The following is a 115343-nucleotide window of genomic DNA, read 5'->3' on the forward strand; positions in this document are numbered from 1 at the left end:
TCACGACGAGCCGCGGGTCGCCGCACTCCGCGACCAGCCGCGGCGTGCGGGCGCGTCCAGCCAGCGCGGCGAGAGCCGAGGCCTCACGCGCGTACGTCTCGGCGCCCTGCTCGCCCACGTAGCGTTTGACCACGTACGCGTCACCGGCCTCCCCCGTCGCCCGCACCACGAGCGTGCGGCGGCTTCCTGGGAAGGGCGCGCCGACGGCATCCAGCCTCGTGCCGACAAGGCGCGAGGCCACCTCGAGCGTGTCGAGGACGAGCTGGGTTCGCTCCGCGTGGGGGCCGGCTGACGTCACCGGGTCACTGTGCCAGAACTGCCCCGCAGTGGCGTCAGCTCGACAGCTCCACGTGGTCGTGCAGACTGCCATCCTGGCCACCACGCCGTGGCGACGTCCGCAACAGCCGGGCCGGTCGGGACTGCGTGGGCCACAGTCTGCGGTGGTGTCGTGCTGCGCCGCTCGAGACGACGTCACCCCCGAGGCCGAACCCCTGCAGCCACGAGCGCGAGAGGTGTCGGCCGGGAGTGGCCCGGAGCGTCGGGCGGGTGGTGCGCGAGTGGTACGAAGGAAATATTGGCGACAATTTCGACGAAAGTGGTTACACCGGGGCACTCATTGACTAACGTCTCTTCTGTAACACCCCCACGGCTGGCACGCACCCCCCCATCCGCACCAGCCTCGAAGGAGCCCACCTGCGCGCGCGGGTCGGGCTCCTTCGCCTTTCCCGGGAGCCGTCCCGGCACGGCTCCGGGCCCTGTGGGCACAGAGAAGGCCCCCGACTCCGAGGAGTGGGGGGCCTTCTGTCTCGCGCTGAGCCGCTTGTCGGAATCGAACCGACGACCTATTCATTACGAGTGAATCGCTCTGGCCGACTGAGCTAAAGCGGCTTGTGTGGCCGCGAGCGAGGCGCGACCGGACACGGAGGTTGAGTATACGCACGACCCCTGCCGGAGAAAAATCGCGATCCGTGGCCGCCCTGACGGCCCGGGTCAGGACTCGCAGACGAAGCCGTCCTCGGGCGCCAGCCGCCGCGCCAGGTAGTCGTCGACGATGCCGTCGGCGCAGTCGTAGTAGCCCGTCTCGAGGGGGTGCCGGTCGAGCCGGTCGAGGAAGGCCACGAACTCGTTCGTCACGGCCTCGGCCTCGGCACCGAGCGGGCAGGTGACGCTCACCCCTGGCCGACACCTCCTCGGCGGGACCCGTCACGGGCGCAGATGCGAGCAGGAGCAGGCCCGCGAGGATCGCGAGGATCGCGAGCGAGACCAAGGGCGCGAGCAGTCGGCTCAGCAGGTCGAGCCGTCGGCCGGCGCAGTCCCCCTGAGCAGGTAACCGTCCACGGCGGAGTCCACGCACGGGTTGCCCGCGTAGTAGGTGCCGTGTCCGTCGTGGTCAGAAGTGAGGAGAACGCCCGATGCGAGGTCCTTCGCGAGCTGCTTCGTGCCGCCGATGGGCGTCGCCGGGTCGCGCTCGTTGCCGATCACGAGGATCGGGGCAGCCCCCGCCGCGAGTGTGGTGCCCTTGGGCGTGCGCCCCGTGGTCGGCCAGGTGCGGCAGTTGTCGTACAGCTCGCCGGTCATGCGGGCCCAGAGCGGGTGGTCCTTCTTGGCCTTGGCCTGGTCGGCAGCCAGCGAGGGGTCGGACGACGAGCGGGGCCAGTCGGCGCACCGCACCGGGATCATCGCCTGCAGGTAGGTGGTCGGCGCGTAGGCACCGGAGGCGTTCCGCTCGACGACCGACATCCCCTTGGCGAGCAGGACGTCGCCGCTGCCGGTGAGGGCCTGGGCCAGACCCCGGTTCAGGGTCGGCCACGAGCTGTCGGAGTAGAGGCACATGAAGATCGAGAAGCCCACCCAGCCCTCGCCGATCGTCGTCAGGCCGGGCTTGCTCGTCGACAGGCCGTGCTGCTCCACCGCGTCGAGCAGGTCGACGATCTTCTGTCGGGCGCTGCCCTTGTCGTTGCCCAGGGCGCAGTCGGGGCGGGCGACGCACCAGTCGATGAAGGCGTCGATCGAGGACTCGAAGCCCTGGATGTCGTAGGTCATCTCCTGCTGCTCGGTCTGGTTCGGCGACATCGCCGAGTCGAGCACCATGCGACCGACCTTCTTCGGGAACGCGTCGGCGTACATCGCGCCGAGGAAGGTGCCGTAGGAGCCGCCGAAGAAGTTGAGGCGCTCGTCGCCGAGGAGCACGCGCATGACGTCCATGTCGCGCGCCACCTCGGCCGTGCTCATGTGCATGGCCCGGTCGCCGCCGCGGGTCGCGCACCGCTCGGTGATGGCATCGACGTCGGCGAGCAGCTTCGTGCGCTCGGCCGCGGAGTCGGGCGTCGGGTCGTCGCTGAAGAGCAGGTCCATGTCGGGGTTGCCGAGGCAGCGCACGGGGCTCGATGCGCCGATGCCGCGCGGGTCGAACCCGACGATGTCGTATGCCGCCCGGACCTCGGGCGAGAAGACGAACGAGGAGTACTGGGCGTACTCGACCCCGGAGCCGCCCGGGCCGCCCGGGTTGATCACGAGCGAACCGATGCGCCTGGACGGGTCGGTCGCCGGCGCCTTGCGCAGAGCCAGCGTGAAGCGCCCACCTGCCGGGTCGGCGTAGTCGACCGGGACCTGCATGGTGCCGCACTCGTGCTTGGCGTTGTCGGAGCAGGGGGACCACGCGACCTGCTGGGTGTAGAAGTCACGCAGGGCCGGCGGGTAGTCGGCCGTGACGGGCGCGCTCTGCGTCGCCGTCGGGGTGGGTATCGGCACGACCGGAGTCGCAGAGGGGGCAGGCGGCGCGGGCTGGGCCACCACGGGCGGGCTGCCGAGGCGCCAGGCCGCGAGCACGACGGCAGCCACGACGGCGACGATGGCGACGGCGGCCAGCAGCGTGCGCAGCGACGAGCGGGCAGTCGCGGTGGTGCTCGACGGGACTCCCGCGGGACCGGACGCACCGGTGGGCGCCGCGTAGCTCGGCGGGAGAGCGGCATACCCGGTCGGGGCCTCGGGGAGGTCGTCGGGACGCGGGCTGTCACTCATCTTCGGTCACCAACATCCGTCGCTCAGCATCGGAGGCCGTCCTTGGGCACGCGCCCCTGGACGTAGTAGGCGTCGATGGCGCTGTCGACGCACGTGTTGCTCCGACCATAAGCCGTGTGCCCGTCGCCGTCGAAGGACACGAGCACGGCGTTGTCGAGCTGGTCACGAAGCCGGGCCGACCACTCGTAGATCGTGGCGGGGTCGCGGGTCGTGCCGACGACGACGATCGGGTCGCTGCCCGGAGCCCTGACCTTGTGCGGCCCACCAGCAGCCTTGGCCGGCCAGACCCCGCACGGAAGAGCGCCCCAGGCCAGGGTGGCGCCCCACGTCGGCGCCTTCGCCGAGAAGTCCTTGGCGTAGGTCTCGTACGCCGACAGGTCGGGGCTGTCGGGGCGGTCGAGGCAGTTGACGGCGTAGATCGACTCCATGAGGTTGCCCTGGTAGCCACCGCCGGGCCTGCGGTCGGCGTACGCGTCCGCCAGCTGCATGAGGCCCTGGCCGTTGCCGGTCTTCGCCTGCTTGAGCGCATCGGTGAGAATCCCCCAGGCACCCTGGTCGTAGAGGGCAACCGCCACGCCGAGACGCGCCCAGCCCTCGGTGAGCTGCGGCGCACTCGGGTCGCCGGTCGGCAGCGGCTGCTGGTCGATCCGGCGGAAGAGCTCGTCGAGTCCCGTGCGAGCGGCCTCCGGGGTGTCCCCCAGCGGGCAACCCGACTCGGTGACGCAGTCCTCGAGGTAGGCCTTCGTCGCGATCTCGAAGCCGCGTGCCTGCCCCTCGCCCAGCTGAGCACTCGTGAGGTCGGGGGGCACGACGCCGTCGAGGACGACGCGTCCGACCCGCTGCGGGAACAGGTCGGCGTACGTCGAGCCGAGGAAGGTGCCGTAGGACTTGCCGAGGTAGTTCAGCTGGGGGTCGCCGACGGCCGCCCTCAGGATGTCCATGTCGCGGGCGGCGTCGGCGGTCGACAGGTGCTTGACGAGCTCGGGGGCGTCGGCGGCACAGCCGTCGGCCATGGCCTTGGCCTGGGTGCGCAGAGCCTCTTCCTCGGGCGCGTCGTCGGGGGTCGGGTCCGTGGACAGGAAGCGGTCGAGGGCCTTGTCGTCGAGGCAGTCGATCGGGTCGGAGCCCGCGACACCGCGGGGGTCGAAGCCGATGAGGTCGTAGTAGCGGCGCACCTCCGGGCCGCCGATCGTCTGGGCGCCGCCACGCACGTAGCTGACGCCCGACGCCCCGGGCCCACCCGGGTTGACGAGCAACGAGCCGATCCGCCTGGCCTGGTCACGCGCCTTGACCCGCACGACCTTGATCGTGAGGTCCTTGGCCGGGTCGGGGGCGGCGTGGTCGAGGGGCACCCGCAGGTCGGCGCACTCGAGGCCGCCGCACGCCTGCCAGTCGAGGCGCTGCGAGTAGTAGGGGGCCAGCGCCTCGGTGGGGGCGGCTGTGGCCGGCGGGAGGCCGGTCTTCGACGCCGACGCGACGGGCGGTTCGCCGGTCGTGCACGCCGCTGCAGCCACGACGAGCGCCGTGACCACAGCCATCGTGGACAGGGCACGGGAGATGGCGGCAGGGCGCGTCGTCATGCCCGAAACCGTAACGCGTCGAGCCGTGCCCAGCCGCATCCGGGAAGCCCGGGAGGCCCGCGCGCTGGACACCGACGACGTATGCCGTCAGGCGGGCTATGGGGGCTCAGGGCGGGCTCTGTCTGACCGTGGCGGGCTTGGCGGGCTTGGCGGGCTTGGCGGGCTTGGCGGGCTTGGCGGGCTTGGCGGGCTTGGCGGGCTTGGCGGGCTCGCGCCCGCCCGGTCAGACCCCGAGGTCTCGGGGGACGCGCAGCTGCAGGGCCATCGCCTCGAGCGCGAGCAGGGGCGGCACGTTGGCGTTGATGCGGTCGCGGGCCTCGTTGATGGCGTCCATGGCGGCGAGCAGCTGCTCCGGTGTGAAGACGGCCGCGAGGGCGCGCACCTTGTCGATGGCGTCGGGGTTGACGAGGTCGACGTCGGAGCCGAGGCGGAGCACCAGGGCGTCGCGGTAGACGGAGGTGAGGTCGACGAGGGCACGGTCGACGACGTCGCGGCCGTAGCGGGTCGCCCGCATCTTCTGCTCGCGCTCCAGGGCCGCCAGCTGGGAACGGATGTGGGGCGGCTGGGTGCGGGCGGTGAGGTCGGCGCCGAGGGTCTCCATGAGCCGGGAACGCTCTGCGGCGTCGCGCTCCGCGCCCGAGGCCGACGACTCCTCGTCGGCGATCTGCGCGAGGTCGGCGGCAGCGCCGATGGCGTCACCGACGCCCTGGATCCTCGTCGCCATGGCGATGACGTCGCGGCGCCGGATGCGGGCCTGCTCGTCGCGGGCGAGCCGTCGGGCCAGGCCGACGTGGGACTGCGCGGCGCGGGCGGCATACAGGGCCATCGCAGGGTCGACGCCGTCTCGGCGCTGGAGGAGGTCGGCGACCGCCTCGACCGGCGGCGTACGCAGGCGGACGTGGCGCGAGCGCGAGCGGATCGTGACGATGACGTCCTCGAGGCTCGGCGCGCAGAGCATCCACACGGTGCGCGGTGTCGGCTCCTCGAGCGCCTTGAGCAGAGCGTCGGCGGGTGCGTCGGTGTAGGCGGTGAGGCGGTCGGCGTCCTCGATGATGATGATGCGCCAGCGCCCGACCGACGGGCGCAGCGCCGCCTCCTGCACCAGGGCACGGGCCTCGGCGACCTTGATCGACAGGCCCTCGGTCGCGACGACCTTGACGTCGGCGTGGCTGCCGTCGAGCGCGGTGCGGCACTCGCGGCACTCGCCGCAGCCGCCCTGCGGGCACTGGAGCGCGGCGGCGAACGCACGGGCGGCCGTGGAGCGACCCGACCCGGGCGGCCCCGTGAAGAGCCACGCGTGCGTCATCGCCGTCTCGTCGCGCACGGCCCGTGACAGCGTCTCGATGGTCGGCTCCTGGCCGACCAGGTCGGCCCAGACCGTCATGCGCGGCCTCTCGTGACGCGGTCGATGCCGTCGACGACCGCTGCGTGGAGGTGCTCGACGGGCTTGCTCGCGTCGAGCACGAGGTAGCGCTCGGGGTCCTGTGAGGCGAGCTCGAGGTAGCCGCGGCGGACCGCGGCGTGGAACGCGTCGGCCTCAGACTCGAGCCGGTCGTGGACGTCGCCGCGACGCTCTCGCCCGACCTCGGGAGACACGTCGAGGACGATCGTCAGGTCGGGCAGCAGGCCTCCGACGGCCCAGTGCTGCAACGCCGTGATCTCGTCGGCACCGAGCTCGCGCCCGGCGCCCTGGTAGGTGATGGAGCTGTCGACGTAGCGGTCGGTGATGACGACCTTGCCGTCGGCCAGGGCCGGCTTGATGAGCTGGTCGACGTGGTGCGCCTTGTCGGCAGCGAAGAGCAGCGCCTCGGCCCGGGCCGCCACGTGGTCGCCGTGCAGCACGAGCTCGCGGATCTGGGCGCCGAGGGGCGTGCCACCCGGCTGGCGAGTGACGAGCACCTCTCGGCCCTTCTTCTCGAGCACGTCGGTGAGCAGGCGCACCTGGGTGGTCTTGCCGGCACCGTCGCCGCCCTCGAAGCAGACGAAGAGCCCGGGGGCGCTGCCGACTCGGGGGGTCGCGGCCGCGAGGTTCTCCGTCACACCCCCGACCCTATGCGACCGCGAGGACAGCCGGTCAGCGGCGGGCGAGCAGCTCCTCGGCGATCTGCACGGCGTTGAGGGCCGCGCCCTTGCGCAGGTTGTCACCGACGACGAAGAGCACGAGGCCCTTGCCCTCGGGCGCGGCCTGGTCGGCGCGCACGCGACCGACGAAGACCTCGTCACGACCGGCGGCCTCGAGCGGGTTGGGCACGTCGGTGACGATGACGCCGGGAGCATTCTTCAGCAGGTCGAGCGCCTCGTCGGGCGTGATGTCCTCGGCGAACTCCGCGTGGATCGCCAGGCTGTGGCCGGTGAAGACCGGGACGCGCACGCACGTGCCCGAGACGCGCAGGTCAGGGGCGTGCAGGATCTTGCGCGACTCGTTGCGCAGCTTCTGCTCCTCGTCGGTCTCGAGCGAGCCGTCGTCGACGATCGAGCCCGCGAGCGGCACGACGTTGAAGGCCACCGGGACGGCATACACCGCGGGGTCGGGCACGGCGACCGCGCGACCGTCGAGCGCGAGGCCGGCGGGGTCACCGGCGGCGTACGTGCCACGCAGCTGGCCGTCGAGCTCCTGGACGCCCTTGCCGCCCGAGCCGCTGACGGCCTGGTAGCTGGACACGTGGAGGCGAACGAGGCCGGCCTTGTCGTGCAGCGGCTTGAGGGCCGGCATCGCGGCCATCGTGGTGCAGTTCGGGTTGGCGACGATGCCCTTCGGGATCGTGTCGAGGTCGGCGGCGTTGACCTCGGAGACGACGAGCGGGACGTCGGGGTCCTTGCGCCACGCGCTGGAGTTGTCGATGACCGTCGCGCCCGCGGCGGCGACCTTCGGGGCCAGCTCCTTGGAGGCCGCGCCGCCGTTGCTGAACAGGGCGATGTCGATGCCGGAGAAGTCGGCCGTCGCGGAGTCCTCGACGACGACGTCCTCGCCCTTGAACGGGAGCGTCGTGCCGGCCGAGCGCGCGGACGCGAAGAACCGCACCTGCGTGACCGGGAAGTCGCGCTCCTCGAGAAGGGCGCGCATGACGCCGCCGACCTGACCTGTTGCACCGAAGACACCGACTCGCATGTCACAAGGTTACGGCCCGGGCCGTGCAGGCCCGGGCCGCGTTCATCCTTCGGTCAGCACCGACCTCGCCGGGTCGATGTGTGCACGCGGCCCACGGCCCGCGCGGATACATCGACCGGCGAAGGAGGCGCAGCTCAGCCGGCGGTCTCGTGACGGTCGGCGTTCGCGTGGATCGCGTCGCGCACGTATCCCGCCAGGCCGGGAGCGAGGTCCTCGTACGTCTTCGTGAAGCGCGGGTCGGCGACGTACATGTCGGCGAGCGCGCGGTGGAAGGTGTGGTCGAGCTCGTAGAAGCGGTCGTGGATGTGCAGCCGGTGCTGCTCGGCCGCGTCCATCGCCGCCTCGCTCGTCGGGGGCTGCCCCGACCGCAGGGCCGCGACGAGGGCCGTGTTGACGGCTTCCATCTCGGCCTTCACCTGCGCCCAGTCGGCCTTGGTGTAGCGCTTGGTGCGGGCCGCGGACTGCTTCCACGCGTCCGTGTCGCCCCAGCGCTCCTGCGCCTCCTGCTCGTACTCGTCGCTGAAGCCGTCGCCGAAGAGCTCCTTGAGCTCCTCGGGCGTGGCGGGTTCGTTGCTCATCTCTCTCTCCAGTGCTCGGTCGATGGCCGTGACGAGCTCGCGCAGCTCGTCCAGCCGGGTCATGACGGTCGCGCGCTGACGACGCAGGTGGTCGGCCGCGTCCTCACCGCCACCCAGCAGGGTCGCGATCTCGTCGAGCGGCAGCTCGAGCCGCCGGTAGACGACGACCTGCTGCAGGCGGGTGAGGTCCGCGGCGGTGTAGAGCCGGTATCCCGCCCGCGAGCGCGCGCTCGGGACGAGCAGCCCGATCGCGTCGTAGTGGTGCAGCGTGCGCACCGTCACGCCGAAGAGGTCGGCGACCTGCCCCACCGTCCAGGTGGTCATCTCCCGCGTCCTTCCGGTCCTGCCGGTCATGCCCGTCATGGCACCGAGCGTGACGCCTCACGTCGCGTGAGGGTCAACCCATTCAAGACGAGACCGCCGGATGACACGGCCGTATGCCGACTGGTCGGGGGCCACGCCCGTCGGCCCGACGGTGCCGCGGACGCGCACGAGTGGCGACTCCGTCTCGTGCACCGCGATCGGCGAGCGGGTCGCGGCGAGAGCCCGCGCCGTCCTCCGACTCCCTGCGCTACTTCACCTCGTTCGTAAGCCACGCGTACGCGACCGACATGCGGCGCCCTGTCCGCTGCCCACCCGCTCGCGGTCCGGCGCTGCGTCGACATCAGGGACCTCGCGGGCGGCCGGGTCGGCGTACCGGGAGCAGCCGACCCACACGGCACAGACCCCGGGGTGGTGGCCGACGGCCCGCTCCGACGAGAAGCCGACGCTCGCGTCCTGACCGCCCACGGTGACCGGCACTGCCACCCATAGGGTGAGCGCGTGCACCGCCGCCTCGCGCTCGTCCGCCGACCCTCCCCCCGACTCGCGGACGGGATCGTGACGCACCTCGAGCGTGCGCCGATGGTGGACGGCGACCTGGCCCTGCGACAGTGGCAGGAGTACGTCGACGTGCTGCGACGCCGTGGCTGGGCGGTGGTCGAGGCCCGGGCGGTCGACGAGTGCCCCGACGGCGTCTTCATCGAGGACCAGGTCTTCGTCCACGGCGACGTCGCCGTGCTGTGCCGGTCCGGCGCGCCCGAGAGGCGGAGTGAGCAGGCCGGGGTGCGCGAGGCGGTCGAGGCGCAGGGCTACCGCACGGTCGGGATCGACGCGCCGGGCACCCTCGACGGGGGTGACGTGCTCAAGCACGGGCACCACGTCTGGGTGGGAGTCGGGGGACGCACGAACACGGCCGGCGTCGAGCAGCTCGCCCGCGCGCTCGAGGCGCACCGTGTCGACGTCGTGCCGGTGCCGGTCTCGAAGGTGCTGCACCTCAAGTCCGCGGTGACCGCGCTTCCCGACGGCACGGTCATCGGCCACCTGCCCGTCGTCGACGACCCGACCGTGTGGCCCGAGTTCCTGCCCGTGCCCGAGGAGGCCGGGGCGCACGTCGTGCTGCTGGGCGGCCCGTCGGTGCTCCTGTCGGCGGCGGCGCCGCGCACCGCCCAGCTGCTCGCGGCCCGCGGGCTCGACGTGACGACGGTCGACATCTCCGAGTTCGAGAAGCTCGAGGGCTGCGTCACCTGCCTGTCGGTGCGCCTGCGGGGCTGACGGCACTCGGCATACGACGTGGCGCGCTGGTCGCGCGCCGACTCAGGACATGAGGTTGCGCATCGCAGCCGTCGCGCCGAGCAGGTAGCGCTCCACCACGTCACGGTCGTGGTCGTCGAGCGAGGCGTCGAGGTCGGCGAGCGCCTCGAACATCGGGCGCATGCGGGCGAGCACCTCGGCGCGACCGGAGTCGGTGATGAGGACCTCGGTGCGTCTGCCGTCGTCGGGGTGGGCGCGCCGCTCGGCGTGGCCTCGCGAGACGAGCCGGTCGACGACGCCTGACGACGCCGCCGACGTGACGCCGAGCAGACGCCCGATCTCGACGGGGCCCAGCGGGCCGCGCATGAGGTGGCGCAGCGAGTGCAGTTCGGTGGTGGAGAGCCCCGCCTTCCGGGCGACGACGGCCGGCACCGCCTCGGACACCTCGACGAGCTCCTGCAGCGCGGCGAGCGTCGCGGTCGTGCGCCACTGCGGAACTCCGGGGACCAGGCCCACCTCGGGCAGGTCCGACCCGCCGGACCCTCCCGACGGCTCGGGGTCGCCGGGACCACCGGGGTCGCCGGGGGACACGTCTGTCACAGCGCGACGCTTCGTGCTAATGTCACTCACCAACTTAGTAATCATCTGAGTAACTTTGTTACCCATCGTATCTCGGAGGTCTGGTGCAGGGTCTGACCGACACGATCGTGCGGCGGTGGTGGGCCGTGGCCATCGTCATTCTCGCGCTCGCCGGCGCCATGGGCGTCACGAGCGTTCTCGGCGAGGCGACCCGCAGCGCCGCATCCACCGACCAGCTGCCCGTCGGCTCCGACAGCGCAGCGGCCGCCCGGCTCCACGAACGACTCCCCGAGGCGAAGGGCACGACGGCGGTCGTGCTCTTCACCCGCGAGGGTGGCACGCTCAGCGCGACCGACGTGGCGGCCGTCGAGACGCGGGCGCGCGAGCTCCCGGGCGGCGGCCGCATCCCCCTCCAGCGCAGCGACGACGGCAGCGCCGCCCTCGCGGTCGTCCCGGTCGCCGCCGAGAGGGCCTCGGAAACCTCGAAAGCCGTCGCCGACATCCGGGCGACCGCGAGCCAGGGGCTGCCCGACGGCCTCGCGGCACGGGTCACCGGACCGGCCGCGGTCGAGGCCGACCTCGCGAAGGTGTTCGACGGTGCGAACACCCGCCTGCTCGTCGCCACCGCCTCGGTCGTCGCGCTGCTGCTCGTGATCACCTACCGCAGCCCGGTCCTCTGGCTCGTGCCCCTCGTCGTCGTCGGCGTCGCCGACCGCCTCTCGGCCGTCGTTGCGACCCACGTCCTGTCAGCCTTCGGGCTCATCTGGGACGAGTCGACGATCGGCATCCTTTCGGTACTCGTCTTCGGCGCCGGAACCGACTACGCCCTGCTCCTCATCTCCCGCTACCGCGACGAGCTGCGCTGCCACGCGGACCGGCGCGAGGCCCTGGCCTTGGCCCTGCGGCGTACCGCCGAGGCAGTGCTCTCGAGCGCCGTCACCGTGGTCGTGGGCCTGCTCACCCTCGCCCTGTCGCTCTTCCCCGCGACACGCGGGCTCGGCGTCGCCTGCGCGGTGGGCGTCGTCGTCGCGGCGGCATTCGTGCTCCTCGTCCTGCCTGCGGCGCTCGTCTGCTTCGGCCGATGGGTCTTCTGGCCCAGGGTCCCCCATGTCGGCGAGGACGCCCTGGCCGACGGCCGCTCGCTGTGGCGTCGCGTCGGCGACCGGGTGGCGGCGCGGCCACGGCGGGTCATCGGCGCGACGCTCGTGCTCCTCGCAGTGATGGCCGCCGGGCTCTTCGCCGTCGACACCGGGCTGAGGCAGTCCGACCAGTTCCTCCAGAAGCCTGAGGCCATCGCGGCCGGCGAGCGGCTCGCCCAGTCGTTCCCGGCGGGCACCGCCGACCCCGCGGTCGTCGTGACCACCGGCGACGCCGAGCGGGTGCGCGCTGCCGCCGCCGCCGTCGAGGGGGTCGCAAGCGCGCGCGTCGTCAACGCGGGCGACGGGGTCACGGAGGTCGATGCGGTGACCAGCGCGGCGCCCGGCACCGACGCCGCAACCTCGACGGTGCGGGCGCTGCGCGCCGCGGTCGCACCGGTCGCGCAGACCCACGTCGGCGGCACGGAGGCCGTTGCACTCGACCAGGCCGAGGCCTCCTCGCGCGACCGGTTCGTCATCCTCCCGCTCGTGCTCGCACTGGTGCTCGTCGCCCTGGGCCTGCTGCTGCGCTCGGTCGTCGCGCCCGTCGTGCTCGTCTCGACCGTCGTCGCGACCTACCTCGCGAGCATCGGCGCCTCGTGGTGGATCTTCACCAGGGGCTTCGGCTTCTCGGCGCTCGACGACAGTGCACCGCTGTTCGCCTTCGTCTTCCTCGTCGCGCTCGGCGTCGACTACAACATCTTCCTCGTCACCCGCGCCCGGGAGGAGTCGCGCGCCAACGGCTCACGGGCTGGCATGCTGCGCGGCCTGGCGGCGACGGGTGGCGTCATCACGAGCGCCGGCATCCTGCTTGCCGCGGTCTTCGCCGTGCTCGGGGTGCTGCCCCTCGTCGTGCTCGCGCAGATCGGCGTCATCATCTGCGTCGGCGTCCTGCTCGACACGCTCGTCGTGCGGACGCTGCTCGTCCCGGCGATCGGCATCGTGCTCGCCGACCGCTTCTGGTGGCCGCGACGCCCGCACCCGGTGTCGACCAAGGTACGCCCTGGCCAGCGCCCCGGCGACAGCTACGGCGACAGCTACGGCGACAGCGACCGGGCGGCCGTCAGCCACGTCCCGGGCCCGGCCTCGGTGGACTGAGGACGATCGAACCAACCTTCGACAAACTCTTGACAAACATCGGCCTGCGACTTTCAATCTCCGTGTCGGCACCCATAGACCGCTCAAGACCCCTCGAACGGACACCACACGGAGACCCGCTGACCCCCCGGTGGGCCTCCGGTCTCGGCCGAACCCCCTCCCAGCTGGCCGAGGCGGATGGGGCCGCGCGTCGGACTCCCTTTCGACGCGCGGCCCTCTTCCTCCGGCCCGACAGTCCCGCGCGCAGCTGCCGACGGGAAGGCGCTGCAACCGCGAGCCGGCCTCGCGGTCGGCGCTCGCAACCCCCGCGACGAACATCCCGGACGAGACGGCCGGTGTGCCGCGGCAGGCCGGCGCAGGCCGGCGACGCGAGGCCCGGACAGGCCACTACCGCCAGCCGGCCTCGTCGACGCCACCGGGCACGTCGGCGGCCGGGTCGTACGGCGTGCGCGTGAACCGGAACGAGGCAAGGTCGAGGTGCGACGGCGTGCCGTCCGAGGCCCTGACGACACGCAGCGGCTCCCCGGTGTAGTAGCCGTCGAGGCCGACCCACTCGTCGTCGCCCGTGGGGGCGAACCTCGAGCCACGCCCCTGTCCGGGCTCGCCGAGGACGAGGTGCTCACCGACGGCCTTGGCGACGGACACGGACGGCCCCCAGTGCCAGGTGCCGACGATCTCGAGCACGCTCGCGTCGCCGGCGGCGTGCCACGGCTCGGGGGTCAGCGGTTCACGCTCGACGAGGGCCGCGAGCAGGTCGGGGCCGATGGCGCCCATCCCCGCCGTCGAGTTGGCCAGGACGACGACGCCGTCACCCGACTCGACGGCGACGCGCAGGCCCGCGAGGAAACCGGGCATCGAGCCGCCGTGGCCGGCGTACCGGGTGCCCTCGAGGTTCCACACCTGCCAGCCGAGCCCGTGGGCGACGGTCCACGGCAGGCCGGGGTTGTCGGCGACGGTGTGGGGCTCGTACATCTCGTCGAGGGTGTCCTTCGACAGGACGTCACCGGTGTCGCCCCCGGCGAAGGCGGCCCAGCGCGAGAGGTCCTCGACCGTCGCCCAGAGCTGGCCCGCCGGGGCCATCGCGCCCGCGTCGTGCTCCGGCTCGGGCAGCAGCAGGTCGGCGAAGGGGTGCACAGCGAGGCCCTGGGCCGCCTTGCCCGCGGGCCGGGTCGTCGTGCGGGTCATCCCGAGCGGTTCGAGCAGGTCGCGGCGGACCACCTCGAACCAGTCGGTTCCGTGGGCGCGGGCGACGAGCTCGCCGAGGGCGGCGAACCCGACGTTCGTGTAGTGGAACCGGCGGCCAGCCCGAAAGCGTTGCCCCACAGGCGAACCCGCGAGGGCATCCCAGTCGTCCCCCGGCGTGCGCTCCCACCAAGGGCCGTTCGTCTCGGCCTGGATGCCGCCCCCGTGCGAGAGCAGCTGGGCGATCGTCGCCCGGCCGAGCTGCGAGCCCTGCACGTGTTCGTCGAGGTGGTCCGACAGGTCGAGCCGCCCAGCGTCGCGCAGCCGCATGACCGCGACGGCCACGAAGGTCTTCGTGATCGAGCCCATGCGGTACTGGGTGTCGGCGTCGGCGGTCTCGCCGCCGACGCGGCCGTCGAGGGTGCCGACGGCGTCGGACCACACGAGTCGGCCGCCTCGCACGAGGCCTGCCGCGACGGAGGGCAACCGGCTCGCGCGCTGCTCGGTGGCGAGCAGGTGGTGCAGGTGCCGGGCGGTGGACGGGTCGAGGGCCGGCGCCGAGGCGGTGTCGACGGCGCCGGCGGGGCTGGTGCTCACCCGCTCCACCCTAGGCCGGCGGTCTCTGGCGTGGCGCAGACCACCCCGGCAGGATGGGACGGCAGCCCCACGGCCGCGACCGATCCGTTATCTTGACATCAAGATTTATTCGAGGATCCTCTTCTCGGATCTGCACGACCCGCAACCCGAACGGAGCACCCGCGTTGGACTCGACAATCATCTACACGCACACGGACGAGGCGCCCGCCCTGGCCACGGCCTCGCTGCTGCCCATCGTCTCGGCCTTCGCCAAGCAGGCCGGCGTCGAGGTCGAGACGCGTGACATCTCGCTCTCGGGTCGCATCATCGCCGGCTTCCCCGACGCCCTGAAGCCCGAGCAGCGCATCGGCGACGCCCTGGCCGAGCTCGGCGAGCTCGCCAAGACGCCCGAGGCCAACATCATCAAGCTGCCCAACATCTCGGCGTCGATCCCCCAGCTCAAGGCCGCGATCGCCGAGCTGCAGGCCGCCGGCTACGACCTGCCCGACTACCCCGACAACCCGACCACCGACGCAGAGAAGGCGGCGCGGGCGGCATACGACAAGGTCAAGGGTTCTGCCGTGAACCCCGTTCTGCGCGAAGGCAACTCCGACCGCCGCGCCCCCGCCTCGGTCAAGAGCTACGCCCGCAAGCACCCGCACTCGATGGGCGCCTGGAGCACCGACTCGCGGACCAACGTCGCCACGATGGGCGAGCACGACTTCCGCCACAACGAGAAGTCCGTCGTCATCGCCGCCGACGACACCCTCCGCGTCGAGCTCGTCGGCGCCGACGGCCGGACGACCGTCCTCAAGGAGTCGATCCCGGTCCTTGCCGGCGAGGTCGTCGACGCGACGTTCATGGACGTCGCGAAGCTGCGCGACTTCCTCTCCGAGCAGGTCGCCCGGGCCAAGGCCGAGGGCGTGCTGTTCTCGGTGCACCTCAAGGCCACGATGATGAAGGTCTCCGACCCGATCATCTTCGGCCACGTCGTGCGCGCCTTCTTCCCCGAGCTCTTCCGGGCGTATGCCGCCGAGCTCGCCGCCGCCGGCGCGTCCCCCAACGACGGGCTGGGCGCCGTGCTCAAGGCCGTCGAGGGGCTGCCCGCCGACCAGCGCGCCGAGGTCGAGGCCGCGGTGAAGAAGGGCTTCGAGGACGGCCCCGCCATCGCGATGGTCGACTCCGACAAGGGCATCACCAACCTGCACGTCCCGAGCGACGTCATCGTCGACGCGTCGATGCCGGCGATGATCCGCACGTCCGGCCACATGTGGGACGCCGAGGGCAACGAGGCAGACACGCTCGCGGTGCTGCCCGACAGCTCCTACGCCGGCATCTACCAGGTCGTCATCGACGACTGCCGCGAGAACGGCGCCTACGACCCGGCCACCATGGGCTCGGTGCCGAACGTCGGCCTCATGGCGCAGGCCGCCGAGGAGTACGGCAGCCACGACAAGACCTTCGAGATCCCGGCCGACGGCACCGTGCGCATCGTCGACGGCTCGGGCAACGCGCTCATCGAGCACACGGTCTCGGCCGGGGACATCTGGCGCGCCTGCCAGACCAAGGACGTGCCGATCCGCGACTGGGTCAAGCTCGCGGTCGCCCGCGCCCGCGCCACCGGCGCCCCGGCCGTCTTCTGGCTCGACGCCGACCGGGCACACGACGCCAACCTCATCGCGAAGGTCGAGGAGTACCTCGAGGAGCACGACACCGAGGGCCTCGACATCCAGATCCTCAAGCCGACCGACGCGATCGCCTTCTCGCTGGCCCGCATCCGCAAGGGCGAGGACACGATCTCGGTCACCGGCAACGTGCTGCGCGACTACCTCACCGACCTCTTCCCGATCCTCGAGCTGGGCACGTCGGCCAAGATGCTCTCGGTCGTGCCGCTCATCAACGGCGGCGGCCTCTTCGAGACCGGCGCCGGCGGCTCGGCCCCGAAGCACGTGCAGCAGCTCGTCAAGGAGAACTACCTGCGCTGGGACAGCCTGGGCGAGTTCCTCGCTCTCGCAGTCTCCTTCGAGCACCTCGCCGGCGCCACCGGCAACGAGCGGGCGAAGGTCCTCGGCGCGGCCCTCGACCGCGCGACTGGCACGCTGCTCGACGAGAACAAGGGCCCGGCCCGCAAGGTCGGCCAGATCGACAACCGCGGCAGCCACGCATGGCTGGCCCTCTACTGGGCGCAGGAGCTCGCCGAGCAGACCGACGACGCCGCACTGGCCGAGACGTTCGCCCCGGTGGCCAAGGCGCTCGCCGACACCATCGACACGATCTCCCAGGAACTCGTCGACGCCCAGGGCCACCCGGTCGACATCGGCGGCTACTACCGCCCCGACGCCGACAAGGTCGCCACCGTGATGCGCCCGTCGAAGACCTTCAACGAGGTCATCGACGCGCTCGCCTGAGCCGACCTCCCGCTGGGAGCAGGTGCCCACCCGACCACGCCGGCCGGGTGGGCACCTTGCGTATGCCGTCGGGTGACGCTTCCGCGTCCGCCCCGCGACCGGGCCGGACGGCAAACGCGGTCGATGTCAGCGCCGACCGTCGACGGACTGTCCGGTGCCGTGCCGGTGGAGAAGGCCGGGGAGGTTAGGCCTCCGGGTCGCGGAGGGCGTCGGTCGCCTCGACGATGATCGCCTGCATGGCAGCCGCGGCTGCAGCACCGTCGCCGGACTGCACCGCCTCGGCGACGTCACCGTGCAGCCGCACCGCGACCGGGTTCGGCGTGCTCGGCATGAGGTCGTGGTGGGTGCGGCCCGCCAGCACCTCACCGACGACGTCGCCGAGCGCGGCGAGCATCTCGTTGCCCGAGGCCGCCAGCAGCGTCGCATGGAAGAGCTGGTCGGCCCGCAGGTACGCCTCGAGGTCACCGGACTTCGCGTGCACCGCCATCTGCACCACCGCCCCCACCATCACCCCGCACTGCCCCGGCGTCGCATGCGCGGCCGCGAGCTCGGCCGCGACCGGCTCGATGCCCCGCCGCAGGTCACCCAGCGACAGCAGCTGCTGCTCGCGGCCCGGACCGTCGAGGCGCCAGCGGATCACCCGCGGGTCGAACACGTTCCACGCCGAGCGCGGCAGCACGCGTACGCCCAGGCGCTTGCGCGCCTCGACCAGCCCCATCGAGTCGAGCACCCGGACCGCCTCACGCACCACCGACCGGGACACCCCGTAGCGCTCGTCGAGCTGGTCGATGCGCAGCACGGTGCCGGGGGCGAGGTCACCGGTGACCACCTGCCGCCCGAGGGTGTCGAGAACGCTCGCGTGGAGGGCGGGACGGCGGGCGATGGGCACGGCGACAGCCTGTCACATGACCGCTGTGACGTGGTCCCCGCCTCATTAAATCTGTTTTGTTTTGACCATTGACTTGATAAGACGGCCTTCTTGCTGCACTCTGGCCCGAGCGACTCGACGATGAGAGCGATCGAGCCGGACGAAGGAGTCACGGACCATGTCCTCGAACCTGCAGCACCACCCACCACCACTGGTCGTCGTCATGGGCGTCTCCGGCTCGGGCAAGACCACGGTCGGCGCGGCCCTGGCCCAGCGCCTGCGCGTCCCCTTCGCGGACGCCGACGACTTCCACCCGCGGGCCAACATCGACAAGATGTCCGCCGGCATCCCGCTGACCGACGACGACCGCGGCCCCTGGCTCGAGATCATCGGCAACTGGCTCGCGTCGCACGCCGACACCGGCGGTGTCGTCAGCTGCTCCGCCCTGCGGCGTGCCTACCGCGACGTCCTGACGGCCGCGGCGCCCCAGGCGTACTTCATCCACCTGCACGGCACCCCCGAGGTCATCGCGGCGCGCGTCGCCGGACGCCCGGGACACTTCATGCCCGCCGCCCTCGTCGAGTCGCAGTTCGCGACCCTCGAGCCGCTCCAGGCAGACGAGCGCGGCTCCGTGCTCGAGGTCGACCAGCCCGTCGACGAGGTCGTGACTCAGTCGCTCGACGTCCTCCAGAACGCGCCGGGCGCCGACCCGAGCCCGCTCGACAGCCACAGCAACCCCGACAACCCCCGTGACCCGGAAGAGACCCTTCGATGACGACCGATCTCCTGTCCCTCCTGCCCCTGTCGGCGGTCGCCGCCGACACCGCGCCGAGCATCCCCGCCGGGCGGCTCGTCCCGGCAGCCCTGCTCGGCATCGCCGTGCTCGTCGCGCTCATCGTGCGCTTCAAGCTGCACCCGTTCCTCGCCCTGACGCTCGGGTCGCTGACCGTCGGCGGCGTCGCCGGCGTGGCGATGTCGGACGTGCTCGACAGCTACACCAAGGGCTTCGGCAGCACCGCTGCGGGCGTCGGCATCCTCATCGCGCTCGGAGCGATGTTCGGCAAGCTGCTGGCCGACTCCGGCGGCGCCGACGAGATCGTCGACACGATCATCGGGCGCAGCTCGGCCCGTAGCCTGCCGTGGGCCATGGCGGGCGTGGGCGCGATCATCGGCCTGCCGATGTTCTTCGAGATCGGCCTCGTCCTGCTCATGCCGGTCATCTTCCTGGTCGCCCGCCGCGCCGAGATGTCCCTGGTGCGCGTCGGCATCCCTGCCCTCGCCGGCCTGTCCGCCATGCACGGCCTCGTTCCCCCGCACCCCGGCCCGCTCGTCGCCATCGACGCCCTCAAGGCCGACCTCGGAGTCACCCTCGGCCTCGGCATCCTCGTCGCGATCCCGACCATCGCCGTCGCGGGTCCGTGGTTCGCGCGCCTCGCCGGCCGCTGGGTCGACGTGCCCGCCCCCGAGCTGTTCGAGTCGCGCGAGACCGAGAACGGCCCGCGCCCCTCGTTCGGCATCACGCTGCTGACCGTCCTCACGCCGGTCGTGCTCATGATGGGCAAGGCGCTCGCCGACATCCTCGCTGCCAAGGGCACCCCCGTCCGCGTCGTGCTCGACTTCCTCGGGACGCCGCTGATCGCGCTGCTCATCGCCGTGATCCTCGCGATGTTCACGCTCGGCCGGGGCGCCGGCATGGGGATCAAGCAGGTCGGCTCGTCCCTCGAGGGCTCGCTCGGGCCCATCGCCGGCATCATCCTCATCGTCGCGGCCGGCGGTGGCTTCAAGCAGACCCTCGTCGACACCGGCATCGGCCAGCTCGTCGCCGACTGGATCGCCCAGAGCGGCCTGTCGGTCCTGCTGCTCGCCTGGCTCGTCGCGGTGTTCATCCGACTCGCCACCGGCTCGGCCACCGTCGCGACGGTCACCGCGTCGGGCATCCTCGCGCCGCTCGCGGCCAGCATGTCGACCACCGAGGTCTCGCTGATGGTGCTCGCGATCGGAGCCGGTTCGGTCTTCTTCTCGCACGTCAACGACGCCGGGTTCTGGCTCGTCAAGGAGTACTTCGGCCTCAAGGTCGGCCAGACGATCAAGACCTGGTCGGTGATGGAGACGATCCTGTCGGTGACCGGACTCGTGCTCGTCCTGCTCCTCGACCTCGTCGTCTAGGTCCGACACCCGACCACTCCCAGCTGCCCCACCCTCAACCGTCGAGAGGCCACTTCTGGCCGCTCCGCGACCGTCGAAAGGCCAGCTCTCGCCATGAGAGCTGGCCTTTCGACGGACGTCAGCGGGCCACTCGTGGCCTCGCGACGGTTGGAGTGTCGGGTCAGTGGATGCGGATGCCGCTGATGGCGCGGGCGACGACGATGCGCTGGATCTCGCTCGTGCCCTCGAAGATCGTGTAGATCTTCGCGTCGCGCGACCACCGCTCGACGGGGTGGTCGGTGACGTAGCCGGCGCCGCCGAGGATCTGCACGGCCTTGTCGGTGACCGCCACGGCGACCTCGCCGGCCTTGAGCTTGCTCATCGAGCCCTCGGCCGCGGTGAACGCCTGGTTGGTGCGTCCCATCCACGACGCCCGCCAGACGAGAAGCCGGGCGGCGTCGATCTCGGTCCGCATGTCGGCGAGGGCGAACGCGATCGCCTGGTTCTCGATGATCGGGCGCCCGAAGGCGACGCGGTCCTTGGCGTAGTCGAGGGCGTACTCGTAGGCCGCGCGCGCGATGCCGATGGCCTGCGCGCCCACCGTGGGCCGCGAGATCTCGAACGTGCGCATCGCGGCCTGACCGCTGGACGACCCGCCCTCGCGGGCCCGGGCCAGCCGCTCGTCGAGCTTGTCCTTGCCGCCGAGCAGGCACGAGCCGGGCACGCGCACGTCGTCGAGGAAGACGTCGGCCGTGTGCGAGGCGCGCAGCCCCAGCTTGCGCAGCTTCTTGGCGCCCTCGAGCCCCGGCGTTCCGGGAGGCACCACGAACGCCGCCTGCCCACGTGACCCCAGGTCGGGGTCGACGACGGCAGTCACGACGTGCACGTTGGCGATGCCGCCGTTGGTGATGTACGCCTTCTGGCCGTTCAGCACCCACTCGTCGGCGGCCTCGTCGTAGCGTGCCCGGGTGCGCATCGCCCCGACGTCGGAGCCGGCCTGCGGCTCGGTCGTGGCGAAGGCCGCGAGCTTCGGGTCGTCGGCGTCGCCGTAGCACTGGGGCAGCCACTCGACCATCTGGTCGGGCGTGCCGGAACCGTAGATCGCGGCGACGGCTAGGGTGGTGCCGAAGATCGACATGCCGATGCCGGCGTCACCCCAGAAGAGCTCCTCGTTGGCGAGGTTGATCGCGATGCCGGTGGGGTCGGACCAGCACTGGGCGAGGAACTCGAAGCCGTAGAGGCCGTTCTTCGCCGCCTCCTGGATGACCGGCCAGGGTGTCTCCTCCCGGGCGTCCCACTCGGCCGCGGCCGGGCGCACGACGTCGGCTGCGAAACCGTGCACCCAGTCGCGGATCTCGGTCTGGTCGTCGTTCAGGGCGAGCGAGAACTCAGCCACGACCGGCGCCTCAGGCCTTGGGGATGTCGAAGAAGTTCGCGATGTTGGCGGCGAGACCGAGGTCGCCCTTGGCCTTGATCTTGCCGGTCATGAACATCATGACCGGGTTGCCGCTCTTGGTGATGACCTTCGTGAAGTCGACGGGCGACATGGCGAGAGACAGCGTGGCGTCACCGTCGTGGCCGGGCAGCGTGGTGCAGCTGCCGTCGGCGAAGCGCACGGTCCACTCGTCGGCGCCGCCGTCGGGACGACCCGTGACGCTCCAGTGGGTCGTGGCCGTCGTCGTGCCCGCGCGGTCGGCGCGGAACAGCTCGGGCATGCGCGAGAAGATCGCCTCGATGATCGGCTGGCGGTTGGCGCTCTCCATCACCTGCTTGACGTCCTTGTCGGACATCTGCTTGACGATGCGGATGAAGTCACCCGGCTCGACGGCGGCGAGCTCGTCGGCACTGGCGGTGGTGAAGTCGATGTCGGACATGGTGGTCCCTCCGATGGAGAACGGCATTGTTACCGCGAGTAGGTTACCCGACGGTCTCCTCGTCGAGGAACCACCGCGTGACCATGCCGTCGGGCCTCCCGGGCTCGATGTAGTGCTCCCACGAGAAGGCAGCGGCGAACCACGCCTCGGGCATCTGGAGCATGCCCTGGGCGTCGGACTGGCTCGCGTGCGCCTTGAGCGCCGAGCGCTTCACCTCGAGGAAGTCGCCCACGTCGCAGGCCCAGTGCAGCTCGTCCTCGAGGCTGCCGAGGGGGTTGCCGTCGTCCATGGGTGCGCTGGGGTCCCACTCGCCGACGTCGTGGCCGGCAGCGAGGGCCTCCTCGTGGGACCTGATCATGGCACTGCGGTTCATCGAGCTCTCTAGGTAGCGGCGCGTGCCGGCGATCTCGGCCGCGCGCTTGGCCACCGCGTGCACCTTGAGGTGGTCGGGGTGGCCGTAGCCGCCGTGCCAGTCGTAGCCGACGACGACGTCGGCGTTCTCGTCGCGCAGGATCGCCGCAAGCTTCTGCGCCGCCTGCTCGGTGTCGGCTCGCGTGAAGCTCAGCTCGTGGTCGTTCTGGGCCCACCCGGTCATGCCGGAGTCGGCGTAGTCGAGCCACTCGACCCGGTGGGTGCCGATGACGGCGTTGGCGTTCGCGGCCTCGGCGCGGCGACGATGCACGACCGTCTCGCCCTCCGCGAGGTCGTCGGGCGCGTCGCCGTGGTCACCGTTGGTCGCGACGACGAGGACGACGCGGTGCCCCTCGCTGACCGCGCGGGCCATCGAGCCGGACGTCTGCGAGGCCTCGTCGTCGGGATGGGCATGAACGAACACCACGGTTGCCATGTCGTCAGCCTCTCACCGACCCCCCGACGATCAGAGCGGCAACCTGTGGACGAGGAAGCCGTCGCGCACCCGCCACGCCGGCGTAGAGCCGTCGCGCCGGGGAACTGGTCTCGTGCGTCTCCTAGGACTTCTTGGCGGCCTTGCGCGTCGTCGTCTTCTTGGTCGTCGTCTTCCGGGCCGTCTTCTTCGCGGTCTTCTTCACCGCGCGCTTGCGGGTGGTCGGGCCCTTGGCGCGCTTCTCGGCGAGCAGCTCGAAGCCGCGCTCGGGCGTGATCGCCTCGGGGTCGTCGTCCTTGCGCAGCGTCGCGTTGGTCTCGCCGTCGGTGACATAGGGGCCGAAGCGGCCGTCCTTGACGACGACGGGCTTGCCGCTGACGGGGTCGGCCCCGAGCTCCTTGAGCGGCGGGGCAGCCGCAGCACGACCACGCTGCTTCGGCTGGGCGTAGATCGCCAGCGCCTCGTCGAGCGTGATGTCGAACAGCTGCTGCTCGCTCGTCAGCGAGCGCGAGTCGGTGCCCTTCTTGAGGTACGGCCCGTAGCGGCCGTTCTGCGCCGTGATCTCGACACCCTCGGCGTCGGACCCGACCACGCGCGGCAGCGACAGCAGCTTGAGCGCGTCGTCGAGCGTCAGCGTCGCGAGCTCCATGTCCTTGAAGAGCGAGGCGGTGCGGGGCTTGACCTTGGCGGCCTTGCGGCCCTTCGGCTTGTCGCCGGCCGGCGCCTCGTCCTCCTCGATGACCTCGGTGACGTAGGGCCCGTAGCGGCCGGCCCGGGCGACGATGTCGCGACCCGTCTCGGGGTCCTGGCCGAGCACCTTGCCGTCGTCGGCGGCGACCTCGAGCAGCTCGCGCGCCTTCTCCGGGGTCATCTCGTCGGGCGCGATGTCGTCAGTGATCGTCGCGCGACGCGGCGTGTCCGAGACCTCGGCGCCGTCGGCGACCTCACCCGTCGCGAGGTCGACCCCGGCGGGTGCGACCTCCTCGACGTAGGGGCCGTAGCGACCGACGCGCACGACCATGCCGTCGCCGATCGGGATCGTGCTGATCTCCTTGGCGTCGATCTCGCCGAGGTCGTCGACGAGGCTCTTGAGGCCGGCACCGCTCGTCGCCTCCTCACCGAAGTAGAAGCGCTTGAGCCAGGCCACGCGCCCCTCGTCGCCGTTGGCGATGCGGTCGAGGTCCTCCTCCATCGACGCGGTGAACTCGTAGTCGACGAGGCTGCCGAAGTGCTCCTCCAGCAGGCGAGTCACGGCGAACGCGAGCCACGTGGGCACGAGCGCCTGCCCCTTGGTGAAGACGTAGCCGCGGTCCTGGATGGTGCCGATCGTCGCGGCATACGTCGACGGTCGGCCGATGCCTCGCTCCTCCATCGCCTTGACGAGGGTGGCCTCGGTGTAGCGGGCGGGGGGGCTCGTCTCGTGGCCGTCGGCCTCTGCACGGACGACCTGGAGCGGCACCCCGGCCGAGAGCTTGGGCAGGCGGCGCTCCTCGGCGGCGGCGTCGGCGCGCGCGGCGGCCTCGTCGTCGCGGCCCTCCTCGTAGGCGGCAAGGAAGCCCTTGAAGGTGATGACCGTGCCGCTGGCGCTGAACTCGACGGTCTGGGCGCCCTCGATCGCGGTGTCGACGGCCAGCCGCACCGTGGCGGTGGAGCCGCGCGCGTCAGCCATCTGGGAGGCGACCGTGCGCTTCCAGATCAGCTCGTACAGCGCGAACTCCTCGCCGCGCAGCTCACCCGCGACCTGGGCCGGCGAGCGGAACCGGTCACCGGCGGGGCGGATCGCCTCGTGCGCCTCCTGGGCGTTCTTGACCTTCTTCTCGTACCGGCGCGGGCTGTCGGGCACGTACTCGGCGCCGTACATGTCGCGGGCCTGGCTGCGCGCGGCGGTGGTCGCGGCGTCCGACAGCGTCGTGCTGTCGGTACGCATGTAGGTGATGTAACCGTTCTCGTAGAGCCGCTGGGCCACGCGCATCGCGTTCTTCGACGACAGCCGCAGCTTGCGCGAGGCCTCCTGCTGGAGCGTCGAGGTCGTGAAGGGGGCCGACGGACGGCGGGTGTAGGGCTTCTCCTGGACGTCGGTGACGCGGGCGCGCTGCGCCAGGCAGGCCTCGGCGATGCGGGTCGCGAGCGCCTCGTCAAGGTGGACGACGCCCTTTCCGGTGAGGCGGCCGTCATCGGCGAAGTCGCGACCGGTCGCGACGCGCGAACCGTCGACTGCCGCGAGGCGGGCGGTGAACTGCTGGCTCGCACCGTCGGGGGTGAAGTCACCCTCGACGTCCCAGTAGGAGGCGCGGACGAAGGCCATGCGCTCGCGCTCGCGCTCGACGACCATGCGGGTGGCGACCGACTGGACCCGGCCGGCGGACAGGCCCTGGCGGACCTTGCGCCACAGCACGGGGCTGACCTCGTAGCCGTACAGGCGGTCGAGGATGCGGCGGGTCTCCTGGGCGTCGACCATCGCGCTGTCGATCTCGCGCGTGTCGTTGACCGCGCGCTGGATCGCCTCACGGGTGATCTCGTGGAAAACCATGCGCTTCACGGGAACTCGCGGCTTCAACGCCTCGAGCAGGTGCCACGCGATGGCCTCGCCCTCGCGGTCCTCATCGGTGGCGAGGTAGAGCTCGCTGCTGTCCTTGAGGAGGCGCTTGAGCTCGGCGACCTTCTTCTTCTTGTCGGGGTCGACGACGTAGTAGGGGTCGAAGCCGTTCTCGACGTCGACGGCGAACTTGCCGTACGGCCCCTTCTTCATGTCGGCGGGCAGCTCGGACGGGTTGGGCAGGTCACGGATGTGACCCACGGACGCCTCCACCTCGAAGTCGCCGCCGAGGTAGCCGGCGATGGTCTTCGCCTTGGCGGGCGACTCGACGATGACGAGCTTGCGGCCCTTGCCTGCGGCCATGGTGCACCTTCAACTTCCCGCATCTCACGAGCAGCGGATTCGTCGCTGCGTCTGCGTGGACGCGCCCCGACCGTAACAGCCCGCGCCGCGAAGGGCGTCCGGGCATCCGCGGCGCGGCTCAGCGCGCCGGCCACCACGAGGGCGTATGCCGCCCTCCCGGACCGGGGAGCGCGACCCCCGCCGGGTGCCGGCTGGGCGGGCAGAAAGGCTGCCGGACGGCCTACGTGCTGGGGAATGATGGCGGACAGGGCCGCGTTGGACGTGCTAGTTTATTGTTCAACAAAACGTCGGAAGGACCTCCCATGACAGCCCCCGTCCTCTACCTGAGCCACGGCGCGCCGCCGCTCGCCGACGACGAGCGCTGGACGGCCGAGCTCGCCGGGTGGTCGTCCGACCTCCCCAAGCCCGCGAACGTCCTCATGGTCTCGGCCCACTGGGAGGACGCCCCGACGACGCTCGGCTCGACGACGGGCGCGCCCCTCACGTACGACTTCTGGGGCTTTCCGCAGAGGTACTACGAGGTCACCTACGACGCCCCGGCCGCCCCCGGCCTCGCCGACGACGTGACCCGGCTGCTGACCTGGCCCGGGCACCAGGTCCACCGCGACGAGGCGAGAGGCCTCGACCACGGCGCGTACGTCCCCCTCAAGGAGATGTTCCCCGCCGCCGACGTGCCGGTGCTGCAGATGTCGATGCCGACGCTCGACCCGCGTGGCCTCTTCGAGATCGGCCGCCGGCTCGCGCCGCTGCGCGAGCAGGGCACGATGATCGTCGGCTCGGGCTTCACCACCCACAACCTGCGCTGGTTCAACCCGAGGGCGGGCTCCGACGCCCTCCCGCCGCGCGCGAGCGCCGAGTTCGACCACTGGGCCCAGGAGGCCATGAAGGCCCAGGACGTCGACAGCCTGCTCGACTTCCTCGACAAGGCTCCGGCCGCCCACGAGGCGCACCCGCGCACCGAGCACTTCGCGCCGCTCTTCGTCACCCTCGGCGCCGCGTACGAGTCGGGCGGCCTCGACAACAAGAGCGTCATCGACGGCTTCTGGTTCGGCCTCTCCAAGCGCTCCTGGCAGTTCGGCTGACGGCGGCGCGCACCCGCGCCACGGGCGGATCTCGGGAACCCGCGGGTAACCCCACCCGTTCGTCAGGTGTGGGTACCCACGAAGCGGCCGTGGCACGGAACTCCCCTGACTCCGCGCCACGGCCGCACCTCGTCCGCGGGTTCGTCGGCGCGTTCGTCGGCGCGTTGGTCAGCGGGTTCGTCAGCGGGTTCGTCAGCTCGTCGCCCGGCGTCGGAACCGGTCCGATCGGCATCCCGTCGCAGGCGCACGGCACGTAGAGTGGCCGTACGCCCGACGAGCGCGCCGCAGGCGTGAGTGGTGCACGCGCAAGCAGTGCACCACCCCACTGCCCTGAGCACACGGAGCAGCAACGGACGTGCCCCGGCACGACCCGACGGGTGGGGACTTCGGTCGCGTCGCCGACGCGGCCAAACGTGAGGGAAGGACCCGTTCGAGATGACTGACCAGCCCGCCGCCCAGGCAGCCGCACCCGCCCAGGTGGCCCCGCTCGAGCCGCCCCCCGGCGACGCGTTCATCCTCACGGCGCCGGCCCCGACCGCGCCGGTCGCCGAGACCGCGGCCCCGAAGATGGCCCCTGCCGTTCCCGAGGCGGCACTGCCCGGGCTCGACGCCAAGGTCGACACGTACCTCGACTCCCTGCTCAAGGCCGCCGCCAGGTCGCCGGAGTGGGAGAACAAGGCCGCCGACGTGCGATCCATGGGTAACGACGAGGTCCGGTTCGCCGCCGAGTCGAGCAACCGCATGCTCCAGATGCCGGTCAAGGCGCTCAACGAGGGCGGCCTCTCCGGCAACTCGAAGGTCGGCAAGACCCTGCTCGACCTGCGTCGCACCGTCGAGGACCTCGACCCCGGCCAGGCCACCGGCGCCAAGAAGTTCCTCGGCATGATCCCGTTCGGCGACAAGGTCACCGACTACTTCCGCAAGTACCAGTCGGCCCAGAGCCACCTCAACGGCATCCTCCACTCGCTCCAGAGCGGCCAGGACGAGCTCGTCAAGGACAACGTCGCCCTCAACCTCGAGAAGAAGAACCTCTGGGAGTCGATGGGTCGGCTCAACCAGTACGTCTACGTCGCCGAGAAGCTCGACGCCAAGCTCGCGGCCCAGGTCGCGACCCTCGAGACGACCGATCCCGAGCGGGCCAAGGCGCTGCGCGAGGACGTCCTCTTCTACGTGCGCCAGAAGCACCAGGACCTGCTCACGCAGCTCGCCGTCTCGATCCAGAACTACCTGGCCATCGACATCATCATCAAGAACAACATCGAGCTCATCAAGGGCGTCGACCGCGCCACGACGACCACCGTGTCGGCCCTGCGCACCGCCGTCATCGTGGCCCAGGCCCTCAACAACCAGCAGCTCGTGCTCGACCAGATCACGGCCCTCAACACGACGACGTCGGGCATCATCGAGCGCACGTCGGAGGCGCTGAAGCAGAACTCGGCCCGCATCCAGGAGCAGTCGGCGAGCTCGACCCTGTCGATCGAGTCGCTGCAGAAGGCGTTCGCCAACATCTACGAGACTATGGACACCATCGACCAGTTCAAGGTGCGGGCCCTCGACAACATGGCCGCCACCATCGGCACCCTCGAGACCGAGGTGTCCAAGTCGCGCAGCTACCTCGACCGCGTCTCGAAGCAGGACGCCCGTCGCGCCGAGAACACCGCACCCGGCCTGCTCGACCTCGGGTCGGGCCGCTGAGAGGGGTCCGACGGCAGACGGTTACGGGTGGACGGCGCGTGACGCGCCGGTGAGGTGAGGCAGGGTCGCCGACGCGCGGCCCGTGCTGCAGGATGTGCGGGGCCGGCCGGCGGCCGGCCCCGCCGACACCAGAGGGGACAACGCTGTGGGAATCCGGTCGTGGTTCGGGTTGGGCGAGCCCGAGGCACCCGAGCCCGTACGCCCCGGGCCGCCGACCACCGAGCAGCTGCTCGAGGCGCTCGAGCTCATCGAGCAGCAGGCCCGTGACGGCAAGGTGCCGGGCGTCGTGCTGTCCAGGCTGCTGCGCGTCACGCGCATCGTGCGCCAGACCCTCCCCCGGCTCGCCAACCTCGGGCTCGGCAGCAGCCAGGGCTTCAGCGTCATGGCGACCGTCACCGACTACCTGCCCGTCGCGATCGGCAACTACCTGCGGCTGCCGCGCGACTGGGCCGACACCCGCCCCATCGCCGCCGGCAAGAGCTCGGTGATGCTCCTCGTCGACCAGCTGGACCTGCTCGGCACGACGATGGACAAGGTCTACGACGCCGTGAACCGCGCCGACGCCGAGGCGATCATCATCCACGGCGCCTTCCTCGAGGAGAAGTTCGGGCACGCCTCCGCCGGAGGCGTGCTGGGCCTAGGGCCCGACCCGGTGCAGGTGACGCCGCCGCCCGCGGCCGGGGCACGTGGCGCACCCGGTGCGTCGAGCGCGACCGGTGCTGCGACCACCCCGACGTCCCCCGGCCGGCTGAGCCCGCCGGAGTGAGGATCCCACCCATGAGCGTCCTTGAGCACTCTGAGCACCCCGAGCACCCATGAACACTGACGAGTCCCGCCTCGCCGAGAGCCTGCAGCAGCTGACCGACGTCGCCGCCGAGGCCGGGCTCGACCCTGCGGCCGCGCGTGACGAGGGGCTGCGCGTCGCGGCCGCCCTCGCCGAGGCGGTGCCGGGCGCGGCCACCGCGTGGGCCGAGGTCGCGCACCCGGGCCTGACCGACCTCGGCCGCATCAACGAGGCATTCTTCGACGCCGCCTCGCGCGGTCGCCGCTGGCGTGCTGCTCCCACCGACCTGCTCGAGTCGCTCGTCGCCGCCCGCCACGACCTCGCCGACGAGTACGCCGAGGCACTGACCGAGGTCGCCTCGTCCGCGGTCATGCTCGGCACGGCGCCGATCTGGGTCATCGCCAACGCCTCGGCCGCCTCGGGCGCCTACCTCGCCGCCGCGCGCGTACCGGCGTACGGCGTCCCGGCCTTCCCCGGAGCCGGGCCCACCGGCATACCCGGGATGACCGGCCTCTCCGGGGCACCTGGCGCGCCGGGCTTCGGACTCGGGTCGCCCGACACGATGCGACCCACCGTGCCGGGGCCGATGGACCCCGTTGCCGCGCAGGGTGGCCCGTCGAACGGAGCCGTCGCCCAGGCACAGCCCGTGACGGTCGAGCCGGAGACCCGGAAGCCGGCCGAGCCCGAGAAGTCGGTCGACGAGCTGCTCGCCGAGCTCGACGCGATGATCGGCCTCGACCGGGTCAAGAAGGAGATCCACCGGCAGGTGGCCCTGCTGACGGTCGAGAAGATGCGCACCGAGGCGGGGCTCAAGGCCGCCAAGATGAGCCGGCACCTGGTGTTCGTCGGCAACCCCGGCACCGGCAAGACGACCGTCGCCCGGCTGGTGGGCGGCATCTATCGCGCCCTGGGACTCCTCCCGAAGGGCCAGCTCGTCGAGGTCGACCGCAGCGAGCTCGTCGCCGGCTACGTGGGGCAGACGGCGATGAAGACCGCCGAGGTCTGCGCCAGGGCCGTCGGGGGTGTGCTGTTCATCGACGAGGCCTACGCCCTCACCGGCGACCAGTACGCCCAGGAGGCGGTCAACACCCTCGTCAAGGAGATGGAGGACCACCGCGAGGACCTCGTCGTCATCGTCGCCGGCTACCCCGACCCGATGGTCGGCTTCATCGCCCAGAACCCCGGCCTGGCGAGCCGGTTCACGACGACCATCGAGTTCGACGACTACTCCGACGACGAGCTGCTCGCGATCCTCGACTCCATCGCCGACGGCAGCGACTACGAGCTCACCGACGACGCCCACGATCGGGTCCGGCACATCTTCCAGGCGACCCCACGCACGCCCGCCTTCGGCAACGGCCGCTTCTCGCGCAACCTCTTCGAGCACGCCGTCGGCCGACACGCGTGGCGCCTCAAGGACGCGAAGGAGCCGACCCGCGACGACCTGCGTCTACTCACAGCACCCGACTTCACCGAGCAGACCGACGAGCAGACCGACGAGCAGACCGACGAGCAGACCGACGAGCAGACCGAGACGTCGGGGACCGACCCGGTGGAGGTCAGGGCAGACCCTGATGGTCCGGCAGGCGCCGATGAGGCACTCTCGGACGACGAGCACGACCAGAGCGACGAGGACACCGCATGAGCGCACCGACGACGAACATCCCCGTCGCCGTCCCGGCCGGGGCCGCGTCCAGCGCGTCGGGCGCGTCCGGTGGCCAGCCGGGCCAGCCGCGCACCATCGCCGGCAGCCTGCCCAGCGCCCGCTCCATCGCGGGCCGACTGCTGCACGGCACCCCCGGCCGCATGCGCCTCTTCGGCCTCCTCGGCGTGCTCGCCGCGGTGCTCCTCGGCGCCATCAGCGCCAACGCCCTGCTCGCCTCGCAGGCGGCCGTCGAACGGGCAGCCAACAACACCGAGCAGGTGGTACGCGTCCAGTCGATCCACGTCGACCTGCTCCGCGCCGACGCGGTGGCGACCAACGCCTTCCTCGTCGGCGGCCTCGAGTCCGCCGACGCGCGCCTGAAGTACGAGCAGGCCCTCTCGCGCGTCGCCACCAGCCTCGCGAAGGCCGCCGCCGCGCAGCCGGCCGACGGCAACGCCCTCGGCGCCCTCTCCGTCAAGGTCCAGGCGTACGCCGCCCTCGTCGAGCAGGCCCGCTCCAACAACCGCCTCGGTCTCCCCGTCGGAGCGCAGTACCTCACCCAGGCGAGCGCGGGGCTGCGGGCAGACGCCATCCCGATCGTCACGCAGATCGTCAAGGCCAACGAGGACCGCTCCCGCAAGGAGTTCGACCGCAGCAACTCGAGCCTGCAGCTGCTCGTCGGCGTCGTCTCGCTGATCGGTCTCGTCGCCCTCGCGGTCTGGCTGGCCCGCCGCACGCACCGCTACCTCAACCGTTCGCTCAGCGGCGCCATCGCCCTGCTCCTCGTGGCCCTCTTCGTCGCGGCGACGCAGATCAGCGGCATCGGCACCGCCACGCGCGACGTCTCCCGCGGCAACTTCCAGCAGGCCGTGTCGCTGGCGAACATCACGACCGCCGCCAACGACGCACGCGCCAACGAGAGCCTGACCCTCATCCGCCGCGGCTCCGGCGCCTCGAACGAGGCGTCCTGGAAGACCGACCGCGGCGACGTCGAGAACGGACTCGACGGCATACGCAACGGGGCCGAGCTGAGCAGCCTCTGGGGCAGCTACGCCGCGGCGCACGAGCGGGTGCGCAAGCTCGACGACGGCGGCCGGTGGGACGACGCCGTCAAGGCGTCGACGAGCACGGCCGCCACCGGGGCCGCGGGCACGTTCGACGCGTTCGACCAGCAGGTCGCCCAGGCCCGTGACGACGCCGGGAAGTCGGCCGTCACGGCGCTGCAGGGCCTCGGCGGCGGCGCCCCCCTCTTCGCCGTCCTCGTCGCGCTCGCCGCGCTCGTCGCATCGTGGCTCATCGTCCGCGGGGTCGGCCAGCGGATCGAGGAGTACCGATGAGCACGCAGAGTTCGACGCGCACCGGCACCCGGACCTGGCGACGGCGGTTCGCCTCCCTCGCCTCCGTCGCCGGTCTGGCAGCCCTCGCCGGCTGCTCGGGCGTCACGTACGCCGAGACGCCCCTGCCCACGACCGCGGCGCCCAAGCCGACCACGGCCGCGCCCGCCCCGAGCGCCCAGACGTGCAGCAACGCCACGCAGTCCTACGACCCGCTGCCGAGCCTGCCGAGCCGCGCCGACGTCACCGACCAGAAGATGCGCGCTCTCCTCACCAAGGGCTTCATCACCGTCGGGGTCTCGGCCGACACGTACCTTTTCGGTGCGCGTGACCCCTTCACGAGCCGGCTCGAGGGCTTCGACATCGACATCGCCCACGCGGTCGCCAAGGCGATCTTCGGCGACCCGAACAAGGTGCAGTTCCGGGTCATCACCGCCGCCGAGCGTCTCAAGCTGCTCCAGGCGAAGGAGGTCGACATGGTCGCGCGCAACATGTCGATGACGTGCGACCGGTGGGACGACATCGCCTTCTCCGCCGAGTACTACCGCTCCGGGCAGAAGGTCCTCGTCGGCAAGAACCTCCCCGACGCCGCGAACCTGGCGCTCACGGACCTCAAGGGCAAGAAGGTGTGCGCCCCCACGGGGACGACGTCCCTGACCAAGCTCGAGCAGGTCGCCCAGCAGACCAGCGGTGGCCCGGAGGTCGTGACTGCACCGAACCACACGGGCTGCCTCGTGCTCTTCCAGCAGGGCAAGGCCGACGCGATCACCGGTGACGACACCGTGCTCGCCGGTCTCGCCGCCCAGGACCCCAACACCGTCGTGACGAAGGCGAAGGCCATCACTGTCGAGCCCTACGGGCTCGGCTTCAACAAGGCCGACACCTACCTGGCGCGCTACGTCAACCGCGTCATCGCCGACCTCGAGGCCGACGGCGAGTGGAAGGCGATCTACAACCGCTGGCTCGCTGCCCCGCTCGGGCCCGCGCCCGCTCCCCCGGCCCCGGTCTACGGGCGATGACGGCAGTGCCGCAGCAGCACCCCGACCCCGGAGTGGTCGCCCCGGCCGCGCCCGGACGGCTCGGCGTGCCCGTCCAGGCTCCCGAGGCGCAGACGTACCTGAACGCCCTGCGCGAGTGGGTGGCCCAGCGCCGGGCCGACCTCGGTGAGGTCGACCGGGCCGTGCTCAGGCTCTCCCAGGCCGAGCAGGTGGCGATCACCAACGACCTCACCGTCGCGCTGACCTTCTGGAAGGCCGTCAGCGACCGGCTGACGCTGCTCGAGACGACCTTCGACGGAGGTCGCGTCGGCCCGGTCGAGGCCGAACGCCTCTCCACGCTCATCCACGGACGCCTCGACTCCAACACGACCGAGCACCTGTCGCTGCCGTCGAGCGGGTCGCTCGCGGTCAGCCTGCCCGAGGCGTGCCGGCTGCTCGACTCGCTCACCCGCACCCTCCAGGCCCGCGCGTCCCTGGCCCCCGGCGCCGCCGAAGCCAGCCAGCGGATCACCTTGGTACGCGCGGGGATCGAACGCACACGCGACCAGATCCCGCTCGTGCCCGCCGGCGCCCAGCGCGACGCCGCGAGCGAGAAGCTGGCCCGGCTCGACCGCCGCATGGACGACCTCGTCGAGCGGGCCCGGCGCGGCGCCGACGTCGGAGGCATCATCGGCCCGCTCGAGATCGACGTCGCGACCCTCGAGCGGGACCTCATCGTGGCCGCCGCCGAGCGGGCCTCGGCCGCCCGCAGCCGGGTGCGCACGCAGCAGCAGGTCGAGGAGCTCGACGCCCGCGCCGCGGCCATCCGGGCGCTCGAGCGGGCCTGCCTCGAGGCCATCAGCCCGGCCCCGCGCCTTGCCATCCCCAACGTCCGCGCGCTGGGGCCCGTGCCGCAGGCGCCGGCCGAGCTCGCGGCATACCGCGACAAGCTCGAGCGGGTCTCGCGGGCCCTCGACCTCGCCCACGAGACGTATGCCGCCGGGCTCGCCGAGCGAGACGAGGTCGTCGGCCTCGCCGGCGCCGTCGCCGCGATGGCGGCCGCGGCGAGGCTCGGGGCGGAGGCGCAGGCCGACGTCGCCGAGCTGCGTGCCCGCCTCGACGAGACGCTCGCCACGAAGCCGCTGCCGATCGGGCGCGCCGGCGCGCTCGCCGCCGCGTACCAGGCGTACGTCGACTCCGTGACGAGGCCTGTGACGAGACCCGCGACCAGACCTGCCCGCCCGTCCGCACCCCGAACGCAGAGGCCCCGCCCATGAAGTGCACCCAGCCGGGCTGCCCCGGCACGATCGTCGACGGCTACTGCGACGTCTGCGGCATGGCCGCCGGGTCGACTCCCGCACCCCTCGCCGGCGCGGCGAGCGGTGCCACGGCCCCGACCGGCACCCTGGCAGGCGCCGGGGCCTCCTTCGGAGGAGGCAGTGCGGGAGCGGCGTCGCTGCCGGTCCCGCCCGCGCCGTCCACCGGCGCCGCGTCCGGCATCCCCGAGGGTGGCGCCTGCCAGCAGCCCGGCTGCGCGGGCACCATCGAGAGCGGCTACTGCAACGTCTGCGGCACCCCGGGCGACCAGCAGGGCGTCGCCGCGTACGCCGGTCCGGCGGCGGCCGTCCCCGCCGGCGGCAGTGGTGGTGGCAGTGGTGGTGGCAGTGGCAACGGCGCCCCAGCAGGAGTCGGCCCCGAGATGTCCACGCGCTCGGCGGCGTCGAGCAACCTCGCCTCGGCAGCGTTGGGCTCCAAGCGCGCTCGCGAGGCCGGGTCGATCGCGACGCGTCGCACGGGTGGCTCGCAGCGTCTGCGGTCGGCCCGGCTGGGCGGCGGCATCACGACGGTCCGCCCGGCTCCGGAGATCGACGCCGCGAAGGCGCTGCTCAAGGACCCCACCGTCCCCGAGAACAAGCGCTACTGCCCCAAGTGCGGCGAGCCCGTCGGTCGCGGACGCGACGGCAAGCCGGGCCGCACGACCGGGTTCTGCGCCAAGTGCCGACACCCGTTCTCCTTCGACCCCAAGCTCAAGGCGGGCGACCTGGTCGCCGGGCAGTACGAGGTGGCCGGCTGCCTCGCCCACGGCGGCCTCGGCTGGATCTACCTCGCGCGCGACAAGAACGTCTCCGACCGCTGGGTGGTGCTCAAGGGCCTGCTCAACTCGGCCGACCCCGACGCCCTCGCCGCGGCCATCGCCGAGCAGCGCTTCCTCGCGCAGGTGTCGCACCCGAGCATCGTCGAGATCTACAACTTCGTCACGCACGACGACGCCGGCTACATCGTCATGGAGTACGTCGGCGGCACGTCGCTCAAGTCGATCCTCAAGCAGCGCCTGCAGGCGGCAGGCAGGTACGACCCGCTCCCCGTCGACCAGGCCCTCGCCTACCTGCTCGAGATCCTGCCCGCGTTCCAGTACCTCCACGACCTCGGGCTCGTCTTCTGCGACTTCAAGCCCGACAACATCATCCAGGTCGGTGACGAGGTCAAGCTCATCGACCTCGGCGGCGTTCGCCGTGCCGACGACGAGGACTCCGCGATCTTCGGCACCGTCGGCTACCAGGCGCCCGAGGTCGCCGAGCTCGGGGTCTCCGTCGCCTCCGACATCTACACGATCGGCCGCACCCTCGTCGTGCTGACGATGGAGTTCCGCGGCTACCAGACGACCTACCTCAACACGTTGCCCGCGCAGGACACCGTGCCGGTGTTCCAGCGCTACGACTCCTTCTACCGGCTCGTCGCCAAGGCCTGCGCCCCGAACCGCGACGACCGCTTCGTCTCCGCCGACGAGCTGCGGTCGCAGATGGTCGGGGTGCTGCGCGAGGTCGTGGCCCTCGACCGGGGTGCGGGCGCGGCCGTGACCACCGTCAGCTCGCTCCTCTTCGACGTGCCGACCCCGGGCGTCGAGCCCGACGACTGGCGCAACCTCCCGGCGCTGCGTCGTGACCCGCACGACCCCCAGACGGGCTGGCTCAGCACCGTCACGGGCACGCCCACCGAGCGGCTCGGGGTGCTCGACCGCGCCGCGGCGCGCACCACCGAGGTCCTCCTCGACATCGCCCGGACCGCCCTCGACGCGGGCAAGCGCGACGTCGCCGAGGCCACAGCGGGCGAGCTGCTCACCGCCGACCCGTGGGAGTGGCGCGCCGTCTGGATCCAGGGCCTTGCCGCCCTCGAGCGCGGCGACGCCCGCGCGGCCCAGGCCGCCTTCAACGCCGTCTACGGCCAGGTGCCGGGAGAGCTGGCGCCCAAGCTGGCGCTCGCGCAGGCGTGCGAACGGGCGGGCGACGACGCGGTGGCCGAGAACCTCTACGTCGCCTGCGCCCGCACCGACGCGACGTACGTCCCCATGGCTGCGTTCGGGCTCGCGCGCATCCGCGCGGCCCGCTCCGACGTCGACGGGGCAGTGGCGGCGTACCGGCTGGTGCCCCCGCAGTCGAGCGCCTACCGCACCGCGCGTGCGGGCCTCGCCGAGCTGCTCACCAAGGCGAACCGCGGGCTGCCCGACCTCGCCGAGGCGCTGCGCACCCTCGATGACACCTCGCTGTCGGCGCGGCGCCGGGCCGAGCTCACCACGCTCATCTACCGTGAGGCGCTCGAGACGGTCGAGAAGACCGGCAACAAGGCGGACATCCGCCTCGGCCCCCACAAGGGCACCCCCAACGGCCTGCGACTCGGGCTCGAGGACGCCCTGCGCGAGCTGGCCAAGCGCACCCCCGACCTGTCCGAGCGCGTGCCCCTCGTCGACGAGGCGAACGCCATCCGACCCTGGAGCCTCTGGTGACCGACACCCCGATGGCGGGATCCCCGCAACCCGAGGCGACGGCCCCCGTCGCGGAGGGCGTCTCCCGCACCTGTCACGCGTGCGGCGCGGCCAACCCGGCCGAGTCGAGCTTCTGCGAGGCCTGCGGCGCCGACCTCGTCGTCCTCACCGCCGCCCCTGCCCGGCCCGGGACCCCGGGGGCACCCGGCGCCGCCGGTGCCGCTGGCGCCGCTGGTGCCGCCGGTGTCGCTGCCTCGGACGGCACGGTGCTAGCCTCGGCGACGCCTCAGACGGCGCCGGCCGGCGAGGAGTCACCGCTCGACGTCGGCTGGACCGGCGCGGTGCCGTCGGCTGCCGTGCCGCCCGCGACCCCCGACGACCTGCTCTGCCGCGCCTGCGGCCAGGGGCACATCGTCGACGGCTACTGCGACCAGTGCGGCACACCGCCGCCCGACCCGCGCGACCACTTCACCGAGTCGCCCACCACCTGGGTCGGCGGGGTCTGCGACATCGGCAGGCGCCATGCCCGCAACGAGGACGCCATGTCGCTCAGCGCCACCGAGACCCCGGGGTCCCGGGCCGTGCTCGTCGTCTGCGACGGCGTCTCGATGGCCACCGACTCGCACATCGCCTCGCTCGCCGCCGCCACGGCGGCCCGGGCCGTGCTCGACCAGCCCTTCCCGAAGGGGGTCGGCACACCCGACGCGTGGGCCGCTACCGCCGGACGCGCCCTCTCCGTCGCGGTCGCGCGCGCCAACGAGGCCGTCGCCGAGTGCGTCGACGAGGACGTCCCCAACCCTCCGTCGTGCACGATCGCCGCTGCCGTCGTCGAGGACGGCGTCGTCGTGGCCGGCAACGTCGGTGACAGCCGCGTCTACTGGCTGCCCGACGCCGCCGACGAGCCCGCGCTGCAGCTCGGCCGCGACGACTCCTTCGCCCAGGAGCAGATGGCCGCGGGAGTCCCCAGGCTCGAGGCGGAGAACGGCCCGCACGCGCACTCGATCACGCGCTGGCTCGGCAAGGACGCCCCCGACGACCTCACCCCGCACCTGACCACGCTGCCGGCAGGGCAGCGAGGGGCCGGCTGGCTCATGGTGTGCTCCGACGGGCTCTGGAACTACCGCTCCGAGGCCGAGGACCTGCGCGCGCTGCTGCACGGCGCGGCCGCAACGGCCACCACCCCGGCGGCGCTCGCCCAGGCCCTCGTGGACTTCGCGAACGCGCAGGGTGGACGCGACAACATCACGGTTGCCCTCGCCAGACTGGCTGGGCGAGGATCGACGAGCGAGGCGACCGCTGCCGCGGCGCCCATGGAAGGGGACGCGATCGATGGCTGACTTCACGGCAGAGGTGTTCCAGAACGAGTTCCTGCCCGACGGCGGCACCGACGTGCACGCGATCGTCCGGGTGACCTCGACCGGCGCCTCCGCGGGGGCGTCGTCGGCAGGCTCGGCGGGACTGACCGACCCCGGCTCGGCCGCCGAGGTGATCCTCATCGACACGTCCGGCTCGATGGGACGACGCGGCGTGGCAGCGGCCGGCGAGGCCGCCAAGGCCGCCCTCGCCGAGATCGTCGACGGCACACTGTTCTCGATCGTGTCGGGCAACGGCACCGCCCAGATCATCTACCCCTACAGCCACCAGGGCGCGCTCGTGCCGATGTCGGCCCACACCCGCGGCGAGGCCAACCGCGCCATCGAGGGTCTGCGCGCGAACGGGGGCACCGCCATGGGCACGTGGCTGACCCTCGCCCGGCAGATCTTCGAGACCGTGCCGCACGTGACCAAGCGCCACGCCATCCTGCTCACCGACGGCGTCAACGAGGGCGAGACGCCGGCGTCGCTGCAGGCCGCGGTCCGCAGCTGCGTCGGGGCCTTCCAGTGCGACTGTCGCGGCGTGGGCGACCAGTGGCGCGTCGACGAGGTGCGCGGCATCGCCTCGTCGCTGCTCGGCACCGTCGACCTCATCCCGGCACCCGAGGAGATGGCGGCGGAGTTCCAGGCGATGATGCGCGCCTCGATGTCCCGCGGCATCGCCAGCTCCGAGCTGCGGGTGTGGGTGCCTCAGGGCGCCGAGCTGCTCTTCGTGAAGCAGGTGTCGCCCACCCTCGAGGACCTCACGTCGCGGCGCACCGTCGTCAACCCGCTCACGGGCGCCTACCCGACCGGCGCGTGGTCCGACGAGAGCCGCGACTACCACGTCGCCGTACGCCTGCCCGCCCGCACGCTCGGCCAGGAGCAGCTCGCCGCCCGCGTGCAGTTCTCCCTCGGGGGCGACCCGGTCGCGCAGGCCCTCGTCAAGGCCAAGTGGAGCAACGACGACTCGCTGACGACCCGCATCGACCCTGCCGTGGCCGCCTACACCGGACAGGCAGAGCTCGCGACCGTCATCCAGGAGGGTCTGGCCGCCAAGGCCGCCGGCCAGGACGACGTGGCGACCTCGAAGCTCGGTCGTGCGGTGCAGCTGGCCGGGATGACCGGCAACGACGAGATGACCTCGCGCCTGCGCAAGGTCGTCGAGATCGACGACGCCGACACCGGCACGGTGCGCCTCAAGAAGGGCGCGTCGAAGATCGACGAGATGTCGCTCGACACGGCGTCGACGAAGACGAGCCGGGTGCGCCGGTGAGCGCGGTCTGCCCCAACGGGCACACGTCCGAGGCCGAGGACTACTGCGACACCTGCGGCTCGCCCATCGACGTCGCGGCCCAGCCGCCCGCCCGTGGCGCCGCGGCTCCCGCGCCCGACCCCGCCGCCGGGGCAGCCACGTCGGGCTCGTCCCTCGACCTCGACCTGCCCGGTACGCCGTCCGGCGCGGCGAGCGACCCCGCCGGGTCCTCCGTCGCTCCGGCAGCGCCGACGTCGCTCGAGTGCCCGAACTGCCACACCGAGAACCCCGACGGCGCCCTCTTCTGCGAGGCGTGCGGCTACGACTTCACCACCGGCGCCATGCCGCGCGACCCCGCCGCAGGGCCGGGCGACCTCGACGACACCCAGCCCGACAACGAGCCGGTGACGCCCGCCGAGGCGAGCCAGGCGGGCGAGGCGGGCGCGGCGCGCGCCGCTGCGGGCAGCGCTGCCGCCGGGTCCTCCCCCGAGTCCTCCGCCGGATCCTCCCCTGGGTCCTCCGCCGAGACCGCCGGCTCCGAGGGGGTGTTCGAGTGGCTGGCCGAGGTGTGGGTCGACCCCGACTGGTACCAGACCCAGGAGGCCGACGACCCGTGTCCGTCGCCGGGGCTCCCGACGATCATGCCGCTGCGCCACCGCAGCGTCCTGCTCGGGCGGGTGTCGACGAGCCGCAACACGCACCCCGAGATCGACCTGTCGTCCGACCCCGGTGTGAGCCGCCGCCACGCCCAGCTGACGACCGACGGGTCGCGCTGGTTCGTCGAGGACCTCGGCAGCTCCAACGGGACCTTCGTCGGACCCGCCTCCGGTCCGCTGCCCGAGCGCGCCATCTCCGTGGGCCCGAAGACCGAGCTCGACGACGACGACCGCCTCTACGTCGGCGCGTGGACCCGCGTCGTCGTGCGCCGCGCCACCCCCGACGAGGTCGAGGCGTACGCCTGACGACGCGGCCCGCCGGCATACGCCGGTGGGTCCGAAACTTGAACTTCACCTGAGGTCCGGCGACATTTCGCCCGCGGCCCCCTAGGGTTGTGGTCTGTGAGCGACCGGTCCCTCCACACCGACGTCGACATCCCGCAGGTCATCGTCGTCACGGGCGTGATGGCCGCGGGCAAGTCGACCGTCTCCCAGCTCCTCGCGGAGCGCTTCACGCGCGCAGTGCACCTGCGCGGCGACGAGTTCCGCCGCGTCGTCGTGCGCGGGCGCGTCGACATGTCGCCGCACGGCGACCCCGAGGCCGAGCGACAGCTCGCGCTGCGTCACTCGATCACGGCCCACATCGCCGACCGATATGCCGCAGAAGGCTTCACGGTCGTCGTCCAGGACCTGTTCGTGGGCGCCAGCCTGCAGCCCTTCCTCGACCGGCTGACGACGCGTCCGCTCAGCCTCGTGATGCTCGCTCCCGACGTCGGCACGGTCATGCGACGCGAGTCCGAACGCACCAAGGTGGGCTACGGCGACCTGTGGTCGATCCGCGACTTCGACCTCAAGGTGCGTGCGGAGACGCCCCACATCGGGCTGTGGCTCGACAGCTCGCAGCAGACCCCCGACGAGACCGTCACCGAGATCGTCGGCCGGCTGCCCGAGGCGAGGATCGCCTGAGATGTCGGCGCTGACCATCGGCGAGGTGGCGCACCGCACGGGCGCGGCGACGTCGGCGCTGCGCTACTGGGAGGAGCTGGGGCTTATCACCTCGGTGCGCACCACCGGCAACCAGCGCCGCTACGAGCGCGCCACGATCCGGCGCGTCTCGTTCATCCGCGCCGCCCAGCGGGTCGGCCTGTCGCTCGACGAGATCGGCGCCGCGCTCGCGACGCTGCCCGAGCAGCGGACCCCGACGGCGCGTGACTGGGCCCGGCTGTCACGGGCCTGGCGCGCGCGGCTCGACGAGCAGATCCGCCGCATCGAGAAGCTGCGCGACGACCTCGACGGCTGCATCGGGTGCGGCTGCCTCAGCCTGACGACGTGCGCCCTCAACAACACGGGCGACTGGCAGGCGAACCTCGGGCCCGGAGCCCACAAGCTCCAGGTCTGAACGAGCGCAGCTCGTACGACCTTGCAGCCCAACGAGATTCGGGTCGCGTTGTAGTCGGGCGGCGTCGCGCTGCCCTTTTCCTGTCGTCGTCGCGCACGCCTGCCCCGGCGACCTGTGCGCATCGTGGCCCGGCTCCGGTCACACCCTCGGTTAGTGGGTTGTTAGGGCGCTTCGCGACGGTCTCCCCGATGGCTCACCGACCGGCGAACCGGTCGGTGTCCACCACCTCTGCAGCCAGCACTCACCACCAGACGCTGCACCACCCACACACTGATCCAGGAGACCGTCATGAAGCTCAACACCGCCGTCCTGCGCCGCGCCGCGGCCGCCTCCCTCATCACCGCCTCCGCGGTCGGCTTCATGCCGATGAGCGCCCCGAGCGCTGTCGCGGCCCCGGCGATCGTCGAGCACGCCCGCAGCCACATCGGCCAGTGGGGCGGCCAGTGCAAGGCGTTCGTGCAGCGGATGTACAACGAGACGCACGCCAACAACCTCGGCACCGGCTACTACCAGGCCTACATCGACGCCGGCTACCACCGCGTCGCCAAGGCCGACGTCGTGCCGGGCGACATCATCCAGGAGACCGACGCCAGCCACACGCGCGGCATCCACACCGCGATCGTCACGGGCGACCCGGTCGGCGCGAACATCCGCGTCGTCGACTCGAACTGGGTCGCCTACGAGATCGTCGGCGAGCACTCCTACGACCCGACGACGCACGCCGCCAACAACGGCGGTGCCGCGTACTACTGGCACAAGTGACCCACCTCCGTGGGCGCCCTGCACCTCGGGGCTCCCACGGATCGCCAGCCTTGTCGCCAGTGTCGCCAGTCGTGTCGCCAGCCCGCCCGCCTTGTCGCCCGTCGTGGCGTCACCGTCCTGCTAGCGGCTTGTGAGCGGCATCGGCGACAGTGGCACCGCCCGCGCGGGTCGTACAGGGGCGACACCGCGCGGTCACACGCTCCGGGCACCTGCCGCCCCGGGACCTCGCCTCCACCACGGGCAGTGGGGACGCGCCCGGGGCCGCAGGTGCCTGCGTTCTGCTGCCGCCGGAGGCCCTCGTTCCGGTATCAATGCCCTGTGCAGTTTCGCGTGCTCGGGCCCATGGAGGTCATCGCCGACGACGGCGAGCTCCTGAGGCTGGGCAGCGCCCGCGAGCGGTTCGTCCTCGCGACACTGCTCGTCAGCGCCGACCGCCTGGTGCCGGCGGAGCGGCTCATCGACGGCCTCTGGGACGAGCCTCCCCCGACGGCCCGTCAGCAGCTGCAGAACCTCATCGCGGGCCTGCGTCGGCGCCTCGCCGCCCACGACCGCGGCCTCGTCACGACCCGCCCGTTCGGCTACGAGCTGCGCATGGGAGGCCACACCCTCGACCTCACCGAGTTCCGGCGCGAGGTGGCCGAGGCGCGTGCGCTCGAGGGCTGCGACCAGCCCGCCACGGTGGTGCGCCACCTCGAGCGTGCGGTGGCGCTGTGGCGCGGCACCGCCCTGGGCGACGTCGCGCCCGCTGCCGACGCCTCCACCGAGAGCCTCCAGCAGGCCCTGCGCGACGAGCGCATCGCCGCGACCGACCTGCTCGTCGACTCCCTCGCCCAGCTCGGCCGGCACGAGGAGGTCCTCGCGACGGCGGCCGTGCAGCTCGAGGACGACCCGTGGAACGAGCGCCTCCACGAGCACCGGCTCCGGGCGCTCGCCGCGACCGGGCGCCGCTCCGAGGCCAGCGACGCCTACCGCCGGCTGCGGCGGCGCTTCATCGACGAGCTCGGGGTGCCGCCGAGCCGGTCGCTCGCAGAGCTCAACACCCAGATCCTCGACGGCAGCCCGCTGGGGGCCACCTCGTCGCGTCGCCGCGTGATCCCCCGAGAGCTGCCCGCACCCACGTGGACCCTCCTCGGCAGGGAGGCCCTGCTCGGGGCGGTCCTCACACGACTCGCTCCCCGGCTCCCCGACGAGCACGGCGCGTCCCGTTCGCCCGTCGCCCTCGCCTCGCGGGCCGCGGCCCCGCCGGGCCTCGTCGTGCTGGTCGGCGTCGGCGGGGTGGGCAAGACCGCGCTCGCCGTGACGGCCGGCCACGCCCTCGCCGACGCCTACCCGGACGGGACGCTGTACGCCGCCCTGAGCGACGACCCGACGGGCGCGATCGACCCGCACCATGTCGCAGCCCGGTTCCTCCGGGCGCTCGGCGTCGACGGGCCCTCCATCCCGGCGGGGCGTGAGGACCGCATCGCGCTCTACCGGACCACGATCGCCGGCAAGCGCATCCTCACCGTCATCGACGGCGCCACCACCGAGTCCCAGGTGCGCCCCCTGCTGCCGACGTCGCCCGGCGCCGGCGCCATCGTCACGTCGCGCAGCCGGCTCGCGGGTCTCGTCGGCGTGCGCCGGCACACGGTGCAACCGCTGACCGCCGACGCCAGCCTGGCCCTGCTGACAGAGCTCGCCGGGCCCGAGCGCGAGGTCGACGCCACGGAGGCGCTCGTCGACATCTCCGCCCTCTGCGGCCACCTGCCGCTCGCCCTCTGCGTCGCCGGGTCCAAGCTCGCGACGAACCCCACCCTGGCGCTGCCCGAGCTGCGCGACCGGCTCACCCACGAGCACACGAGGCTCGACGAGCTGTCCGCCGGCGACATCGACGTCCGCGCGAGCATCGCGCTGTCGGTGCAGGACCTGCCGGCCCCGGCGCGCGCGCTCTTCCGTCGCCTCGCGCTGGCCCCGAGCTCCGACTGGCCGGCCTGGGTCGCGCGACGGCTGCTCAAGGACGTGACGCGCGAGATCGAGGCCCACCACGCCCTCGACGAGCTCGTCGACCGCCACCTCGTCGAGCCCACGGGACGCGACGCCGCAGGGCAGCCGCGCTACCGCGTGCACAGCCTCGTCTCGGAGCTGGCCGGGGAGTACCTCGACGTCGAGGAGGCCGACGGGTCCGCCGCGGCCCTCCAGCGCGACCTCAGCGACGCGTGGCTGCGGCTCGCGGCTGCCGCGGGCCCGCGGCTCGAGGGGTCCTCCGACACCCTCCCCGAGCCGCAGGGCGACGGGGCCGTCGACGCGGTCGCGGCCCCGGCCGAGTGGTTCGAGTCCGAGCGCCTCAACCTCGTCGAGGCGGTCACCGTGGCCGCCCGTCTCGGCGACCCCGACCTCGCCGGACGGCTGGCCCTGGCGATCCGCGGCTTCCTCACGGTGCGGGCCTACGACGACGACCGTGAGCGCGTCCTGCGCGCAGCTCTCGGGTCGACGGCCGCCGACGGCACGACCCGGCCCAGCGACCGCCAGCGGCTCGACCTGCTCGGGGCCCGCTTCGCGGTGCTCGGCCAGCTGCGCCGTGACGCCGAGCTGCCCGACGTCGCCCGCGAGTCGCTCACCATCGCCCGCCGCATCGGCGACAGCGACGGCGAGCAGCGGGCACTGTCGCAGTCGGCGTGGGCGTCGATGGCCCTGCACCGCTTCGAGGAGGCGCTCGAGGGCTTCGCCCGCACCGCGGCGTTCGCGGACCTGCGCGGCGACCGGCTCGGACGCGTCCGGGCCGAGGCCCACCGCGGCATCGTGCTGCGCAACGTCGGACGCGCCGACGAGGGCGACCCGCTCCTCGCGGCCATGGTCACGGAGGCGCGGCGCGCGGGCTCGCGGCGCGACGCGAGCATCTGGATGGTCTCGCGGGCCGAAGGCCTGGTCGAGCTGGGTCGGTGGACGGAGGCCAGGGACCTCCTCGAGGACGCGCTGCACACGGCCGTCGAGATCCGCGACGACCTCGGTGCGGCCCACTGCCGCCTGGCTCTCGCCCGGGCCCACCTCGGGCTCGACGACCTGCCCGAGTCCCTCAAGCAGCTGCGCGCGGCCAGGGTCGAGCTCGACGCACGGGCCGGCGAGGGCGGCGACCTCGACGTCCTGCGCCTCGAGGTCGACGTGCTCGCGCACCAGCAGGAGTGGGCCCGCGCGGCCGGCCACGCGCGACGGCTCGTCGCAGGTCGTCGCCGGGCCGGTGTCCCGCTCGACCTGGCCGCCGACGTCGCCCGCCAGGGGCACGTCGCCCACCGCCTCGACGACCGCGACGGAGCCTCGCGCGACCTCCAGGAGGCAGCCGCCGTCCTGGCCGGGCTGCGCCTGTCGCCTCGGGCCCTGAGGCTGCCGAGCCCGCCCTACCCCGAGGCGAACTCACTGTTAGCCGTTAGTTAGGACCCCGGGACTATCCTCCGAGCACCGCCTGGTCGACAGGGACCGGGCGCAAAGGATCCAGGGGTCAAACATGTCGCTCGTCATCCGCTCTGCAGCAGCGCTCACCGCCGCCCTCGCCGTCGTCCTGACGGTCAGCCCGGTCTCCGCCGCCCCCTCCAACGCCGGCACCAACGTCTGGTGCTTCCGGGCCGACCCGGGCACGAACGGCCCGTGCCCCGTCCTCAGGCTCCCGGCCTCCAGCTGACCGGCCCAGCTGACCTGTCCAGGCTGACCGGTCAGCGCGGCGACTCGAGCGCCGCACACGGAGTGGCCCCCTCACCCCGCCGGGTGAGGGGGCCACTTCCGTGCCACACGGCGCAACACGCGTACGCGTGGACTGCTTTCCGACCGGTCAGTCGGCCACCGGGTCGGCGGGCACGGCGTTGTCGGGTGCGGGCACCCCCGGTCCGCCGCCGGGACCGGGCACCGCTGCACCCACGCCCGCCAGCTCGGGCGCCGCGGGCACACCCGCGGCCTGCTCGTCGAGGTCGGCTGCAGCACCGGCGAACTGGGCGGCATACAGCTTCGCGTAGGCACCGTCGCGAGCGAGCAGCTCGGAGTGAGAGCCCTGCTCGACGATGCGGCCGTCCTCCATGACGAGGATGAGGTCGGCGTCGCGGATCGTCGAGAGACGGTGCGCGATGACGAAGCTCGTGCGGTCGGACCGCAGCGCCGCCATGGCCTGCTGGACGAGCAGCTCCGTTCGGGTGTCGACCGAGCTCGTCGCCTCGTCGAGGATGAGCAGCGCAGGGTCGGAGAGGAACGCCCGCGCGATCGTGACGAGCTGCTTCTCGCCGGCGGAGATGTTGCTCGCCTCGTCGTCGAGCACCGTGTCGTAGCCGTCGGGCAGCGAGTGCACGAAGCGGTCGACGTAGGTCGCCCGCGCGGCCTCGAGGACCTCGGCGTCACTGGCGCCGGGACGGCCGTAGGCGATGTTGTCGCGGATCGTGCCCCCGAAGAGCCAGGTGTCCTGCAGCACCATGCCGATGCGCGAGCGCAGGCCGTGGCGCGTCAGGTCACGGATGTCGACGCCGTCGAGCGTGATGCGGCCGCCGTCGAGCTCGTAGAACCGCATGATGAGGTTGACGAGTGTCGTCTTGCCGGCGCCGGTCGGGCCGACGATGGCGACCGTCTGCCCCGGGCTGACCGACAGGTCGAGGTGCTCGATGAGCGGCCTGTCGGCGACGTAGCTGAACGAGACGTCCTCGAAGGCCACCGCGCCGTGCGGGTCGTCGATCGTCTCCGGGCTGCCCGCGTCGGCCTGCTGCTCCTCGGCATCGAGCACCTCGAAGACCCGCTCGGCCGAGGCGACACCCGACTGCAGGACGTTGGCCATCGAGGCCACCTGCGTGAGCGGCTGGGTGAACTGGCGGGAGTACTGGATGAACGCCTGGACGTCACCGAGGCTCATCGAGCCGCTCGCCACGCGCAGGCCCCCGACGACGGCGACGAGCACGTAGTTGAGGTTCCCGATGAACATCATCGTCGGCATGATGATGCCGCTGATGAACTGGGCACCGAACGCGGCCCCGAAGAGCTCGTCGTTCTTCTTCTCGAACGCCGCCTCGGCCTCCTTCTGACGGCCGAAGACCTTGACCACCCCGTGGCCGGTGAACGTCTCCTCGATGATGCCGTTCAGCTCACCGGTGTTGCGCCACTGCTGGATGAACAGCTTCTGCGAGCGCTTGCCGATGGCCGCCGTCACCATGACCGAGATCGGGATCGTGACGAGCGCGATGAGCGCGAGCAGCCACGAGATCCAGAACATCATGCCCAGCACGGCCACGACCGTCAGCAGCGACGTGAGCAGCTGCGAGAGCGTCTGCTGCAGGGACATCGAGATGTTGTCGATGTCGTTCGTGACGCGTGAGAGCACCTCACCGCGCGGCTGCCGGTCGAAGTAGGGCAGCGGCAGGCGGTTGAGCTTGGCCTCGACGTCCTGGCGCAGCCGGAACATCGTGCGCTGGAGCAGGCCCTGGAGGACCCAGCCCTGCACCCACATGAGCAGCGACGCCACCGCGAAGAGCGCGACGACGAGGAGCAGGACGCCCTTGAGGGCGTCGAAGTCGATGCCGACGCCGGGGGTGAAGTCGACGTTGGCCAGCAGGTCGGCATACGTGGTCTGGCCGGTCGCGCGCAGCCCGTCGACGACCTGCTGCTTCGTCGTGCCGGGCGGCACGTTGACGGTGCTGCCGATGACGCCGGCGAAGATGATGTCGGTCGCACGGCCCAGGATCTTCGGGCCGATCGAGCTGAGGACGACGCTGATGACGGCGAGCGTGATGACGACGACCAGCTTGGTCTGCTCCGGTCGGAGCAGCCCGAGCAGGCGCTTGGCCGAGGGACCGAAGTCGAGCGACTTCTCGACCGGCTGCCCCATCTGCATGTGCGGTGGGCCGCCGCGACGGGCCGGCCCGCGACGTGCCTCGGCGGCCTTCTCCTCCGCGCTCTTGACTCCCTCGGCCATCAGGCCGCCTCCTCCGCGCTGCGCTGGGACTCGACGATCTCCTGGTAGGTCGTACAGGAGTCGAGGAGCTGGTCATGGGTGCCCTGGCCGACGACGCGGCCGTCCTCGAGCACCACGATGTGGTCGGCGTCGACGATCGTCGAGACGCGCTGGGCCACGATCACGACGGCGCTCTCGCGCGTGACCGGGCGCAGCGCCTGCCGTAGGCGGGCGTCGGTCGCGAGGTCGAGGGCGGAGAACGAGTCGTCGAAGAGGTAGACGTCGGGCCGCTTGACGACCGCACGCGCGATGGCGAGGCGCTGGCGCTGCCCACCCGACACGTTGGTGCCGCCCTGGGCGATCGGCGCGTCGAGGCCTCCGTCCATCTTCTCGACGAAGTCGTGAGCCTGTGCGATGCGCAAGGCGTCCCAGAGCTGCTCGTCGGTGGCGTCGGGGTTGCCGTAGCGCAGGTTGCTCGCGACCGTGCCGCTGAAGAGGTACGGCTTCTGCGGCACGAGGCCGATGCGCGACCACAGGTCGTCGAGGGCGAGGTCACGCACGTCGACGCCGCCGACCTTGACGCGCCCGGACGACACGTCGAAGAGGCGCGGCACCAGACCGATGAGCGTCGTCTTTCCGGCGCCGGTCGACCCGATGATCGCCGTCGTGCGGCCGGGCTCGGCCGCGAACGAGACGTCGTGGAGCACGGCGTTCTCGGCCCCCGGGTAGTGGAAGTCGACGTCGACGAGCTCGACCCCGGCCCGCGTGGCCTTGATCTGCAGGGGCTGCACCGACTCACCCACCGACGAGGTCGTGCCGAGCACCTCCTGGATGCGACCGGCCGAGACCGCGGCACGCGGGATCATCGTGGCCATGAAGGTCGCCATCATGACGCCCATGAGGATCTGGATGAGGTAGCTGAGGAACGCCGTCAGCGCTCCGATCTGCATGTCGCCCGTGGCGATGCGGTGCGCGCCGAACCACAGCACGGCGACGGACGACACGTTGAAGATGAACATCACGATCGGGAAGACGATGGCCATGAGCCGGCCCACGCGCAGGCCCGCCTCGGTAAGGGTGGCGTTGGCCTCGGAGAACCGCTGCTCCTCGTGACCCTCGCGCACGAAGGCCCGGACGACGCGGATGCCGGTGATCTGCTCGCGCAGCACACGGTTCACGCCGTCGAGCGAGGTCTGCATGCGCCCGAACCACGGCACCATCCGCCAGATGACCAGGCCCACGCACAGACCGAGGAGCGGCACGGCGACCGCGACCAGCCAGGACAGACCGACGTCCTCGCGCAGCGCCATGATGACGCCGCCGACCATCATGATCGGCGTCGTGACGAGCAGCGCGAACGCCATGAACGTCACCATCTGCACCTGGGTGACGTCGTTGGTGTTGCGTGAGATGAGGGTGGGCGCCCCGAACTTCGCGACCTCCTGCGCGGAGTAGTCGACGACGGTGCCGAAGATGCCGGCGCGCAGGTTGCGGCCCATCCCCATGGCGACCTTGGCCGCCAGGTAGGTGGCGCCGACCGCCGCGACGATCTGCACGACGCTGACGCCGAGCATGAGGCCGCCGTGGCGGAGGATGAAGCCGGTGTCGCCCTTGGCCACGCCGTCGTCGATGATCTCGCCGTTGAGGCTGGGCAGGTAGAGGGAGGCGAGGGTGCTCACGAGCTGCAGCAGCACGATGAGCGAGATCTCGCCCCCGTAGGGCCGCAGGTGGCTGCGGAGCAGTCGCATCAGCATGCGCATGCCTTTCGGTGGGTGTTGTAGGTGCTGTCGGTGTGGTCGGTGTTGTCGCTGGAGGGGTGCGGGCCGGTCGCAGACGCTACGACCTCACGCTGGGTGAGGGTCAACGGTTTTTGCACGCTGCTGCTCCTCTCCGACGAGGGTGGCGCTGTCGCCGCCGAGCTCGGCGTACAGCTCGGCGATGCCGAGGCCAGTGCCATGGGTGGATGTCGTGGGGCGGGCGATGACGCCGTAGAGGACGGTGTCGACGATCTCCTCGGGAGTCAGGGTCATGCCGTCGGCGATCCCGGGGTGGCTGCCCGAGAAGCACAGCAGCCGGATGCGGTGCACGACGTCGCGCGCCGGCACGACGAACGTGTCGGACTCGCTGAGGACGAGCTGGTGGATGGTGTCGAGGAGGGGCTGGTGGGGCCCGCAGTCCTCGGCGCCCTCGTCGGTCGCACCGCGCAGGTGCCGGCCGACGGCGTAGCAGGCGAGGTGGGGGCCGCGGTCGGGCGGCTCGGTCAGGCCGAGCGCCGCCATCAGCCCGAAGACCTCGGTGAAGCGCCGCTGCATGATGGTCGTGAAGGCGACGAGCCGGTCACGCACGGGGAGGTCGGTGCCGATGGCCGCGATCGACCGCCGCACCGGGGCCGGACAGAAGGCCGTCTGCACGGCTTCGTCCTGGAGAGCGTCCTTGGTGGCGAAGACGCGGAAGATCGTGCCCTCGGCGACGCCGGCCTCACGCGCGATCTCGCTCGTCGTCGGAGGGCGTCCCTCGCGGTGCGCCAGGTCGAGGAAGACACCGATGAGGGCCTCCCGACGGTCGTCCGGGTGCATGGGCGCGGCGCGCCCCGTTCGCTGTCGCACCGGACCATTCTGAATGAGTGAGCACTCACTCACAACCGGAATACGCCAACAGCAGCCGAACGGTCACCCCCCTCCCACAGTCGAAAGAGCGCAAGGTCAGCCGCCTCCTTGCCATCGAGAGGGCACTCCGTCATGACCGAGCGCCCGCTCGATAGAAGGCGGTGGTGGCGGAGCGCTCTTTCGCTCGGGGGGCCGCGCCGGTCAGACGAGGAGGCCGTCGGCGACGAGGTCGCGGACCTGCGGCACCAGCTCCGCTCGCACCTCGGCGGCGTCGAGCTCGAGCACGGTCGCGATCGCGTCGAGCGCGGCGCGGGCGGTCAGCTCGCCGTCGGCCACCCCGAGGTATGCCGCCAGCAGCGTCCCCGCGCGCAGGACGCGACCCAGCCCTCCGCCCTGCCTCACGAGGATCACGCTCGGGTCCTCGACGCCCGGGACGCCGTGGCGCTCCTCCGTGACGTCGGGCGCGCAGGACCATGCGACGTCGAGCACCTCGTCGTCGGTGTGCCCGGCGAGCCACGTGCGGGCCTCGAGGCCGGCGTCGACGGTCGGCCCCATCGGGGCGGCCACCGGCCCGTGCGCCTCGTCCAGCGAGCGCCAGGTCGGCCGGTCGGTGGCCGGACGCTGCAGCGTCACGACCCCGAAACCGATCGCCTCGACGTCGCGGGAGGCGAAGTCGCGCAGCCACGCGGCATACATCTGCGAGTGCTCCTCGCTGCCCGGACTGGCGCCGCCGTCGCGCGCCCACAGCTCGGCGTACTCGGCGGGGTCCTGCGACTCGCGCTGGACGACCCACGCGTCGAGGGCGACGCCGTGGGCGGCCTGCTCGTCGAGCCACCCGGTCCAGACGTCGCGCCAGGAGCGACCGGCCGGCACCTCCCAGTTGCCGAGGAACTGCGCGACGCCTCCGGGCTCGAGCACGCTGCCGACCTGCTGCACGAGGGAGCGCACGAGCACGTCGCCGGGGCGTCCGCCGTCGCGGTACTCGTAGAGGGGGAGCCCCTGGTCGCGCGGGGTGATGACGAAGGGAGGGTTGCTCACGACCAACGAGAACCGTTGCCCGGCAACGGGATCCAGCAGGTCACCGGCGAGCAGCTGGACATCGGGGACCGCGCCAGGGCCGTCGGACGCGGCGAGCGCGAGGTTGAACGCGGCATACGCGAGGGCTCGCTCGGAGATGTCGGTGGCGACGATCGAACCGACGTGAGCCGTGAGGTGGAGCGCCTGCACGCCGCAGCCGGTGCCGAGGTCGAGGGCACGGCCGGCGGGGCGTCGGACGGTCCACGACGCGAGGGTGGTCGAGGCGCCGCCGATGCCGAGCACGTGGTCGGCGCGCAGCGGGCCGCCGACCGCGAGCTCGGAGAGGTCGGACGCGACCCACCAGTCGTGGGCGTCGTCGCCGTAGGGCCGCAGGTCGCAGGTCGCGACGGCCTGACGTGCGGACCCAGCACGGTCGGCACCGAAGCCGGCCCGGCCGTTCTCGAGGCGAACGAGACCGAGGGCCACGGCGCCCTCGACGGTCAGTGTCGGGAGCGCCTCGGCGAGCGCCGCGACGGGGACGGCACGGCCCAGTGTGAAGACACGCACGAGCGTGCCGCACGGGTCGGGCCCCCCGCTGCGGGACGACGTGCCCGGTTCGGTGGCGAGCAGTGCCGGCAGCGGCTGCTCGCGGTGCAGGGCGGCGGACGCGACGGGGCCGAGGCGCGCGGCGACGCCGTCGACCGTGAAGGCGGCCGTCGTCAGGTCGGCACGCAGCAGCGCGACCAGTCGCTCGTCGACGACGGGGGTGTCGCTCAGGACTGCCCGCCCTGCGACAGGCCGGGGGCTGCCGGCGCCGAGCCGGCGGCGAGGGCAGAGTCGAGGTCGGCGTGGATCTCGAACACCTTGTCGAGGCCGGTGATCGAGAAGACCTTGAGGACCCGGTCGTCCTTGCCGACGAGACGCATCGAGCCGCCGCGGGTGCGGGCCAGCTTGAGCCGTCCGACGAGGACGCCGAGGCCGGTGGAGTCGAGGAACGTCACGTCGGTGAGGTCGACGACGAGCCGGGTGCGGCCACCCTGGATCTGTTCATCGAGCTTCTCGCGCACGAGCGGCGCCGTGTAGACGTCGATCTCGCCGCCGAGGTGCACCACGGTCTGGTCGCCGTGGTCGGCTCGGGTGATCGAGAGATCCACCTGTGCCCCTTCCTGTCCCCACACTTGTGATGCGTCCGGATGCCCCGGGGTCGGGCCAACCAGTCCTGTCGTCGTGCAGACCGAACCGCGTCGGTCACGATTTCCCCGACGTGACTGACCGCGCAGTAACATGCCCCGCACGACGGTTACCGTACCCCGACGACATACGGTTGCTCCACATGAACGGGGAGCCATTGCCCAGCGGATCCGTGCCGGAATCGTCCGGTCACGGCTCGTCGCCCGCCGCGCCCCGCCCTTCCGCTCGGGCAGCGGGAGCCCACCGCCCGGCCCCGGACGAGCTGCTGCGCACGCTCGTCGGCGACCACCCGGAGCGCCTCGTCCACGTGCACGAGGTGCCGGCCCGTGAGGCGGTGCACGCGCCGTGGCCCGAGTGGGTCGACCCCACGCTGCTCGGGGCCCTGCTCGCGTCCGGCATCGAGTCGCCGTGGGCGCACCAGGTCGAGGTGGCCGAGGCCGCCCACGCGGGCCGACACGTCGTCGTCAGCACGGGCACCGCCTCGGGCAAGAGCCTCGGCTACCACCTGCCGATCCTCAGCGACCTCGTCTCGGGCGCCGGCGCCCCGAACGGCCGCGGCGCGACAGCGCTCTACCTCTCGCCCACCAAGGCCCTGGCTGCCGACCAGCTGAGCCGCATCGCGGCGCTCGCACTGCCGCAGCTGCGACCGGCCACCTACGACGGCGACACCCCGACCGACGAGCGCCGCTGGATCCGCGACCACGCCAACCTCGTGCTCACCAACCCAGACCTGCTGCACCATTCGCTCCTGCCCGGCCACGAGCGGTGGAGCTCGTTCCTGCGGGCCCTTCGCTACGTCGTGGTCGACGAGTGCCACGTCTACAAGGGCGTCTTCGGTGCGCACATGGCTGCCGTGCTGAGGCGGTTGCGGCGGGTCGCCGCCCGTTACCGGTCCGAGCCGACCTTCGTCTTCGCGTCCGCGACCGTGGCCGACCCCGAGGACCACGCCTCCCGGCTCCTCGGTCTGCCGGTCGTTCCGGTCACGCGTGACGCGTCCCCTCGGGCATCGATGACCTTCGCCCTGTGGGAGCCCCCGCTGCTCGTCGACGAGAACGGCCGACCCAAGCGGGTCAGCACCGTGGCCGAGACCGGTGAGCTGCTGGCCGGCTGCGTCCGCGAGCAGGTGCAGACCGTCGCCTTCGCGCGGTCGCGCGCCGGCGTCGAGGTCGTCGCCCGCATCGCCCGCGAGCGCGTGTCGGTCACCGAGGAGGAGCGGGTGGCGGCCTACCGCGGCGGCTACCTCCCGGAGGAGCGGCGCGAGCTCGAGAAGGCGCTGCGCTCGAAGCAGCTGCTCGGGCTGGCGGCGACCAACGCGCTCGAGCTCGGGGTCGACGTCAGCGGGCTCGATGCGGTGCTGCTCGCCGGCTGGCCGGGCACGCTGTCGTCGCTCTGGCAGCAGGCGGGCCGCGCCGGGCGGTCGGGCGAGCGCTCGCTCGCCGTGCTCGTCGCTGCCGACGACCCGCTCGACACCTTCGTGGTGCACCACCCGGAGGCGATCTTCGGGCGTGGCATCGAGGCGACGGTCGTCGACCCCGACAACCCGCACGTGCTGGCGCCGCACCTGGCCGCTGCGGCCGCTGAGCTGCCCCTCACCGAGGCCGACTTCGCCCTCTTCGGCGCACAGACACGGTCGCTGCTCGACGCGCTCGTCGAGCGAGGCATCCTGCGCAAGCGGCCCCGCGGATGGTTCTGGGGCCGCGAGGACCGGCCGGCCGACCACCTGTCGCTGCGTGGTGCGGGCGAGCCGGTACGCATCATCGAGACGCGCACAGGCCGGGTCGTCGGCACCGTCGACGAGGCTGCTGCCCACGCGCAGGTACACACCGGCGCGGTCCACCTGCACCAGGGACAGACGTGGGTCGTGACCGAGCTCCAGCTCGACGACCACGCCGCCTTCGCCGTACGCGGTGACCCCGGGTGGACGACGCAGGCCCAGTCGGTGAGCGACTTCCAGATCGTCCACGAGGTCGAGCACGCGCAGTGGGGCCCGCTCCGCTGCTCGTTCGGGCACGTGACGGTGCGCAACCAGGTGACCTCGTTCTTACGCCGGCTCCCCGGCGGGGAGGTGCTCGGTGAGCACCCGCTCGACCTGCCCCCGCGATCGCTCGCGACCAAGGCGGTGTGGTGGACGATGCCCGTCGAGGAGCTCGCCTCGGCCGGGGTCGACGAAGCCGGCATACCCGGTGCGGCGCACGCGGCAGAGCACGCGGCGATCGGCATGCTCCCCCTCTTCGCCACCGCCGACCGGTGGGACATCGGCGGGGTGTCCACGGCGCTGCACCCCGACACCGGGCTGCCGACCATCCTTATCTACGACGGGCACCCGGGCGGGGCGGGCTTCGCAGAGCGCGGCTACCGGCGCATCCGGGCGTGGCTGTCGGCGACCCGCGAGGCCATCGCGGCATGCGAGTGCGCGTCGGGGTGCCCGTCGTGCGTGCAGTCACCGAAGTGCGGCAACGGCAACGAGCCCCTCGACAAGGCCGGCGCCATCGCCCTGCTCGACCTCACCCTGCGTCACGCCGGCGCCTCCGGTGGCTCCGGTGTCTCCAGCGACTCGGGCGACTCCGGCGACTCCGGCGAACCGGGCAGTTCGGTCGCGGCGACGCAAGAACGTCGGTTCGCCGGTCCCTGACCGGCCCTGACGCGCGGCTCCCGGTCCATGCGCCGGAAAGTCGGCGCGGCGGAAGCCTCCCCAAAAGAGGCACTCCGCCGTTATGGTCCATCTCACACGGGTGCAGCAGTCCGCCCATGCGCCGGCTCGGGGAACACACCTCAGGAGAACCATGAATCGTCGATGGTTTGCTGCGCTCGCCGCAGTGCCGCTTGCCCTCAGCGTCGCCGGAACGGGAGCGGCCGACGCGGCCCCCGCCGCCGTGGCGACGGCCCCGGCCGCCGCGCCCGCGGTCGACCGCCCCGACACCGACGGCGTCTACGTCGTCCAGATGGCCGACCTGCCGGTCGTCGCGTACGACGGCTCGACGCCCGGCTATGCGGCGACCAAGCCCGCCAAGGGCAAGAAGATCGACGTCACGTCGGCGGCGGTGACCCGCTGGGCAGACAACCTCAAGAGCAAGCACGGGAACGCCCTGCGGTCGGTCGGCGCGACCTCGCGGCTGTACGACTACGCGTACACCTACAACGGCTTCGCGGCCCGCCTCACCGGTGCACAGGCCAAGGCGCTGCGCTCGACCGCCGGTGTGCTGGCCGTCTCGAAGCAGCAGACCTACACCATCGACACGTCGACGACGCCGGGCTTCCTCGGGCTCACCGACAAGGGCGGGCTGTGGGAGCAGCTCGGCGGCACGAAGGGCGCCGGCGAAGGCATCGTCATCGGCGACATCGACTCGGGCATCTGGCCCGAGTCCCTGTCGTTCAGCGACCGCGTCGACGCCAAGGGCGTGCCGACGCGTGCCGCCACCGGCAAGCTCGCCTTCCAGCAGCTCCCGGGCTGGAACGCCAAGTGCCAGAACGGCGAGCAGTGGAACAACTCGCTCTGCAACCAGAAGCTCATCGGCGCGCAGTACTTCAACGCGGGCCAGGGCGGCAACGCCGGCATCGACCGTGACCGTCCGTGGGAGTTCAACTCCGCCCGCGACTACAACAGCCACGGCACCCACACGGCGAGCACCGCCGGTGGCAACTTCGGCGTTCCCGTGACGGGCAAGACGGCTCCCCTGGCGCCCAACGGCATCAGCGGCATGGCCCCCCGCGCCCGCATCTCGGTCTACAAGGCCCTGTGGTCGACCGAGTCCGGCGACACCGCGAGCGGCGCCGGGTCCGACATCGTCGCGGCCATCGACCAGGCGGTCGCTGACGGCGTCGACGTCATCAACTTCTCGATCAGCGGGACGTCGACGAACTTCGCCGACCCGACCGAGATCGCGTTCCTGTTCGCCGCCGACGCGGGAGTCTTCGTGTCCGCCTCCGCCGGCAACAGCGGCCCGACGCCGTCCACCGTCGCGCACCCGTCCCCGTGGATCACGACCGTTGCCGCCGGCACGCACCCGCGCGCCAGCCTCGGCGACGTCACCCTCGGCAACGGCACGGTCATGACCGGCGCCTCGACCGCCACGACCGACGTCAGTGGCAGCCTCGTGCGGGCCCGTGACGTGGCTCGCGCAGGTGTGGACCCCGCGACCGCGGCGCGGTGCCACTCGAGCGACACGGGGACCGGCGGCTCCAACGACCTCGACCCGGCCAAGGTGGCCGGCAAGATCGTGGTCTGCGAGCGCGGCGACAACGCCCGCGTCGACAAGAGCCTGGCCGTCCAGCAGGCCGGCGGCATCGGCATGGTCCTCGTCAACGTCCCCCCGGCAGTCGGTGGAACCCTCGCGGACTTCCACTCCGTCCCGACCGTGCACCTCGAGAGCAACCACTACGCCGCGCTCGACGCGTACGTCGTCGGTGCAGGCGCGTCCGCGCGGGCATCCATCCACGGCTACGTCGACACGAAGCAGCCCGCGCCGTTCACGGCGAGCTTCTCGTCGCGCGGTCCGATGCTCGCCGGCAGCGGCGACGTGCTCAAGCCGGACGTCATCGCACCCGGCCAGGACATCCTCGCGGCCGTCTCGCCGTCCACCGGCGGGGACAGCTTCAACCTCGAGTCGGGCACCTCGATGTCGGCCCCGCACGTCGCCGGCGTCGCGGCGCTGCTCAAGCAGCGTCACCCGAGCTGGTCGCCGATGGCCATCAAGAGCGCGCTCATGACGTCCGCCTACGACGTGCTCGACGACGTCACCACGGCGACGAAGATCTTCCGCCAGGGCGCGGGCCACATCCGGCCCAACTCTGCGGCAGACCCGGGGCTCGTCTACGACAACGGCTTCAACGACTGGGTCGCCTTCCTGTGCGGCTCCTCGAACGCCGTCGGCGCCGCGACCTGCAACGCCCTCAGGAACGCCGGCTTCAAGACCGACCCGAGCGACTTCAACGTCGCCTCGATCGCCATCGGTGACCTGGCCGGCACCCAGACGGTGACCCGCACGGTCACCAACGTCGGCTCTGCCTCCGCCACGTACACGCCATCGGTGTCGGGGCTGAACGGGGTCACCGCCCAGGTGCTTCCGGCGCAGCTCGCGCTCGCGCCCGGCGCCAAGGGCACGTTCACGGTGAAGCTCACCCGGACGACCGCACCGATCGGCTCGTACACCGGAGGCTTCCTCACCTGGAGCGACGGGACCCACTCGGTTCGTTCGCCGCTCGTCGTCAAGCCGGTCGCGCTCGCCGCCCCGGCCGAGGTCGCGGCCACGACCGCCGGAAAGTCGTACGAGGTCACGTTCGGCTACGACGGCCCCTTCACCGCGTCCCCGCGCGGTCTGGTCAAGGCGACGGAGACGCCCGGTTCGGTCGTCGACGACCCCACCGACGACATCGACACGGCTCCTGCCAGCAGCCTCGCGACGACGACGGTGACGGTTCCGGCCGGCACGACGTACGCACGTTTCGCCCTCTTCGGGTCGAGCGGCGCCGGCGACGACCTCGATCTCTACGTCTACCGGGGCACGACCCTCGTGGCCCTGAGCGGCAACGGAGGAGCCGTCGAGGAGGCCAACCTGGTCGACCCGGCGCCCGGTGACTACCGGGTCGTCGTCCACGGGTTCGCCGTGACGGGCGCGACTGCGAGCTTCACGCTGAACCACTGGCTGCTCGGCTCGACCGACGCCGGCAACATGGAGGTCACGGCACCGCCCCAGGCGACGACCGGCGGCAAGGGCACGATCGCCCTCGGCTTCGGCACCCTGGCGCCGGGCAAGTGGCTCGGCTCGGTCGCGTACGCCGGCAGCGCCGGCATGCCCAGCCCGACCGTCGTGCGGGTGGACGTGCCGTAGGTGTGAACAACCAACGGGGGCCGTCAGGCCCCGAACGACGGGGAGGTCCCGGCAGCCGCCGGGGCCTCCCCGCTCGGCGTCCGGGCGGGGGCCGGCCGGACCCCGCCGGGGCCGAGGACGTCCCGTCGACCAGTGCCCGCGAGCAGCTGCGACAGGCAGCCGCCGCGGGGGCGTCTCGCCCCCTGCCCACGGTCGTCGTCCGCGGCACGCTGCGGCGGGCCGAGGTGGAGATGCGGCCCCTCGTGCTCGATGGCGACGACGGGACCACGTGGGAGCTGCTGCTCCCGCCGGGATGGGCGGTGGAGGCCGAGCCGGGCGCGCGTGTGACGGTGAGCGGCGACCCCGCGGACGACGTGGTGACGACCTCGATGGTCGGGCCCGTGCTGCGCGTGCGGACGCTCTCGACCGAAGCCTGACCGCAGCCACCCGGCCGGACGCCGGAGAGGCGGCTCGACCACACTCTGAGACATAATCGCGAGTTATTTGACCGGTAACGCTCGCCTATTCGAAACTCCCATGCAACAGATAGGAAAGCATCACGCTCTCCCCTGGGCACGACACGTCCACGTCGTGTGGACCGCACACGACCACCGTCTCACCCCTCAGGAGCACCGCCCATGCGACGCCCAACCATCGCCCTCGCCGCCATCGCCGTCACCGCGACCCTGGGCCTGTCGGCGTGTGCCGGCGGCGGGGCCAGTGACACCGTCGACCAGCCGGGCTCCACGGCGGCCGGTGCTGCGACCAGCACCATCAACCTCTTCGCGTATGCCGTCCCGAAGGTGGGCTTCGACGTCGTCATCCCGGCCTTCCAGAAGACCGACGCAGGCAAGGGCGTGCAGTTCCAGCAGAGCTACGGCGCCTCGGGAGACCAGAGCCGCAAGGTGGCTGCCGGCGCCGAAGCCGACTTCGTCAACTTCTCGGTCGAGCCCGACATCACGCGTCTCGTCGACGCCGGGCTCGTCGACGCCAACTGGAATGCCAACGAGCACAAGGGAATTCCCTTCGGCTCCGTCGTCACGATCGTCGTGCGCAAGGGCAACCCCAAGGGCATCAAGGACTGGGACGACCTGCTCAAGCCGGGTGTCGAGGTCGTGACGCCCAACCCGTTCTCATCGGGTTCGGCCAAGTGGAACCTGCTCGCCCCTTATGCCGCGAAGAGCAACGGCGGCGCCAACAAGGCGGCCGGCCTCGCCTACGTGACCTCGCTCGTCAAGGACCACGTCAAGATCCAGCCCAAGTCGGGCCGTGAGGCCACCGAGGCCTTCCTCCAGGGCAGCGGCGACGTGCTGCTCAGCTACGAGAACGAGGCGCTGTTCGTCGAGAAGAACGGCGACCCCGTCCAGCACGTGACGCCGCCCACGACCTTCAAGATCGAGAACCCGGCCGCCGTGCTCAAGGGCAGCAAGAACCTAGCCCAGGCGACCGCGTTCAACGAGTACCTCTACTCCCCGGAGGCCCAGAAGCTGCTCGCCGAAGCAGGCTTCCGCCCCGTCGACACGACGGTGGCCAAGGAGTTCGCCTCGAAGTTCCCGACGCCGACGAAGCTCTGGACGATCGCCGACCTCGGCGGCTGGAAGACGGTCGACTCGACGCTCTTCAAGAAGGACGTCGGTGACATCGCCAAGATCTACGACCAGGCGACGCAGTGACAGCCAGGATCCACCAGCGCAGGGGTGCCGCGGCAGCGGCGCCCCTGCCGGCGCGTCCGGCCACGGGCGACGATCGTGTGCGCGGCCGGACCGACGGTCTCACCGAGGACGGCACCGAGGACGGCCCCGAGGACCGCACCGAAGACCGCACCCAGCACCACACGGGGGACGGGGCCGACGAGCGCGACGCGCGGGACGGCATACGCCCTGCGGGTGGTCGGGACGGCACGGCAAGCCCGGACGCGGGCGCGCCGAAACGGCCCTCGGGTCGGATCGGCCTGGCCCGCCCCCTCGGCGTCGGGGTCGTGACGCTGTGGCTCAGCGTCATCGTGCTGCTGCCGCTCGCGGCCCTCACCGTCGCGTCGTTCGGCGAGGGACTCTCCGGGTTCTGGGACGCCGTCACCGCGCCTGCGGCCCTCGCGTCGCTGTGGGTGACGGTGCTCGTGTCGGCGATCGTGGCCGTCGTCAACGCCGCGCTCGGCACCCTCGTGGCGTGGGTGCTCGTGCGCGACGAGTTCCCGGGCAAGCGCATCGTCAACGCGCTCATCGACCTGCCGTTCGCGCTGCCGACGATCGTCGCGAGCATCGTGCTGCTCTCGCTCTACGGGCCCAACAGCCCGATCGGGATCGAGCTCAACGCGACCCGTTGGGGCCTGGTCGTGGCCCTGCTGTTCGTCACGCTGCCCTTCGTCGTGCGCTCGGTGCAGCCCGTGCTCATCGAGGCCGACCGTGAGGTCGAGGAGGCCGCGGCATCGCTCGGTGCCTCGAACTGGACGACGTTCCGTCGCATCGTGCTCCCGACCCTTGCTCCGGCGATCCTGGGTGGCACCGGCCTCGCCTTCGCCCGTGCCATCGGTGAGTACGGATCCGTCGTGCTCATCGGCGGCAACATCCCGCGCGAGACACAGGTCGCCTCGCAGTACATCCAGCAGCAGATCGAGATCGACCGGCCCCTCAACGCCGCCGCGGTGTCGGTGGCGCTGCTCGCCGTCGCGTTCGTGACGCTGCTCGTCCTGCGGGTGCTCTCGAGCCGCACCCAGCGCCGTGAGGAGCGTGACGCATGACGATCTCCCGGGGCACCCGACTCTCGCTGCGCGTCGTGGCGCTCGGCTACCTCTTCGCGCTGCTCGCCGTGCCCATCGCCGTCATCCTGTGGCGCACGTTCTCTCCCGGGCTCGGCGAGTTCATCCAGTCCGTGTCGACCCCTGCAGCGCGGTCGGCCATCAACCTGTCGCTCCTGATCGTGGCGATCGTCGTGCCCCTCGACGTCGTCTTCGGGGTGGCCACGGCGCTGGCACTCGTGCGAGGTCGGTTCCGTGGCCGCGGACTGCTGCAGGCCGTGGTCGACCTGCCCTTCGCCGTCTCGCCCATCGTCGTCGGCGTCGCCCTCATCATGCTGTGGGGGGCTGGGGGCTGGTTCGGCGGTCTCGACAACGCCGGCTTCACGGTGATCTTCGGGCTGCCCGGCATGGTCATCGCGACGCTCTTCGTCACGCTGCCCTTCGTGGTGCGCGAGGTCGAGCCGGTGCTGCACGAGATCGGCCAGGAGCAGGAGCAGGCCGCCTCGACGCTCGGCGCGAGCCGCTGGCAGACCTTCTGGCGGATCACGCTCCCGGCCATCCGGTGGGGCCTGACCTACGGCATCGTCCTGACGGTCGCCCGCGCGCTCGGCGAGTTCGGGGCCGTGATCATGGTGTCATCCGGCTTCCCCGGGGTCTCGCAGACGCTGACGCTGCTCGTCCACTCCCGCTACATCGACGACCACAACACCTACGGCGCGTATGCCGCCGCCACCCTGCTCATGGGCATCGCGCTCGTCGTGCTGCTGCTCATGACCGTACTCGACCGCAAGAGGAGCGACCGATGATCACCGTGACCAACGCGCGCAAGAACTACGGGTCCTTCGCCGCCCTCGACGACGTCAGCATCGACATCCCGAGCGGTTCGCTCACCGCGCTGCTCGGGCCGAGCGGATCGGGCAAGTCGACCCTGCTGCGCTCGATCGCCGGCCTCGAGGGGCTCGACTCGGGCACCGTGACGATCAAGGGCCGCGACGTCACGCACGAGCCACCCCAGCGCCGCGGCATCGGCTTCGTCTTCCAGCACTACGCCGCCTTCAAGCACATGACCGTTCGCGACAACGTGGCCTTCGGGCTCACGATCCGCAAGAAGCCGAAGGCGGAGACAGACCGCAAGGTCGACGAGCTGCTCGAGATCGTCGGGCTCGAGGGCTTTCGCAACCGCTACCCGGCCCAGCTCTCGGGCGGCCAGCGGCAGCGCATGGCCCTGGCCCGCGCGCTTGCCGTCGACCCGCAGGTGCTGCTGCTCGACGAGCCGTTCGGTGCCCTCGACGCCAAGGTGCGCACCGACCTGCGCCAGTGGCTGCGCCGACTCCACGACGAGGTGCACGTCACGACGGTGCTCGTGACCCACGACCAGGAGGAGGCCCTCGACGTCGCCGACCGCATCGCGGTGCTGAACAAGGGCCAGATCGAGCAGGTCGGCGACCCGGTGACGCTCTACGAGCGCCCGGCCAACGACTTCGTCATGGGATTCCTCGGTTCGGTCGCGCACTTCGGCGACCAGCTGGTGCGCCCGCACGACATCGTGCTCGAGCGCGACCGTGCCACGGCGCTGGCCCTCGACGCGAAGGTCGCCGGATCTCCGGGCGTCGTCGAAGCGGTCGTCGAGCGGGTCGTGCCCCTCGGCTTCGAGGTGCGCATCGACCTGCGAGCGGACTCCGGGGCGCGGTTCGCGGCCCAGATCACGCGCCGTGACGCCGCCGCGCTCCAGCTGCGCGAGGGAGAGACGATCCATGCCCGTGCCGTCGCACGGTCGAGCGTCGTGGACGTCGACCCGGCCCTCGCGATCTGATCCGTCCGGACGACTCCGAACCCGCCGCGGGTAGCCGCGCAGCGAGACCGCCCGGCCGGGTCCGTGGATGACGGCATACCGTGTGCTGTGGAGCTCGCCCGTCCCGACGAGACGGGTGCAGGTGGCTCGGGCGACCGAGTGACCGAACGACTGAGGCGGCGAGGGGACGACACCTCGCCGCCTCAGCCACTTCACCCGCGCCGGGTGCGCACGTCGCTGTGCGGTGCGGCAGACTGCACGGATGGACATCTCGGCACGGGTCGACTATGCGGTCCGCGCCATGCTGATCCTCGCAGAGGCTGACGCGGAGGGTTCGGCGCCGATCAGCATCGACAGCCTCTCGACCCGGCAGGAGCTGCCGCGCAAGTTCCTCGAGGCGATCTTCGCGGACCTCCGACGCGCCGACCTCGTCCTCAGCCGGCGGGGGGCCCGTGGCGGCTACGTGCTGGCCCGCGAGCGTGGCGCGATCAGCGTCGGTGACGTCTTCCGGGCCGTCGACGGCCCGCTCGCCGAGGTGCGCGGCCTTCGCCCGCACGAGACGGCCTACCAAGGGGTCGCCGAGCACCTGCCGAGTCTCTGGGTCGCCGTTCGGGCGAGCCTGCGCGAGGTACTCGACGAGACCTCGCTCGAGGACCTTCGCACCGGTGACCTGCCTGACCGCGTCCGGCAGCTGCTGACGGCGCCGGACGCCTGGCAGAACCGCTGACGGCGGACGGACGTGCGGCCCGCCCCGTCCCAGCGCTCAGCCCAGCTCAGCGCTCCGGCCCGGCGCGGGAGCGAGCGGTCGCCGGCCGCGGCCACAGCGAGGAACGCACGGCGACGGTGAGCTCGACATCGGTGCCGTTCACCGAGCAGGCCTGTGTCACGGCGCCGTTCACCTGCGCCACCTGCCCCGCGACCGCGCAGGCGGCCGGTGCGGACGAGCCCTCTTGAGCGGCTGAGGCCCCGGCCAGGGCGCCGAGGTCGGCTGCCAGCCGCGCCCGGTGGCTCGCGACGACGACGGATCCGATCACGAGAGCGCCGGTCGTCAGGGCGAGGACGACGACCACGACCGTCAGGACCAGCAGGCTTGCGGCACCCCTGTCGGCGGCGGCTGCCGGAGCACTGCCGTTCGTCATGGCCCTGATCGCCCAGGTCGCCCTGATGGCCCTGATGACCCTGACTCGACAGGCGTCTCTGCGGTCGCCTCGAGGTCCCACCCGGGCAGGACGCCCCAGCCGCCCGTGCGGGCCGTCACCGTGACGCGGGCCGCGCCGCCACCTCCGGTCACCGCGACACGCGCACCCGAGGGAGCAGCCTGTGCGGCGAGCGACCGGACCCGGCCGTCGTCGTCTCCGCGGGCTGCCGCCCTGCTGGCGATGCGCGCGGCGTCGATGCACCGGATCTGGTCGATGGCCGCCTGGACCGCCACGAGGCACAGCGCCAGGACGAGGACGACGGACGGGATGGCGACGGCGAGCTCGGCCGTCACCATCCCGCGCTCACGCCGAACGAGGCGAGGGTGGCGTCGGGTCACCCCGCGAGGCCCAGGGCGCTCTGCACGATGCCCGTCAGGGCACCTCGCACGGCGTCGGACTTCACGACCCCGAGCAGCACGAGCGCGAACGTGCAGGCTGCCATGATGCCGACGGCGTACTCCGCCGTCGTCATCCCGACGTCGCGCCTCACGGACGTCAGTCGCCGGATCAGTCTGCGGGACATGGGTTCTGCTTTCATCGGTCTCCTTCCATCTGTCTTTCTCCTCATGGCCCGAGCAGGAGTGCTCGAGACGTCCTGTGCTTCGGCTACCCACGGAGCACGTCCCCCGCGAGCGCGATGACGAGCGGCGCCACCGTCGTGAGGCAGAAGGCGGGCAGCAGCACGAGACCCAAGGGGGCGACGAGCCGGACTCCGACCTTCGCGGCCGACAACTCGAGGCGTTCGAGCTCCGCGTCGCGAAGGTCGTCCGAGGCCGCGAGCAGCATCGCGCCGGGAGGCACGCCGGCGTGGTGCGCGATGGCGACAGCGCGCGCGGCCGGTGCCCAGGCCGGCCCGACGGAGGCCCAGGCCTCGGCCTCGTCGGCTCCCCAGCGCAGCGCTGCGGCAACCTGACGCAGGTCACGTGAGGCCGGCCCTGCCAACCCTGTGGCAACGGCCTCGAGGACGTCCCACGTGGGAAGGCCCGAGCGGTAGGCGAGAGCAAGCAGAGCGAGCGCCGACGACACCTCGGCGTCGACGACCTTCGCCACGGTCGCGCCGGGTGGGCGCAGACCTCGGGTCATGCGGCGAAGACCAGGCACGGCGCCGACCGGACGGTCCCCGGACTCGCCAGCCGATGCGGCTCGGTCACCGCGCGGGGCACCACCGCCGCGGTCAACTGCACCGACAGGCTCGCCGTGGCCGACGGACTCGGCACCGTCGAGGGGCTCGGCATGGTCTAGAGGCTCGGCGTGGTCGACGGACTCGGCGCCCTCGACGGACTGGCCTTGCCGGCTGTCGGAACCCAGCAGGACGTGGACGGCCGCGCCGAGAAGGGCCGCCGCGACCACGGTCCAGGGGCTCACGGTCGCACCGCCCGACGGACCATGCGTGTGCACCAGACTCGTCCGGCCCACACGAGGGCGAGCCCGGCCGCTACGCAGACGCTCGCGAGAGGCGTTCCGAGATAGAGGACACGGGGGTCGACGCCGACGGCCAGACCGAACAGGGGCCCGGTCAGCGGGAGAGTCGTGAGCACGGTGACGGTGGCACGGGGTCCGGCCACCGCGACGGCGACCTTGCGGCGCCGTGCCCTGGCGTCGAGCAGCCCGCGCACCGCACGGTCGACGGCGAAGGAGAGCGGCGCGCCGGTGGTCTCGGAGAGCTGCCAGGCGGCGGCGACGAGGGCGAGCTCTGCGGATCGGCTTCGCGCGGCCCAGTGTGCCCAGACCGGCGACATGACCTCTGCCTTCTCAGCCGCGGCGAGGAGTGCGCCCACCAGCTGGTCGATGTCGTGACCCGCCGCCCCCGGGCGAGTCGCCGGCCCCCAGCCGGGCCTGCGGTGTCGGGCGTCCCCACGGCGAGATCGACCCATCCGCTGCCGGGCCAGTGCCACTCGCTCAGCGCCCAGAGCGGCGGCGGCCGCGAGCTCGATGGACCGGCTCGGAGTCAGTCCTGCGTCGAGCGCAGGTCCGACGCCGCGCAGCAGCTCGAGGGCGTCGTCGGCGAGCTCGCCCGAGCGGCGCCGGAGACGCCATCGGCGGAAGAGCTCGACGGGGTCACGGTGCCACAGGCTCGGCAGCGCGGCATCGGTCCGGCCGCCTGGTGCTCCCGGCGGCGCTGCCCACACAGAGTCGTGAGCGGTCGCTCCACCACTCCGCCGCCGCCGTGGCCACAGGAGGACGGCGATGACGAGCAACACGGCCGCGAGGGCCGCCACCCCGTCGACCCTCACGACGCCTCCCTGAAAGGCCGTCCCGGTGGCGTCGGGTCGCCGGCTGCCGCGCCGGTCGCGGCAGCCTCGAGCGCACAGCCCGCCGAGACAGCAGGTGCACCGACAGGCGGACTGGTCAGCGGCCCGACACGGTCGACGGGAAGGTCGAGGCGGGCGGCGAGGGCGGCCCAGCCGGGACCGGTGCGTGGCGGGTGGCCGGGCCCGTCCCACTCCAGGGCGGGGACGACGGCCGGCGAGGCGTCACGGCGGAACAGCGCAGCCACCGCCGAGATGCGCCTGTGGCCGCCCGCACGAGTCACGTGCACGACGAGGTCGATGGCGGCCGCGAGCTGGGCACGGACCGCGTCGGGGGCGAGACCCGCCAAAGCCCCCAGCGCCTCGAACCGGGCGACGACGTCGACCGGCGCGTTGGCGTGGACCGTGCCGCAGCCGCCCTCGTGGCCCGTGTTGAGCGCCGCCAGCAGCTCACGGACCTCGGCTCCTCTGACCTCCCCCACGACGATCCGGTCGGGGCGCATGCGCAGGGCCTGACGCACCAGCGTGGTGAGGGTGACCTCTCCGGCCCCCTCGACGTTGGCCGGCCTCGCCTCGAGGCGGACGAGGTGCGGATGGTAGACGGAGAGCTCACGGACGTCCTCGACCACGAGCAGTCGCTCGACGGGGTCGATGCACCCCAGCAGCGCCGCGAGCAGGGTCGTCTTGCCGGCGCCCGTGCCACCGGACACGACGAACGCCAGCCGGGCCCTCACGGCCGCACGCAGCACCGGCTCCCACTCACCCGGCATCATGCCGCGGGCACACAGCCCCTCGAGGGACACCGTGTCGCTCGGAGGCACACGGATCGTGATGTGCGGACCGCCCGAGACGAGCGGCGGCAGCATCGCGTGCAGCCGCGCGCCGGACGGCAGCTGGCCGTCGACCCACGGGCTGGCGTCGTCGAGCCGTCGACCGGCGAGCCCGGCCAGGCGCACCGCGAGGGCGCGGGCCTCGTCGGGCTCCATCCCCTCGCCGACCCACTCCATGCCGTGGCCCCGGTCGACCCAGATCGAGCCGTCGCCGTTGACCGCGACGTCGGTGACGCCGGGTTCGCAGAGCCAGGGGTCGAGAGGCCCTGCCCCCAGCACGCGAGCCGCAAGCGCAGAGCGTGTCGCGGCGACCCGCCGGGCTCCAAGAGCCCCGTGCTCCTGGGCGGCCACCGCCGCGACGGCACCGCCGTCGGGGGAGACCCCGTCGCGGACGCGCTGCCACACGGCCGGGCTGAGGCTCATCGCAGGCACCGATCGCTCATGCCGCAACCGCCTGGGCGATCAGCCGCAGCAGGAGCTCGTCGGCCGCCCGCACCACCGCACCGCGGCCCCGCGCCCCCGGCGGCAGTCCCTCGGACACCTCCGCCAACAGCCTGCGGTCGTCGCCGATGGTGGCGACGAGCGGCACGTCGAGCTGGTCCATCACGAGGCTCTCGAGGTCGCGCTCGACCCGGTTGCCGCGGAGCACCGCCCACGGTTCGATCGGGAGGAGCGGCGCCTCGTCCCACGAGCGCGCGACCGGCTCGCGGAAGCCACCGAGCAGGCGCCGCACCTCCGGCACGACGGCGGCGGCTGCGGCGAGCTGGGGCACGTGCGAGCCGACGAGCACCACGACGGCGTCGACGAGCACGGCCACCGACGCCAGCACCCGGTCGTCACGCGGCAGGTCGAGCACGGTCACCTCGTGCGCGTCTGCGAGCCCCGCGACGACGTCGGGCACGGTGTCGAGCCAGCCGTCGAGCGCGTCGCCTCCCACCGGCGCGGCGCCGGGCGCGACGCCGGACCCGGGTCTCGTGAGCACCGGGACCCCGCACGCCATGGGCAGCTCGTCGGCCAGCCCCAGCCCGTCGACGACGCCCGCGACGTCAGCGAGCTCTGGCCACCGCCAGCCCGGCTCCTGCTCGAGCCCGAGGAGGACGTCCTTCGGACCGCCCCACGGGTCGAGGTCCACGAGCACGGCCGACCGGGAGGCCGCCGCCGCCCGCACGGCGACGGCCGCGGCGAGCGTCGACGACCCGAGCCCGCCGGAGGCGGGGACGAAGGCGATGACGGTTCCCATGCGCCAACCGTCACGCAGCCGCCGGGCCCGGCCCAGCGGCATACGCAAGCCGGTGGAAAGGCCACCCCGCGTCCGAGGGGGTGTGGACAACCAGCCCGCCACCCAGCGCTGGGGCTCCGAGCCGGCTCCGAGGCAGGCTCGCCGGCGGCCCGGGCCGAGGCCATCGACGTGGGCGAACCGGCCCGGAAAACGGTGGTGGCCTCCGTCCGGGGGAAGACGGAGGCCACCCTCACGAGACTGGCACCGGGGGGGAGGAGCCAGATCGCGCGGCGCTCGACCCGCGAGGGGAGCGCCTCGTCAATCGTGGAGGTTCGACCTTCGGAATGCAAACCGGGATGTCGCGACACGCGGCCGTTTCTCGGGATTTGTCACCACACGACAATGTGCGTCCGAAATGTCCGGAAAGCGCTTCCATTTCGAAGGCCGACCGTGGAGATGGTCCCACACAGGTGGAGGCCCCTCGACCGGGGTCGAGGGGCCTCCAGAGAAGTCCGGGCTACCAAGCGTGCAATTGTCGAAGTGTCGCTCCGGTTGTGCGCCCGGAGGTGGACTGTTCCAAGGGAACTGCTCTCGCGTGGGTACTCGGGGTCTTCTCGTGACATCTGTCCTGCGTGGATCCGGATCTACGCCTCTCGGCGATGGGGTTCCTGCAACTGTTCTACTCCACGGCCTCGGCGTGGCGACAGCCCTGACCTCGTGCGAGGTCCTCGTCAGAGCGAGAAACTGTCCAGCATCGTGGACATCCCGCACGAATCGGCGGCTTCTCGGGGGCCGCACGGGCGCCTCCGGAGCAGCTCAGGTGAGACGGCCGGCGCGCACGGCGTCGCTGACCCGTTCCCCCTCCGCCGCCCCACGCACGTACGCCTCCCCTGCCTGCGCGAGCCAGAGCCCGACCCCCGCCGCGTCACCCCGGGCGTAGGCCGCCAGCGACCCCAGGTAGGCCGGGCCGCCGCCGGCGACGTGGCCGGCCTCCGGCACCGCGACGCCCGTCGGGTCGAGCCCGAGGGCCTGGACGACGGCCCGCTCCATGGCGCGGGCCACGAGCCCGTTGCCGTGCACGAAGGGTCGGATCGAGGCGATCTCGGCGTGCACCAGCGCCGCGACGACCGCCGCCGGCACCCGGTTGCTGCCGGCGGCCGCGACGACCATCTCCGAAAGGGCGGCCAGACGCGCCGCGACGACCGGAGGGGCCGGCGCCGGCCCGAGGTCGACGAGCTCCGCGCAGTCCTCGTCGTCGATGCGGGGGCGCCCGAGCCGGTCGCCCTCGACGACGGGGGCCGCTGCCGCGACGTGCAGCCGGGCCAACGCCTGGAGCGGCGCCGTGCGCACGAGGGAGACGACCCTCTCGCTCTCGGCCGTCGCGGCGACGGCGCCCTTGAGGGTCATGAGTCCCGGGTCGAGGTCGTCGGGCCAGCCGCGGGCCCCGCTCATCAGCTCGCGCACCAGGTCGACGGGCAGCTCGGCCCCGTCGAGGGCGGCGCTCGCCCGCGCCCCGCGCACCCGCGACTCGGCCGCCGCCTCCGGAATCCGCCGGCGCAGGGCCTCGTGGAACCGCAGCTTCGTGCAGGCCTCGCGCGCGCCGTCGGCGCGGTCGCGCACGTCAGGCAGCTCGGTCAGCGCGGCGAGCTGGTCGAGCAGGGCGGTCTGGGCGGGAGTCGCGTCGGGCACCGGACCAGCCTAGGAGCGGGCCGTTGCCGATCGAACCGTTCGACAGCCTCGGCGGCCGTGAGTACCCTCACTGACATGCGTCCGACGACCCGTCAGTGGTGGCTGCCCAGCTGAGGCGGCCCTCCGACGCGACGCGTCAACCCACACAGAGCCGCCCACGGGCGGCTCTTCGCATGTCTCGACCATGCGGGCACCGGGTCGACCCGTGGGCACCCCACGAAGGAGACCCACGATGACGCTCAGCCCCACCCTCGGTACCGACACCGGCCTCCCCCCTGCCGATCCCGCCGATCCCGCCGGTCCGGCCGGTCCCGCCGGTCCCGCCGGTCCCGGCGACGAGCGGGCCACGTATGCCGTCGCGCGCGAGCGCAGCGCCGTCCTCGACGCACTCATCGACGGCCACGCAGCCGGCGACCCCACACGCTTCCGCATGCTCACCGGCGACCGGCCCACGGGGCCGTTGCACATCGGGCACTACCTCGCGAGCCTGCGCAACCGGGTTCGCTTGCAGGACAAGGGCGTCGAGACGTTCGTCGTCATCGCCGACTACCAGGTGGTCACCGACCGCGACTCCGTGGGCGAGATGGGGTCCAACGTGCACGGTCTCGTCCTCGACTACCTCGCCGCCGGCATCGACCCGACGCGCACGACGATCTTCACCCACAGCGCCGTCCCGGCACTCAACCAGCTGATGCTGCCGTTCCTGTCGCTCGTGACGGACGCCGAGCTGCGCCGAAACCCCACGGTGAAGGACGAGCTCGCGATGTCGGCCGGGCGCCCGCTCTCCGGGCTGCTGCTCACCTACCCGGTGCATCAAGCGGCCGACATCCTCTTCTGCCACAGCCGCATCGTCCCGGTGGGCCGTGACCAGCTGCCGCACCTCGAGCAGACGCGAGCCATCGCGCGCCGCTTCAACACCAGGTATGCCGCCGGGCACACCGTCTTCCCCGAGCCCGAGGCGCTGCTCAGCGACGTCCCGCTGCTGCTGGGCACCGACGGCACCAAGATGAGCAAGAGCAAGGGCAACGTCATCAACCTGCGCGACACGGCGGACGAGACGGCGGCCCGCATCCGGGCGGCGCGCACCGACTCCGAGAGGCGGATCACCTTCGACCCCGACGGTCGCCCGGCGGTGGCCAACCTCCTGACGATCGCCGGGCTGTTCCTCGACGAGTCACCCGAGTCGGTCGCCGAGCGCGTCGGCGACGGCGGCGCCCGGGTGCTGAAGCGGGTCGTGACCGACGCGGTCAACGAGTCCCTCGCAGGACACCGGGCGCGGCGGGCCGACCTCGCTCGCGATCCGGCACACCTCACGTCGGTGCTGCACGACGGCAATGCCCGCGTCAACGAGGTCGCCGAGCGCACGCTCGCGACCGTGCGGGCGGTGATGGGCATGAGCTACTGAGGGAGAGGACGAGATCGCCACGGCGCCCACCCGGCCTGACTTCCCAGCCTGACTTTCCCAGCCTGACTTCCCAGCCTGACTTCCCGGCGTGACTTGCCGGCCTGTCTTCTCGGCTCCCCACCTGTCGAGGCCGTATGCCGTGTCGCCTGCTCAGCCCCGACGGAGCTTGCGCGCGGACGCGCGGGATCGCCTGCGGGAGCGCTTGGCCCGCTGTTCGGCTGCCAGGTCGGCGCGCCGCATACCCTCCTCGTCGATGCGCAGCCCGTCCTCGACGCTCGGCGCCGTGCCACCCCGCGACCGAGGCAGCCACCAGCGGTCGGCGTCGTCGCGCGGCTGGTCGGGGTAGGCATCCATGGCCTGCTCGAGCAGTGCCGCCACCCGGGCACTCAGCTGCTCCGAGACGGCATACGGGTCCGCGTCGGCTGCGGGGCGGAGCGGCTCGCCGACGACGATCGTGACCGGGACGCCGCGGCGCAGGCCGAGACGCCCACTGCGCCCGATGCGGTGGCTGCCCCAGACTGCGACGGGGACGAGCGGGACCTGGCACCACGTCGCGACGGCGGCGGCACCGGGTCGGAACGGCCGCAGCTCCCACGAGTGCGAGATCGTCGCCTCGGGGAAGATGCCGACGACCTCGCCCGCCCGGACCGCCTCGACCGCGTGCCGCAACGCGACCTCGCCGTGCGCACGGTCGACCTCGATGTGCCGCATGGCCCGCATCGCGTCACCGAGGACGGGCGGCAGGAAGACCCCGTGCTTGGCGAGGAACCGCACGTAGCGGCCGCGCTCGCGACCGACCAGCCCGACGAACAGGAAGTCCGGAGAGCTCACGTGGTTGCTCGCCACCACCGCACCTCCCGACATGGGCAGGTGCTCGACGCCTCGGACGTCGATGCGCAGGCCGAGCGCGGCGAAGCTCGCGCGCGCCGCCCGGACAACGAGGCGGTAGGTCCGTTCGGTCACACCTCATCTTCGACGCCGCGCCCGCCCCCGGATGCCGACGACACCCCGCCCACCGATCGAAAGAGCACTCCGCCACGTGACGGAGTGCTCTCTCGATCGCGGGTTGGTGTGAGGGATTGCGCTCTCGATGAGAGCGAGGGGGCTACTCGGTGGCGTGGGTCTCCTCGCGGATGGTGTCGGCGATGATCTGCGCGTCGCTCGGCCCGGACGCCGCGGACGCCCCGGACGCCCCGGCGGTGGCCGACGCCGCGGACGCCTCGGACGCGGCGGCGGACCGGCGGGCGGTCGTCGAGGGCAGCGGGTTGTCGGCCGTCTGGCGCAGGCCGCGCTCACCGTCGTCGAGGACGAACTCGGCGCGCGTGAACACCTCGGCGCCGGGCGTGGTCACGACCGGCACGCAGCGGTAGCGCGCTGTGAGCCCGGTGGGCGTGATCGTCGTCGAGACGTAGCCGCGCAGGTTGGTCCAGAAGCGCAGGTTCGGGTTCCACGCCGCCCACGGGTGCTGGCCGCTCGCGCTGTCGTAGCCGTTGCCGCCCGACGTGATCGAGCTCGTGACGAGCTCCGAACCGACCACCGCGCCGGGGTCGTCGTAGTCGAGCTGGAGGTCCGAGGCCCAGTGGGCGTGGACGTCGCCGGTGAGCACCACGGGGTTGCGCACGCCCGCGTCGACCCAGCCCTGCGTGATGCGCCGGCGCGAAGCGGGGTAGCCGTCCCAGGCGTCCATCGAGACCGTCGTCCTCGCCGTCGCGTCGTTGTCGCGACGGCCGAAGAAGACCTGCTGGCCCAGCAAATCCCAACGCGCCTGCGACTGGCGGAACCCCTCGAGCAGCCACCGCTCCTGCTCCATGCCCGGCAGCGAGCGCGACGGGTCGGCGGCGTCGGCGCAGTCCTTGTAGCCGTCACCGCAGGCCTGGTCGGAACGGTACTGGCGCGTGTCGAGCATGTGGAAGTTGGCGAGGCGACCCCACTGGACGCGGCGGTAGAGGTCGAGGTTCGGGCCGCTCGGCACGGACGACCGTCGCAGGGGCATGTTCTCGTAGTACGCGCGGTAGGCCGCGGCCCGGCGCTCGAGGAAGGTGGGCGTCTCGGCCGGCTTCTCGGGGATTTCGCCCGCGTAGTTGTTGTCGACCTCGTGGTCGTCCCAGACGGCGAGCCACGACGCCGCGGCGTGGGCCGCCTGCAGGTCGGGGTCGCTCTTGTACTGGGCGTAGCGCTGCCGGTAGCCGGCGAGCGTCTTGGTCTCCGGGCCGACGTGGGCGCGCCCGACCCCGTTGCCGGCGCCCTCGTACTGGTAGTCGCCGAGGTGGAGGATCAGGTCGGGGCGCTCCTCGGCAAGGTGGCGGTAGGCCGTGAAGTAGCCGGCCGGGAGGTTGGAGCACGAGACGAACGCCATCGCGAACGCGGCCGGCAGCTCGAGGGCGCTCGGCGCGGTCACGGCACGGCCCGGCGCCGAGAGGTGCCTGCCGAGGCGGAAGCGGTAGAAGTACTCGCGCCCCGGCCGCAGCCCTTGCACCTCGACGTGCACCGAGTGCGCCCAACCGGGCTCTGCTGCAACGGAACCCGCCTTGACGACGTCGGCGAAACGCTCGTCGGACGCGACCTGCCAGCCCAGCTGGTAGGAGGAGGACGGCATACCTGCTCGACCGTCGGCGGCCAGCGGTTCGAGGGCGAGACGGGTCCAGATGACGAAGCCGTCGGGGGCCGGGTCACCGCTCGCGACGCCGAGGGTGAACGGGTTGGCCGAGGGGACGACGGCTGCGGCGCTGGAGCGGCTGCCCACGACGACGGAGGAGCCGGCGAGGGCGACGGCGCCCGTGGCGAGACCGCCACGGAGCACGGAGCGTCGGGAGGAATGGAGCGAGGTGAGCTTCTGGAGTGAGTTGTCCATGGCGTCCACATTCGTCACCGCCCGACGGCGGCAGCCGTCCTGTGGCCGAACCCGGGGTGAATGTTGGGGTGGACGTCGGGCCGACCGTTCGGCCCCGGAGCCTGACCGCTCGACGCACTACCCATCGGTAGGGTTGAGACCTGCCTCACTCGGCCCTTGAAGGGCGAACTAGCCTGCGTTTGAGTTGTCGCAGGGCCGCCAGCCGCGAGCGCTGTGTCGGTGCGACCGCTTCATCGTCGATGCGAAAGGGTGACACCGTGAGCGAAGAGACGCTCGACAACCTCGTCCACGAGGGGCTGACCTTCCCGCCCCCGCCCGACTTCGCCGCGCAGGCGAACGGCACGGCAGACCTGTACGACAAGGCCGCCGCCGACCACGACGGCTTCTGGGCCGAGCAGGCCCGCACGTACCTGACGTGGAGCACGCCGTTCACGCAGTCGCTCGACTGGAGCAACCCACCATTCGCGAAGTGGTTCGCCGACGGCGAGCTCAACGCCTGCGTCAACGCCGTCGACCGGCACGTCGAGGCCGGGCGGGGCGACAAGGTCGCGATCCACTTCGTCGGCGAGCCCGAGGGCGACACCCGCGACATCACCTACGCCGACCTCCACGCCGACGTGCAGCGCGCCGCCAACGCGCTCGCCGACCTCGGCGTCGGCAAGGGCGACACCGTGGCGATCTACCTGCCGATGATCCCCGAGGCCGCCGTCGCGATGCTGGCCTGCGCCCGCCTGGGCGCGCCGCACTCGGTCGTCTTCGGCGGCTTCTCCGCGGAGGCCCTGCACTCGCGCATCGACGACGCCAAGGCGAAGGTCGTCATCACGGCCGACGGCGGCTACCGCCGCGGCGCGCCGTCGGCCCTCAAGCCGGCCGTCGACGCCGCCCTCGACCACGGCGACACCTCCGTCGAGAAGGTGCTCGTCGTCCGGCGGACGGGCCAGGACACCGCATGGAACGACCGCGACCTCTGGTGGCACGAGGCGCTCGAGAAGGCCGCCCCCACGCACGAGGCCCAGGCCTTCGAGGCCGAGCACCCGCTCTTCATCCTCTACACGTCGGGCACGACCGGTAAGCCGAAGGGCATCTTCCACACGACCGGCGGCTACCTCACCCAGGCGGCCTACACCAACGCCGTCGTGCACGACGTCCACCGCGACACCGACGTCTACTGGTGCACCGCCGACATCGGGTGGGTCACCGGCCACAGCTACATCGTCTACGGACCGCTCACCAACGGCGTCACGCAGGTGATGTACGAAGGCACGCCGGACACCCCGCACCAGGGCCGCTGGTGGCAGATCGTGCAGGACTACAAGGTGACGATCCTCTACACGGCCCCGACCGCCGTGCGCACCTTCATGAAGTGGGGCACCGACATCCCGGCGAAGTTCGACATGAGCTCGCTGCGCCTCCTCGGATCGGTCGGCGAGCCGATCAACCCGGAGGCCTGGCTCTGGTACCACAAGCACATCGGCGGCGGCCGCGCCCCGATTGTCGACACGTGGTGGCAGACCGAGACCGGCGCGATCATGATCAGCCCGCTGCCGGGCGTCACGACCCTCGAGCCCGGCTCGGCCCAGAAGCCGATCCCCGGCATCAGCGCCGAGATCCTCGACGACGAGGGCAAGCCGTTCACGACGCCCGAGCAGGTCGGCTACCTCGTGCTGACCAAGCCGTGGCCGTCGATGCTGCGCGGCATCTGGGGCGACCCGGAGCGCTACAAGGAGACGTACTGGTCGCGGTTCGGCGAGAAGTACTACTTCGCCGGCGACGGCGCGAAGTACGACGCCGACGGCAACATCTGGCTGCTCGGCCGCGTCGACGACGTCATGAACGTCTCGGGCCACCGCCTGTCGACGGCCGAGATCGAGTCGGCCCTCGTCTCGCACCCGAAGGTCGCCGAGGCCGCGGTCGTCGGCGCCAACGACGACACGACGGGCCAGGCGGTCTGCGCGTTCGTCATCCTGCGCCAGGAGGCGGTCGGCGAGGCCGACGAGGCGGGCGAGGGCAAGGACCTCGTGCAGGAGCTGCGCAACCACGTGGCCAAGGAGATCGGCCCCATCGCCAAGCCGCGCTCGATCATGATCGTCAGCGAGCTGCCCAAGACCCGCTCCGGCAAGATCATGCGCCGTCTGCTGCGTGACGTCGCTGAGGGGCGCGAGGTGGGCGACGTCACGACGCTCGCCGACAGCTCGGTCATGGACCTCATCAAGACGGGCATGGCGAAGGACTGACCTCGAGGCATCCATCCGCCCGAACGGACAAACCCCAGCACGTATGCCGCCCGCCTCGCCTTCGTGGTGAGGCGGGCGGCCGCGCGTGGTGCGGTCGAGGTGGTCCCCCGCGGCGGGGCGCGGGGCGCTGCCCCGAACCCGCCCGGGGGTCAGGGTCGGCGCACCCAGCCGCGCTCGGCGGCAGCCCACCCGAGCTGGATGCGCGTCGTCGCGCCGGTCGCGTCCAGGAGTGAACGCACCCGCCGCTGCACGGTGCGCAGCCCCACGTCGAGCTGCTTGGCCACGCGCACGTCGGAGGCACCGGCGATGAGCAGCGACAGGACCTGGAGGTCGAGCTCGTCGGGCCCGGGCCGCGCCTCGACGACGTCGTCGGCGCCCGGGGTCGCCAGCACGAGCGGCCACGCGTCGCGCCAGACCGAGTCGAAGAGGGCCACGAGGGAGCGCATCAGGCCGGCCGCATGCAGCACGAGCGCGGCCGGCTCCGCGCCGTCGGCGTCCAGCGGGACCATCGCCGTGCGCCCGTCGGCGATGACGAGCTTCGTCGGCACCCGTTCGACGACGCGCACCTCCTCGTCGCGGCGCAGCACCGCGGCGACGTTGGCCTGCGCCTCGCGCTCGAGCACGTCGCGCTCGAGGACGACCCGGTAGCGCACGCCGCGGGCCGTCGCGATGTCCTCGGCGGCGTTCTCGTCGGCCGTCACGACGGCGGGCCGGTCGGTGACGAACGCACAGACCTCGTCGACCGCGCCGAGCTGGAGCTGGTGGAAGCGCTGGCCCACCGCGTGCGACCCGACGACGACCTCGACGAGGTCCTGCACGCCCGAGGCGGCCTCGGTGCGGTGCATCTCCGCGAGCCGGGCGGAGGCGAGCTCGGCGACCTCCAGCTCGTGCCGCCGGTCGTTGACGAGGGCCCGCAGGGCGACGCCGGGCGGCGCGGCGACCCACCGTCCCGGCGTCGCCGCGGACCTGGCGACGAGACCGCGCTGCTCGAGGGCGACGACGACCTCCTCGGCCTGCAGCTCGGTGAGGTTGGAGCGCCGGGCGAGGTCGTCGAGGCCCATTGCCCCACGGGCGACGAGCGTTCGGTAGAGCACCGCCTCCTCGGCCGAGAAGCCAAGCGGCGCAAGGGCCTTCGCATCCATTCCGTATGTCGTGTCCGTCCCGGGCAGTGCGCCGAGCTGGGGCGCGGCGTCAGTGTCGTCGGTCGAGGCGGCGGGCAGCGGCGGGGCGGCCCCTCCTGCGGCTTCGTGTGCCGTCTCGCGTGCCGTCTCGCGTGCCGTCTCGCGTGCCGCCTCGTGTGCCGGCTCGCGTGCCGTCGCGTGTGCCGTCTCTTCCGGCTCGCCCATCGTGACCTCCCGCGCGGCTGACGTCGCGAGCCACCGGTGGCGGGGCCCCGCCATGGCGCACTCCCGCCTGCCCACAGTCTGTCCGACCGGTCGCCGGTTCGGCACGCTGGGCCGCGGACGGCGAGCTCCCACCGGTGCCGTCCGCTCCCCCACCCCAGAGCTGCGCGGGCCCGATCAGGCGGGCCCGCGCACCCACCCCACCCCACCCCACCCCACCCCCTTTCGGAGGACCCATGCGCCCGAACTGGCGTACCACCCTGGGAGCGGCGACCGTCGCCGTCCTGGCCGCGACAGCGGCCGCTCCCACCTCTGCCTTCGGGCAGGGGACGAGCGACCGCGACCGACCGATCGTCGGCTCAGCGGCCGCCACCACGAGCACCAGGCCCGCGACCTCGTCGCCGCGGACCGTCACCCTCGTCACGGGCGACCGGGTGCTCGTCACCGGCGCCGGGACCGACTCCCCCGGCGTCACGGTGCTGCCTGGGGACGACGGCTCGGTGCCGCTCGTCGAGACCCGGCGCGTCGGCAAGGACGTCTACGTCTATCCGGCCGATGCGGCGTCCGTCATCGCTTCGGGCAGCGTCGACGAGGAGCTCTTCAACGTGACGGGCCTGGTCACGATGGGCTACGACGACGCGAGCACGAAGACCCTGCCGGTCATCGCGCGCTACTCGTCCGCGGTCGACGTGGCCCGCTCGGCGCCGGTCACACCGAAGGGCGCGGCAAGGGTGCGCACCCTGCGCTCGGTGGACGGGGTCGCGATGAAGGCCGACAAGGCGCGGGCACGCGAGTTCTGGGCCGACGCGACGAGCCGGTCGAGCGCCGCTGGGGCACGGCTGCAGAAGCTGTGGCTCGACGGCAAGGTACGCAAGAGCCTCGACCAGTCGACGAAGCAGGTCAACGCCCCGCAGGCGTGGGCGCTGGGCCTGACCGGCACCGGGACCAAGGTCGCCGTGCTCGACACCGGCGCGGACGCCCAGCACCCGGACCTCGCCGGCCGGATCACCGGCTCGCAGGACTTCACCGACTCGCCGGGCGGCGCACTCTCCGACGTGGACGGCCACGGCACGCACACCGCCTCGACCGTGGGCGGCTCCGGCGCGGCCAGCGGCGGGGCCAGGAAGGGCGTCGCCCCGGACACCGACCTGCTCATCGGCAAGGTGCTCGACGACTACGGCTCGGGCTCGTACTCCCAGATCGTCGCCGGCATGGAGTGGGCCGTCGCCCAGCACGCCGACGTCGTGTCGATGAGCCTCGGCGCGCCCGGCGACCCGGGCCAGTGCGACGACCCGATCGCCACGGCCGCCCAGGACCTCTCGACGTCGAGCACGAGCCTCTTCGTCATCGCCGCCGGCAACAGCGGCCCCGGCAACAACACCGTCTCGACCCCGGCCTGCGCGCCCGCATCGCTCGCGGTCGGCGCCGTCGACCGCGACGACGCGACGGCATACTTCTCGAGCCGCGGCCCGGTCGCGAACACGCACGTGCTCAAGCCCGAGATCGCAGCGCCCGGCGTCGGCATCTCGGCTGCGCGTTCGGGTGGCCGCGGCGACGACGCCTACATCGGAATGTCGGGCACCTCGATGGCCACGCCGCACGTCGCGGGCGCTGCCGCCATCGTCAAGCAGGCCCACCCGACGTGGACCGGTGCACAGGTCAAGGCCGCGCTGGTGTCGTCGGCCGACCCGTCGATCCCGGGCGACGTGCGCCAGGTCGGCGCAGGGAGGCTCGACGTGCTCGCCGCCGTCAAGGAGCCGGTGACGAGCTCTGCGGTGCAAGGCGGTTCGTTCGCCTGGCCACACACCGCCGCGCAGACCACGAAGGTCGACGTGCCCTACACGAACCTGTCGGGCACCCCCGTCACCCTCCGTCTCGCCGTGACCCGCGTGACCGGTGACGACGGCACCGCGGTGCGCTCCACCGTCGCGACGCTCGCTGCCACGACCGTCACGGTCCCGGCCGGCGCCACCCGCTCCGTGCCACTCGCCCTCACGCCGGCGGCCAAGCTCGGCGCCGCGCAGTACGGCGACCTGACCGGTCGCGTCGTGGCCACGGACGCGACGAGCGGCAGTGAGGTCGTCTCGACGCCCTTCTCCCTGTACGTGGCGCCGCAGACGGTGTCGCTGACGATCAAGATGGTCGACCGGCTCGGCCGGCCGGCTGCTGGCGCCTCGACGGTCGACGTCATCAACACGGACTCGCCCAAGGGCGAGCGCCGTTACAACGAGGGCCAGTCCGCCTTGACGTATGCCGTCCGACCCGGCACGTACCTGTTGTCCGGCTACGTCCAGTCCCCCGACTCGGAGACCTCGAACGTGCTCGGGTCGATCGCGTACTTCGCCCGCCCGCAGATGACCATCTCGGGTGACACGACGGTGACGTTCGACGCGACGAAGGCGCACCGCATCGACGTCAGGACCGACCGTCCGAGCGAGGCTCGCGCATCGGTGCTGTCGTTCACGCGCAGGTGGGACGACTTCTGGATCCACTCCGGCTCGATGACCGGCGGATCCGGCCTGGGCGCCCTCTACGCCGACGTGCAGGGCACCGCCAAGGACGGCACGTGGGAGTTCGGAACGTGGTCGCGACGCTATGCCCCGGCCGTCGCCTCCATGTCGGTCACCGGCGGCCCGGCGCTGCACCCGATCGCCCCGGACAAGACCGCAGCGGGTCTCGACGGGACCGCCGGCGCGCCGGTCGTCGATGCCGGTGCGGGCACTGCCGCCGACCTCACGGCCGCGAGGGTCAAGGACAAGGTCGCGCTCGTGCGCCTGCCGTCCGAGACCGGCAACCTCACCTCGGCGATGACGAACCTCGTCAACGGCTCGGGCGCCAAGGCCGTGCTGCTCTACCGCCCCGCTGAGGGCCGTTGGGCGCCCAGCACGGGCTTCCAGCCGGTCTCGGTCGCGGCGTACTCGCTGCCGATGGTCGAGGGTGACGCGCTCAAGGCCCGCCTCGCGGCGGCACCGGGTGGCGAGGTCCCGCTCAGGTGGACGGCGACGGCGCGCAGCCCGTACGTCTACAACCTCGGCTTCACGCAGTCGACGCCGTTCACCGACGACAAGACCTACGTCGTCCAGGACCGCAAGCTCGGGCGCACCGACGCCAGGTACACGGCCATGGGCCTCGACACGGCGTTCCTCGACCACGTGCAGGCCGACCGTCCGGACGGCACCAGCCTCGGCGTCTCGAACTTCGAGGCCCTCCCCGTTCCGGGCACACGAACGGAGTACTACACCGACGGCGGCACGCAGTGGTCGCAGCTCGTCATCTCGAGCTTCCCTTTCGGCGAGGCGATGCTCGGGACGAAGCACACCTACCCCGCGGGCTCGGTGCGCTCCGAGGCCTGGCACGGCGGCATCGTCGGACCGACCGCGATCCAGGACGAGAACGGCGTCGAGCAGCTGACGGCCGAGCGCCAGGGCGGCCTCATGGGCTTCGCGCCGCAGATGTACGGCGACGACTGGGGCCACGTGGCCGTGCCGGGCTCGTTCGGCGACGCCGGCAGTCTCGAGCTGAGTCGTGACGGCGAGGTGATCGGCAGGAGCGCCTGGACCTCGGGCGTCTTCGAGGTGCCCGCCGAGGACTCCGCCTACGCACTGACGCTGCGTCAGTCGAAGTTCCCGTCGTCGGCGCCGTTCTGGAAGCGCTCGACCCAGGTGACGACGACGTGGGGCTTCCGCTCGGCCCTCGAGCCGGACGTCTTCTCGCGCGGCCTGCCGCTGCTCTTCCCGCGGGTCAGCCTGCCCGAGGACGGCCTGAAGACGCTGCCGGCCGTCGCCGGTCAGGTCCTGCCGATCCGGGTGACCGGCCACGCGGGCTACCAGCCGGGCGAGGTCGTCGCGGCGGCGTTCGCCGTGTCCTACGACGGTGGCTCGACGTGGGTCGACGTCCCCGTCACGCACAACGACGGCGCGTGGAGCGCGGTCGTCGACCACACGGGCGCGGCCGGCAGGACCGTCGCGACCCGGGTGAGTGTCACCGACAGCAAGGGAGCGTCCGTCACACAGACGGTGCAGGCCGCGTACGCCGTGCGCTGAGCTTCTCCGATGTCCGGCGACGACGCCGGAGCAACGTATGCCGCCCGCCCCGCACACTCCGCGGGGCGGGCGGCGTGCGTCTCGGACCCTTCGCTCTGTGGCGGGCACCGGGCGCGCGCCTCGGACCCCGGGCGCGCGTCTCGGGCCGCGCGCGCTCTGGGACGAACGCGGGGCGTGCGTCTCGGGCCGCGCGCTCTGCGGCGGCGCCCTGCGCGCGTCTCGGACCCCGCGCGCATCGAGCGGGGTGCGGGGCGCGAACGCTAGACGTGCCAGGTGACTCCCGTCGCCGTCACCCTGGCCGTCAACCCTCTCCGGTGGACCACGGTGTGGTGGCGCCCGCAGAGGAGGGCGCCGTTCGTGAGGTCGGTGCAGCCACCGTGCAGCCAGTGCACGACGTGGTGGGCGTCGCACCACATCGGGGGCACCGTGCAGCCCGGGAACGAGCAGCCACCGTCGCGGACGGCCAGGGCTCGACGCTGCGCGGGGCTGAACAGCCGCCTGGTGTGGCCGAGGTCGAGCACCTCGGACCGTGCGCCGAGGACCATGGGGACGACGCCCGCCTCACAGGCGAGCCGGCGCACCGCCGACGGGGAGAGCGCGGCGTCGGAGTCGAGCAGGCCTGCACCACGGACCTTCTCGAGCAGGGCGTCGAGGGACATCGTCACGACGAGTGTGGTGCGGGGCGAGCGAGTCACCCCCTCGGGCGCGGCCACGCCCCGGCCCACGATCTCGAGGAGCGCATCGGCACGTCGGGTTGCCGGGGTGCGCGGGTCGATCTCACCGGCGCCACCGTCGAGGCAGAGGTCGGGGCGCGGCGCCGAGAGCGCGTCGACCGCCGACTCGACGACCGCCGCTCCCTCAGGGTCGAGGCGCAGCTCGAAGACCGAGAAGCCGGCGGAGGACCGCACCCTGCGGAAGGAGCGCCCCAGCCGCAGCCCGGCCTCCTCGGACTCGAGCGCGGCCGGCGGCTTGAGGGTGGCGCGCGCGTGGGAGATGAGTCGCGCCAGCTCGCGACGGTCGAGCACGTCGCACGCCTCGACCATCGAGTCGACGACCGCGGCCAGGTGGTCGGGGTCGGCGACGCGGACCACGTCGTCGTGGAAGCGGACGATCGCGGCCGCGTGGGCGACGGGCACCTCGGAGGCACAGACCCGCTCGGCCAGCCGGGCCCACCGCGGCTCGTTCATCGCGGTCGCCACACGGGTGACTGCGGCCGCCTCGGGGCCGTCGAGACCCGTGTCGACGTGGGTGCGCAGCCAGTCGGTGCGCGAGAGCCCGTCGTCGGCGCCGAGCCCGCGCGAGTCCGCCTCGGCCGCCAGCACGGCGGTGAGGGACTGGCTCAGCTGGCGCACCTGCTGGGCGTGGCCGATGACCGCGCCGACCTCGGCCTCGGGCAGCGACCAGGTCGGGAAGTCGCGGGTGAGGTCACGGAGCGTGTCGGCCATCGAACGCAGCACGTCGACCAGGCTCTCGGTCTCCAGCACGGCTGCCGTCCTCATGCAGACCACTGTAGAGTCGACCACTGACAATGCATGACGTCGTCACACCTGGAGGAGCTTCGTGCCCGAGACCGCCAAACCGGCCGACCGCACCAAGGTGCTGTCGGTCCGCCTCACCAGCGAGGAGTTCGACGCCCTGTCCGAACGAGCGACCGAGGTCGGGGTCGGCCCGTCGACCCTCGCGCGCACCCTGGTCCGTCGAGGGCTCGCGATCGGCACGTCCGACACGGCGGGCGCCTCGGCTCCGTCGAGCCACCCCGACACGGCTGCGCCGTCGAGCGCTTCCCTGTCGCCCCTCGAGGCCCAGCTGGTCGCCGGCCTCGCCGCTCGCATCGAGGTGCTCGAGAGATGGGTGGCCGAGCACTGATCCCGCACGTAGAGGGGGCGGACGGCATACGGAAGGTGGAGGACGGCATACGCCAGCAGGCGAAGACGACCGAGCCCGTGTCGCCCGCCCGGCCCGACCCACTACCGTCGGGGGGTGAGCGATCAAGGGATGGAACCGGAACAGCATGACCAACCCCACCAGCCCGACCAGCCCGACCAGCCCGAGCAGGTGACGTTCGCCGATCTCGGACTCGACGAGCGGGTGCTCAAGGGACTGCGCGACGTCGGCTACGAGCACCCGTCGCCGATCCAGGCGGCGACCATCCCGGCGCTGCTCGAGGGCCGCCACGTGGTGGGGCTCGCGCAGACCGGCACCGGCAAGACGGCGGCGTTCGCCCTGCCGATCCTCAGCCAGCTCGACCTCAGGCAGAAGACGCCTCAGGCCCTGGTACTGGCCCCTACGCGCGAGCTCGCGCTGCAGGTCTGTGAGGCGTTCGAGCGGTATGCCGCGCGCCTCCCCGGCGTGCACGTGCTGCCCGTCTACGGCGGGCAGGCCTACGGGGTGCAGCTGAGCGCGCTGCGACGGGGCGTGCACATCGTCGTCGGCACGCCCGGACGCATCATGGACCACCTCGACAAGGGCACCCTCGACCTCAGCCAGCTGCGCTTCCTCGTGCTCGACGAGGCCGACGAGATGCTGAAGATGGGCTTCGCCGAGGACGTCGAGACGATCCTGGCCGACACCCCCGACGACAAGCACGTCGCGCTGTTCTCGGCGACGATGCCGGCCCAGATCCGGCGCATCTCGAAGAAGTACCTCACCGACCCCGTGGAGATCACGGTCGAGACGAAGACGACCACCTCCCCCAACATCACGCAGCGCTACCTCACGGTGAGCTACCCGCAGAAGGTCGACGCCCTCACGCGCATCCTCGAGGTCGAGAACTTCGAGGGCATGATCGTCTTCGTCCGCACCAAGAACGAGACCGAGACGCTCGCGGAGAAGCTTCGGGCGCGCGGCTTCTCGGCGATGGCGATCAACGGCGACGTCGCCCAGGCCCAGCGCGAGCGCACCGTCGAGCAGCTGAAGTCCGGCAAGCTCGACATCCTCGTGGCCACCGACGTCGCCGCCCGCGGGCTCGACGTCGAGCGCATCAGCCACGTGGTCAACTACGACATCCCGACCGACACCGAGTCCTACGTCCACCGCATCGGCCGCACCGGCCGGGCGGGGCGCAGCGGCGACGCGATCTCGTTCGTCACCCCGCGCGAGCGACACCTGCTCAAGGCCATCGAGAAGGCGACCCGGCAGTCGCTCGTGCAGATGTCGATGCCCACCGTCGACGACATCAACGCCACCCGCCTCACCCGGTTCGACGACGCGATCACCGAGGCGCTCTCGACCGACCGCGTCGACTTCTTCCGCGACGTCATCGCGCACTACGTCAACGAGCACAACGTGCCCGAGGCCGACGTCGCCGCCGCCCTGGCCGTCGTGCTGCAGGGCGACGAGCCGATGCTGCTCGAGCCCGAGCCGGAGCGCCCGGCCCGGCGCAGCTTCGACCGTGACGACCGTCAGCGGGGCGACGGCCGGCGCGACGACCGCCCTGGCGGAGGCAGGGGCCGCGACGACCGGCGGGAACGCGGCGGCCGCAGCGGCGCGGGAGGGCCGTTCGCCACCTACCGCATCGCCGTCGGCCGACGACAGCACGTCGAGCCCCGGCAGATCGTCGGCGCCATCGCCAACGAGGGCGGCCTCGGGCGCGGGGACTTCGGTCACATCGACATCCGCGCCGACCACTCACTCGTCGAGCTTCCCGCGAGCCTGCCCTCAGGCGCCTGGGAGCGGCTGCGCGGCACGCGCATCTCGGGCCAGCTCATCGAGCTCGCACTGGACGAGGGGCGGCGGGGCGGGCGGGGCGCCGGGCAGGCGAAGCGACCGCGCTCCTGACGGCGCTTCCCGCAGGCCGAGGGGACGGCATACGAGATCGGCGTGTGACACGGGCCACATGGCGAGCACGGCCGGTCAGGAAATGCCCAGACGCCCGTGATAGTTAGTTGAAGCGTGAACCAGTTGCGCATCATCGTCTCCAGCACCCGTCCCGGCCGCATCGGCCCGAAGGTCGCCGAGTGGGTGGCCACGCAGGCTCCCACCGACGCGTGGGAGGTCGAGCTGCTCGACTTGTCGACGCTGCCCTTCTTCGACGAGGAGGACATGCCGAAGAACGGCAACTACGCCAAGCCCCACACGAAGGACTGGGCCTCCAAGGTCTTCGAGTCCGACGCGATCGTCGTCGTCACGCCGCAGTACAACCGCAGCTTCCCGGCGCCGATCAAGAACGCGATCGACTACCTCTTCGCCGAGTGGGACAGCAAGCCGATCGCGCTGGTCGGCTACGGCTGGACCGGCGCGGCGGACGCCACAGCCGACCTGACCAAGGTGCTCGAGCACGTCAAGGCCGACGTCGTCGGCTCGACCGGCCTCGTCTTCACCCAGGACATCTCGCCCGAGGGTGAGCTCGACGTCACGGCCGAGCGCCGGGCCGAGGTGGCAGGCCTGCTCGAGGCGCTCGGCTCCAAGGTCACCGACCTCGACTCGGTCAGCGCCGGCTGACCTCCTCTCGACCTCTGGGCCGACTCCCGGTCCGACCCCTGCGGGCGCGTCCTCTTCGGACGCGCCCGCAGTGCGTCTCGAGGCAGCAGGCGGCACCCGATCGCGTGGAGCGGGCTCGGACACGACCGGCTCGCCTGCGCGCTACTGGACCAGTCCGTCGTTCCGTGCGGTGGCGCACCTGACCATGATCCGAAGGTCGGCCGACCCGCCGGCCGGACAGAAGCCGGCACGAACGGCCTCGTCGGCGTCGCTGGGCCCCAGAGGCACATTCGGAAACAAGCGCTCGGTGAGGTCCCTCGGAAAACGTGACAGCAGAAGGACATCGGAACCACGCACGTCGTCCGCCATCTGTTCGGCCACCGTGGTCGAGATCCCGATCGGCATCTCCAGGTAGTACGCGTCGGTCCGCAGCTCAGGGAAGAGGAAGTAGAGCTGGACAGGGGTGACCGACGGCATCCGCATGTCCTGCGTCCCGACGAACACCCTCGCTCCGGGCGAGACGAGGTGCAGAACCGACCTTCGCAGCTCGTTGATCGCGCCGACGTCTTCCGCGGGCACCTCGACTGATCGCCCCGCGACTTCGTAGGCAGCCGAGGGGCCCGGCGCAACCAGCAGCCGAGAGGGCACGATGAGGAGGGCCAGCACCACGACGAGCGCACCGCGGCCGATCACCGACGGCCACCTCGACGCGGACTCCGGCCGGCCGAACCCAGCGAGGACCACGAACGGGGCGCCGAGCGCCATGAGATAGCCGAGATGATCCAGGTCCGTTCGTTGGACCAGCTGCGGGAGCATGAGGGCGACGAGCAGCACGCGCGACCAGGCCTCGGCGGAGCCGACACGGATCGCCGACAGCAGGAGCACCAGAAGTGTGGCCACAGCGAGGCACAGGATCACCACGATGTGGCCGTCGATCTGCATCCTGGCGTTGACGAGGCCACGTTGGAGCACGACGTTGTCGAACGCACGACCTCCCCACGTCACATAGAAGACCACGGAGGGGGCCGAACCCGTCGCCACGCCGAGGACGGCACTTCGCCAGGCGGCCCGCGAGGTGAGGAACGGCAGACCTGCCGCGAGCGCAGGCAACGCCATCTCCGGACGAAAGAACGCGCTGAGCGCCAACAAGGCGAACGCTGGCACCAGGCGCCTGCGTCCCTGCAGGAGAACGATCCCCCAGACGATGCAGCACAAGCCACCGACCCAGGCATAGGCGGCCAGACCGAGCGGCGTGAGGCACAGGACGCTCAGCAGCGAGGCTCCGACAGCGAAGACGCGGCCGCGTCCCAGAGCGAGCCGGTACACCCCCAGCACCACGAGAGACTGCAGGGCGAGACCCACCAACCGCTCGACCACGAGACTGCTCCCGAGCATCGCGAAGGCACCAGCGGTCAGAGCGAAGGTGCCGGGCCCGTAGACGGTGTAGAAGTCGCGCTGTGGCAGGCGCCCGTCGAGGATCTGTTGCGCGTAGAGGACGATGATGCCCTCGTCCTGGGTGACGAGCGGCGCGTGCAACCAGGGCAGGCGCAGCGCGGTGAGAACACCGAGCACGATCGCGGGCCCAACGAGGCCCATTGCGTGACGAGCCGCGGTGGAGGACGTCATGACGCCCGCGTCACGACGTGTCAGGCCTGCGGTCCGAACGCTCACATCCCCAGAAGGGTGTGCATCAGACGGATGACGCCCGGGCCGATGATGACGATGAAGAGCGCAGGCAGGATGCACAGCATGAGCGGGAAGAGGATCTTCACCGTCACCTTCTGGGCCTTCTCCTCCGCCTTCTGCCGTCTGGCGAGACGCATCGTCGCGGTCTGCTCGCGCAGCACGCCGGCGATGGGAAGCCCAAGTCGGTCGGCCTGCACCAGCGCGGTGATGAAGTTCTTCACCTCTGGCAGTGTGACGCGGTCACCCATCGCGGAGAAGGCCTCACCGCGGGACTTGCCGATCTGGATCTCGGAGAGCACGCGGGCGAACTCACCCGAGATCGGTCCCTCGACGTTCCGCGCCACCTGGAGCAGGGCGGAGTCGAAACCCTGGCCGGCCTCGACACAGACGGTCAGCATGTCCAGTGCATCGGCCAGGCTCTTGCCTGTCTCCTCCTGCCGCTTGAGGGCGAGGTTGTAGATGAGCAGATCGGGCAGGAAGAAGAAGAGGACAGCCCCGATGAGGGCGAAGAGCACTCCCTTGACGGACATCCCGCCGTACGCCCCACCGAGGAGCGCGCCGACCAGCAGCGCCGCCCCCTTCAGTCCCATGATCCGCTCGACCGACCACGCGGCTGGGTTCCCTGCCCGGTCCAGCAACGTCGCGAGCCGCGCCTCGGCGCCGGACGGCGAGAGCTTTCCAGCGAGCGAGTGCATCCCTTGGAAGATGGGGACGACCAAACGGTCCTTGGAACCGAGCTCGCTCTTGACGACGGTGCGCTGGTCGACCATCCCGTCGACCAACAGGAGCGACTTGGCGACGCCGGTCGGCTCGCCGGAGCCCCCGCCGATGGAGAGCACCAGGCAGACGATCGCAAGACCGACGAGGCCGGTGCCGATGTAGAGGACGTTCACGTCACACCTCGATCTTCACGACGCTGCGCATCCAGAGCATGCCGACGAACAGGCTCACGATTCCGCCGATGCCCATGAAGACTCCGATCTGGTCGGTCCACAGCAGCGAGACGTAGTCGTAGTTGACCCGCATCATGTAGAAGAACAGGAAGATCGGCATCGCGACCAGGATGTAGGCGGAGAGCTTTCCTTCGGCGGAAAGCGTCGCCACCTGGCGCTGGAGGGACTCGCGCTCGCGGAGCGTGTTCGCCGTGGTGCGGAGCGTGTCGGCGAGGTTGCCGCCCACGTCTCGCTGGATACGAATCGACATCACCGCCCAGCGCATCGAGACGCTCCCCATTCGCTCACCCATACGCTCCAGGGCGTCGGTGATGTCGGTGCCGATGCGCGTCTCGGCCAGTGCCCGGCTGAACTCCTTGGCGGCCGGCTCTGCGGTGTCGCGCGCCACGGCATCGAGGGCCTGGGGCAGACCGAAACCACTCTTGAGGCTGGTGGAGACCAGCATGAGGATGTCGGGGAGCTGACGCTCGAAGTGCTTCGAGCGGCGGGCAGCCATGAACCGCAAGGCGACCGGCGGCAGCACCAGACCGACCAGCGCCCCGGCGCCCAGCGGGATCATGGGCGACTCCGCGCCGAACAACCAACCTCCCACGACTCCGAGGACCACGGCGATGACGCGGACGACGAACCACTCCCCGGCACGGAAGGGAAGGTCTGCGCGCTCGATGAGAGACATGGTGGTCTTCGTCGACTCACGGTCCTTCATCACCTTCTCGCCCAGGTCGAGAAGCGACTCGGTGATGTTGTGCTGGGCGGCCCGGGCTTCCTCGCGAGCTGCGCTGCGGCTGCCGACCACGTAGCCCTCGATGGCGGCGACCCGGCGCTCACGACGGGTCTGCAGGGTCGGTGCGGACACAACCATGACGAAGGTGAGCACCGCGAGACCGAGTAGTCCGGCCGCGATCCACGGCACATAGTTCGGCTTCGTCAGAGTCGCGAGGCTGTCGACGACCGAGCCACCCGCGATGGCCTGCGCGCTGGCCTGTGGCGCGGGAACGGTGCTCGGGGCCGCTGCAGGCACTGGGGCATCGAACCGAACCTTGCGCGTGAACGCGAACGACGTCCCACCAGCGACTCCCGCCACCTCGACCTGGTGATCACCGGCCTTCACGCCGGGCAGGGACAACGAGAACTGCACCTGCTGGTCGAGCGCCTTCGCCGCGGTCTGGAAGGCCGAGGCCACCGCTGCTGTGTCCGCCGCAGGAACCACGGATCCACCATTGGCGGAGGCGAATCCGCTCAGCGCCGTCACCGCGTCGGGGTCAGAGGTCTTGAAGCGGACCACGTCGACACGCACGCCCGCCGAACGCAGCTTGTCCACCGTCGTGCTCAAGGTGGCAGGCCCGTTCCGCGCGACCGTGTCGGCGCCGTCACTGAGGAGAAGGATGCTGCGGTCCCCCGTCGCTCCGAGCGAGGTCGTCGCCGCCGACATAGCGGCGTAGAGGCTCGTGTTGCCCCGCGAAGCCAGACCGTCGACCACCCGCTGGACCGCCTTCCGGTCCAAGGTGGGCGCCAGGTCGACGCCGGCAGTGTCGGCGAACGAGGTGACTCCGACGAGGACGTCGCTGGGCACCGTGGCGAGGAACGTCTTCGACGCGGCGCGGACGGTCGCCATGCCGCTCACACCCATCGACCCGCTCGTGTCGATGACGAGCATCGCCTTGCGGGCGCGCTTCGGCGCCTGCTTCACCGTCGGCTTGTGGTCGACGCCGTCCACTCGCACGGTGAGCCGGCCGGCATCCACCTGGACGGCGGATCGGCTCCGGAGCGTGAGCACGCCCGTCAGCAGCGAGGCGGAGCTCGACGTGGTCGTGGACACCCCGCTCAGGCCGACGGTGACGCTGTCAGCGGCGCTCGCCGGCATCGAGCCCACCACCACGACGATCGCGGCAAGCCCTGCCGTGACGGCGGCCGGGACCAGACGACGGAACACCGGAGTCACCGCGCCATACGTGAGAACAGCTGCACGGGGAGCTCGACGCCGAGGTCCTGCAGGTCGGATGTGAACTTCGGCCGGATGCCTGTCGGAACCATGCCTCCGAGGAAGCGACCGGCATCGTCACGGCCCGCCGAGTAGTCGAAGAGGAAGATGTCCTGCAGGGTGATCACGTCGGACTCCATGCCCACGACCTCGCTGATCGCGGTGATGCGACGCGTACCGTCCTTGAGCCTGGACTGCTGGACGATGAGGTCGACAGCGCCGGCCACCTGCTCGCGGATGGCACGCACGGGGAGCTCCACGCCCGCCATGAGCACCATCGTCTCGAGACGGGAGAGGCTGTCGCGCGGGGTGTTGGCGTGCACCGTCGTGATGGAACCGTCATGACCGGTGTTCATCGCCTGCAGCATGTCGAGTGCTGCGCCGTCACGGATCTCACCGACGATGATGCGGTCAGGACGCATACGGAGGCAGTTCTTCACGAGGTCACGGATCTGGATCGCGCCGCGGCCCTCGATGTTCGGCGGTCGAGACTCGAGTCTCAGCACGTGGTCCTGCTGCAGCTGGAGCTCGGCCGCGTCCTCGATGGTGACGATGCGCTCGTCGGCCGGGATGAACGAGCTCATCACGTTGAGAGTCGTCGTCTTTCCGGAACCCGTGCCACCGCTGATGATGATGTTGCGCCGGCCCTTGACGCACGCAGCGAGGAAGTCACGGATGTTCGGCGTGATGGTGCCGAACGTGATGAGGTCCTTGTCGGTGAACGGGTCCGCCGAGAACTTTCGGATCGTCAGCAACGAGCCGTCCAACGCGATGGGTGGGACCACCGCGTTGACACGGGACCCGTCGGGAAGGCGCGCGTCGACCATCGGGCTCGACTCGTCGACGCGCCTGCCGACGCGACCGACGATCTTGTCGATGGTGCGCCGAAGGTGTGCGTCGTTCGAGAAGGTCGCCTCGACGGGGAACAGCTTGCCGGCGCGCTCGACGAAGATGCTGTCCGGGCCGTTGACCATGATCTCGGAGACCTCTGGGTCACGCAGGTAGGGCTCGAGTGGCCCGTGGCCGAGGATGTCGTCCGACACGTCCTGGGCGATGCGCGTCCGGTCGGCGTGCGACAGCGGCGTCTGCTCGAGGTCGATGACCTCCTGCAGCGTCGTGCGCACCTGGGCGGCGAGCTCTGCCTCGGCGAGGTGCGGGTCGTAGAGCCGCGGCCCGAGCTGCTCGACGAGCGCCTGGTGCACGCGCTCCTTGACTCCCGCAAAGGGGTCCACGGCGCGACGCTTCACGACAGGGGTGGGACCGGCGGACGGCCGTACCTGCGTCGGCCCGGGGTCGACGACGACCTGCTGCTGCGCGCGTGCTCGGTCGAGCCTCTCGGCAAGGTTGCTCATCGCTTGCTCCTCAGGAGTCCGAAGGTGCTCCGCTTGGCGCCGTTCTGGAGGTCCTCGCCGAAGCGGCGGCGGATCTCGGTGTCCGCCAGCTCGCGAAGCGCCATCGCCACAGGGCTGCGGGGCTCGTCGAGGATGATCGCGACACCGCGGTTGACCGATGCCGGCACCGCCAGGGTGTTGGGGATGTTGGCCGAGATCGGCGCCTTGAGGGCGGCCTCGACGTCGTCGGGTCGCAGGCCGACCTTGGCGTCCGCACGGTTGAGCACGATGGTGCGCGCCTCCCTGGAGGCACCGAGCGTGTCGAGCGTGTTGATCGCGATCCTGAGGTTCTTGACTGCGGGGATGTCGAGCGTCGCCACGAGCACGGTGAGGTCGCTGAGGTCGAACGCCGCCAGCACGTGCTCGGTGAACGACGGTGGCGTGTCGACGAGGACGTAGTCGTAGTTGGCCCGGGCGACCCGGAGCAGCTCGACGATGACGTGTGACGGCACGCGCTCGGCATCCGCGGGGTCCGGGGGTGCCGCGATGACGTCCAGACCGCTCGGCTCGTGCCGGGTGACGACGGACTGGACGCCCTGGGCGTCGAGGTGCCCGCTCATGGCCACGAGGTCTCGCACCGACCCGGGCGGCTGGAGCTGCAGGCTGATCGCGACGTCACCGAACATGAGGTCGAGGTCGACGAGAACGGTCCGAGCGCCCGTCGACGCGAGGTAGGTCGCCAGGTTCGTGGAAACGGTCGTCTTGCCGACCCCGCCCTTGGCGCTGAAGACGGTGATCACCTTGCCGTCGCGGGTGCCGCCACCGGCCGCCCCGTGCCCGACGAGCTGGGCGGTGAGGGCGTTCGAGCGGCGTACGGCCTCGGCGATGGCGTTCTGGTCGTCGGCGGCGACGACCTCGCGGACACCGCTACGCAGCGCCTGGGCGAGCACCGTGACGTCGAGCCGGTGACGCAGCAGGATGACGCCGAGCTCCGGCCTGGCAACGCGCTCCTCCTCCGCCAGGTTGCAGGCGGAGTCGAGGTCGATGTCGGGGCCGATGATGACGAGCGCGTGCGACGGGTCGTCCTCGAGGGCCCGGCTGACGCGTGGCCCCGAGGTGAGGTGGAGTGCGTCCCCGCCGAGGGCGAAGTGGTACGCCTCCCCGCCGCCGGCGGTCGCGTCCCAGAGGATGGTCATGGCGTCGTCACCGCCTCGCGCAGCTTGAGGTCGGTCACCTCGAGGCCTGGGTCGACCTTGACGTCCGACCCGCGAAGCGCGGCATACAGGGTGCGGTTGTTGATGCCGTGGATCAAGATGGGCGCATCCGCGGGGCTCACGGCCACCGTGACCAGGAAGCCCCCGGCCTGCGACTGCGCCTGGGCGGTGGGCTGCTCACCTTCCGCCGTGGTCTTGACGGGGGCCGACAGCGGCGCGTCACCCATGCCGATGACGAGGACGTCGGGCAGCAACAGGCTCGTGCCGTGGACGTCGTTGTCGTTGAGGATCTTCGCCTCGGGAGTGTCGCGGAGATCCTTGATCTGGTAGCTCTGGTAGATCGCGATCTTCGAGCCCGGCGTCACGAACCTTCCGACACGGGCGGGGTCGCTGAGCTGAACCGACACCGCGAGCATGCCCGACGGCACCTCGATGGCCTTGTCTCCCACCGGCGTGGACCCGAACCGCGCCGCAAGGAGGAACTCGCCAGGCTGGACGTCGGACAGCGCGAGGAGGTTGTTGTTGTCGGCGTTGATCTCCTCCAGGGCTCCCGCCGGAAGCGCCTTGGCCGCGACGACCGTCTCGACGATCATCTCCTGCCGCTGCGCGTCCTTGAGCGTCGTGCCCGCAGGGATCGGCTTCTGCGCGACGTACACCCGGGCGGGCGACTCGGCGGCGATCGCGCGAGCGTCCGCGTTGCGGGCATACGTGATGACCATGGCCCCGCCGCCGATGGCAAGGACGACGGCGAGTGCGATGGCAAGGATTCGACGGTTCATGATCTGTGACCCCCCAGGGTTGTGTCGCGTGCAGGAGTACGAGCGGTGTGGCTGTCAGCCGACGGGAACGACCTTGATGGCGCCCTTGCCGGAGCTGGTGCCGAGGGCGCTGTCGACCGGCATCATCGAGGAGGTGAACCAGCCCCAGATGCACTTGCTGCTGCACACGTTGAGCTCGTCCTTGTACACGGCGGCCGAGCCGCCGGCGGGTAGGCTGGAGTAGCCCGCCAGGAAGAAGGAGGCCACGCCGTCCATGGTGTAGACGCCGGACGTACCTGTGCCCGTGGCCGTGACGCTGATCGGGACGTAGACCTCTCTGCCGAGGTACTGGTTCAGGTTGGCCGAGCTCTTGCAGCCGTCCGGCACCGAGGCGCCCGTGTCGCCGGTGACGGTGGCATCGGCATTGACCGTCGTCACGCAGCCGGTCTCCTGGAGCCAGCCGAAGCCGCCCGGGTAGTACTGACCGTTCGCCTGTCGGCAGGCAGGGTCGACGTTGTTGGCGTCGGCGTGCGACTGGATCCCGACGACGTATCCGCCGTTCTTGATGCTGGTTGGCAAGCTCGTGGTGGACGACCCGGGGGCCGGCGAGTAGGCCGGGCTCGGCGCGTACTTCGTGCCGTTGGCCGTCATCTTCGTCCACTCGCAGTTGCCGATCGTCATCGGGAGCGTCTTGCCGGTGCCGGAGGGTGACCCCCACGCGGCCCTGCTGCACGCGGTGTACTGCTTGTCGGTGTAACCGGCGATCGCCGCCTTCGCGAAGAAGGAGGTGAGCACGTTCGGCGTCGAGCCGGTCGACTTCGTCTTAGTCCGCGTCTCGACATAAGGCACAGTCGGGTCCAGCCCGCTCGGTAGCGGGAGGCACGCGTCGAGGTCGGCGGCCGAGGCCGTGATGGTGCACGCGGGAAGAGTCGGGACGTTGCGGCCACAGATCAGTGGCTGGCTCGCGGCATTGGTGGCCGGCAGTGACTGCAGACCGTCGACCGAGTTGGCGCTGGCGAGACCTTCGAACGCGCTGGACGCGAGCAGGGCAGTGGAGCAGTCCGTCGAGACGGGAACCTTGGCGCAGCTCCTGGCGAGGGCCAGTGCCGCCGCGTCGGCGCCGTTCTGCAGCTGGCGCCTCTCGGCCATGATGTTGCCGACGTCGACGGTGAGGGCGAGCATCGCCATCACGACACCGCTGGCGAGCAGAATCGCTGCGATGGAGGCGACAGCGCCCTTCTCACGCTCGCGGCGTGAAGCTGCGCGGCTCATCCACCGCATCGCATGACTCCCGTCGACGAGATGACGTTCCCGCCGCCGAAGGACTTGCCGATGATCGACATCGCCGGCCCGAGGAGGATCCACTGGAACGGCGCGGTCACCTGCACCGAAGCGTCGGACGTGGCGCCCGTTGTACACGAGGCGATCACGCTGGCGGCCACCGCAGGGACGCCTGCTGCCGCATTCGTCGCCCTGGTGATGACGTCGGCGTTGGGCACCATGACGACAGCGGCCCTGGCGCCCTCGCGTGCGGCGTTGGTGACCTGGATCTGCGTGAAGAACGCGCGACCGAAGTCGACGATCCCAGCGATCACGAGGAAGAGGAGGGGAAACACGATGGCCAGCTCAACCGCGGCCGCCCCTCGCTCGCGAAGCGATCGCTGCGGTTGGGACCGCGGCCTGGGTGATGTGCTCATGTGTCTCCCCTCCTCTCTTGTGGTGTGGCCCGTGGGCCCTGCGGCTCTGGACCGCCCCGATCGTCAGATCTTGGTGGCGACGTTGTTGAACGTGTTGCCCGAGGCGCTACCGACCAGCGTCACGCCGGCGATGATGACGGCGGCGATGAGCGCGACCATCAGGCCGTACTCGACGGCGGTGGCGCCCTTGTCGCGGGAGACGTTGAGGCGGGTCTGGAGCTTGGCGATGAGCTTGGTCATTGGAGTTTCCCTTCACGGTTCGGGGCCACCCGGTGTGAGCCCCCACGCAGAAGGTAGGTGGGCTTGGGACCCCTTGTCTCAGAAATGGGCGAAAAGTCTTGCAACGATCAACCGGCGTGTCGCCTTGCGGATTTGTCCGGGACAAATTGCAACAAAACGGGGCACAGTACCCACGAGATCGTGGAAACTGCGCCCCGTCGTAGCCGCTGACTTGGGCTGAACAGACGCCCTCCTTGCGGCCGACTTGCAGAAACCTTGCAATCTTGCTGAAAACCAGCGCCCGCCCCCGCGGAGCAGGCTCCCTCAGATGGCGGTCGCGACGTTGTTGAACGTGTTGCCGCTGTTGGTGCCGATCAGAGTGACGCCGGCGATGATGACGGCCGCGATGAGCGCAACCATCAGGCCGTACTCGACGGCGGTGGCGCCCTCGTCACGCGAGGCGAGAACCGCGTGGATCTTGGCAGCTAGCTTGGTCATGGTGTGTCTCCTCCCAGGTGAGCTGCCCTGCGCAGCCCTCCGGGTGAGAAGGTAAGGGCTCAAAGCGGTCGTCGTACTTGAAATCGCAAAAACCAGCCCTATCACGCGAAACCGCCTGTACCGTCCAAATCGGACACATCCGAGGCCATCGATCCCGAGCGCTCGTGCCCCGATGCTGCGTGTTCGGAACCGCGAAACTGTCCACCGCAACCCACGTCGGCCAGGATCCACATGACGAGCACCATTGCGACACAGCCTGATTCGCGCCCGCACCGGTTGACGGCTGCGGATCTGGGGTGGCTGCCCGCCCTCGTTGTCGCGGGCCTTGCCAGCTATCTGGCGCCGCGCGTTCTCGTGGGGGCCGACACGAAGTGGATGGTCGCCCTGGGCGAACACGTCGCCGCTTCCGGTTCGGTTCCCACCGGCGTTCCGTTCGCCGCAGCCGACACCGCCGGCTGGCCGAACGTGCCCGCGCTGGGCGAGCTGCTGATGTATGCCGCCAACTCACTGTCGCCGGCAGCACTCCCCCTCGCGCTCATCGCCCTCGCCGCGACCACGCTCCTCGTGCTGGGTCGGGACGCGATGCGCGCGGGATCTCATCCAGCGGCTGCGGCCGGCGCAGTCGCTGTCGTAGGCCTCGGCATGCTGCCGGTCTTCGGCGTGGTCCGCGCGCAGATGCTCTCCCTCGTCCCCTACGCACTGCTGGTCCTGCTGCTCCGGAAAGAGACGAGGAGGCCGTCGCAGCACATCTGGCTGGTGGTCCCGCTCATCGCAGTCTGGGGCAACCTGCACGGCGGCGTGCTCGTGGGTGTCGCCCTCACGGGGTGCTACCTGGCGCTGTCTCGCCTCCGCACCAGTCCTGTGACCGCGCTCCTCGTCGGCGGCGCCACGCTCCTGTCGGTCTGGGTCAACCCAGCACTCTTCAGAACGTGGCACTACTACCTGGGGGTGCTCTCCAACGAGGCGGCCCGACGCGGCACCGAGCTGTGGGCGCGGCCCGACCTCCGGTCGACGTTCGACCTGCTCATGGTCCTGGCAGCCATCGCGCTGGGCATCGCGGCCGTGCTCAAGGGTCGCCTCCGGATGTGGGAGCTCTGCGCCGTGCTGGGCATGAGCGTGGCCACGGCCACGTCCGCCAGGCACGGGATGTGGCTGCTGCTCTTCCTCCTCGGCCCAGCCGCTCTGGGACTCACGGCCTTGATCCGGCGGCTGGAGGCTGCTGCGCCGGCGCCGTCGCACGGGACCAGCCCCGACCGTCGAGGGGCAGGTGGAGCACGGCGGGGGCCACGGCTGCTGATCCGAGCCACCACTCTCGGACTCGCTGCGGTGGCCGCGATCACCCTGCTCGGCCGTGGGCCAGCCCTGGCCGGACCTGTCGACGCCGTGGACACGATCAGGTCTCTCGCCGGAGACCGAGTCGTCCTTGCCCCGGAACCGTTGGCCGAGGACCTCGCGGCGGCCGGCGTCACCGTCTGGGCGAGCAATCCGATCGACGCCTTCCGACCCGAGGACCAGGCCGCCTACCTCGACGTGTGGCTCGGGCGCCAGGGCGGCCGTCGTGCGATCGAGGCGTCCAGCATGGTCGTCGCCGCGCCCACTTCGCCGGCGTACGGTCTGGCGGTCCAGGCGGGCTGCACGGAAGCGACCAGGACCACGGCCTTGGCGGTGCTCGACTGCCAGGACTGAGCACCGACACGAGGGATGCCGGGCCGACATGTCGGCCCGGCATCCCAGGTGCGGTCCTGCACGTGCACGCGGAACTCACGCGCTGCGGTGACGCCCTGCACTCCGACTGGCGCGACGCAGGCGTCGGAGGGCACTCGGGAACTTGCGCGAGCTCCCGTCGGAACCGCTCGCGCGCAGTTCCCGCAACATCTCCGCGGGCGTCGCCGGCGGCCACTCGGCCGCACGCACGTCGCGCGTGTCCATCTCGTATGCCGTCCAGCCGACCTCGTCGCGATAGCGCAGCTGCCCCTTGCCCACGTAGTACCAGCCAGGCTCGGTGTTTGCACCCATGTCATTCCCCCCAACTGTGTGATCTTCGGGATCTCTCCCGCCCCGCCACCAAATGTACGGACGCGGACGGCCTTCCACGGGCGATGTCCTGTTAGTCCGAATTGCCCGTGTCACAAGGCCTCTAGGTAGACTGCAGGCGCCCAAAGGAAGTTCGTCTGGGCTGGGTGTGCCGGGAAGTCTGGTCGGCGTTCGATACCCATGCGCCCGAAGGGAACACCCATGGCGAGCGATCCGCCCGCGAAGCCGACCACCCACTCCCCCCTCGATGGGCGAACACCGCGACGCGAGCGCCTGCTGGGACGCGGCACGTGGCGCGAGGCGAAGTACGTCGCAGAGCTCCTGCGCGCCGAGACCGTGGGCGGAGCGATCCTGCTCGTCGCAGCAGTTGCCGCTCTCGCCTGGGCGAACTCGCCGTGGCGCAATGGCTACGCGTCGCTGCGGGACACCGTCGTCGGACCTTCCGCCCTCCACCTGGACCTCTCCCTCGGGACATGGGCGGCAGACGGCCTTCTCGCCGTGTTCTTCCTGGTCGCCGGGATAGAGCTGAAGCGCGAGTTCGTGGCCGGCGACCTGTCAGACCGCCGCAAGGCAGCCCTCCCCATCGCGGCAGCGGTGTGCGGCGTGGTCCTGCCGGCAGGCCTCTTCGTCGTCACGGCGACGCTCGTGTCCAACGGAGACAGCGCTGGCGAGCTGGGCGGCATACTGCGCGGGTGGGCGATCCCCACAGCCACGGACATCGCCTTCGCCCTCGCGGTCCTCGCCGTCATCGGGACCCACCTGCCGAGCGCCCTACGGTCGTTCCTGCTGACCCTCGCCGTCGTCGACGACCTGATCGCCATCACGATCATCGCCGTGTTCTACACCGCGTCGGTGAACCTCCTCTGGCTCCTGGCGGCGGCGGTTCCACTCGTGGTGTGGCGGCTCCTGCTGAAGGCCAGAGTCACCAACCCCCTTGTCCTGGCAGCTCCGGCCGTTCTCGCCTGGGTGTGCGTCCACTCGAGTGGCGTGCACGCGACGGTGGCCGGAGTGCTCCTGGGTCTGCTCGTACCGGTGAACCGTGAGGTCGAGGAAGCCCCCGACCGGCACTCGCTAGCCGAGCGCATGGAACACCGGATCCGCCCCTTCTCGGCGGGCTTCGCCGTCCCGGCCTTCGCCTTCTTCGCCGCCGGCGTGACCGTCGTGGGAGGCGGCCTCGCGGCCGCCAGCCGCGATCCAGCCGCGATCGGCGTCACGGTGGGTCTCGTCGCGGGCAAGGCGGTCGGCGTGATGGGAGGCACCTGGGCCGTCGCCCGTTTCACCCGCGCCGAGCTGGACGAGGACCTCTCGTGGACGGACGTTCTCGGCCTGTCGCTTCTCGCCGGCGTCGGGTTCACCGTGAGCCTCCTCGTCGGTGAGCTGGCCTTCGGTCCCGGATCCGAGCGCGACGACCACGTCAAGCTGGCCGTCCTGGGCGGCAGCCTCGTCGCGGCGCTGCTCGCGAGCGTGGTTCTGAGAGCGCGCAACCGCCACTACCGGCTCGTCGAGGCACGCGAGACCGCGGACCGCGACGACGACGGCATCCCCGACGTCTACGAGACCCAGCCTCGGGATCCGGCCTGATGTCCCCTGCCGCGCACCTTCGGGTAAGGGGCTCGCAGTAGGGTGGCAACCGGTGGACGCGCCCGCGCAGTCGCCATCCAGACATTCGCCATCGAGAACCGAGGAAGTGAGCCGATGAGCACGGATCCCCGGCAGGAGCGGACGCTCGGCCAGCTGGTCGCGTCTGCGTCGCAGGACATCTCGACGCTCGTGCGCAGCGAGATCGCCCTGGCCAAGGCTGAGGTCTCGGTGCAGGTCAAGAAGGCGGGCATCGGTGGCGGGCTGCTCGCCGCCGCGGGCGTCATCGTCTTCTACGCCGTCTACTTCATCTTCATCACCATCGCCGAGGGCATCGAGGCGCTCGGCCTTCCTCGCTGGCTCAGCCTCCTCATCGTCACCGTCTTCATGCTGGTCGTCGCCGGCGTTCTCGCCCTGCTCGGCATCCGCAAGATGAAGACCGTCAAGCCGACGCCGGAGAAGACGATCGCCGAGGCGCAGACGACCGTCGCCGCCCTCAAGTCGGCCACCGAGCACCCCGGCACGGTCGTGCCGGCTCCGCGTCCGGAGTGGGACCGCAAGGACATCCCCGCCTCGGCGACCGCCCCCACGGCGCAGCCCGATCCGTCCCGCGACGCCTGAGTCCCGACCGACCCCTCCCATGTCCGTCGACGCTGCCTTCGTCAACATCGACGGCCCCTGGGAGCACCGCTACGTCTCGGCGAACGGTGCGCGCTTCCACGTCGCCGAGCTCGGCGAGGGTCCGCTCGTGCTCCTGCTGCACGGCTTCCCCCAGTTCTGGTTCACGTGGCGTCACCAGATGGTCGCGCTCGCCGCGGCCGGCTACCGCGTCGCCGCCATGGACCTCCGCGGCTACGGCGGCTCCGACAAGCCCCCGCGCGGCTACGACACGTACATGGCGACGCTCGACACGGCCAGCGTCATCCGCGCCCTGGGAGAGAAGGACGCCGTCGTCATGGGTCAGGGCCTCGGCGGCTGGGTGGCCTGGTGCATGCCGGTGCTGCGTCGCGACGTGACGCGCGCGATCGCCTCGCTGTCCATGCCGCATCCGAGGGTGATGCGGCACGCGACGTGGACCGACCCTGAACAGCGCCGGGCCTCGTCGTGGATCGCCGCCCTCCAGAAGCCGTTCGTGCCCGAGCGCGAGATGGCGAAGTCGCACGACTACGTCGAGAACCTCCTCTGCTCGTGGGCCTCTCCGTTCGGCACGTTCCCCCAGTCGGAGGACGTCGCGCGGTACGGCGACGCCATGATGATCCCGTTCGTCGCCCACTCGGCGGCCGAGCACTACCGCTGGCTCGGGCGTTCGTCGATCCGCCCCGACGGACCCCTGTTCATGCGGCGCATCCGCCACGCGATCCGCGTGCCGGTGCTGCAGCTGCAGGGCACCGACGACGGCTGCGTCATCGCCGCCGCGACCCACGGTTCCGGGGCCTTCGTGCCCGGCGACTACCGCCAGGTCAAGATCCCCGGCGCCGGCCACTTCCTCACCGAGGAAGCCCCCGACCCCGTCAACGCAGCCCTCATCAAGTGGCTCGGATCCCTTGGCTGACATGGATTTCGAGCTTCCACACGCCGGCGGGGTCACATGGTCGGTCTGCGTCCGTGACGGATCAGGTATGCCGCTGGGCGTGGCTGGAACCGTCGAGCCGTTGCGCACGGCATCCGTCGGCAAGGTGCTCCTCCTCGTGGAGACGGCGCGGGCGATCGCTGCCGGCGAGCTGTCGCCGGACGAGCCCCTGACCCGGACCGTCGACCTCTGGGTCGGAGACTCCGGCCTGTGGCACACCCTCTCCGTAGAGACACTGCCCTTGGTGGACGTGGCGGCCCTCGTCGGCGCCGTCTCCGACAACCTCGCGACGAACGTCCTGCTCCGGCGGGTCGGTCTGGCCGAGGTCGCCGCACGAGCCACCTCGCTCGGGCTCCGGGCAACGGCGCTTCACGACCAGGTCCGCGACGTCCGAGAGGCCGACCACCCGGCCACCCTCTCGACGGGTACGGCCGCCGAGCTGAGCAGCCTCATGAGCCGACTGGCCAGTGGCACGGCGGCGGGCCACGAGGCGGACCAGCTCGTCCGCCAGTGGCTGTCGGCCAACGTCGACCAGTCGATGGTGGGATCGGCCCTCGTCGAGCAGGGGGGCCTCGACCCGATCGCCCACCATGCCTCGCTGGCCCAGCCGACGACCTTCTGGAACAAGACGGGCACCGACGCCGGAGTCCGCGCCGACGTGGGCGCGGTGACCATCGGCGACCGGACCGTGACCTGGGCGGCCATCGCCAACTGGGACCCCGCCCCCGGCACGACCCTCGACCACCTGACGGTCTGGGCGGTGCTGCGCGGGATGCGCCACATCGGCGAGCAGGTTCTCACCCAGCTCTGAGCGCGCAGTCGTGGGCCGAATGTTCCGATTGGGCGTATTTTCGATCCCGGCTCCATGAGAATGGCCGAGGTGGTCGGACACCACCGGGCTGGATCCGCCAGCCGCCTCGCGAACGGGATGAGCATGCAGATCGCCATGTCACGGCCGGTGACGCGCCTCGTGACGGTGCTCGCCATCGTCGTGACCGCCATGTTCGGCTGGGTGCAGTGGCGCACCGTCGACACCGGCATCTGGGTCGACCTCGACGTCTACGTGATGGGCGCACGCACGCTCCTGGACGGTGGAGACCTGTATGCCGTCGCGTCGGGCGTGGACCTCAGGTTCACCTACTCCCCCTTCGCCGCGGCGGTGTTCGTCCCGTTGGCACTGTTGCCGGTCGGCGCGGCCCGGTTCGTCCTGACCGCCGCGTCGGCGGCTGCCCTCGCAATCGTCATCACCGTCGTCGCGCGACGCCTCGAGCTGCGCCCTGCCTCCATCGCCTGGCTCGTCGTGGCGACGGCTGCGCTCGAGCCGATCATGCGGAACCTGCTGTTGGGCCAGGTCAACCTCATCCTGATGGCGATGGTGGTCATCGACCTCCTCGTCCTCCCCACGCGTCGGCGCGGCTTCCTCATCGGCATCGCCGCCGGGATCAAGCTGACCCCGGCCGTCTTCGTCGTCTACTTCCTCCTCAAGCGCGACTGGGCCTCACTCGTGCGTACGGGCATCGGCTTCGCCGCATCGGTGGCGGTCGGTTGGCTTGTCGCGCCCGCGGCGAGTGCGTCCTTCTGGGGAGGCGGGTTCCTCGGGCTGTCCAAGTTCGGCTCCGACGCCGTCGTCGGCACCGACAACCAGTCGTTGCTGGCGGCAGCGCTACGGCTGCTCGGCCGTCCTGAGCTCCCACTCGTCGCCCAGGCGGCCCTGGCCCTGGCCGGGGTGGCGCTCGGCGCGGCGGCTGCGCGGCACAGCCTGCGCCAACGCGGGCCGGGTGCAGAGGTGTCGGCCGTCGTCTGGATCGCCTTCGGCGGACTGCTCGGGTCGCCGGTGTCGTGGAGCCACCACTGGGTCTGGGTCATCGTCGTCCTGGCGGTGTTCGCCGCCCGTCGACAGGCCGTGCGAGCGGCCCTGGTCCTGTTGCTCTTCTGGTATCCCATCATCTGGATGACCTACACGGAGCAACCCTTCGGCGAGCTCACCTTCCCGTGGTGGAAGGCGGCGCTTTCCTGCGTCTACGTCATCGTCGGCCTGGCCATCCTGATTCGCGAGGCCACGCGTTCGGTCGCCCCTACTCGAGCGCAGCGGGTGCCGGGTCACCGAGCATCCCAGGAGCAGTCCGAGCGCGTACCCAGCGTTCCTTGACCCGTGCCGCGGGCTCCTCGACGAGTCGCCGCGTCAGCTCGGCCAGGGCGAGCGCTGTAGGGAGCGCGAAAGCAGCGACACCGAGGCTGCCGAGGTGCCAGACGTCGGCGGCCAGCACCACGAGCGGGAGATGCCACAGGTACAGCGAGTAGCTCACCAGGCCGAGCCATACCAACGGTCGGAACGCCAGGAGCCGACTCAGGGCGCCCTCACCATGGCCAGTCACGTGAGCGATCACCAGGACAGCCACGCACACCGCCGCGGGGATGTCGGCGTCGCCGGGTAGCCATCGGAGCACGGCGCCTGTGATGACGATCCCCACAACCAGGACGGCTCCGAGCGCCAACCAGCGCCGGACGGCATACGCCTGACCGCCCCATCTGCCGACCGCCAGCGCAGAGCCGACAAGCAGCCCGAACCCGCGCGTAACTGGACCGAACTCCGCGAAGAGCGTGCCTGCTGTCAGCACGTACAGGAGGAGCATCACCACAGCCAACCCGAGCAGCGCCCGCAACAGGACGCGTGGCTGTGACCGCCTGCGAAGGACCAGGACGAGCACCAGAGGGAAGACGAGGTAGAACTGCTCCTCCTGACCCAGTGACCAGAGGTGACTCAGCGCGCCTGCGGCGCCTGTCGGGAGCACCCCCAGGCCGACGATGAGCAGATTCCACGTGTAGGTGGCGGCCGCTACCCACACGGTCGTCAGCTGCTCCAGAGTCACGCCACGCGACACCCAGACGGGGGTCGCCAGGATGTAGGCGGCGAGCACGACTGCGAGGGGCGGCCCCAAGCGCAGCAGCCGACGGAGGTAGAACGCCCTGAGGTCGATGCGCCCCCGAGCCGTCCACTCCCGCAGCAGGATCGTCGTGATCAGGTAGCCGCTGAGGACGAAGAACACGTCGACGCCGACTCGGCCGGCGGTGAATCCGGGCACGACGTGAGCGCAGACGACGAGCGCCACAGCGATCCCCCGCAGGCCGTCCAGCGCCGGGACATACGGCATGCTCCCCGATCTCACGCCGGAAGGTTACGGGCGCTGGTGCCCATGAGGCGTGAAATGCGAATTTTGGGTGTAAAGGACTTCTGTCGCATGCAGACACGGGCGCGGTGTACCGCACAGGCCCCGGGCCAAATGTCTGAACGCCTGACCCCAACGGCAGCCCGGCACGCGGACTACCGCGGGAAGGACCGCTCGCGCCCGCAGCTGCTCGTATCTCAGCAGGTCTCCGTCTCGGTCCAGCTCGTGCGTGATCAGGCCGTCACGGCGTCGTCCGGTCTGTCATGATTCGCTCGCCAGACCACTTATCACAGGGGACCTCCATGCTCAGTCGCCGTCCTTTCGCGGCGGCCCTGACGCTTGCGCTCGTCGCACCCGTCACGGCCTTGTCCACCACCTCCGCCTCCGCGGCACCCACGTCCTCGGTCGCTGCCGCCGCCAAGCCGACTGCGAAGCACCTGCCGCGGCCGACCCGGCAGGGGAAGGAGCAGCAGGCTCACGACCCGCACACGGTGCTCGTGAAGTTCAAGAAGAATGCGTCGAAGGCCGTGCGCGACAAGGCCGCGAAGAGCCGGGGCGGCCGCCAGGCCGAGGCGCTCGAGGGCACCGACTTCGTCAAGGTCACGACCACCGGAAACGCCGACGAGCTCGCGAGCCGGCTGAGCGCCGACCCCGCCGTCGCCGACGTCACGCTCGACTACATCCGCGAGACCAACGCGACGCCGAACGACCTGGGTTACGCGTCCGGCGACCAGGACTACCTCAAGACGGTGCGTATGCCGTCCGCCTGGGACCGCTCGAAGGGCTCGCTATCGCAGGTGGTCGCCGTCGTCGACACCGGCGTCAACGGCAAGCACCCCGACCTCCTCGGCCGCACGGTGTCCGGCTTCAACTTCGTCAGCAACGTCGGCATCGTCACGGGGTCGGCGAGCGACAACAACGGGCACGGGTCGATGGTCGCGGGCATCGTCGCCGCGCAGACCAACAACACCGAAGGCATCGCCGGGGTCGCCTGGAACGCAAGGGTCATGCCCGTCAAGGTGCTCAACTCGGCGGGCCAGGGCACCGACTCCAACATCATCAAGGGCATCAGGTGGGCCGTCGACCACGGCGCGCGCATCGTCAACCTGTCGCTCGGGGGACCCGACGACAGCCCTGCCCTGCACGACGCCGTGAAGTACGCCGTCGGCAAGGGTGCGGTCGTCGTCGTGGCGGCTGGCAACTCCGGCTCGGACGAGCCCGAGTACCCAGCGGCATACCCCGAGGCGATCGCGGTCGGCGCGACCGACAACGCGGGCCGCCTGGTCGACTTCAGCACGCACGGCTCGTGGGTCGACGTCGCGGCGCCGGGCTGGGACATCCTCTCGACCCGTCTGACCGAGCAGGGCACCGGCACCTACTACTTCGGCAGCGGCACCTCGTTCTCGGCACCGATCGTCTCGGGCATCGCCGCGCTGGTGCGCACACAGAACCCGCGCCTCACTCCGGCGCAGGTCGCGGCACGCCTGCGGTCGACGGCTCGCGACGCCGGGCCGCGGGGCATCGACCCCTTCTACGGCGCCGGCATCGTCGACGCGACGAGCGCGCTCGGGGGTGGCTGGGCGGGCGACTTCGGCCAGCCGGCATCCGGGGCCGACGAGCCCAACGACGTCCCCGCGCGAGCCACCCCCCTGAGCGTCACGGCGCAGGGCATCACCGGCGTCGAGGGCGACGTGGACTGGTTCCGCTACGACTCCCCCAGCCAGCGCACGACACGAGTCACCCTGACGCCGCCGGCGGACGACACGAACCTGCCGCAGAACATGGACCCGGTGCTCGCGGTCTACGACCAGAACCTCAGGCTGGTGGCCCAGGCCGACCAGGGGGCCGAGGGCGTCGCCGAGTCCGTGTCGCTCCGCATGGGCGGCACCTACTACGTGAGCGTCCGCAACTTCAACGGCTCACGCGTCCCCGACCGGCCCTACACGCTCACGGTCCAGCCGGGCAGCGCGGGCGTTCTCAACGCCGGTACGCCCGTGGCGTCGTCGGGCGGCTACCGGCCCCTCGAGCTCGGGGACGTCGACGGCGACGGTCGCAAGGACCTCGTCGCCGGGGTCGGCTCCGGGGCCGGCGGGCAGCTGCACGTGCGTCGCGGACTCGCGAGCGGACTCGCCGCACCGGTCGTCTACTCGACCTCCGGCTCGTCGCTCGTGCGCAGCATCTCGCTCGCCGACGTCGACGGAGACAACCTCCTGGATGTCGTCGTCGCCACCGACACCGGTATCCAGGTCTTCCCGCAGACCGCGGCGCACACGCTCGGCGCGCCCCAGGTCGTCGCCGACACCACGGGCTCGACGCTCGTCAAGGCCGTCGACCTCGACGGTGACGGCCGGGTCGACATCGTCCAGGGCACCGCAACCGACGTCGCGGCGTTGATGGCGCAGCCGGACGGTTCCTGGGTTCGCACCGTCATCGACACCGAGCCGGCAACCGAGCTCGAGGTGGGCGACCTCGACGACGACGGCCGTCCCGACGTCGCGACCGACAACGGCTCCGCGCTGCACGTGCTGCGCAACACCGCGGCCGGCTGGACGCGGGCCGTCACGAACCTGCTCACGGACTTCCCGGCCAGCGGCATCGAGGTCGCGGACGTCAACGGCGACGGCCGCGCCGATCTCGCCGCGGTGACGGGCGGCAACTCGCCCTCCGCGAGACTGCTCGTCTGGCACCAGAACGCGGACGGCTCTCTGGCTCCTGCCGTGGTCTCGGGCATGCCCGACATCCCCGGCCCGCTCGAGGCCGCCGACCTCACCGGGGACGGCCGGCTCGACCTGGTCGACGCCCACGACTCCTGGAGCACCGCCAGCGTCATGGAGCAGCGCCCCGACGGCACGCTGATGCCGGCGAGCACGTCGCCGATGAGCTCGAGCCTGCCCCTCGACCCCTCCGGGCTGGTGCTCGGTGACGTCACCGGCGACGGCCGCACCGACGCAGTCGTCGGCACGCAGACCGGCTACGAGGTGCTGGCCAACGCAGGCGGCCCGACGGTGCCCGGCGAGCAGCTGTGGGTGCGCAGTGCGGCTCCTGCGGACTTCGGCGGTTCGGCCGTCACGACGGCGCCGAGCGTCACGTTCGTCCGCGACGTCGTGCCCGCCTCGGTCACCGCGTCGACGGTGGGAATCCTCGACGGCAAGACCGGGGCCCGCGTCCCGGCCGCCGTGACCTACGACCCTGCGACGCGCGCGGCGACCATCACGCCCGCGGCCCCGCTCTTCGACAACGCGCCCTACCGGCTCCTCGTCTCGGGGGTGATGGACTCGTCGGGCAACACCATGACGACCCCGTTCACCTCGACCTACCGCACGACCGACGCTGCACCGCCGGCGGTCGGCGGCTTCAAGGCGACCGGCGCCTACCGTTCCGCCACCCTGACCTGGACGGCCCCGGCCATCCACGACCTCGACCGCTACATCGTCCGCATGGCAACGGGATCCACCGCCCCCGGTTCGGTGTCGACGGGCACGAGCGCCTACTCCGGCACCGGCACGAGCGTCACGCTCGGCCTCACGGAGGGCGCGACGTACAGCTTCCGGATCTGGCCGAAGGACCGCACCGGCCACTACGGCCCGTCGTCGGCGGTGACGATCGCCGGCACCAACGAGTCGATGACGTCCAACGTCACGTCCCTCACCAGCGGGGGAACCGTCACGGTGAGCAGCCGGCTGACGCGGAACGTCACGGGCAGCGCCGTCGCCGGCGTCCCGGTGCAGCTCTACGTGCGCCGGGCCGGCACCACGGCCTGGGTGCTGCTGACGACGCGTACGTCGAGCTCGACCGGCACGGTCTCCTTCGCGCACAAGCCGGCCGCGTCCGTGGACTACTGGTGGGTCTACCGCGGTTCGACGACCTTCGTCGGCTCCGGCAGCGCCGTCCGCCGGGTCGGCGTGCGGGCGGCGGTGACGAGCAACCTCAGCCGCACGACGCTCCCTCTCGGCAGCACGTTCAGCCTGTCCGGGTCCGTCGCCCCTTCGCACGCCGGCCGCACCGTCTACGTCCAGCGCTACGCCGGCAACAACGCGTGGACCACCGTGACGAGCCGGGCCCTCTCATCCTCGAGCACGTACGCGTTCACGGTCAGGCCCACGGCGCGCGGCACCTTCACCTACCGCGTCCACCTCCCGGCCGACACCGACCACCTGGCGTCCTACGGTCCCAACCGCGCCGTAAAGGTCAGCTGACGGGCTGCACGACACCCGAGCAGGTATGCCGCAGGGCACCGCCCACATGGAGGGTGCCGTGCGGCGTATGGCCAGGTCGTCCGTGACAGTCGCTCAGGCGCGGCGGTAGCGACGCTCGGGCCGACCGGTCGTGCCGTACCGCAGGGACACCACGACCTGGCCATTCGACGCGAAGTACTCGAGGTAGCGCCGCGCACTGACCCGCGAGATCCCCACGAGCTCAGCGCATTCCGTCGCCGACAACGTGCCGTCCGCCTCACGCAGCGCCGCCGCAACGGACTCGGCCGTCTCGGCACCCAGGCCCTTGGGCAGTGGCGCGGACGCACGCGCCGGCCCGGACGGCCCTGAGGTGAAAGCCGCGTCGATCTGCTCCTGCGTCAGGTCGTCGTCTGCCGGCGCACGCATGCGATCGGCCGCATACGCCTGGAGCCGCTGCTCGAGGTCGGGGAAGGCGAACGGCTTGAGCACGTAGCCGACGACACCCTCACGGACCGCGCGGCGCACCGACTCGGCCTCCTTTGCCGCCGTGATGACGAGGACGTCGCACGTCGCCCCCGCCGCGCGCAGCCGGCTGACGAGGTCGAGCCCGAACGTGTCCGGCAGGTAGAGGTCGAGCAGGACGAGGTCAGGGTCGAGCTCCGCGACGAGCTGGAGCGCCTCCGCCCCGGACCGCGCTGTGCCGACGACCTCGAAACCGTCTACCCGCTCGACGAACCCGCGATGGATGCGCGCCACCATGAAGTCGTCGTCGACGACGAGCACGCGGATCATCCAGCCTCCTTGCCGAGAGGTGCCCCGGCCTCGACGGTGAGGCGGGCCACGAAGCGGGCGCCGTCGGGGGTGTTGTCGACGTCCACCTCGCCGCCCCGACGCTGGCAGATCAACCGCGTGAGCGCCAGTCCGATACCCCGCTCGCCGGCCTGTGCCGCCTTCGTCGTGAAGCCGTGCGTGAAGACCTCGGTGACGACCTCCGGCGCAACCCCCGGGCCCGAGTCCACGACGCTGACCTCGACTGCCGAGGCGTCCTGACGGATGGTCAGCTCGACCCACCGCTCCGACCCCACCGAGGATGCGGCGGCGTCGATCGCGTTGTCGACGAGGTTGCCGACCACCACCGACACGTCGGCGGAGTCGCGCTGCGTCAGCCGCCCGAGCGAGGTCTCATCGGACACCCGAAGCTCCACGCGCCGCTCAGTGGCCTGGGCGGCCTTGGCCATGAGCAGTGCCGCGAGCGCCGTGTCGCGGACGCGGCGCGACACCGCGAGGTCGAGCTGCGCGCGGTGCTGGCTCACCGAGTCGACGAAGCCCACGACCTCGTCGTACTCGCCGAGCTGGATGAGGCCCGAGATGGTGTGCAGCTGGTTGGCGAACTCGTGGGCCTGCGCCCGCAGCAGCTCTGTGGTGCTGCGGAACGAGCCCAGCTCGCGCTCGAGGTCGGCCAGCTCGGTGCGGTCGCGAAGGGTCGTCACCGAGCCGAGCGGCCGGCCGTCCTTGCTCACCTCCATGCGGTTCATGACGAGCACCCGGCCACGACGGAGCACCACCTGGTCGCGCGGCACCTCCGCGCCGCCGTCGACCGGCTGCGCGGAGGCGCCGCTCTCGCCCACGCCACGCAGCACGTCGCGCAGGCGCGGCCCGATCGGAAGGTCCTCGAGACGCATCCCGACAACGCGTTCCGGCAGGTCGAGCAGACGCTGGGCGACGTTGTTCACCAAGGTGATCCGCTCATTCGTGTCCAGCGCGACCACGCCCTCCGCAAGGCCGAAGAGCATCGCCTCGCGGCTCTCGGCGAGGCCGGTGATCTCGGCCGGCTCGAGCCCCAGCGTCTGACGTCGGATGCGACGCGACAGCAGCCACGACCCCAGCCCGCCCACCACCAGCGCGAGGCCGAGGTAGGTCGGCAGGTAGGCCGACGCACCTTGCAGGCGGTCGAGCGCCGACGGCATGTGCACGGCGATCATGACGGTGCCCAGCTGCGTACCGACCGGGAGCTGAGGACCCTCCAGCGACGGGTCGGGCACGTACAGCAGCGGGCTCTGCGCGACGATCATCCGCTCACCCCGCACGTCCATGACGCCCGTCCAGCTCGCGCCGTCGGCGACAGCAGGCGACCCGAGGGGGATCGGAGCGCGCTCCAGCGTCGGATCGGACGACACGCGTACCACCTCGTCGGCGTCGGCCACCGTCATCGACGTCACGCTGTACTGCGTGACGATCGACTGCATCAGCGAGGGGAGGACGTTGATCACGCCACCCGGCGCCATCTCGGTGCGCACGATCGGGGTGCTCGCCATCTGCTCGGCGATCGCCGACATCCGCCGCCCCTCGGTGCGCGTGAACGTCGCCTCCGACTGCGCCAGCGAGACGAAGCCGACCGCGACGAGGATCCCGACGAGTATGAGCACCTGGACGGCGAACAGCTGCCCGGTGAGGGTCAGCCGACCGAACCACCGGCCGCTGCTCTGCCTGACCACAACGAACTCAACCTTCATTGGTGACACAAGGGGGACACCCGGCATCGGGTGCGGGCACGATCATGCCGTTCCAGCCCATGAATGCGAAAGAGATCTCACCGATGAGCACTCGCAGCACCTCCTCCGGCGGCCACGCCCGCCCCGTCCGCGTCAGCGCCGTCCTCGCGATCGCCGCAGCCGGCGCACTCGCCCTCTCGGCCTGCGGAGCCACCGCCAAGAAGGACACCGCGTCCACCGGCGCCGCCGCCGGCCCGGCCTCGAGCCTGCAGGTCATGGTTCCCAACAGCCCGGGTGGCGGCTACGACACGACCGCCCGCACCGTCGCCCAGGTGCTCGAGAACCAGAAGATCACCAACTCGATCCAGGTCTTCAACCTGCCGGGCGCCGGCGGCACCGTCGGCCTCCAGCGCGTCGTCAACGAGAAGGGCAACGGCAAGCTCGCCATGCAGATGGGCCTCGGCGTCGTCGGCGCGGCCTACACGCAGAAGTCGAAGGCCACGCTGAACGACACCACCCCGATCGCCAAGCTGATCGAGGAAGCCGGCGCCATCGTGGTGCCCAAGGACTCGCCGTACAAGGACGTCAAGAGCCTCGTCGAGGCCTGGAAGAAGGACCCGTCGAAGGTCAACGTCGGCGGCGGCTCCAGCCCGGGCGGCCCCGACCACCTGCTGCCCATGCAGCTCGCCAAGGCCGTCGGCATCGACCCGACCAAGGTCTCCTACATCTCCTACGACGGCGGCGGCGAGCTCCTCCCCGCGGTCCTCGGCAACAAGATCGCCTTCGGCGCCAGCGGTTTCGGCGAGTTCCTCGAGCAGGTCAAGTCCGGCTCCATCCGGGTCCTGGCCGTCACGAGCGACAAGCGCGTCGACGCCCTGCCCGACGTGCCGACGATGAAGGAGTCGGGCATCGACTTCACCTTCACCAACTGGCGCGGCATCGTCGCACCGCCGGAGATCTCTGCGGGCGACAAGCAGGTCTGGATCGACGCCCTCACGAAGATGCACGGCACCGACGCCTGGAAGGCCGAGCTCGAGAAGCGCGGCTGGACCGACGCCTTCGAGACCGGTGACCAGTTCGGCCGCTTCCTCAAGGAGCAGGACACGGCCGTCGCCGACATCCTCAAGGGCCTGGGACTGACGAGCTGACATGTCCGACGTGACTCCTGACCGCACCGACGCCCCGACCGCGGCCCAGGACGTCGAGACACAGGGCGGGGACCGCGCACAGTACGGAATGTGCGCGGCCCTCGCCGGCCTCGGCATCCTGCTGCTCGTCAACGCCGCCTCGCTCGCCCCCGTGGCAAGCACCAACGACTCGCTCGGCCCGAAGGTCATCCCGACCGTCCTCGGGATCCTCCTGCTCATCGTCTCCGCGCTCTACGCCATCGACATCCACCGCGGTGGCGTGGGCGCGGCCGACGAAGGTGAGGACATCGACCTCACCGCGCGCGCCGACTGGAAGACGGTCGGGCTGCTCGTCGTCGTCTTCGGCGTCAGCGCCGCCCTGATGGAGACGCTCGGCTGGGTCATCGCCGGCACGCTGCTCTTCGCGGGCTGTGCCTTCGCGCTCGGCAACCGACACCACATCCGTGGGTTCCTCGTCGGCCTCGCGATCTCTCTCGCCACCTTCTACGCGTTCGCCATCGGGCTCGGGGTCAACCTGCCCGCCGGCATCCTCCAAGGGATTCTCTGATGGAAAACCTCAACCACCTCATCGAGGGGTTCGGCGCCGTCATGACGCCGCTGAACCTGCTCTTCGCGTTCATCGGCGTCGTGGTCGGCACCGCCGTCGGCGTGCTGCCCGGCATCGGCCCGGCCATGACCGTCGCACTGCTGCTCCCGATCACCTTCACGCTCGACACGACGCAGGCACTCATCATGTTCGCCGGCATCTTCTACGGCGGCATGTACGGCGGGTCGACCACCTCCATCCTGCTCAACACCCCTGGCGAGTCGTCCTCTGTCGTCACCGCCCTCGAGGGCAACAAGATGGCCAAGGCCGGCCGGGCCGCCCAGGCGCTCGCCACCGCAGCCATCGGCTCGTTCGTGGCCGGCACCATCGCCACCGTGCTGCTCGTGCTCGTCATGCCGCAGGTGGTCTCGTTCGCGATCGAGCTCGGATCACCGGAGTACTTCGCCATCATCCTGCTGGCGTTCGTCGGAGCCAGCATGGTGCTCGGCTCGTCGCGGCTGCGTGGCTTCGCGGCGCTGCTCATCGGCTTGTCCATCGGGATCATCGGCATCGACAAGGTCACCGGCCAGCAGCGGATGACCTTCGACATCCCCCAGCTCGCCGACGGCATCGACATCGTCGTCGTCGCGGTCGGGCTCTTCGCCGTGGGCGAGGCCCTGTGGGTCGCGGCACACCTGCGGCGCAAGGCCGCCGGCGTCATCCCGGTGGGCCAGCCCTGGATGGGCCGCCAGGACTGGAAGCGTTCGTGGAAGCCGTGGCTCCGCGGCACCGCGCTGGGCTTCCCGTTCGGCGCGATCCCCGCCGGCGGCGCCGAGGTGCCGACGTTCCTGTCGTACGTCACCGAGCGCAAGCTGACCAAGCACCCCGAGGAGTTCGGTCATGGCGCCATCGAGGGCGTCGCGGGCCCGGAGGCTGCCAACAACGCATCGGCCGCCGGCACCCTGGTGCCGCTCCTCGCGATCGGTCTGCCGACCAACGCGACCGCCGCGATCATCCTCACGTTCCTGCAGGGTCGCGGCCTCGAGCCCGGTCCGCTGCTCATCGAGAAGCAGCCCGCGCTCGTGTGGACGCTGGTGGCGAGCCTCTTCGTCGGCAACACGCTCCTGCTGGCGCTCAACCTGCCGCTCGCGCCCCTGTGGGCCAAGCTGCTCCAGATCCCGCGCCCCTACCTGTATGCCGGCATCCTCTTCTTCGCGACGATGGGTGCGTGGGCGGTCAACGGCCAGGCGTTCGACCTCTACCTGCTGCTCGCCATCGGCCTGGTCGGGTTCGCGATCCGTCGCTTCGGCTTCCCCGTCCTGCCGCTCATCATCGGCGTCATCCTGGCCCCGATCGCCGAGCTGCACCTGCGCCGCTCGCTGCAGCTCTCGCACGGTGAGATCAGTGGTCTGGTCGGCGGCCCGGTCGCCTGGGTCTGCTACGGGATCATCGTGCTGACGATCCTGTGGCCGTTCATCGCCAAGCTCATCCGCGCCGTTCGCGGCGACAAGGGCGGCCCGGGCGCGGGCCTGCTCGCCGAGGTCCAGCAGGAGGCACGCGCATGACCATCCTCGTCGGCTACATCCCGACGGCCCAGGGCGAGGCCGCCCTGGCCGCAGCCACCA

At 71.6% G+C, this 115343-nt stretch carries 93 protein-coding genes and 1 tRNA gene (2 of these 94 running past the window's edge); 47 read left to right on the top strand and 47 right to left on the bottom strand.

Annotated features, from left to right (window positions below):
* The 9 genes from ACFQ2V_RS05340 to ACFQ2V_RS05380 form a co-directional block, all read right to left on the bottom strand.
* A protein-coding gene (locus ACFQ2V_RS05340) for a hypothetical protein (RefSeq protein WP_386051422.1) crosses the window boundary here: on the bottom strand, nucleotides 1–298 show its 5' end (the start). The gene continues 836 nt to the left of window position 1, outside the view; the window shows 298 of its 1134 coding nt (coding positions 1–298); its start codon is at nucleotides 296–298; the stop codon falls past the left edge of the window.
* Between the two features lie 516 nt (nucleotides 299–814).
* Nucleotides 815–888, bottom strand: a tRNA-Thr gene (locus ACFQ2V_RS05345).
* A gap of 102 nt (nucleotides 889–990) precedes the next feature.
* Nucleotides 991–1173: a hypothetical protein gene (locus ACFQ2V_RS05350; protein WP_386051424.1), complete on the bottom strand. Its 183-nt coding sequence runs from the start codon at nucleotides 1171–1173 to the stop codon at nucleotides 991–993.
* 111 nt (nucleotides 1174–1284) lie between these two features.
* Complete coding sequence (locus ACFQ2V_RS05355; RefSeq protein WP_386051426.1) at nucleotides 1285–3021, bottom strand: alpha/beta hydrolase; 1737 nt, start codon at nucleotides 3019–3021, stop codon at nucleotides 1285–1287.
* Nucleotides 3022–3044: 23 nt separating this feature from the next.
* Complete coding sequence (locus ACFQ2V_RS05360) at nucleotides 3045–4601, bottom strand: alpha/beta hydrolase (RefSeq protein ID WP_386051429.1); 1557 nt, start codon at nucleotides 4599–4601, stop codon at nucleotides 3045–3047.
* Nucleotides 4602–4824: 223 nt separating this feature from the next.
* Complete coding sequence (locus tag ACFQ2V_RS05365; RefSeq protein ID WP_386051431.1) at nucleotides 4825–5985, bottom strand: DNA polymerase III subunit delta'; 1161 nt, start codon at nucleotides 5983–5985, stop codon at nucleotides 4825–4827.
* The gene (gene tmk, locus ACFQ2V_RS05370; protein WP_386051433.1) at nucleotides 5982–6641 is read right to left on the bottom strand and encodes a dTMP kinase; all 660 of its coding nucleotides are present in this window, start codon (nucleotides 6639–6641) and stop codon (nucleotides 5982–5984) included. Before tmk ends, ACFQ2V_RS05365 begins: the two co-directional genes overlap by 4 nt.
* A gap of 34 nt (nucleotides 6642–6675) precedes the next feature.
* Complete coding sequence (locus ACFQ2V_RS05375; RefSeq protein WP_386051435.1) at nucleotides 6676–7710, bottom strand: aspartate-semialdehyde dehydrogenase; 1035 nt, start codon at nucleotides 7708–7710, stop codon at nucleotides 6676–6678.
* A gap of 134 nt (nucleotides 7711–7844) precedes the next feature.
* Nucleotides 7845–8612, bottom strand: a complete 768-nt coding sequence (locus tag ACFQ2V_RS05380) for a MerR family transcriptional regulator (RefSeq protein WP_386051436.1) — start codon at nucleotides 8610–8612, stop codon at nucleotides 7845–7847.
* A gap of 498 nt (nucleotides 8613–9110) precedes the next feature.
* On the opposite strand from ACFQ2V_RS05380, the gene ddaH reads away from it, so the two are divergent.
* Nucleotides 9111–9881, top strand: coding sequence for a dimethylargininase (gene ddaH / locus ACFQ2V_RS05385; protein WP_386051438.1), 771 nt, complete (start codon nucleotides 9111–9113; stop codon nucleotides 9879–9881).
* A gap of 42 nt (nucleotides 9882–9923) precedes the next feature.
* Here ddaH and ACFQ2V_RS05390 read toward each other — a convergent pair whose 3' ends face one another.
* On the bottom strand, nucleotides 9924–10460 hold the full coding sequence (locus ACFQ2V_RS05390) for a MarR family winged helix-turn-helix transcriptional regulator (RefSeq protein ID WP_386051440.1): 537 nt from the start codon (nucleotides 10458–10460) through the stop codon (nucleotides 9924–9926).
* A gap of 83 nt (nucleotides 10461–10543) precedes the next feature.
* On the opposite strand from ACFQ2V_RS05390, the gene ACFQ2V_RS05395 reads away from it, so the two are divergent.
* On the top strand, nucleotides 10544–12673 hold the full coding sequence (locus ACFQ2V_RS05395) for an MMPL family transporter (RefSeq protein WP_386051442.1): 2130 nt from the start codon (nucleotides 10544–10546) through the stop codon (nucleotides 12671–12673).
* 387 nt (nucleotides 12674–13060) lie between these two features.
* Here ACFQ2V_RS05395 and ACFQ2V_RS05400 read toward each other — a convergent pair whose 3' ends face one another.
* Complete coding sequence (locus ACFQ2V_RS05400) at nucleotides 13061–14452, bottom strand: serine hydrolase domain-containing protein (RefSeq protein ID WP_386051443.1); 1392 nt, start codon at nucleotides 14450–14452, stop codon at nucleotides 13061–13063.
* A gap of 164 nt (nucleotides 14453–14616) precedes the next feature.
* Between ACFQ2V_RS05400 and ACFQ2V_RS05405 the strand changes: the two genes are divergently transcribed.
* Nucleotides 14617–16839: an NADP-dependent isocitrate dehydrogenase gene (locus ACFQ2V_RS05405; RefSeq protein ID WP_386051445.1), complete on the top strand. Its 2223-nt coding sequence runs from the start codon at nucleotides 14617–14619 to the stop codon at nucleotides 16837–16839.
* A 184-nt stretch (nucleotides 16840–17023) separates the two neighbouring features.
* Here ACFQ2V_RS05405 and ACFQ2V_RS05410 read toward each other — a convergent pair whose 3' ends face one another.
* Nucleotides 17024–17728 carry a FadR/GntR family transcriptional regulator gene (locus ACFQ2V_RS05410; RefSeq protein ID WP_386051446.1) on the bottom strand — a complete coding sequence of 235 codons (705 nt, stop codon included), beginning with the start codon at nucleotides 17726–17728 and terminating at the stop codon, nucleotides 17024–17026.
* 157 nt (nucleotides 17729–17885) lie between these two features.
* Between ACFQ2V_RS05410 and ACFQ2V_RS05415 the strand changes: the two genes are divergently transcribed.
* Both ACFQ2V_RS05415 and ACFQ2V_RS05420 read left to right on the top strand, forming a co-directional pair.
* Entirely contained in the window at nucleotides 17886–18482 is a 597-nt protein-coding gene (locus ACFQ2V_RS05415; protein ID WP_386051448.1) for a gluconokinase, read from the top strand.
* Complete coding sequence (locus tag ACFQ2V_RS05420) at nucleotides 18479–19873, top strand: GntP family permease (RefSeq protein ID WP_386051451.1); 1395 nt, start codon at nucleotides 18479–18481, stop codon at nucleotides 19871–19873. The genes ACFQ2V_RS05415 and ACFQ2V_RS05420 overlap by 4 nt, the downstream gene beginning before the upstream one ends.
* Nucleotides 19874–20033: 160 nt before the next feature.
* Here ACFQ2V_RS05420 and ACFQ2V_RS05425 read toward each other — a convergent pair whose 3' ends face one another.
* From ACFQ2V_RS05425 to topA, 4 genes are all read right to left on the bottom strand, one after another.
* A complete protein-coding gene (locus tag ACFQ2V_RS05425) occupies nucleotides 20034–21248 on the bottom strand; it encodes an acyl-CoA dehydrogenase family protein (RefSeq protein WP_386051453.1) in 1215 nt (404 codons plus the stop codon).
* A gap of 10 nt (nucleotides 21249–21258) precedes the next feature.
* Nucleotides 21259–21726, bottom strand: a complete 468-nt coding sequence (locus ACFQ2V_RS05430) for an SCP2 sterol-binding domain-containing protein (RefSeq protein WP_386051455.1) — start codon at nucleotides 21724–21726, stop codon at nucleotides 21259–21261.
* Nucleotides 21727–21769: 43 nt separating this feature from the next.
* Nucleotides 21770–22573 carry a PIG-L family deacetylase gene (locus ACFQ2V_RS05435; RefSeq protein ID WP_386051457.1) on the bottom strand — a complete coding sequence of 268 codons (804 nt, stop codon included), beginning with the start codon at nucleotides 22571–22573 and terminating at the stop codon, nucleotides 21770–21772.
* A gap of 121 nt (nucleotides 22574–22694) precedes the next feature.
* Nucleotides 22695–25469: a type I DNA topoisomerase gene (gene topA, locus ACFQ2V_RS05440; protein ID WP_386051459.1), complete on the bottom strand. Its 2775-nt coding sequence runs from the start codon at nucleotides 25467–25469 to the stop codon at nucleotides 22695–22697.
* A gap of 302 nt (nucleotides 25470–25771) precedes the next feature.
* Between topA and ACFQ2V_RS05445 the strand changes: the two genes are divergently transcribed.
* The 17 genes from ACFQ2V_RS05445 to ACFQ2V_RS05525 all read left to right on the top strand — a co-directional run bounded on the left by ACFQ2V_RS05445 (nucleotide 25772) and on the right by ACFQ2V_RS05525 (nucleotide 45822).
* Nucleotides 25772–26551: a dioxygenase family protein gene (locus ACFQ2V_RS05445; protein WP_386051462.1), complete on the top strand. Its 780-nt coding sequence runs from the start codon at nucleotides 25772–25774 to the stop codon at nucleotides 26549–26551.
* A gap of 89 nt (nucleotides 26552–26640) precedes the next feature.
* Nucleotides 26641–26808 carry a hypothetical protein gene (locus tag ACFQ2V_RS05450; protein WP_386051463.1) on the top strand — a complete coding sequence of 56 codons (168 nt, stop codon included), beginning with the start codon at nucleotides 26641–26643 and terminating at the stop codon, nucleotides 26806–26808.
* A gap of 178 nt (nucleotides 26809–26986) precedes the next feature.
* Complete coding sequence (locus ACFQ2V_RS05455; RefSeq protein ID WP_386051465.1) at nucleotides 26987–28246, top strand: toxic anion resistance protein; 1260 nt, start codon at nucleotides 26987–26989, stop codon at nucleotides 28244–28246.
* A 145-nt stretch (nucleotides 28247–28391) separates the two neighbouring features.
* Nucleotides 28392–29012: a hypothetical protein gene (locus ACFQ2V_RS05460; protein WP_386051467.1), complete on the top strand. Its 621-nt coding sequence runs from the start codon at nucleotides 28392–28394 to the stop codon at nucleotides 29010–29012.
* Between the two features lie 49 nt (nucleotides 29013–29061).
* Nucleotides 29062–30675, top strand: coding sequence for an AAA family ATPase (locus ACFQ2V_RS05465; protein ID WP_386051469.1), 1614 nt, complete (start codon nucleotides 29062–29064; stop codon nucleotides 30673–30675).
* The gene (locus tag ACFQ2V_RS05470; RefSeq protein ID WP_386051472.1) at nucleotides 30672–32012 is read left to right on the top strand and encodes a hypothetical protein; all 1341 of its coding nucleotides are present in this window, start codon (nucleotides 30672–30674) and stop codon (nucleotides 32010–32012) included. The genes ACFQ2V_RS05465 and ACFQ2V_RS05470 overlap by 4 nt, the downstream gene beginning before the upstream one ends.
* Nucleotides 32009–33028, top strand: coding sequence for a glutamate ABC transporter substrate-binding protein (locus tag ACFQ2V_RS05475; protein WP_386051474.1), 1020 nt, complete (start codon nucleotides 32009–32011; stop codon nucleotides 33026–33028). Before ACFQ2V_RS05470 ends, ACFQ2V_RS05475 begins: the two co-directional genes overlap by 4 nt.
* Nucleotides 33025–34263: a hypothetical protein gene (locus tag ACFQ2V_RS05480; protein WP_386051476.1), complete on the top strand. Its 1239-nt coding sequence runs from the start codon at nucleotides 33025–33027 to the stop codon at nucleotides 34261–34263. The genes ACFQ2V_RS05475 and ACFQ2V_RS05480 overlap by 4 nt, the downstream gene beginning before the upstream one ends.
* Complete coding sequence (locus ACFQ2V_RS05485) at nucleotides 34260–36767, top strand: serine/threonine-protein kinase (protein WP_386051477.1); 2508 nt, start codon at nucleotides 34260–34262, stop codon at nucleotides 36765–36767. Before ACFQ2V_RS05480 ends, ACFQ2V_RS05485 begins: the two co-directional genes overlap by 4 nt.
* Entirely contained in the window at nucleotides 36764–38083 is a 1320-nt protein-coding gene (locus tag ACFQ2V_RS05490; RefSeq protein ID WP_386051479.1) for a protein phosphatase 2C domain-containing protein, read from the top strand. Before ACFQ2V_RS05485 ends, ACFQ2V_RS05490 begins: the two co-directional genes overlap by 4 nt.
* On the top strand, nucleotides 38076–39374 hold the full coding sequence (locus ACFQ2V_RS05495; protein WP_386051481.1) for a VWA domain-containing protein: 1299 nt from the start codon (nucleotides 38076–38078) through the stop codon (nucleotides 39372–39374). The genes ACFQ2V_RS05490 and ACFQ2V_RS05495 overlap by 8 nt, the downstream gene beginning before the upstream one ends.
* Entirely contained in the window at nucleotides 39371–40315 is a 945-nt protein-coding gene (locus ACFQ2V_RS05500) for an FHA domain-containing protein (RefSeq protein WP_386051483.1), read from the top strand. Before ACFQ2V_RS05495 ends, ACFQ2V_RS05500 begins: the two co-directional genes overlap by 4 nt.
* A gap of 96 nt (nucleotides 40316–40411) precedes the next feature.
* Nucleotides 40412–40975, top strand: a complete 564-nt coding sequence (locus ACFQ2V_RS05505; protein WP_386051484.1) for an AAA family ATPase — start codon at nucleotides 40412–40414, stop codon at nucleotides 40973–40975.
* A gap of 1 nt (nucleotide 40976) precedes the next feature.
* The gene (soxR, locus tag ACFQ2V_RS05510; protein WP_386051486.1) at nucleotides 40977–41408 is read left to right on the top strand and encodes a redox-sensitive transcriptional activator SoxR; all 432 of its coding nucleotides are present in this window, start codon (nucleotides 40977–40979) and stop codon (nucleotides 41406–41408) included.
* A 288-nt stretch (nucleotides 41409–41696) separates the two neighbouring features.
* The gene (locus tag ACFQ2V_RS05515) at nucleotides 41697–42170 is read left to right on the top strand and encodes a hypothetical protein (RefSeq protein ID WP_386051488.1); all 474 of its coding nucleotides are present in this window, start codon (nucleotides 41697–41699) and stop codon (nucleotides 42168–42170) included.
* Nucleotides 42171–42488: 318 nt separating this feature from the next.
* The gene (locus tag ACFQ2V_RS05520; RefSeq protein ID WP_386051490.1) at nucleotides 42489–45578 is read left to right on the top strand and encodes an AfsR/SARP family transcriptional regulator; all 3090 of its coding nucleotides are present in this window, start codon (nucleotides 42489–42491) and stop codon (nucleotides 45576–45578) included.
* 70 nt (nucleotides 45579–45648) lie between these two features.
* Nucleotides 45649–45822 carry a hypothetical protein gene (locus ACFQ2V_RS05525; RefSeq protein ID WP_386051492.1) on the top strand — a complete coding sequence of 58 codons (174 nt, stop codon included), beginning with the start codon at nucleotides 45649–45651 and terminating at the stop codon, nucleotides 45820–45822.
* Nucleotides 45823–45969: 147 nt separating this feature from the next.
* On the opposite strand, the gene ACFQ2V_RS05530 is transcribed toward ACFQ2V_RS05525, so the two are convergent.
* From ACFQ2V_RS05530 to ACFQ2V_RS05550, 5 genes are all read right to left on the bottom strand, one after another.
* The gene (locus ACFQ2V_RS05530; RefSeq protein WP_386051494.1) at nucleotides 45970–48084 is read right to left on the bottom strand and encodes an ABC transporter ATP-binding protein; all 2115 of its coding nucleotides are present in this window, start codon (nucleotides 48082–48084) and stop codon (nucleotides 45970–45972) included.
* Nucleotides 48084–49817: an ABC transporter ATP-binding protein gene (locus tag ACFQ2V_RS05535; RefSeq protein WP_386051496.1), complete on the bottom strand. Its 1734-nt coding sequence runs from the start codon at nucleotides 49815–49817 to the stop codon at nucleotides 48084–48086. Before ACFQ2V_RS05535 ends, ACFQ2V_RS05530 begins: the two co-directional genes overlap by 1 nt.
* Nucleotides 49818–49907: 90 nt before the next feature.
* Entirely contained in the window at nucleotides 49908–50669 is a 762-nt protein-coding gene (locus ACFQ2V_RS05540) for a TetR/AcrR family transcriptional regulator (protein WP_386051498.1), read from the bottom strand.
* Nucleotides 50670–50870: 201 nt separating this feature from the next.
* Nucleotides 50871–52463 (bottom strand): DUF7059 domain-containing protein, encoded by a 1593-nt coding sequence (locus ACFQ2V_RS05545; RefSeq protein ID WP_449343039.1) that lies wholly within the window; start codon nucleotides 52461–52463, stop codon nucleotides 50871–50873.
* Nucleotides 52460–52840: an anti-sigma factor antagonist gene (locus tag ACFQ2V_RS05550; RefSeq protein ID WP_386051501.1), complete on the bottom strand. Its 381-nt coding sequence runs from the start codon at nucleotides 52838–52840 to the stop codon at nucleotides 52460–52462. Before ACFQ2V_RS05550 ends, ACFQ2V_RS05545 begins: the two co-directional genes overlap by 4 nt.
* A gap of 179 nt (nucleotides 52841–53019) precedes the next feature.
* Between ACFQ2V_RS05550 and ACFQ2V_RS05555 the strand changes: the two genes are divergently transcribed.
* The 8 genes from ACFQ2V_RS05555 (at nucleotide 53020) to ACFQ2V_RS05590 (ending at nucleotide 63937) form a co-directional block, all read left to right on the top strand.
* On the top strand, nucleotides 53020–55509 hold the full coding sequence (locus tag ACFQ2V_RS05555; protein WP_386051503.1) for a DEAD/DEAH box helicase: 2490 nt from the start codon (nucleotides 53020–53022) through the stop codon (nucleotides 55507–55509).
* A gap of 151 nt (nucleotides 55510–55660) precedes the next feature.
* Nucleotides 55661–58705 (top strand): S8 family peptidase, encoded by a 3045-nt coding sequence (locus ACFQ2V_RS05560; RefSeq protein WP_386051504.1) that lies wholly within the window; start codon nucleotides 55661–55663, stop codon nucleotides 58703–58705.
* 2 nt (nucleotides 58706–58707) lie between these two features.
* Nucleotides 58708–59121: a hypothetical protein gene (locus ACFQ2V_RS05565; protein ID WP_386051506.1), complete on the top strand. Its 414-nt coding sequence runs from the start codon at nucleotides 58708–58710 to the stop codon at nucleotides 59119–59121.
* Nucleotides 59122–59322: 201 nt separating this feature from the next.
* Nucleotides 59323–60357 carry a sulfate ABC transporter substrate-binding protein gene (locus tag ACFQ2V_RS05570; protein WP_386051508.1) on the top strand — a complete coding sequence of 345 codons (1035 nt, stop codon included), beginning with the start codon at nucleotides 59323–59325 and terminating at the stop codon, nucleotides 60355–60357.
* On the top strand, nucleotides 60354–61421 hold the full coding sequence (gene cysT / locus ACFQ2V_RS05575) for a sulfate ABC transporter permease subunit CysT (protein WP_386051509.1): 1068 nt from the start codon (nucleotides 60354–60356) through the stop codon (nucleotides 61419–61421). The genes ACFQ2V_RS05570 and cysT overlap by 4 nt, the downstream gene beginning before the upstream one ends.
* Nucleotides 61418–62224 carry a sulfate ABC transporter permease subunit CysW gene (cysW, locus tag ACFQ2V_RS05580; protein WP_386051511.1) on the top strand — a complete coding sequence of 269 codons (807 nt, stop codon included), beginning with the start codon at nucleotides 61418–61420 and terminating at the stop codon, nucleotides 62222–62224. The genes cysT and cysW overlap by 4 nt, the downstream gene beginning before the upstream one ends.
* A complete protein-coding gene (locus ACFQ2V_RS05585; protein ID WP_386051513.1) occupies nucleotides 62221–63231 on the top strand; it encodes a sulfate/molybdate ABC transporter ATP-binding protein in 1011 nt (336 codons plus the stop codon). Before cysW ends, ACFQ2V_RS05585 begins: the two co-directional genes overlap by 4 nt.
* A 241-nt stretch (nucleotides 63232–63472) precedes the next feature.
* Nucleotides 63473–63937, top strand: a complete 465-nt coding sequence (locus ACFQ2V_RS05590) for an RrF2 family transcriptional regulator (RefSeq protein ID WP_386051515.1) — start codon at nucleotides 63473–63475, stop codon at nucleotides 63935–63937.
* Nucleotides 63938–63983: 46 nt separating this feature from the next.
* Here the strand turns inward: ACFQ2V_RS05590 and ACFQ2V_RS05595 are convergent, their stop codons facing one another.
* The 8 genes from ACFQ2V_RS05595 to ACFQ2V_RS05630 form a co-directional block, all read right to left on the bottom strand.
* A complete protein-coding gene (locus ACFQ2V_RS05595) occupies nucleotides 63984–64349 on the bottom strand; it encodes an Rv3654c family TadE-like protein (RefSeq protein WP_386051517.1) in 366 nt (121 codons plus the stop codon).
* A complete protein-coding gene (locus tag ACFQ2V_RS05600; RefSeq protein WP_386051519.1) occupies nucleotides 64346–64705 on the bottom strand; it encodes a TadE family type IV pilus minor pilin in 360 nt (119 codons plus the stop codon). The genes ACFQ2V_RS05595 and ACFQ2V_RS05600 overlap by 4 nt, the downstream gene beginning before the upstream one ends.
* Nucleotides 64706–64743: 38 nt before the next feature.
* The gene (locus ACFQ2V_RS05605; protein WP_386051520.1) at nucleotides 64744–64932 is read right to left on the bottom strand and encodes a DUF4244 domain-containing protein; all 189 of its coding nucleotides are present in this window, start codon (nucleotides 64930–64932) and stop codon (nucleotides 64744–64746) included.
* Nucleotides 64933–65015: 83 nt separating this feature from the next.
* Nucleotides 65016–65774 (bottom strand): type II secretion system F family protein, encoded by a 759-nt coding sequence (locus ACFQ2V_RS05610; protein WP_386051522.1) that lies wholly within the window; start codon nucleotides 65772–65774, stop codon nucleotides 65016–65018.
* Nucleotides 65771–66643, bottom strand: coding sequence for a type II secretion system F family protein (locus ACFQ2V_RS05615; protein ID WP_386051524.1), 873 nt, complete (start codon nucleotides 66641–66643; stop codon nucleotides 65771–65773). Before ACFQ2V_RS05615 ends, ACFQ2V_RS05610 begins: the two co-directional genes overlap by 4 nt.
* Nucleotides 66640–67911 (bottom strand): TadA family conjugal transfer-associated ATPase, encoded by a 1272-nt coding sequence (locus tag ACFQ2V_RS05620; RefSeq protein WP_386051526.1) that lies wholly within the window; start codon nucleotides 67909–67911, stop codon nucleotides 66640–66642. Before ACFQ2V_RS05620 ends, ACFQ2V_RS05615 begins: the two co-directional genes overlap by 4 nt.
* Nucleotides 67912–67927: 16 nt before the next feature.
* Nucleotides 67928–68728 carry a hypothetical protein gene (locus tag ACFQ2V_RS05625; protein ID WP_386051529.1) on the bottom strand — a complete coding sequence of 267 codons (801 nt, stop codon included), beginning with the start codon at nucleotides 68726–68728 and terminating at the stop codon, nucleotides 67928–67930.
* A 795-nt stretch (nucleotides 68729–69523) separates the two neighbouring features.
* The gene (locus tag ACFQ2V_RS05630) at nucleotides 69524–70396 is read right to left on the bottom strand and encodes a Fic family protein (RefSeq protein ID WP_386051531.1); all 873 of its coding nucleotides are present in this window, start codon (nucleotides 70394–70396) and stop codon (nucleotides 69524–69526) included.
* 232 nt (nucleotides 70397–70628) lie between these two features.
* On the opposite strand from ACFQ2V_RS05630, the gene trpS reads away from it, so the two are divergent.
* Nucleotides 70629–71801 (top strand): tryptophan--tRNA ligase, encoded by a 1173-nt coding sequence (gene trpS, locus ACFQ2V_RS05635; protein ID WP_386051533.1) that lies wholly within the window; start codon nucleotides 70629–70631, stop codon nucleotides 71799–71801.
* A gap of 150 nt (nucleotides 71802–71951) precedes the next feature.
* Here the strand turns inward: trpS and ACFQ2V_RS05640 are convergent, their stop codons facing one another.
* Both ACFQ2V_RS05640 and ACFQ2V_RS05645 read right to left on the bottom strand, forming a co-directional pair.
* Entirely contained in the window at nucleotides 71952–72764 is an 813-nt protein-coding gene (locus ACFQ2V_RS05640) for a lysophospholipid acyltransferase family protein (RefSeq protein WP_386051535.1), read from the bottom strand.
* Nucleotides 72765–72906: 142 nt separating this feature from the next.
* A complete protein-coding gene (locus ACFQ2V_RS05645; protein WP_386051537.1) occupies nucleotides 72907–74652 on the bottom strand; it encodes an alkaline phosphatase D family protein in 1746 nt (581 codons plus the stop codon).
* A gap of 239 nt (nucleotides 74653–74891) precedes the next feature.
* Between ACFQ2V_RS05645 and acs the strand changes: the two genes are divergently transcribed.
* A complete protein-coding gene (acs, locus tag ACFQ2V_RS05650) occupies nucleotides 74892–76886 on the top strand; it encodes an acetate--CoA ligase (protein ID WP_386051539.1) in 1995 nt (664 codons plus the stop codon).
* Nucleotides 76887–77035: 149 nt separating this feature from the next.
* Here acs and ACFQ2V_RS05655 read toward each other — a convergent pair whose 3' ends face one another.
* Complete coding sequence (locus tag ACFQ2V_RS05655) at nucleotides 77036–78286, bottom strand: helix-turn-helix domain-containing protein (protein WP_386051540.1); 1251 nt, start codon at nucleotides 78284–78286, stop codon at nucleotides 77036–77038.
* A gap of 179 nt (nucleotides 78287–78465) precedes the next feature.
* On the opposite strand from ACFQ2V_RS05655, the gene ACFQ2V_RS05660 reads away from it, so the two are divergent.
* Nucleotides 78466–82272 (top strand): S8 family peptidase, encoded by a 3807-nt coding sequence (locus ACFQ2V_RS05660; RefSeq protein WP_386051542.1) that lies wholly within the window; start codon nucleotides 78466–78468, stop codon nucleotides 82270–82272.
* A 260-nt stretch (nucleotides 82273–82532) separates the two neighbouring features.
* Here the strand turns inward: ACFQ2V_RS05660 and ACFQ2V_RS05665 are convergent, their stop codons facing one another.
* Nucleotides 82533–83771, bottom strand: a complete 1239-nt coding sequence (locus tag ACFQ2V_RS05665; RefSeq protein WP_386051544.1) for an HNH endonuclease signature motif containing protein — start codon at nucleotides 83769–83771, stop codon at nucleotides 82533–82535.
* A 61-nt stretch (nucleotides 83772–83832) separates the two neighbouring features.
* On the opposite strand from ACFQ2V_RS05665, the gene ACFQ2V_RS05670 reads away from it, so the two are divergent.
* The 3 genes from ACFQ2V_RS05670 (at nucleotide 83833) to ACFQ2V_RS05680 (ending at nucleotide 86712) form a co-directional block, all read left to right on the top strand.
* Nucleotides 83833–84138, top strand: coding sequence for a hypothetical protein (locus tag ACFQ2V_RS05670; RefSeq protein WP_386051546.1), 306 nt, complete (start codon nucleotides 83833–83835; stop codon nucleotides 84136–84138).
* Nucleotides 84139–84267: 129 nt separating this feature from the next.
* A complete protein-coding gene (locus ACFQ2V_RS05675; RefSeq protein ID WP_386051626.1) occupies nucleotides 84268–86049 on the top strand; it encodes a DEAD/DEAH box helicase in 1782 nt (593 codons plus the stop codon).
* Nucleotides 86050–86163: 114 nt separating this feature from the next.
* Nucleotides 86164–86712: an NADPH-dependent FMN reductase gene (locus ACFQ2V_RS05680; protein WP_386051548.1), complete on the top strand. Its 549-nt coding sequence runs from the start codon at nucleotides 86164–86166 to the stop codon at nucleotides 86710–86712.
* Nucleotides 86713–86853: 141 nt separating this feature from the next.
* On the opposite strand, the gene ACFQ2V_RS05685 is transcribed toward ACFQ2V_RS05680, so the two are convergent.
* The 10 genes from ACFQ2V_RS05685 to ACFQ2V_RS05730 all read right to left on the bottom strand — a co-directional run bounded on the left by ACFQ2V_RS05685 (nucleotide 86854) and on the right by ACFQ2V_RS05730 (nucleotide 97028).
* Nucleotides 86854–88437: a hypothetical protein gene (locus ACFQ2V_RS05685; RefSeq protein WP_386051550.1), complete on the bottom strand. Its 1584-nt coding sequence runs from the start codon at nucleotides 88435–88437 to the stop codon at nucleotides 86854–86856.
* The gene (locus tag ACFQ2V_RS05690) at nucleotides 88359–89270 is read right to left on the bottom strand and encodes a type II secretion system F family protein (RefSeq protein ID WP_386051552.1); all 912 of its coding nucleotides are present in this window, start codon (nucleotides 89268–89270) and stop codon (nucleotides 88359–88361) included. Before ACFQ2V_RS05690 ends, ACFQ2V_RS05685 begins: the two co-directional genes overlap by 79 nt.
* A 1-nt stretch (nucleotide 89271) precedes the next feature.
* Nucleotides 89272–91263 (bottom strand): type II secretion system F family protein, encoded by a 1992-nt coding sequence (locus ACFQ2V_RS05695; RefSeq protein WP_386051554.1) that lies wholly within the window; start codon nucleotides 91261–91263, stop codon nucleotides 89272–89274.
* Between the two features lie 5 nt (nucleotides 91264–91268).
* A complete protein-coding gene (locus tag ACFQ2V_RS05700) occupies nucleotides 91269–92663 on the bottom strand; it encodes a CpaF family protein (protein WP_386051556.1) in 1395 nt (464 codons plus the stop codon).
* Complete coding sequence (locus ACFQ2V_RS05705; protein WP_386051557.1) at nucleotides 92660–93838, bottom strand: AAA family ATPase; 1179 nt, start codon at nucleotides 93836–93838, stop codon at nucleotides 92660–92662. The genes ACFQ2V_RS05700 and ACFQ2V_RS05705 overlap by 4 nt, the downstream gene beginning before the upstream one ends.
* Nucleotides 93835–94635 carry a Flp pilus assembly protein CpaB gene (gene cpaB / locus ACFQ2V_RS05710; protein WP_386051559.1) on the bottom strand — a complete coding sequence of 267 codons (801 nt, stop codon included), beginning with the start codon at nucleotides 94633–94635 and terminating at the stop codon, nucleotides 93835–93837. The genes ACFQ2V_RS05705 and cpaB overlap by 4 nt, the downstream gene beginning before the upstream one ends.
* A gap of 54 nt (nucleotides 94636–94689) precedes the next feature.
* Entirely contained in the window at nucleotides 94690–95886 is a 1197-nt protein-coding gene (locus ACFQ2V_RS05715) for a pilus assembly protein TadG-related protein (protein WP_386051561.1), read from the bottom strand.
* Nucleotides 95883–96311, bottom strand: coding sequence for a TadE/TadG family type IV pilus assembly protein (locus ACFQ2V_RS05720; RefSeq protein ID WP_386051562.1), 429 nt, complete (start codon nucleotides 96309–96311; stop codon nucleotides 95883–95885). The genes ACFQ2V_RS05715 and ACFQ2V_RS05720 overlap by 4 nt, the downstream gene beginning before the upstream one ends.
* Nucleotides 96312–96374: 63 nt before the next feature.
* Complete coding sequence (locus ACFQ2V_RS05725; protein ID WP_045190682.1) at nucleotides 96375–96551, bottom strand: Flp family type IVb pilin; 177 nt, start codon at nucleotides 96549–96551, stop codon at nucleotides 96375–96377.
* A 303-nt stretch (nucleotides 96552–96854) separates the two neighbouring features.
* A complete protein-coding gene (locus ACFQ2V_RS05730) occupies nucleotides 96855–97028 on the bottom strand; it encodes a Flp family type IVb pilin (protein WP_386051564.1) in 174 nt (57 codons plus the stop codon).
* Nucleotides 97029–97259: 231 nt separating this feature from the next.
* Between ACFQ2V_RS05730 and ACFQ2V_RS05735 the strand changes: the two genes are divergently transcribed.
* Nucleotides 97260–98714 carry a hypothetical protein gene (locus ACFQ2V_RS05735; protein ID WP_386051566.1) on the top strand — a complete coding sequence of 485 codons (1455 nt, stop codon included), beginning with the start codon at nucleotides 97260–97262 and terminating at the stop codon, nucleotides 98712–98714.
* Between the two features lie 75 nt (nucleotides 98715–98789).
* On the opposite strand, the gene ACFQ2V_RS05740 is transcribed toward ACFQ2V_RS05735, so the two are convergent.
* The gene (locus tag ACFQ2V_RS05740; protein WP_386051568.1) at nucleotides 98790–99044 is read right to left on the bottom strand and encodes a hypothetical protein; all 255 of its coding nucleotides are present in this window, start codon (nucleotides 99042–99044) and stop codon (nucleotides 98790–98792) included.
* Between the two features lie 219 nt (nucleotides 99045–99263).
* On the opposite strand from ACFQ2V_RS05740, the gene nhaA reads away from it, so the two are divergent.
* From nhaA to ACFQ2V_RS05765, 5 genes are all read left to right on the top strand, one after another.
* Nucleotides 99264–100643 carry a Na+/H+ antiporter NhaA gene (gene nhaA / locus ACFQ2V_RS05745; protein WP_386051569.1) on the top strand — a complete coding sequence of 460 codons (1380 nt, stop codon included), beginning with the start codon at nucleotides 99264–99266 and terminating at the stop codon, nucleotides 100641–100643.
* 114 nt (nucleotides 100644–100757) lie between these two features.
* Complete coding sequence (locus tag ACFQ2V_RS05750) at nucleotides 100758–101261, top strand: phage holin family protein (RefSeq protein ID WP_386051571.1); 504 nt, start codon at nucleotides 100758–100760, stop codon at nucleotides 101259–101261.
* Between the two features lie 19 nt (nucleotides 101262–101280).
* Entirely contained in the window at nucleotides 101281–102192 is a 912-nt protein-coding gene (locus ACFQ2V_RS05755) for an alpha/beta fold hydrolase (protein WP_386051572.1), read from the top strand.
* A 79-nt stretch (nucleotides 102193–102271) separates the two neighbouring features.
* Nucleotides 102272–103021, top strand: coding sequence for a serine hydrolase (locus ACFQ2V_RS05760; protein ID WP_386051574.1), 750 nt, complete (start codon nucleotides 102272–102274; stop codon nucleotides 103019–103021).
* Nucleotides 103022–103144: 123 nt separating this feature from the next.
* Nucleotides 103145–104359: a glycosyltransferase 87 family protein gene (locus ACFQ2V_RS05765; protein ID WP_386051576.1), complete on the top strand. Its 1215-nt coding sequence runs from the start codon at nucleotides 103145–103147 to the stop codon at nucleotides 104357–104359.
* Here the strand turns inward: ACFQ2V_RS05765 and ACFQ2V_RS05770 are convergent.
* A complete protein-coding gene (locus ACFQ2V_RS05770) occupies nucleotides 104286–105377 on the bottom strand; it encodes an acyltransferase family protein (protein ID WP_386051578.1) in 1092 nt (363 codons plus the stop codon). The two genes, ACFQ2V_RS05765 and ACFQ2V_RS05770, sit on opposite strands and share 74 nt — an antisense overlap.
* 302 nt (nucleotides 105378–105679) lie before the next feature.
* On the opposite strand from ACFQ2V_RS05770, the gene ACFQ2V_RS05775 reads away from it, so the two are divergent.
* A complete protein-coding gene (locus ACFQ2V_RS05775) occupies nucleotides 105680–109573 on the top strand; it encodes a S8 family serine peptidase (RefSeq protein ID WP_386051580.1) in 3894 nt (1297 codons plus the stop codon).
* 93 nt (nucleotides 109574–109666) lie between these two features.
* On the opposite strand, the gene ACFQ2V_RS05780 is transcribed toward ACFQ2V_RS05775, so the two are convergent.
* The gene (locus tag ACFQ2V_RS05780; RefSeq protein ID WP_386051582.1) at nucleotides 109667–110344 is read right to left on the bottom strand and encodes a response regulator; all 678 of its coding nucleotides are present in this window, start codon (nucleotides 110342–110344) and stop codon (nucleotides 109667–109669) included.
* Entirely contained in the window at nucleotides 110341–112047 is a 1707-nt protein-coding gene (locus tag ACFQ2V_RS05785) for a sensor histidine kinase (RefSeq protein ID WP_386051584.1), read from the bottom strand. The genes ACFQ2V_RS05780 and ACFQ2V_RS05785 overlap by 4 nt, the downstream gene beginning before the upstream one ends.
* A 101-nt stretch (nucleotides 112048–112148) precedes the next feature.
* On the opposite strand from ACFQ2V_RS05785, the gene ACFQ2V_RS05790 reads away from it, so the two are divergent.
* The 4 genes in view from ACFQ2V_RS05790 to ACFQ2V_RS05805 are tightly spaced (at most 1 nt apart) and all read left to right on the top strand, a layout consistent with a single transcriptional unit that may run on beyond the window.
* Nucleotides 112149–113192, top strand: a complete 1044-nt coding sequence (locus ACFQ2V_RS05790) for a Bug family tripartite tricarboxylate transporter substrate binding protein (protein ID WP_386051585.1) — start codon at nucleotides 112149–112151, stop codon at nucleotides 113190–113192.
* Nucleotide 113193: 1 nt separating this feature from the next.
* Complete coding sequence (locus ACFQ2V_RS05795) at nucleotides 113194–113739, top strand: tripartite tricarboxylate transporter TctB family protein (protein WP_386051587.1); 546 nt, start codon at nucleotides 113194–113196, stop codon at nucleotides 113737–113739.
* Complete coding sequence (locus tag ACFQ2V_RS05800; protein ID WP_386051589.1) at nucleotides 113739–115283, top strand: tripartite tricarboxylate transporter permease; 1545 nt, start codon at nucleotides 113739–113741, stop codon at nucleotides 115281–115283. The genes ACFQ2V_RS05795 and ACFQ2V_RS05800 overlap by 1 nt, the downstream gene beginning before the upstream one ends.
* A protein-coding gene (locus tag ACFQ2V_RS05805) for a universal stress protein (protein WP_386051590.1) crosses the window boundary here: on the top strand, nucleotides 115280–115343 show its beginning. The gene runs 329 nt beyond the window's last position; 64 of the gene's 393 nt are visible here — the first part of the coding sequence; the start codon lies at nucleotides 115280–115282; its stop codon lies beyond the right edge, outside the window. The genes ACFQ2V_RS05800 and ACFQ2V_RS05805 overlap by 4 nt, the downstream gene beginning before the upstream one ends.

It is taken from the genome of Terrabacter terrigena, assembly GCF_042676085.1.
Lineage (GTDB): Bacteria > Actinomycetota > Actinomycetes > Actinomycetales > Dermatophilaceae > Terrabacter > Terrabacter terrigena.

Bases quoted from the DNA above. Each gene is read 5' to 3' on its own strand.
- ACFQ2V_RS05570 (WP_386051508.1), top strand. From the start codon at position 59,323: ATGCGACGCCCAACCATCGCCCTCGCCGCCATCGCCGTCACCGCGACC.
- ACFQ2V_RS05720 (WP_386051562.1), bottom strand. From the start codon at position 96,311: ATGAGCACATCACCCAGGCCGCGGTCCCAACCGCAGCGATCGCTTCGC.
- ACFQ2V_RS05740 (WP_386051568.1), bottom strand. From the start codon at position 99,044: ATGGGTGCAAACACCGAGCCTGGCTGGTACTACGTGGGCAAGGGGCAG.
- ACFQ2V_RS05775 (WP_386051580.1), top strand. From the start codon at position 105,680: ATGCTCAGTCGCCGTCCTTTCGCGGCGGCCCTGACGCTTGCGCTCGTC.
- ACFQ2V_RS05800 (WP_386051589.1), top strand. From the start codon at position 113,739: ATGGAAAACCTCAACCACCTCATCGAGGGGTTCGGCGCCGTCATGACG.
- nhaA (WP_386051569.1), top strand. From the start codon at position 99,264: ATGGCGAGCGATCCGCCCGCGAAGCCGACCACCCACTCCCCCCTCGAT.
- ACFQ2V_RS05480 (WP_386051476.1), top strand. From the start codon at position 33,025: ATGACGGCAGTGCCGCAGCAGCACCCCGACCCCGGAGTGGTCGCCCCG.
- ACFQ2V_RS05780 (WP_386051582.1), bottom strand. From the start codon at position 110,344: ATGATCCGCGTGCTCGTCGTCGACGACGACTTCATGGTGGCGCGCATC.
- ACFQ2V_RS05360 (WP_386051429.1), bottom strand. From the start codon at position 4,601: ATGACGACGCGCCCTGCCGCCATCTCCCGTGCCCTGTCCACGATGGCT.
- topA (WP_386051459.1), bottom strand. From the start codon at position 25,469: ATGGCCGCAGGCAAGGGCCGCAAGCTCGTCATCGTCGAGTCGCCCGCC.
- ACFQ2V_RS05435 (WP_386051457.1), bottom strand. From the start codon at position 22,573: ATGGCAACCGTGGTGTTCGTTCATGCCCATCCCGACGACGAGGCCTCG.
- ACFQ2V_RS05700 (WP_386051556.1), bottom strand. From the start codon at position 92,663: ATGAGCAACCTTGCCGAGAGGCTCGACCGAGCACGCGCGCAGCAGCAG.
- ACFQ2V_RS05415 (WP_386051448.1), top strand. From the start codon at position 17,886: ATGTCCTCGAACCTGCAGCACCACCCACCACCACTGGTCGTCGTCATG.
- ACFQ2V_RS05750 (WP_386051571.1), top strand. From the start codon at position 100,758: ATGAGCACGGATCCCCGGCAGGAGCGGACGCTCGGCCAGCTGGTCGCG.
- acs (WP_386051539.1), top strand. From the start codon at position 74,892: ATGCGAAAGGGTGACACCGTGAGCGAAGAGACGCTCGACAACCTCGTC.
- ACFQ2V_RS05485 (WP_386051477.1), top strand. From the start codon at position 34,260: ATGAAGTGCACCCAGCCGGGCTGCCCCGGCACGATCGTCGACGGCTAC.
- ACFQ2V_RS05445 (WP_386051462.1), top strand. From the start codon at position 25,772: ATGACAGCCCCCGTCCTCTACCTGAGCCACGGCGCGCCGCCGCTCGCC.
- ACFQ2V_RS05530 (WP_386051494.1), bottom strand. From the start codon at position 48,084: ATGGCCGAGGGAGTCAAGAGCGCGGAGGAGAAGGCCGCCGAGGCACGT.
- cysW (WP_386051511.1), top strand. From the start codon at position 61,418: ATGACGATCTCCCGGGGCACCCGACTCTCGCTGCGCGTCGTGGCGCTC.
- ACFQ2V_RS05555 (WP_386051503.1), top strand. From the start codon at position 53,020: ATGAACGGGGAGCCATTGCCCAGCGGATCCGTGCCGGAATCGTCCGGT.
- ACFQ2V_RS05600 (WP_386051519.1), bottom strand. From the start codon at position 64,705: ATGGTGACGGCCGAGCTCGCCGTCGCCATCCCGTCCGTCGTCCTCGTC.
- ACFQ2V_RS05470 (WP_386051472.1), top strand. From the start codon at position 30,672: ATGAGCGCACCGACGACGAACATCCCCGTCGCCGTCCCGGCCGGGGCC.
- ACFQ2V_RS05465 (WP_386051469.1), top strand. From the start codon at position 29,062: ATGAACACTGACGAGTCCCGCCTCGCCGAGAGCCTGCAGCAGCTGACC.
- ACFQ2V_RS05495 (WP_386051481.1), top strand. From the start codon at position 38,076: ATGGCTGACTTCACGGCAGAGGTGTTCCAGAACGAGTTCCTGCCCGAC.
- ACFQ2V_RS05620 (WP_386051526.1), bottom strand. From the start codon at position 67,911: ATGAGCCTCAGCCCGGCCGTGTGGCAGCGCGTCCGCGACGGGGTCTCC.
- ACFQ2V_RS05655 (WP_386051540.1), bottom strand. From the start codon at position 78,286: ATGGCGGGGCCCCGCCACCGGTGGCTCGCGACGTCAGCCGCGCGGGAG.
- ACFQ2V_RS05755 (WP_386051572.1), top strand. From the start codon at position 101,281: ATGTCCGTCGACGCTGCCTTCGTCAACATCGACGGCCCCTGGGAGCAC.
- ACFQ2V_RS05560 (WP_386051504.1), top strand. From the start codon at position 55,661: ATGAATCGTCGATGGTTTGCTGCGCTCGCCGCAGTGCCGCTTGCCCTC.
- ACFQ2V_RS05355 (WP_386051426.1), bottom strand. From the start codon at position 3,021: ATGAGTGACAGCCCGCGTCCCGACGACCTCCCCGAGGCCCCGACCGGG.
- ACFQ2V_RS05430 (WP_386051455.1), bottom strand. From the start codon at position 21,726: ATGTCCGACATCGACTTCACCACCGCCAGTGCCGACGAGCTCGCCGCC.
- ACFQ2V_RS05535 (WP_386051496.1), bottom strand. From the start codon at position 49,817: ATGCTGATGCGACTGCTCCGCAGCCACCTGCGGCCCTACGGGGGCGAG.
- ACFQ2V_RS05795 (WP_386051587.1), top strand. From the start codon at position 113,194: ATGTCCGACGTGACTCCTGACCGCACCGACGCCCCGACCGCGGCCCAG.
- ACFQ2V_RS05675 (WP_386051626.1), top strand. From the start codon at position 84,268: ATGGAACCGGAACAGCATGACCAACCCCACCAGCCCGACCAGCCCGAC.
- ACFQ2V_RS05665 (WP_386051544.1), bottom strand. From the start codon at position 83,771: ATGAGGACGGCAGCCGTGCTGGAGACCGAGAGCCTGGTCGACGTGCTG.
- ACFQ2V_RS05715 (WP_386051561.1), bottom strand. From the start codon at position 95,886: ATGAGCCGCGCAGCTTCACGCCGCGAGCGTGAGAAGGGCGCTGTCGCC.
- ACFQ2V_RS05765 (WP_386051576.1), top strand. From the start codon at position 103,145: ATGCAGATCGCCATGTCACGGCCGGTGACGCGCCTCGTGACGGTGCTC.
- ACFQ2V_RS05605 (WP_386051520.1), bottom strand. From the start codon at position 64,932: ATGTCCCGCAGACTGATCCGGCGACTGACGTCCGTGAGGCGCGACGTC.
- ACFQ2V_RS05475 (WP_386051474.1), top strand. From the start codon at position 32,009: ATGAGCACGCAGAGTTCGACGCGCACCGGCACCCGGACCTGGCGACGG.
- ACFQ2V_RS05645 (WP_386051537.1), bottom strand. From the start codon at position 74,652: ATGGACAACTCACTCCAGAAGCTCACCTCGCTCCATTCCTCCCGACGC.
- ACFQ2V_RS05660 (WP_386051542.1), top strand. From the start codon at position 78,466: ATGCGCCCGAACTGGCGTACCACCCTGGGAGCGGCGACCGTCGCCGTC.
- ACFQ2V_RS05420 (WP_386051451.1), top strand. From the start codon at position 18,479: ATGACGACCGATCTCCTGTCCCTCCTGCCCCTGTCGGCGGTCGCCGCC.
- ACFQ2V_RS05585 (WP_386051513.1), top strand. From the start codon at position 62,221: ATGATCACCGTGACCAACGCGCGCAAGAACTACGGGTCCTTCGCCGCC.
- ACFQ2V_RS05735 (WP_386051566.1), top strand. From the start codon at position 97,260: ATGACGAGCACCATTGCGACACAGCCTGATTCGCGCCCGCACCGGTTG.
- ACFQ2V_RS05725 (WP_045190682.1), bottom strand. From the start codon at position 96,551: ATGACCAAGCTCATCGCCAAGCTCCAGACCCGCCTCAACGTCTCCCGC.
- ACFQ2V_RS05595 (WP_386051517.1), bottom strand. From the start codon at position 64,349: ATGACGAACGGCAGTGCTCCGGCAGCCGCCGCCGACAGGGGTGCCGCA.
- ACFQ2V_RS05705 (WP_386051557.1), bottom strand. From the start codon at position 93,838: ATGACCATCCTCTGGGACGCGACCGCCGGCGGCGGGGAGGCGTACCAC.
- ACFQ2V_RS05790 (WP_386051585.1), top strand. From the start codon at position 112,149: ATGAGCACTCGCAGCACCTCCTCCGGCGGCCACGCCCGCCCCGTCCGC.
- ACFQ2V_RS05375 (WP_386051435.1), bottom strand. From the start codon at position 7,710: ATGCGAGTCGGTGTCTTCGGTGCAACAGGTCAGGTCGGCGGCGTCATG.
- soxR (WP_386051486.1), top strand. From the start codon at position 40,977: ATGTCGGCGCTGACCATCGGCGAGGTGGCGCACCGCACGGGCGCGGCG.
- ACFQ2V_RS05515 (WP_386051488.1), top strand. From the start codon at position 41,697: ATGAAGCTCAACACCGCCGTCCTGCGCCGCGCCGCGGCCGCCTCCCTC.
- ACFQ2V_RS05730 (WP_386051564.1), bottom strand. From the start codon at position 97,028: ATGACCAAGCTAGCTGCCAAGATCCACGCGGTTCTCGCCTCGCGTGAC.
- cpaB (WP_386051559.1), bottom strand. From the start codon at position 94,635: ATGAACCGTCGAATCCTTGCCATCGCACTCGCCGTCGTCCTTGCCATC.
- trpS (WP_386051533.1), top strand. From the start codon at position 70,629: ATGACGCTCAGCCCCACCCTCGGTACCGACACCGGCCTCCCCCCTGCC.
- ACFQ2V_RS05365 (WP_386051431.1), bottom strand. From the start codon at position 5,985: ATGACGGTCTGGGCCGACCTGGTCGGCCAGGAGCCGACCATCGAGACG.
- ACFQ2V_RS05455 (WP_386051465.1), top strand. From the start codon at position 26,987: ATGACTGACCAGCCCGCCGCCCAGGCAGCCGCACCCGCCCAGGTGGCC.
- ACFQ2V_RS05380 (WP_386051436.1), bottom strand. From the start codon at position 8,612: ATGACCACCTGGACGGTGGGGCAGGTCGCCGACCTCTTCGGCGTGACG.
- ACFQ2V_RS05525 (WP_386051492.1), top strand. From the start codon at position 45,649: ATGTCGCTCGTCATCCGCTCTGCAGCAGCGCTCACCGCCGCCCTCGCC.
- ACFQ2V_RS05590 (WP_386051515.1), top strand. From the start codon at position 63,473: ATGGACATCTCGGCACGGGTCGACTATGCGGTCCGCGCCATGCTGATC.
- ACFQ2V_RS05625 (WP_386051529.1), bottom strand. From the start codon at position 68,728: ATGGGAACCGTCATCGCCTTCGTCCCCGCCTCCGGCGGGCTCGGGTCG.